The organism is Paenibacillus sp. FSL R7-0128 (assembly GCF_038002245.1).
In the GTDB taxonomy this organism is placed as follows: domain Bacteria; phylum Bacillota; class Bacilli; order Paenibacillales; family Paenibacillaceae; genus Paenibacillus_AQ; species Paenibacillus_AQ silagei.
The window spans coordinates 5877679-5993021 of record NZ_JBBOCD010000001.1; the positions used below are offsets into that span (position 1 = coordinate 5877679).

Here is a 115343-nt window from a genome sequence, read left to right on the forward strand (position 1 = left end):
ACCATCCTCGTATTCATAGACCGACCATGCCAGCATAGTCGCGGTGTACGCCATCGGAAAGCCGAATTTGACATGATCCCCTGCGTCATACCAGCCACCCGTCAGGTCATGGCCGACATCGGCACCATCCTGCAGCCCCGAGTCGCCTCTCCATTCCACGCGGTTGTCCGCCGGCAGCTCACCCGAACGCTGGGCCTCGTAGAAATAAATCGATTTCTGCAGTGCCTCTGCATAATTAAATCCGGCGGTTGCCGCTTCGGTGACAGACGGGCGGACAGCCGTCCCTGAACCAATGGTGAAGGCTAACATCAGGCTTAGTGAAGCGATACAGCCGGTCTTCCGTTTACTTTGACTCATCCTTACTCATCTCCCTTCGTTTTCTTGCTTGTTCAGTCCTTCAGGACTCAGGCACGCACAAATACCTCCCCAGTGTCCATAATTAGACATAGTATTTGAGCACGTTCCATTTACCACCTCCATATTACAAATTAAGGTAAAATACCCTTACCTACACATATACCACATACAGTAAATTAATTCTATATATTTACATTATGTTTTTCTGAGAATACCGGTTTTTTGTCAAAATATTTCCATTTTTATCATATTTACAGCGTCAAAAAGAGCAGCCTCCTCCAGTTATGGAGAATGACTGCTCTCTGTTTGTAAAATGTACAGTTGGCTGGAGCAGACAGAGCGAGCTTTCTTCGAAGCCCTATTGCCCGCGCCGCAGCTGCTGGTTATGGCGGATCTTCGCCTCGTTGCCCTGCTCGGTGGCCTGATAGAAGATCTTGCGGGAGATTGCCTTCGGCAGATAGTCCTGCTTCACATAATGGCCGGGAAAATTGTGCGGGTACTGGTAGCCCTCATGGCCCAGCTGGGCCGCACCTTTATAGTGTGTATCCCGCAAATGCAGCGGCACCTCGGCCGACTTCAGATCCTCCAGACTGTTCATGACGTTGGCGATAGCGGTCACTACCCCGTCTGATTTCGGACTCTCTACGGCGAACAGAATCGCCTGCGCGATATTCAGCTTTGCCTCCGGCCAGCCGTTATTACGGTAGGCATCCAGCGCACTGACCGCCTGGACCATCGCCTGCGGGTTCGCCAGGCCGATATCCTCACTGCTGGCCGCGATCAGGCGGCGGATGAAGGTCATCGGGTCCATTCCCAGCTTCTCCACCGCGTAGAGGAACCAGAACAGGGCGGCGTCGCTGGAGCCGCGAATGCTTTTGTGAAAAGCGGACAGCACATCGTACTGTGTTGACTCGTCCGCTTTGACAATCGGGCGGCGGATCGACTCCTCCGCCACCGCAAGTGTAATGTGCACGCTGCCGTCACGCTCCGGCGCCGTAGTCATCGCCGCCAGCTCCAGAGCATTCAAGGCTCGGCGGATATCGCCGTTCGCCATCGCGGCGATATGCAGCAGCGCGTCTTCGTCTGCCTTCAGATCCATGAAGCCGAGCCCCCGCTGATCGTCAGCAAGCGCCCGCTTCATCGCAATCAGGCTATGCCCGCTGGTCAGGGACTCCAGCTGGAACAAGGTCGAGCGGCTCATCAAGGCCCCGTTCACATAATGGAACGGATTCTCTGTGGTCGCACCGATGAAGGTAATCGTCCCCTTCTCCACGGCCGGCAGCAGCGCATCCTGGCGGGAGCTGTTGAAGCGGTGTACTTCATCCAGGAACAGAATCGTCTTCGAGCCGTACAGCGCCTTATTGCTCTGTGCGCGTTCAATGACCTCCCGCACATCCTTCACCGAAGCCTCCACCGCATTCAACCGCACGAATTCACCTTGGGTGTGATGCGATATGATATGGGCCAGAGTGGTTTTGCCGCAGCCCGGAGGCCCGTACAGCAGGATGGAAGAGACCTGGTCCGCTTCAATCGCTCTGCGCAGCAGCTTGCCCTTGCCTACAATATGCTCCTGTCCGATATATTCATCCAGATTGCCGGGCCGCATCCGGTCTGCCAGCAGCCGTCCGCTCCCGTTGTCTTCACCCTGCGAGAATAAATCCATCCTTACACTTCCTTGCTATCATCTAAGATTTCAATAGAATACATACACTTCTCCTATCATACCATACCTGTCCCAAACGTTAAAAAGAGCATGACCCCGCCGCCACCGGCGGGAGCCATGCTCTTTGTTCTATAATTAGAACTCGTATCCGTTCCAGACTAGCGGTTCATCGCCAGCCGCGTTTGCCGCATTTTTGAAATGATCTTGCGGATGCTTTCTTCAGATAAGTGATATCTCTTCTGCAGCTCGTTCACCGAGCAGCCGCTGCTGTGACTACAGAAGATCTCTTCGTTGCGGGCAGCAATCTCTTGCCGGGAGCCGCTGTTCTCGCCCCATCTTACCCGTTCTTCCGCTTTCTTCGGGATGTATAACAGCTCACCCTGTATGTATCCCTGCAGCTCTTCGAGCAGCCCCGGGGGGAGCACATCCTTTCCATTGACGTAACTCACGTTCAATTTCCTCCTTCAACAGGTGTATTCCGTTCAGTCCGATCACTGTACTGTTCTGAATAATCATTCCACCTGCCTCCTTTCTTCTCCTCAAATTTGGTAAATCATCTAAATTCATTATATTAAACCCTGCGGTTATCGTCTACATTCATTATGGATCAGCGGTCTGTCAGTGGTTGGTCAGTGTCATTCTTTATATTGTAGTAACCGGAATTACATATCCGCTCGTGTTCGCTCATTATACATAAGGAGGCCTCGCGGCCTCCCGTTTAACAGGTCTCCGTCTTAGACGGAAACCACCTCGTATTCTGAAAACATATCTTCAGCCTCCTTCCAGAAGTAATCTTGCCCGGCCGGACACTTATTATTAAGCCACAGGCCGCACCGGGTTACAAGTTCAAGAATAGTTATAATCGTTCTCCACCTGAAGGCTGGCACGCGAACTCTTTTGGAAAGAGGGAGAATTGCAGAAATATTGTAGTACATTTTTTGACGAAAAACTAATTATTTAGTCGATCCCTGTCGAAATATATATTAAAATATCTAGTTACTTCGAGATATGGAAATAAATTTTAACGTCCATCCATTCAGAAATTCAGGAGGAACTTCCATGCCAACACCGAAAAACCCCCTAAAGCGCCTATTCCGTATCACGAAGCTCAGAACTGAACTGATGCTGCTTATCATTACAGCCATTGTACTGCCCTCGCTGGCTCTGGTGGCCATATCGACACAAACCTCAGAATCGGCTCTGCGCTCCAAAATGGAAGACACCACACGCTCCAGCATCCACCTCCTGGATAAAACACTGTCGCAGCTGATTCTGCTGGAGAGCGCCGGAGTGAATGAGCTGGCATACGAGATGAGCAGCGCGGGGCTAACGAACAATTCTCCACAGCTGCGCAAGCTGATCGACAACTTCAAGCTGGAGCATCCTGAGGTAGATATCGTGGCGATAGGCAACGAGGACGGGAAATACATGTTCGCGCCGGATTCCAAGCTGGACAATTATGATCCCCGCGTACGCGACTGGTACATAGATGCACTTAAGACCCCGGAGACAACATCGGTGATCGATCCCATTTTCTCCAAAGTAACGAACAGCTACATTCTGCCGATCTCCAAGGCTTTTCCGGACGGCAAGGGGGCTGTTACGATCAGCATCAGCATGAAGGAGCTTATGGAGCTGGCGAAGAATGTCAGTCTGGGCGATAGCGGATATGTCTTCATCCTGGACGGCAATAACAAGGTGATCTACCACCCTGCCATGGAGATTGCTTCGGAAGCCACAGGCGCAATGACAGCAGGAATCAAGCAAGGCCCGGCGGGTAAAATATCCTACAAGGATGCTGCAGCCGATACGCAAATGGACGGATACTACATTACCAATGAGCTGACCGGCTTCACCTTGGCCGGAGTGCTTCCAGAGAGTGAATATACGAAGGCGGTCTACCCGATTCTGTACAAATCAGCTATCGTTCTCGTGGTTGCGCTGCTGCTTGCTGCGGTAATTACCTTCCTGATTATCCGCCGGATAACCGGGCCGGTAGAACGCCTGAACCGTTCGGCCAAACGGGTAAGCGAAGGGTATCTGGATGAATTCGTCCAGACCAGCCGCAGGGACGAGATCGGTCAGCTTGCCGGCAATTATAATGAAATGGTCTCTTCGCTGCGCACCATGGTGCAGGAGGTTGCCGAGACCTCCGGCCAGCTCGCCGCTGCCAGTGAACAGCTCACAGCCAGCACGGCCGAGAACAGCAAGGCAGTCGAGTATGTGACGGAGCTGGTGGAGGAATCCACCCGGGGCGTGGAGACCCAGGCTTATGCTTCCGCCGAAGTCGCTACAACGATGGAGGAGATGTCCACCGGCATCCAGAAAATCGCTTCCGCTTCAGAGGCGATTGTGAGCGCCGCTATACTTACGGAAACGGATGTCTCGACCGGCAGCTCCAGAATGCAGGAGGTGGGGGAGCAGATGAAAACGATCCGCGAATCGGTACAGCAGTCCGGCACCCTGATCGCTGAGCTTAACGGCTTAAGCACCAGAGTGGCTGAGACCAGCACGGCGATCTCCGCCATTGCCAAGCAGACCAATCTCCTGTCGCTGAATGCCGGCATCGAGGCGGCCCGGGCCGGTGAACACGGCCGGGGCTTCGCCGTAGTGGCGGGTGAAGTGCGCAAGCTCTCGGAGGCTACGAATAGCAGTGCCGGGCAGATTCAGGAGACCATCTCCGAGATGGTGGGCCTGATCGCCAGCGCTTATGATGTGATGAAGCATAAGGTGGCAGAGGATGTGGAGCAGGGCATGGCGCTTACTCTGGAGGCGGGCGAAGCCTTCCGGCAGATTGAGCAGTCCACCCGGCAGGTCGGCGAGCAGATCCATGAGGTGTCGGCCATTACGGAGCAAATGTCGGCCAGCAGCTCCCAAGTAGCCGCCTCCGTCCAAGAGATGGCCACCATCGCCCGGGCGGCGCTCGACTCCTTCCAGAGCGTAACCGCAGCTACCGAGGAGCAGCTTGCTTCGATGGAGGAGATCACCTCCTCCGCAGCGGCACTCTCCGGCATGGCTGCGGATATGCAGGGACAGGTGGAGCGCTTCCAGTTCGATGCGAAGGATAAGGCTTAATCATACAGAACCGCCCACAATGCAAAGCAGCGATCCTCCAATAAAGGAGAATCGCTGCTTTTTGTCTTCCATCAGGGCAACTCCGCCGGCCGTTACGGACTGAGTAGCGCTTATTTCGGATGAAGGTCATGATTTGGCAAAGTTACGGACACCATGGCCCTTATCAGCCGATATTCGGTTCATAAGCATCGATTGCTGAGACAATAAAGGCGCTACGGTCCGTTACAGCCCAAAAAGTGGCGTTTTCCTGAGAATAAGGGCGCTACGGTCCGTAAAGAGCCCGACTTGCCTTTGCGCTTATTGACGCATCGGTGGTTCGGCGGTTCGGCGGTTTTGGCGGCGCATCGGCGGTTCGGCGGATCTGTTTCGCCAAACCGCCGGAGCTGTTGTACCGGATCGTAGACGGATTGCCGCTGGTTCGGTTTCCGGGACCGCTTGACGCTGTCTCTCTCGGCCTATTGTACCTCTGGCTCCGGCCAGCCGGAGATGCTCTCCTCTGCGTTCAGTTGAACGTAAGGCGGCAATTCGCCGCCCCGCAGTAGCCACAGCTCATGCAGGGCACGTGTGCAGCCCACATACATCAGCTTCGCATCCCAGGCCGCCGCTCCATAATGGGCGCTGTCTGCGTCTGCCAGAATGACGGCATCGAACTCCAGTCCCTTGGACAAGTAGACGGGGAGAATCGACAAGCCGCCGCGATATTCCGTGATGCTGCCGTCAATCAGATGAAGATCCTCGAACTGCGTGGCGAGCTCAGCGTACAGTAGAGAGGCTTCCCGCAGGCTGCGGGTCAATACCGCCACCGTGCGGTATTCGCGCCCGGAGAGCTGCGCCAGCGCGCTCTTGACCGCGCTGAGCCGTTGATCCGCCGATGCAGCCGCCGCCGCTCCCGGCAGCACATCCTCCTCATAGGAGATCAGCCGCACAGGATTCCCGCTGCGGAAGACCGGAACTGCCAGCAGCTCACTGCCCACGCCCGCAGACAAAATGCCATTGGCAAACTCGATGATCTCCATCGTTGAGCGGTAGCTTCGGGTCAGTGCATGGTATGCGGTGTATTCTTCGGCAAACAGCGTCTGCATCTCTCTCCAGGCATGTACTCCCTTGTAGGCGTGGATGCCCTGCGACAGGTCACCCAGAATGGTGAAGGAATGCCCCTTCACATACAGATCCAGTACGGCAATCTGGAACGGCGAGAAATCCTGCGCTTCATCAATCACGATATGGTCAAAGCGTTCCGTACCCTCATTGCCGTTCAGCAGATAATGGATATAGAGCAGCGGAGGAAGATCCTCCTCGCGCAGAATCCCCTTCTTCAGCTCTTTGACGGTCTCCTTCAGCACGGATGGCGGAATCTCCTCCGGTGCTGCCGCCGGCCAGTCCTCCGGCACTTTCGCCGCCCGGAAGATCTGCTTATAGATGGCGAGCGGCTCGTATTTCGGCCACTTGGCGCTGTAGGCCTTCTCGCGGGCCGCGCCCTTCTTCTTGCGCTCCTTCAGCGCAGCCGCTGAAGGGCTCTTCTTCAGCTCCATCTCGATCCAGCGGTGAAGCCGCGCCATGACGCGCTCCTTGCGCTTCGCCGGAGGATACGGTGCGTATTCCTCATTGTGCCAGCGCAGAATCACCTGGCGGCTCAGCACCGCCCCGTCCCAAGGACTGAAATCGCCCTCCGGCACAGCACTGGTCTCCAGCAGCTTGACGCTGGATTCAATGACGCTCATCAGCACCGTTGAGCCTTTGAAGCGCCCGGGGGTCTCTTCCGTGATGGCCGGCATTGCTCCCGCCGTCTCGAACCAGCGGCTCATGACCTCCGAAGCATCCTGCTCCGGCAGCGTGACATCAAGCACTCCGGCCGCCCAGTCCGGGAACGTGCTCTGGGCAATATTGCCGACACCCAGCTCCGGCAGCACATCCGAAATATAGTCCAGGAACATGCGGTTCGGGGCGAAAATAATCATTTTCTCCGCCGAGACCTGCTCCTTGTATTGATACAATAAGAACGCCAGCCGGTGCAGCGCAACGGTGGTCTTGCCGCTTCCTGCGACCCCCTGGATGATCAGCGCCGTATTCTTGGCCGCCCGGATAATCTTGTCCTGCTCCTCCTGAATCGTGGAGACGATGTCCCGCAGCCGGTTATCCTTGTTCTCCCCCAGCCGGTAGACCAGGAATTCATCCGATACCGCCGGTGCGTCGCTGTCACGGTTATACGTATCCGCCACCCTCTCCAGGATCTGCTTGCGGATCACCACGTTGCGCTTGAGATAGACCAGCCCTTCGATCAACCCCTCCGGCGCTTCATACGAGGCGGCTTCCGTTCCTCCGGTAAAAGAATAGAACAGGCTTGCCACCGGTGCCCGCCAGTCAATGACAAGCGGACGGTCGCTAACCTGCTCGCGGTCTACGCCGATTTTGCCGATATACAGTGCCTTGCGGTCTTCCTCGTCATTGCCCTGAAAATCAAGCCGTCCGAAATAAGGCTCCTGCCTAAGCTTGGCAAGATCTTTGCGCCTCTGCTCCCTTGAATCCTCCAGCACCTGCTCGGTATAATCGTGTCCCGTGTACACCGGTGTTGAGCGCAGCCGCTCAAGGGTGGAGTCAATCTCTGTCAGCACGTGGTTCAGCCTGTCTTCTTCCTCTTGATAGGCACTTTGAAAGTTGTCTTCCAATTTCAGTTACCTCCTAAAAGTTTTGCGGGCATTAGCTTCCTGAATCTCTCCAAGCAAAACTCGCTCCGGAAGCATGCACCTCAATTGATGTGAGCTGTCCATCATAACACAGCAGAGCAGGGAAAGCCATATTTTTCAAACTGCTGTCCACGCGGAGGACAAGCGGAAGGGGGAAGGGGTGCTTCCCCCTTCCCCCTTCCGCCTTTGCTGTTAGCCCATCAGCGCATGCAGCACGAAGTTCGCAATGAACAGTCCGGCAATACCATACAAGGCAGGAGGAACCTCCTTGCCTTTGCCGGTAGCCAGCTTCACCAGCGGATAGGTGATGAAGCCAAACGCCATGCCGTCCACGATGCTATAGGTGAAGGGAATCATCACCATGACCAGGAACGCCGGAAACAGCTCCGTCATGTCGCCGAGATCCATCTCGCGCACACTCTGCACCATCAGCCCGCCGATCACGATCAGAATCGGCGCAATCGCGCTGTCCGGCACATAAGCCAGCAGCGGGATGAACAGGAAGGTCGCGCCGAACAGCAGGCCGGTGACGAGTGAAGTTAAGCCGGAGCGTCCCCCTGCCGCAATCCCGGCGGTGGATTCGGCAGCGGCGACCACCGGGCTGCTGCCGAACAGACCTGCCGCGATGTTGGCGAGCGAGAGCGCCCGCAGACTGCTTTTGAAGCGTTCCGGGCGTCCTGCCATCAGTGTCTGGGAAGCGATCAGGCCGATATTCTCAAACACCACAATCAGCAGCAGCAGGAAGACGGCAATCCAGAAGACGAGGCTGACGAATCCGCCCCAGTCCATACTGGCGAACACGCTGCCATAACCGCTGAACACATGTCCCGGCTCGGTATTCTTCGGCGCATGAGCGGCTCCCAGCAGATAGGCAAGCCCTGTGCCCACGAGCATACTGATCAGCAGACCGCCGCGTGTGCCGCGGATGAACAGCACCAGCGCCAGCAGCAGCGTCACCACCGAGGTAATGACCGCAGGATCACTGAAATGCCCGATGGCGACGAAGGTGGTGGCGTGGGCAATGACAATCCCGCTTTTTTGCAGGCCGATGAAGGTCAGGAACAGTCCGATGCCAACTGTGATCGCATGCTGCAGATTATGGGGAATCGCATCGCTGAGAATGCGGTAGAGCGAGGTGAAGGCCACAATGGCAAACAGCACCCCGGTCACCACTACCACGGCCAGCGCCTCACGCCAGTCCAGCTTCATGGAATGCACCAGCGTATAGGTGAAAAAGGCATTGATCCCCATGCCCGGGACCACGATAATCGGCGTTTTGCCGCCAAACGCCATGAGCAGGCAGCCTGTGATGGCTGTCAGCAGCGTGGCAACCATCCCGGCCCGCAGCGGCATGCCTGCATCTGCCAGGATCGCCGCGTTAACCATTACAATATATACCGAAGCGAAATACGACAGGATGCCGGCCGCCCATTCCTGCTTCCAGTTGTCGCCCGGCTCCATTCCCACGCTATTCCGCCAAATATTCGATTTCATGTAACAACCTCCACTTAAGTTCTTCTCATAGGATGTCAAGTATCTCTCCACAAAACATACCGTAAAAATATCCCCACAAAGTGAGGGTTTGCTTCGATGTTTACTCAGGTACTTTGCGGGGGGCCCCAAAACATACCGTAATAAAAGGGCATATAGCCGGAAGCCGGCTACACACCCTTTTACCTGATAGAATTCATTCAAATGTAATGCCGCCCGTTTCGAGCAACTCCCGTACCGTTACACTAACCATAATCAGGCCGACTACAGGGGGGACAAAAGAAGTACTGGCCGGAGGCTGCTTCGCCTTGCGCCGGTCCGGCGCATTCGCAGGCACAATCTGCTCCGTCACATCTTCGCGCGGCTTCACAGGCTTCTCGGTAGAGAAGACCACCTTCACGCCCTTCTTGATGCCTTCCTTACGCAGTCTGGTGCGGATCACCCGGGCAATCGGGTCCATGGTAGTCTTGGAGATGTCGGCGACCTGGAAGCGGGTCGGGTCCATCTTGTTGGCCGCTCCCATGCTGGAGATCAGCGGGATCTTCCGGGCCAGACATTCCTTGATCAGGTGAATCTTATAGATAATCGTATCCGAAGCGTCAATCACATAGTCCAGCTTGTATTTGAACAGCTCCTCATACGTCTCTTCGGTGTAGAACATATTCAGCGCAATCGCTTCGCAATCCGGATTAATCAGCTTGATGCGGTCCACCATCAGATCGGTTTTGTTCTGGCCGATGGTCGTGGTCAGCGCATGGAGCTGGCGGTTGATGTTGGTAATATCGACCGAATCCTTATCAATCAGGATAATGCGGCCGATTCCGGTCCGGGCCAACGCTTCCGCTGCCATAGCGCCAACTCCGCCGATCCCCAGCACAGCTACTGTGCTGTTCTTCATGATCGCCAGGCCTTCCGGCCCGATCGCCAGCTCCGTACGCGAGAACTGATTCAGCATGATGTCAGCCTCCTTGGGCAAGGCTTCCGGGACGTCCCTCTGCTCTCCTGGAGCGCCCCGTCAGTCCATAGTTAATTTATTTCTTTTCTTTCTCCGGTTTCGGTGCCAGCTTGATGTGCAGCTGCTCCAGTTGTCCGGCATCCACCGGGGATGGGGCATCCATCAGCAGGTCCGTTGCACTTGCTGTCTTAGGGAAGGCAATGGTCTCACGCAGGTTCGTGCGGCCCGCCAGCAGCATAATCAGACGGTCGAAGCCAAACGCGATACCGCCATGCGGAGGCGTGCCGTATTCAAAGGCATCCATCAGATAGCCGAATTTCTCATAGGCCAGCTCCTGCGAGAAGCCGAGTGCATTGAACATTTTCTCCTGAACGTCACGCTTGTAGATACGCTGGGAACCGCCGCCTACCTCGTAGCCGTTAAGCACCAGGTCATACGCCTGTGCGCGGATGGCGCCAGGATCGGTATCGAAGAGATGCAGGTCTTCGTCCATCGGACGTGTGAACGGGTGATGCTCAGCCACATAACGCTTCTGGTCCTCATCGTAGCCGAGAAGCGGGAATTCCGTTACCCAGGCGAATTTGAACACACTGTCGTCGATCAGACCAAGCTGGCGGCCGATCTTCAGACGCAAGGCGCCAAGTACATCTGCTACCACCTTCTTGGTATCCGCGGAGAACAGCAGCAGGTCGCCTTCTTCGGCACCTGTGCGCTCCTTCACGGCAGCGATTTCTTCCTCGGAGAAGAACTTCACAATCGGTCCCTTGAACTCGCCGTCTTTGACCTGAATCCAGGCCAGACCCTTGGCGCCGTAGCGTGCAGCGTATGGTCCAAGATCGTCAATCTCCTTACGTGTCCAGGTGCCACAGCCCTTGGCGTTCAGACATTTCACTTCTCCGCCCTTCTCGATCACGGAAGCGAATACCTTCACGCCGCTCTCAGCAACGATATCATTCATCTCTACCAGCTCCAGGCCAAACCGCAGGTCCGGCTTGTCCGAGCCGTATTTGCCGATCGCTTCGGCATAGGTCAGCCGCTGGAACGGTGCGGATACCTCAACCCCAACCGTCTCCTTCAGCAGACGCTGCATGAGCTTCTCCATCATCGACAGCAGCTCATCCTGCGGCATGAACGAGGTCTCAATATCGAACTGCGTGAATTCCGGCTGGCGGTCAGCGCGCAGGTCCTCATCACGGAAGCAGCGGGCCATCTGGTAATAACGCTCGATGCCGCCGACCATCAGCAGCTGCTTGTAGATCTGCGGCGACTGCGGAAGCGCGAAGAATTCCCCTTCATGCACACGGCTTGGCACGAGATAGTCACGTGCGCCTTCCGGCGAGCTTTTGGTCAGGATCGGCGTTTCCACATCGATAAAGCCTTCGTTGTCGAGGAAATCGCGGAAGATCTTCGCTGCCTTGGAACGGAGCAGCAGCGTCTTGTGCATCTCCGGACGGCGCAGATCCAGGTAACGGTATTTCATACGCAGGGATTCGTCTACTTCCACTCCGTCTTCGATGAAGAATGGAGGCGTCTTGGCTGCATTCAGCACTTCGATGTCTGTAATCTGCACTTCGATCTCACCGGTCGGCAGGTTGCGGTTAACGGTCTCCTCATCGCGCTTAACCACCGTACCTGTCACGGACAGCACGTATTCACTGCGGACCTTATCGGCAATCTGCAGCGCTTCTCCGGAATAGTCAGGATTGAATACAATCTGTACAATCCCTGTACGGTCGCGCAGATCAATGAACAGCACGCCTCCAAGGTCACGGCGGGTCTGCACCCAACCGTTCAATGTTACTGTTTCACCGATGCTCGCTGTCGTTAATTGTCCACAGTTATGGCTTCTGGTCATCTTTTATCCTACCCCTTCATGATTAAAATTACATATACTCGCCTTTTCGCCTAATTCTGAATCAGCGCCTCTGCCAGTTCGTCCAGCTTCACAGTCCGCTGCTCGCCGGTCTCCATCGACTTCAGTGCGATGACGCCGCTATTCAGCTCGTCTTCACCCAGAATCGCCGTATACCGGGCTGACATACGGTCCGCCGACTTCATCTGCGCCTTCATCTTGCGTCCCAGGTAATCGCGCTCCGCAGAGAATCCAAGACTGCGCAGACGGAACAGCTGCTTCGTGATCTCCAGATCTGCTGCTTCACCTAATGCGACGAAGTACACATCCAGCGGCTTCGCCGCTTCCAGCTCCACACCCTGATTCTCCAGAATCAGCAGAATCCGCTCCAGTCCAATCCCGAACCCGATGCCCGGCTGATCCGGTCCGCCGATCTCCTCGACCAGACCATTGTACCGGCCGCCGCCGCCCACCGTGTCGATGGAGCCAATGCCTGCCGCTTTATACTCAAACGCTGTATGCGTGTAATAATCAAGGCCGCGCACCAGGCGGGGGTTGATGCTGTATTCCACACCCATCACATCCAGGTGCCCCTTCACCTTGGCAAAATGCTCTGTACACTCTTCATCCAGACTGTCCAGAATAGAAGGCGCTCCGCCGAACTTGTCCTGATCAACCTTGCAGTCCAGCACGCGCAGCGGGTTGCGTTCCATCCGCCGCTGGCAGTCGCTGCACAGGCTCTCTCTCATCGGTCTCAGGAAATTCAGCAGCTTCTCGCGGTAAGCCGCACGGCTCGGAGCATTGCCGACCGAATTCAGCTCTACCCGCACATCCTTCAGCCCCAGATCAATGTAGAACTGGTACCCCAGCGAGATGACTTCAGCATCAATCGCCGGGTCCACCGCGCCGAAGGCTTCGATGCCGAACTGATGGAACTGGCGGTATCTGCCGGCCTGCGGACGCTCATAACGGAACATCGGTCCGATGTAATACAGCTTGCTGACATCCGGCTCCCCGTACAGCTTGTTCTGGACATACGCGCGTACCACGCCTGCTGTCCCTTCGGGACGAAGCGCCAGATCGCGGTCGCCCTTATCCTTGAAGGTATACATCTCACCTTCTACAATATCCGTTGTTTCGCCGACTCCGCGCTCGAACAGCCCGGTGTGCTCGAACAGCGGGGTGCGAATCTCCCGGTAATTGAAGCGGCGGCACAGCTCTCTGGCCTTAGCCTCCACAACCTGCCATTTCTCTACTGCACCCGGCAGCACATCCTGTGTACCTGTTGGTTTCTCGAATCTTTCTTTAGCCACAGTCTATCCCTCCTGAAAATAACCCCTTAAAACAGCAAAAAACCCCTCATCCCTGTTCAATTACAAACAGGGACGAGGGATTATCATAACCAATAATTCACCCGTGGTACCACCCACATTCCGGGCTTAGCAACTTGCTCTGCGTAAGCTCCGCTCTAAGCGGTTAACGCCCGCCTACGCGCAATCGGCTACTGACTGTAGGCAATCCTGCTGCCTGCGTTCGCCGTGCGTTCTCGGGGAGGTCATTCGTCCGTTCATCAACAGAATCCTTACAGCCTTGCGGATCAGCGTGCGGTCCTCCTTACCTGGACGACAGCCATGATCTGCGGGATTCCTCTCTGGGGTTGTGGGTTACGGATTACTTGGTCCCGTCATCAAAACAATATAAACTTACCGTATACTGTTAGATTCTACTGAACCACTGCGCTAAAGTCAAGGATTGAATAAAATAAGCTGCCACCAGCGTTCCTTCCGCCAAGTGGACAGAGATTCCGCTATTGCGGCAAAAACTCATAAATCTCAGCTTAAGCGGACTCAGATTCCGTTATGTGCCTACATCTGCCTCGTTAATCGCGCAAATCAACCTAATAACGGAATGTCAGTCCGCGTCTGCCTCGAAATAACGGTTCTTGGACAAATAGGCGCTTCTCAGTCCGCTTCACTACCTCACTCTAATGACACTCCATGTTGCTTATAATCCCCTAAAAACAAAAAAGTGACCTGCAGCCGATTGCTGCAGGTCCATCATCATATATTATAAAAAAGGGGGTCATGCTTCTATTATAAACACGCTATATTAAGGAATCATGAATGTAGTGTTACAGTTGCATTACAGAAAAGAAAGCGTTTCACCAAGCCGTCCAAATCCCCGCTGTCATGCTAATCCATAGGTTACACCATCCCCCAGTTCCTGTCTAGATCTATGACGCTGTCCTCGCCTTTTATTCTGCATATAAAACAGCTCCAGCCTCTCCATAACGGAGGGCTGGAGCTGAAATGTATCCCGGCGGGATACCGCGGTCCCTTTTAATCAAAAATCTCCACATAGGCCTGCTTGCCGCGCAGAACCTCTACAACCTCGTTGTAATGATTCTCGGCTACCTTGAGATCCATAACATAATGCAAGTGCTCCAGGTCACTGCTTGTCAGCTCTTGCCCTCTATGCACTTCGCCCTCCGTGCGTACTTCATCGGCGCGTACTTCATCCGTACGTTTCAGATCATCCTCTGCCGCAACTGCCGGGACAATGGCCGCCCCGGACCCCATACCTGTTGCACCTCCGGCAGCGTACACGCCTCCGGCACCTGTTGAAGCGGTATTCGTGGAGCCCAGCGGTATTAGAATGTTGCGCCGGTTATTTACTCCATTATCCAAAGGGTCTGTTAATGCCGATACCTCAATCCCCTCTACACCATAAGGAATCAACGAGGTCTTAGCACCTTCCGCTGCATCTTCTGTACTGAAATAGGCCTGGATTCTTCTAGTCATTGTAAATCCCTCCCATAAAGTTGTATTATGCCAAACGGGTTACGCATGTATTTCTTGTATTACAACACCTTAAGCAGCTCACGCACAAAAGCGGGCTCATCCTTGGGTGTGCGTGAAGTAATGTAATTGCCGTCTACGACGACCTCTTCATCCTTGAACTCCGCACCGGCATTGATCAGATCATCCTTCAGCGGCGGGTAGGAGGTAAGGGTGCGGCCCTGCAGCAATTCAGCGCTGATCAGAATCTGCGGGCCGTGGCAGATAGCGGCAATCGGCTTGCCTGCACGGTCAGCATCCTTCACGAATTGCAGAATATCCGGGTCAAGACGAAGATTCTCCGGCGAAGATCCGCCCGGAATGACTATCGCATCATACTCTGCGGCTGTGACCTCGCTGATCGCTTTATCCGATGTATAGGATACGCTTCCTTTTTTGCCGAGCAGGGTCTCATTTTTCTTCAGACCGATGATTTCTGCCTGATGTCCTGCCTGTAATACTCCTTCGTAAGGAACCTTCATTTCAGAATCTTCAAAGTCATTGGCGAGCAGAAAAGCTACTTTACTCATGAGATCCATATCTCCTCTCTAAGGCTGCTGTCGTCTCGTCAATCTATTACCCTCATTCCCCCGCTTTATAACGAAGCCTAAGCAGTTCCCGTAAATTCTGTTTCGTGAAACCTATACATTCTTATATTCCCAAAAAAATCCACTCCCCGCATACCTTCGCTCCAGTTAGGTACGCGGCAAAAGACCGCGGCCTCTACGCTGGAGTCCCTGCGGGTCCTTCGGGTCCCCGGCTTCCTTGGCTGTCGCTGAGGCTTCGGTCATCGACCCGGCCACGTGGGACTGAATCATGTTCCACATCCATGCTTTTGGTGCTTGTCTCATTCTGCTTGCTCCCCGCACTTGAATAATGGTGCATCATTCATAGTCTATCCAGCCAGGGCTACTGCTATCCCGCTTGGTTAACTAGAAGCAAAAAAGACCCCACCTTGTGGAGTCCCGTGATGTATCTTATCAAGTGGAAACGGCTTTGCCGTCCTTTATAGCGGCGTCTGCCCGGCTCTAATCCTAACCCTTGCTGTCCAGCAGCAGCGTAACCGGTCCCCAGTTGGTCAGGGCGACATCCATCATCGCTCCGAACACGCCGGTCTCAACCTGCAGCCCACCGGCACGCAGCACCTGGTTGAAGTAGTCATAGAGACGCTCTGCCTCAGCCGGAGCCGCTGCCGCCATGAAGTTGGGGCGTCTGCCCTTGCGGCAGTCCCCGTACAGCGTGAACTGGGAGACGGACAAAATGGCCCCGCCGGCCTCCGTCACACTATGGTTCATTTTACCGGCCGCATCCTCAAAAATCCGCAGTCCGGCAACCTTGTCAGCCAAATACTTGGCATCCTTCTCTGTATCCTCATGGGTTACGCCGACCAGCAGCAGCAGGCCCTCTCCAATGGCTCCGGTCACTGCACCGTCCACCGTTACACTGGAGTTCTTGCAGCGCTGCACAACGACTCTCATCTCATCCTTCAGCTCCTTGCCTTAGCACCTATTGCATAATACGGTTAACGGTATACACATCCTTGACCCGCTTCACTTTGTCGACCACAGACTGCAGGTGATCGGTATTGCGGATCAGAATCGTCATATGGATCATCGCCATCTTGTTCTTGTCGGAGCGCCCGGTGACCGCTGAAATATTGGTCTTGCTCTCCGATACCGCCTGCAGCACTTCATTCAGCAGCCCGTTGCGGTCATGGCCGGTAATCTCAATATCGACGCTGTAATTAGCCTCCATACTGCCTTCCCACTCCACTTCAATCACGCGCGCTGCTTCCTCCCCGTCCATCTCGTTCGGAATGTTCGGACAATCCTCACGGTGTACCGATACGCCCCGTCCACGGGTCACATATCCGATGATATCGTCGCCCGGGACAGGATTACAACATCGTGCGAAGCGTACCAGCAGATTGTCGATCCCCTTGACACGGACCCCGTTGGTCGGCTGGTTGCGCTTCTCTCCGCTGGATTTGATCGCCTTCATCTCGGAGGTAAGCTCCAGATGGCCTGCGGCCTCCTCCTGGTCCTTACGCAGCTTCTCAGTCAGCTTGGAGGCGATCTGCGCTGCGGTAATCCCGCCGAAGCCGACCGCTGACAGCATATCCTCCACATCATTGAAGGCGAACTTCTTCGCAGCCTCGGACAATTTGTCCTCCGTCAGCCAGTCAGAGACCTCCACGTTCAGGCGCTTCAGCTCGCGTTCGATGGCCTCCCGGCCCTTCTCCACGTTCTCCTCGCGCTTCTCCTTCTTGAACCACTGCTTGATCTTGCTCCGCGCATGTGAGGACTGGGCAATCTTCAGCCAATCGCGGCTCGGACCGTAAGAATTCTTCGAGGTCAGAATCTCCACGATATCCCCGGTCTTCAGCTTATGGTCAAGCGGAACAATGCGCCCGTTCACCTTGGAGCCGATTGTCCGGTTCCCGACCTCGGTATGAATGCGGAACGCGAAATCCAGCGGCACCGAGCCGGCAGGCAGCTCCACTACTTCACCCTTAGGCGTGAATACGAAGACCAGATCAGAGAAAAAGTCCATCTTCAGCGATTCTACAAATTCTTCGGCATCCTTGGCTTCGTGCTGCAGCTCCAGAATCTCGCGGAAGAACGGCATCCGGTTCTCGGGATTGACGTTGTTGTTGCTGCTGCCTTCCTTATACGCCCAGTGGGCGGCGATCCCGAATTCGGCCGTGCGGTGCATCTCCCAGGTGCGGATCTGAACCTCCGTCGGCTCTCCTCCCGGACCTACTACGGTTGTATGCAAAGACTGATACATGTTCGCCTTGGGCATAGCAATATAGTCCTTGAAACGGCCAGGCATCGGCTTCCAAAGCGTATGAATAATGCCCAAAGTGGCATAACAATCCTTAATATTGTCGACGATAATGCGGATAGCCAGCAGATCATAGATCTCGTTGAACTGCTTGTTCTTCGTGTTCATCTTGTTATAGACACTGTAGATATGCTTCGGGCGTCCCGAGAGATCGCCTTCGATGCCCATTTCATCGAGCTTGGCGCGGATGCGGCCGATGACACTGTCAATGAACTGCTCGCGTTCTGCCCGCTTCTTGTGTACAAGATTCGCAATCCGGTAGTACTGCTGCGGGTTCAGGTAACGGAGTGCAATATCCTCCATCTCCCACTTGATCGCAGAGATCCCCAGCCGGTCCGCAATGGGACAAAAGATTTCCAGCGTCTCATAAGAAATCCGGCGCTGACTCTCTTCAGACTGGTATTTGAGCGTACGCATATTATGCAGACGGTCCGCTAGCTTAATCACGATCACCCGGATATCCTGGGCCATAGCGATGAACATCTTGCGGTAGTTCTCGTTCTGCTGCTCTTCCTTGGAGCGGAAGCGGATGCGTTCCAGCTTGGTCAGGCCGTCTACCAGCATGGCGCAGGTATCGCCAAATTTCGTGCGGATCTGCTCCAGGGACACCGTCGTATCTTCCACAACATCATGCAGCAGCGCAGCAATGATGGATATGACATCCATTTGCATATTGACGACAATATCTGCGACCGCCAGCGGATGCAGAATGTATGGCTCCCCCGACTTCCGTACCTGCCCGTGATGAGCCTGATCGGCGAATTCATAAGCTTCACGGATGCGGAGAAGATCTTTTTCTTTTATATAGGCGCCAGCCTTTTCGGTTAGTTGCTCTATGCCCATTCTCGTCGTATCCGTTTCCCTTCTATAATAAAATGAACCTGCAAGCATGCAGAATTTGCAGGTTCCATACGTTCCCGGCTGCATTGCGCTCAGGTTAAAGTTGTCTATAATTATGACGCTTACGAAGGATTCCGTCAACACTTGCCATAGCGTGGTATTCCTGTCAGGGAAAGGGTCAAGAAAAGACAATTTTGTGGCACGGATAAAAATGTTGTTGTAAAAACCCGCTGTTCTATTTAATCTAGTAAAGGCGGTTTTTTAAAAAATAAGAATTGTCAAATCAAATTAGATCAGAAAGAGAAGTGAACTCCATTGCAACGCGAAATTCAAGTTAACGAAAGACTCCCTTGGGGCCCGGGCTTCCTCCTGAGTCTTCAGCATCTGTTCGCCATGTTCGGCAGCACCGTGCTTGTTCCCAACCTGTTCGGGGTAGATCCCGGCATGATCCTGCTGATGAACGGTATCGGTACCTTGCTCTACATTCTGATCTGCCGCGGCAAAATCCCCGCCTATTTGGGTTCAAGCTTTGCCTTCATCTCTCCGGTGCTGCTTGTGCTGAAAGAGCATGCCGGCGATCATGAGCGCGGATATTCGCTTGCACTGGGCGCTTTTATCGTGACTGGTGTTATCTTCATTCTTGTCGCCTTAATTGTACGTTATGCCGGTACCGGCTGGATTGATATTGTATTCCCTCCGGCAGTTATGGGAGCGATAGTTGCCACGATTGGACTGGAGCTTGTGCCTGTAGCCGCACGGATGGCCGGACTGATTGCTCCTGAGGGTGTGGCCACCGCCGACTGGACGCCTGACGGCAAAGCGATTACCCTGTCGCTCGTCACGCTTGGTGTTACCGTGCTCGGCTCCGTGCTGTTCCGCGGCTTCCCCAAAATCATTCATATCCTCATCGGTATTGTTACCGGTTATGTACTCGCTTATATCTTGGGTGAGGTGAATACTGGTGCCATCTCTCAAGCAAGCTTCCTCTCGCATCCCACGATCATTACCCCATCCTTCAACTGGCAGGTCATTCTGACTATTATTCCTGTATCGCTTGTGGTCATTGTGGAGCATATCGGCCATTTGCTGGTCACCAGCAATATTGTGGGCAAGGATCTGACCAAGGACCCGGGACTGGACCGCTCACTGATGGGTAACGGGATTTCAACAGTACTCTCCGGGTTCCTGGGTTCTACGCCTAATACAACCTATGGTGAGAATATCGGCGTTATGGCTCTGACCAAGGTGTACTCGGTATATGTTATCGCGGGCGCTGCTGTAATCGCCATCGTGCTGTCGTTCTCCGGAACGTTCTCCTCGGTCATTGCCAACATTCCGCTGCCGGTTATGGGCGGTGTATCCCTGCTCCTGTTCGGTGTTATTGCGGCATCGGGCCTGCGTATCTTCGTTGAGCAGAAAGTCGATTTCTCCAAAGCCACCAACATGATTCTGGCTACGCTCGTCCTGGTTGTCGGCATCAGCGGCATTTCGCTGAAGCTTGGCGGTGTAGAGCTGAAAGGCATGGCACTGGCGACTATCGTCGGTATGGTGCTCGCCCTGCTCTTCAAGCTGATCGAGGTTCTGGGCCTGTCCAATGAACAGGAAGCTGACAAATCGGCACATTAAATAACTCACATCTGTTATTATCCACCCAGCGCATCAACAAAAAGCGGACTGCTGTCTTCATTCGACAGCAGTCCGCTTTATATTTCCCGGGAAAAGTTGCCGGGCACGACGATTAATCCTCGTAAGTCAACAAGGTAACCACTTCAATATCCGACAGCTTGTCCCGTCCGGCCAGAGCCGTCAGCTCGATCAGGAATGCAGCGCCGACCACTTGTCCGCCAAGCTGTTCCACCAGGTTTACTGACGTAGCAATCGTCCCTCCGGTAGCCAGCAGATCATCCGCAATCAGCACCTTCTGGCCGGGCTTGATCGCATCGGTATGCACAGCGAGGGTATCCTTGCCGTATTCCAGATCATAGCCCACTTCGATTGTCTCATAAGGAAGCTTGCCGCTTTTGCGGATCGGCACGAAGCCTACACCCAGCGCATAAGCCAGCGGTGCGCCCACTACAAAGCCACGCGCCTCCGGTCCGGCAATGACATCGATCTCCAGGTGGGCCACGAGAGCTTTAAGCTCATCGATGGCTGCACGGTACGCAGCGCCGTCCTTCAGCAGTGTAGTAATATCTTTGAAGCTGATTCCAGCCTGGGGGAAATCCGGAATTACGCGAATATTGTTTTTGAAATCCAACATCATCATCTCCTAAAAGTAAGCGGGGATCACCCCCGCTGAAGTTACTCAAACCAAATGACCGTGCCAGCATGTGTAGCTGTTATGAGGCCCCTAAACGCCGTGACAGCATGAATTCCTGCAATTCACTGCGGCTGCCTTCCATGAAATACTGCTCCATCTCCGCCGTCTTGCCCAGTCTGACGAAATGCTCTGATGTGCTCAGACTCTTGGCGGCAGGCTGCGGGACAAAGGTGATCTTGCCGCCGCTGCGCTCAATGAAGTCAAGCTCATCGAACACATCCAGCATTCTGCTCACCATACGCACACCAAGCGCCGACTGGCGGCTGAGCCGCAGCAGGACTTCTTGCTCAGGAGTTGGAGATGCAGCGATTGCGGCAATCCATTGATATAACGATTTGAAATGATCACGGGTGGGAACCTGCAGCCGGTCACGCCCGTCACGGATTGAATGCAGCAGGGCAATGTTCTCCGCCCCCGGAAAAGCAGTGAACAGTGCTTCCAGCTGCTCCGGAGACTCCGGCATATCAAGCACACAGAGCAGTGACAGTCCCTCTTCGTCAGGCGTGCCCTCCGGCTGATGTACAGCCGAGATCCCGGCAGACTCATCGTATACCCAGAGGGACATGTCCTTCAGATCACGCAGCGGCGTTGTCCGGCTGTTCTGGAAGACCGCTGCACTCCGGCCGGGACTGCTGCCGCTATAGGTGCGGAGCAGCTCCTGAATATGCGCCGCCTGCTTGACGGCATCGGCCGCGCCGCGCAAATCGAACAGCTGCGCCTTCGGCACCGCAAGATCCTGCAGCATTAGCTGAGGCTTGCGCGAGCCGTTCCATTCATTGACGGACAGTTCTGCCAGAACATCCACGACTGTACCATCCGGAAGCAGATCAGCCAGCGGCCCCTTGCCGAAGGCTACAGCTTCAATCGTCAGCTTGTCCTGCTGGAGCACAAGCTTCAGGTGCTTGCCCTCCTGACCCATCTTCCGTGTCTCCTTCACAACTGCTCCGCGCAAAATGAATCTCGGCAGCGGATTGGCCATGCCGAACGGCGCAAGCCGCTCCAGCTCAAGCGCAGCCTGGAGGGTCAGATCGGCAATGGATACCTCCCCGTCCGCAGCCGTAACAGCTACGAAGTCCTCCGGTGTCAGAACAGACGCAGCATAGCTATTCAGCGCCGCATCGAAGGCTTCCAGCTTGCCCTGCGGCAGACTCATCCCGGCAGCGGCCGGATGTCCTCCGAAGTGGTCCATCAATTCGGCGCATGAGGATAAGGCTGCATAGATATCCAGACCCGGGATGGAACGGGCTGAGCCCTTGCACATCCCGGTCTCCGGATGAATGTCCAGAATAATAACCGGACGGTAATACCGCTCGAGCAGCTTGGAGGCCACAATGCCGACTACGCCCACATTCCAGCCCTGGTCCGCCAGCACTATAATATCCGGCAGTCCGCTCCGGCTGATTCTCTCCTCCAGCTTAGCTGTGGCTTCGGTGACAATTCGCTCGACAACCAGTTGGCGTTCCTTGTTCAGCAGATCCAGCTCTCCGGCAAATTGCTCAGCTTCTGCCGCATCTTCCGTGGTCAGCAGTGTAACCGCCCGGCCAGCATGATCCAGTCTTCCGCTGGCATTAATACGCGGCGCCATCCCGAAGGCGATATTCACCGCACTGACGGTGTTCATCGCAATACCGCCCACCGAGAGCAGCGCACGGATGCCCGGGAACGACGAATTCCGCATGCTGCTGAGGCCTCTGCGCACCAGACTGCGGTTCTCGCCCAGCAGCGGCATCAGATCAGCAACGGTACCTATAGCAGCAATCTCACACCATTCCTCAGGCACTTCACTGCCAAGGAGCGCCTCAGCCAGCTTGTAAGCCACCCCCACTCCAGCCAGACCCTTGAAGGGATACGGGCAGTCCGGCAGCTTCGGGTTAATCAGCGCATAGGCCTCGGGCAGCAGCTCCGGCGGCTCATGATGATCCGTGACAATAACATCAATGCCCAGCTCCGAGGCATAGGCAATCTGATGATAGGCACTGATACCAGTATCAACCGTAATGACGAGAGATACACCCTGCTGGACCGCCCAGTCCAGCGCATGATTATGCAGTCCATAGCCTTCATTGGAGCGATGGGGAATATAAATATCAAAAGAGGCCCCAAGATGACGCAGAAGGTAGATCATCAGCGCAGTGCTGGAAACCCCGTCCGCATCATAATCACCATACACCAGAATATGCTCTTCCTCTTGCAGTGCCTTCTGTATCCGCGGCACCGCTTCAGCCATTCCTTTGAGCAGGAATGGATCATGTCTATCTTCCGCTCCTGAATCCATGAATACCCGTGCCTTGTCGGCGGTATCCATACCTCTTTGCACCAGCAGTGAAGAAAGGAGCGGAGAAATAGAAAGGCTCCGGGCCAGTTCCGAAATACGCTCGGAATCGGCTGCCGGAGATTGCCAGCTTGTTTTTGAATGAAGCAATACAGTTCACCTTTCTCTCACCTTGCAGACTACTGAAGCAGCGTGGGAATATCGTTGTCCACAAGCTCGTGATTGCTTTTATAAGGATAACCCGGATCATACGGCACAACATCCATATGAACCTCGCCTACATGAACGAACCGGTGTTGCAGCAGCTTGCGGGCACATTCTGAAATATCCTGGGCCTCCATCACGCTGATCCGCGGATTCACACTAATCTTCACATGCAGATTCACATAACTGCCTTCCTCCAGCGCCCGGAGCTGCTCCACCCGGATGACTCCATGCACCCGCTGAACCGTCTCAATGAAGCTGGCAGCTTCCTCGGAAGGAAGCTCCTGAATCTTCTTGCTGTATACAGAGGAAGCAATTAACGAATAGCCTTTGCGGAGAATCAGACATCCGGTCAGCAGAGCTGCAATGGGGTCCATGTAGAGCAGAGGATGCCAGTTCAAGTATCCTCCAGTTATGGCCAGGGCAATTCCGATAAATACAGTTATAGAGGTGTACAGGCTGAACCGGTGGCTATCGGCATAAGCAGCATGACTGCCGTCACCCTTTTTTTTGAAATAACGGTACTGGTATTGAAATACAGCCTCTTTGAACACAATGCACAGCAGGACAGCAACAAGCGCTGACTCCTCCGGTGCCGACAGATGTCCCCTTGTCAAATCACGGATAGCCGAGAAAGCAACCTGCAGCCCGCCCATAATAATCAGCACAGAGAACAGAATAGCCGCCATCGGCTCCTTGCTTCCTTGTGCAGCCCGGCCGCGTTCCGCTGAGCCTTCTGCCTTGTGGCTCTGCTTCAGGTTCCACGGAATCACCCCCGCCAGTCTGGCAGCGGCATCTGCTCCGGAATAGATTGCATCCCCCAACAATGCCTTGCTGCCTGACAGATAACCGATACTACCCTTGGCTAGAGCGAGTAGAACATCACTAAGGATTCCGGTCCAGGCAACGGTTTGTTTCCGGGGTAATGGTTTGTCATTCATAACGAGGCCCTCCTTACCACTAGCAGGTAAACTCATGATGATGAAATCAAGCAAGACGCCCTGACCCGAAGATTCCGAAAAGCCGCGTCGCTACAGACGCGGCTTACAGAATAACCGGGTGTTAGGCTTTGGCCGGGGTCTTCGCAGCAGGCTTCTGGTTCTTTTTCAGGAGCAGCCAGAGCGGACTTGCGATGAAGATCGATGAATAGGCTCCGAAGAGCAGACCGATAACCATAGCAAGCGAGAACATACGGATCGACTCCCCGCCCATAATCAGCAGGAAGAATGCGGCAATAAATACAGTGAAGGCTGTATAAAGAGAACGCATGAGTGTCTGCATTACACTTTTGTTAACCAGGTGCTTCAGATCCTCATACGACTTCTGCTTGCCGAAGCGCAGATTCTCGCGTATCCGGTCAAAGATAACGATGGTATCGTTAATCGAGTAACCGATAATGGTCAGCACCGCGACAATGAAGGTGATGTCTACCTCCAGACGGAAGATTGAGAAGACCGCCACTACCATAAATGCGTCATGAAGCAGCGCCACAATGGAAGCCAGCGCAAAACGCCATTCAAAACGGATACTTACATAGATGATAATCCCGATACTGGATAGCAGCACGGAATAGATCGCATTGCGGGCCAGTTCCTTAGCCATCTCAGTATCTACGGTATTGATTTCAAAAGACGCCTTGTCATCAATCTTGTTGATTGACTTCTTGAGGGTCTCACTTTGTGCATCACTCAGCTCTTGATCATAGCGGATGTTGACCCGCTTGTCGCCGATGGTAACGGTTGGTTCATGCTCGATGCCCGCATCCTTCAGAGCCGGCTGCAGCTCAGCCAGCGTGACACTCTTGGAGAGCGCTACGTCCACATTGGACCCGGCCTTGAAGTCAACGCTGTAGTTCAGGCCGAAGGTTGCCAGAAAGACGAGCCCCGCCACAGTAAGGGCAATCGAGAAGATATAGAAGAATTTACTTAAATGTACGAAATCAAGCTCTTTCTTAAAGCGCACTGATGTCACTCTCCTTTACCCCAAATTGCTTCGGCTTTTTGAGTGCGCCGGCTTTAACCAGCACAGTCAGCAGCCAGTGGGCAAAATAAAGGTTTGTTACAATACTAAGTACAATTTCCACGATCAGAATCAGTGCGAAGCCTTTAACCGCACCCGTACCGAAGGCGAACATGACAGCCGCTACGATAATAGTGGTTACATTCGCATCCATAACTGTACGGAAGGAGGTCTTGTTCCCTGCTTTGACGGAAGACATAATGCCCTTCCCGCTGCGCATTTCTTCCCTGATCCGTTCATTGGTAATGATATTGGCATCGACGGCCATCCCTATACCGAGGATGAACGCGGCGATCCCGGGAAGGGTCAGTGTAAAGTCTGCCAGGACAAATACCAGAATCAGCAGCCAGGTGTGCAGGATCAGCGCAAAGCTGGCCAGTACGCCCGGAAGACGGTACATAAGCAGCATGAAGATCAAAATAATCACAGAACCGACAATCCCGGCTCTGACGGTCTCATCCAAGGATTGCTTACCCAGTGTAGCCCCTACGCTCTGGGAATATTTCTCTGTCAGCTTCAGCGGCAAAGCACCGAGGTTGATTGTATCGGCAATCTCGCGGGCTTCATCCAGTGTATATCCCCCGGAGATCGAAGCCTTACCATCGGTCAGGACAGCTCGTACCGTTGGAGGCGAAGATAACAAGTTCTCATCCAGATAGATGGCGAGTTCCTTACCCAGCAGGCGCTCGGTAATCTCTGCGAATTTCTTCTTGTCTTTGATGGAGATGCTGATTTCGGGCCGGTTCAGTTGATCGCGTTGAACCTCTGCCGCACCTTCAACAAAGTCACTGCCTACCAGCTCAATCTTGCTGTACACCCCGGGAGCATCCCCTTCATTGGCACTGCGAAAGGTCAGAACTGCGGGTTCTTTCATTTTTTTGCGGACCTCTGCTTCGTCGGTTACACCTGCGATCTTCAGACGGATGCGGTCCGTACCTTCGGTGGTCACCTCAGGCTCGCTGGTTCCGAGTGCATTCGCCCGCTTCTCGAGGCTCTCTGCAGTCTTCTGCAGCGAAGCGCGGGTCAGAGTTCCTCCCGTATCCATTGGCTCGGCGTGGTACAGAATTTCGAATCCGCCCTTGAGGTCAAGACCCAGACGGACTCTGTCCAGCAGCCCGGGAGTAGTAAATACCATGACGCCCGTTAGAACGACCACGGTAATGATAAAGCTCAACATTCTCTTCATGCTCTAGCTAGTTCCCCTTTCATTACATCAATATTCCTATTATAGCTACGTGCGAAATGACCGTCAATTCAGAAGGAATGACGGTGTCTTGATTCACACAAAGAAACGGCAGGTTCTGCTGCAAAGCGAAGATACCTCCGTTTGATAGGACAAGTCTGAACACTCTTTACTTACTTTACTGCTTCCTGTACCCGTTTGCAAAAGAAAATCGTTCCTTTTGGCAAATCCCCCCGTTAATTCAATCCCCGGTAGGCCGCCAAGGTCAGATAAGTCATATAACTGCCTGACTTGAGTGAATAAATGTCATTGACCAGCCTGTGCAGGGGAGGTCTTCCCTCCTTGGCATAATTGCGGCTGATGCAATCCCAAATATCCTTACCGGTCACATATTCATAGCCGAGGAGCCGGAATTCCTCCGCTTTGCTGATGCACATGGCTTCGATATCTTCACTAAGCTCGTCATATCCCCATTGTTCCGATTCCACGTGCAGGCACCTCCAAAGATTCCTCATTTACGTATGCTCAGTGGTACGTATTCGACCCTGCGCTCACACTTTCCTGCTTAAGACCAAAAAACTTGTCTACAGAATGCTTGTCATGCAGCGCACCTGTACCGGCATATCCTTATACAAGCCTGGCTTGGTTATGGCGGTAATTCACCTGCAGTTTCATCTCATATGTAGGAAGAAGGAGTGCCCTGTGAGGAAACAGACCTTTATACAAGGAACGATCATCCTGCTGCTCGCCGGTATCATTAATCGGATGCTTGGCTTCATTCCCCGGATTGCCCTGCCCCGGATCATCGGCGCTGAGGGGGTGGGTCTGTATCAGCTCGGATACCCGTTTTTCATTGTGCTCATTACGGTAATTACGGGGGGAATCCCGCTGGCGATTGCCAAGCTGGTTGCCGAAGCCGAAGGAGAGAACCGCCCGGAGCAGTCGCGTAAAATCCTGCAAACCGGCCTCGCTCTCAGCCTGTCGCTGGGCATTGTGTTCACCTTCGTCGCCCTGTTCAGCGCCTCCTGGGTATCCAGCGTTCTTCTGACGGACCAGCGTGTCTATTATACCTTCGTCAGCATGACCCCCATGATCGCCATCGTCGCCGTTTCATCCATCTACCGGGGATACTTTCAAGGCAGGCAGAACATGATTCCCTCGGCCTTCTCCTCCGTGCTGGAATCGGTCATCCGGATCTTCTTCATGCTGTGGTTCTCCTGGATGCTGCTGCCGAAGGGCATCGCCTTTGCGGCTGCGGGTGCCATGCTTGGCGTGACTGTGGGGGAGATCGCCGGAATGCTGGCCCTGCTGGGGCAATATTATTTTAACGACAAAAAAGACAGGTCTGAACTCCCGCCTAACGTGGAACCTATGGTTCAGGATACGCAGGGCAGTGCCGGACGCGAACCCGCGCAGACGACTACACCTGTCTTCAAGCGTCTCATCGGCATTTCAATACCGGTAACTGCCGGACGGCTGATCGGCTCATTCTCTTACCTTCTGGAATCGATTATTACCGTGCGCAGCCTCGCGCTCGCCGGAATCGCAGCCGCCGCTGCAACCGCACAATATGGTTCCTTGCAGGGAATGGTGATTCCGCTGCTGCTGCTGCCGGGTGTGCTCAGCTCCTCGCTGGCCGTCTCCCTTGTCCCTTCCTTATCCGAGGCCGCCGCCCGCAACGATTTGCCCACGATTCACAAAAGAATGCACCAGGCCCTGCGGCTAGCCATGGTGACCGGTGCCCCGTTTGCTGCTGTTATGTATATTCTTGCCGTACCGCTCTGTACGCTAATGTACGGCAATGCGGCGGATACGGCCCCTATGCTTAGGATGATGGCCCCGTTCGCTGTGTTTCTCTATGTCCAGGCCCCGCTGCAGGCTGCCCTTCAGGCCATGGACCGCCCAGGCAAGGCACTGATCAATACGCTGATAGGAGCCGTTGTCAAAATTCTGCTGATTCTCCTGCTGGCCTCCCGGCCCGAGTACGGCATTCTGGGCGCCATCATCGCCATTATGGTCAACAGCTTACTTGTCACGCTTCTGCACGGCTACAGTGTAGTCAAGCTCACCGCCATGTCCTTGCGCTGGTCGGACCCGCTCAAAATCCTGGCCGCTACGGTCATCATGGCCGCCGGGATGTCGTATGTCTATACTTCTGTTCCAATCTCACAGTCGCAGTGGATACAATTCTTAGCTGCTGCTGCCTGCGGCATGGCCATCTATCTGAGCATCTGCCTGTTATCGGGGCTGATCTCCAGGCGTGACCTGGAACGGGTGCCCTTTTTCAGACGCTGGCGCAGTTAGGTTGGCTTCCCCTTATCCGGGCTGATCGGGGCAATATAGAGTTCTCCCTTATGATCCACGGAGCACAGGAAAACATCCCGGAAATCAGAGACACCCTTCTGCCGGATCTGGGTTCTAAGCCAGAACCGGTTCTTGCCGATCATCTCAAGATTGCCGTCCTGCACCTTCCCGTCCATAATCAGCGGAATCGGCAGTCCTTCATAACGGATCTTATGCTTCGGCAGCTTCACCGAAGCAGAGTCACCGCCGGATGATTCAGCATCGCCGGAGTCCTTCTGGCTATCGCCGTTATTCTCCTTCCGCTCTGCGCCGGAGCTGCTGTTGCCCGACTGATTGGATGAGGTGACGTTGGCATTCTTCTCAATCACCGTTAACTGCCCGCTTGTCTCCAGGATAGCGAACTCCACATCTGCCGGACTGACAATATTCTGCCCGCGGAGCTGCAGCAGCAGATCATCAATATTATACCGCTGCCTGCGCATTTCGCCCCGGTGAATCTTCCCGTCCGAGATCAGAATGCTGGGCCTGCCATCCACCATTAAGCGCAGTTTCCGGCTCTTCAAGCTGAGCTGTGCGACCAGCACTTGAATCAGCACCAGGGTCGCCATAGGAACAACACCATCATAAATAGGCCGCTCGATATCCTCAATCACAAAGACACCGATCTCGGCAATCATGATGGAAATGGTCAGGTCAAATACAGACAGCTTGCCGATTTCACGTTTGCCCATGATGCGCATGCTCAGGAAAATGAAGATATACATCAGCACGGTCAGAAAGATATGGGTCGTAATATGCTGGAACATATTCTCTTCGCTCCCCTTCCGCTACTCCCCCATACTGGCGGATTAATGTACCCCTATTCTGACCTGACCGTAAAGGGAACATTCGGAAAGCTGCTGATTAATTACTGGTAAAAGTCATACCGCCTATTCTTGTACTATTGGGGCAAGCCTCCCCATACAATAATTAGTATCCGGTTAACAAACTTTTAGGGGGTTTTACCATGTCTCTGATCAGGCGTCTATTCTCATGGAAAATATCTAGTCCGGTATTATCGGGTTTAATCCGCTCGTTCCTGTGGATGATGCTGGGTGCGTTCATCCTCTCCCTCCTGCTCTGGGGCAGCGGACTGCAGGAACAGGATCTCACCATGTACACCTACATTGTGCACGGCGTCGCTGCCGCATTCGGAGGCTTGACCGCAGGCAGCAGGGCCGTCCGCAGAGGCTGGTACCAAGGAGCACTCACAGGCATGTTATACGGACTGGCTGTACTGCTGATCGGATTTTTGGCGCTTGACAGTTCACCGGGGGGAATGGACTTCCTGTGGGTTCTGGCGGCTGCAGGCATTAGCGCACTAGGAGGAATGTTTGGAGTTAATTTACAGAAAACCTAATTAATATAATTTTCGAAAATTGAAACCTTCCCTTGAAAATATGGTACACTACCTATGTCTGACTTCATATGAGCGATTATCAAGGAGGCTTCGAATGCTTTGCTGTATCAGTCCATGAATCTTGTAGTTGTATATACCGTTGCCATTGTTGTGATCTTAATCTGGATCGGCGCACGGCGCAATCCGCTGATGGCCTTAGTTGAAATCGGGAGAGAGCTGCTGAGATCCTATAAATTCACACTCATTATTATAGGCATGTTCAGCATTCTTGCCCTGAATAAATATGAGCTGCAGATCGAAGAAAAGATGCGGCTGACCGCAGATTACACAGGTTTTATCTTCGGCCTGGAGGGGCATTTCGTCCGGATGGTTCAAGAGCTGTTCTACGCTCCCTGGCTGACACCGGTGATTGTCTTCTTCTATATCTTCATGCTGCAGGCCGTGCTGGCAGCCTCACTGGGGATCTATCTGCTGGACAAAAACCGTGTGATTCTCTATGCGACCTGCTACACCATTATTTTAACCTATGCTATCGCTATTCCGTTCTATCTGTACTTTCCGGTCAATGAGGTGTGGTCCTATGCGCCTGCCGGGGTTCGGTTCATCATGCTGGATGTTTTCCCGAAGTTTGAACAGGAATACCGGCCGCTATCCGGCCTCAATAACTGCTTCCCGAGCCTACATACCGCTATCTCCGTATCCATGGCTCTGCTCGCTTTCCGCTCAGGCAACCGCCGCTGGATGGTGATCAGTACAATCTCAGCCGTTATTATCGTGTTTGGAATCTTCTATCTCGGCATTCATTGGCTGACCGACATGATTGGCGGCACCCTGCTGGCTGTACTGTCCACGGCTATCGCCGTACCGCTTGCCAAGCTTACCCTGCGCAGCGGGGAACAGGGCTTGAGAGTGCGGGGCCGGGTCACCAATACACGTTAAGGCCCTCAATTCCGTATATGACGTATAAAAAAATCGGCGTTCTCTCGTAAGAGAAACGCCGATTTTTATGTAATTTAGCAGAGAGACTATTACATCTTGTCTTCTACTTCCACAACTGCGTGACTGATCGAGCCCCGGTCAAACGTCAATCGGGTTACATCATTAACCCGCAGAATAACGATGTCATCCGAAATCTCCATGATCGTTCCGTGCAGACCGCCGATGGTAACTACCTTATCGCCCTTCTTCAGCGCTTTTAGCATTCCGTTGCGTGCCTTGGTCTTCTTCTGCTGCGGACGAATCAGCAGGAAGTAGAACACAACAAACATCAGTACAAACGGACCTACCAGACCCAGTATGCTGCCTCCGCCGCCTGTACCTGCTGCCATATAAAACTGTGACATATCATTTCCCCCCTTTCAAGAATAAACATGAACACTCCGTACTCTCTAGAAGCCTTTTAAATTATCATATAATCCGTATTGTGCAAAAAACTCATCGCGAAAATCAAGCAGCCGATCTTCCATGATGGCTTCACGCACTTTACGCATCAATTCCAGCAGGAAGTGTAAGTTATGGTACGTTGTCAGCCGCAAGCCGAAGGTTTCGTCGGCCTTAATCAGATGACGCAGATAAGCACGGGAATAGTTCCGGCAGGTGTAACAGGTACACTCCGGGTCCAGCGGCCCGAAATCACGGGCATACTGGGCGTTACGCACGACGAGTCTCCCCTGACTGGTCATTGTTGTTCCATTACGGGCAATACGGGTAGGCAGAACGCAGTCGAACATGTCTATTCCGCGGATTGACCCTTCCAGCAGCGCATCCGGTGAACCTACGCCCATCAAATAGCGCGGTTTCCCTTGCGGCAGCAGCGAAACCGTGTAATCCAGCACTTCATACATAAGCTGCTTGGACTCTCCGACGCTGAGTCCCCCAATAGCATACCCCGGGAAATCCATGGAAGTCAAATCAGCCGCGCTCTGGCGGCGGAGATCCTCATGCATGCCTCCCTGTACGATAGCGAACAGTCCCTGGTCATTCGGACGGGCATGGCTTTTGAGGCAGCGTTCGGCCCAGCGGGTGGTACGTTCGAGTGATTTCTTCACATACTCATATTCAGCCGGATAAGGCGGGCATTCATCGAAGGCCATCATAATATCGGAACCGAGCGCATTCTGGATCTCCATAGCGACTTCGGGAGACAGAAACTTCTTGTCTCCGTTCAGATGGGAGCGGAAATGAACCCCTTCTTCGGTGATCTTACGCATGTCGCTCAGGGAGAATACCTGGAAGCCGCCGCTGTCGGTCAAGATCGGGCGGTCCCAGTTCATGAACTTATGCAGGCCGCCCGCTTCGCCGATGATCTCATGACCCGGACGAAGGAACAGATGGTACGTATTACTCAGAATAATCTGTGCTTCCATCTGCTTAAGCTCTTCAGGACTCATCGTCTTGACAGTAGCCTGGGTGCCCACCGGCATGAAGGTCGGTGTCTCAATAATTCCGTGCGGGGTGTGGACTCTTCCGAGCCGTGCCCCGGATTGCTTACAGGTCTTAATGTGTTCGTAAGTGATTGCTGCCATTGGTTTAACCCTTCCTCTTGCTTAATAAATGAACATTGCATCGCCAAAGCTGAAGAACCGGTACTGCTGCTTAATCGCTTCTTCATATGCGGCGAGAATCAGCTCCCGGCCAGCCAAAGCGCTTACCAGCATGACCAAGGTTGACTTGGGCAGATGGAAATTGGTGATCAGTGCATTAACGACAGTAAATTCATAACCCGGATAGATAAAAATATCCGTCCAGCCGCTGCAAGCCTCAATCGGCCTGCCCTGGCATTGTCTGCCTACGGTCTCCAGGGTCCGGCATGAGGTTGTGCCTACAGCTATTATTCTTCCGCCCCTTGCTCTGGCTTCATTAAGCACATCCGCCGCTGCCTGGGACAGCTCGAAATATTCGGCATGCATGACATGCTCTTCCACAGTCTCGACAGACATGGGACGGAAGGTCCCGAGACCAACATGAAGTGTGACATAGACGATATTCACACCGATGGCTGCAATCTGCTCCAGCAGCTCGGTGGTGAAATGCAGTCCGGCTGTCGGCGCTGCCGCCGAGCCTTCATGCCGGGCATACACGGTCTGATACCGCTCACGGTCATCCAGAGCTTCCTTGATATAAGGAGGAAGCGGCATGGAGCCGAGCCTGTCCAGAATCTCCTGGAAAATCCCCTGATAGATGAAGCGGAGTGTCCGCCCGCCCATATCTGCTTCATCTTCAATCACGGCACGAAGCTCTTCACTGAATACAATGACCGCGCCGGTCTTCAGCTTCTTACCGGGCTTCACCAGCGCCTCCCAGCGGTCCCCTTCGAGATTCTTAAGCAGCAGGACCTCCGCCTTGGCTCCGGTATCTTCCTTGACTCCGAACAGTCTGGCGGGAATAACCCGTGTATCATTAAGTACTAGCGTATCGCCCGGGCGGAACTGCCCCAGTATATCCGTAAAATGACCGTGGTCCAGTTGCCCGCTCTCCTTGTCTACCAGCAGCAGTCTGGATGAACTGCGGTCGGCAAGCGGAGTCTGGGCAATCAGCTCCTCCGGCAGATTGAAATCATAAAGTTCAACATTCATAATAGGATCTTCATTCCTTAATTCTTAATTATAGTAACGTTATTAAAATAGTGTTGCAATATTTGCTTATAATCATACCCTTTGTCGGCCATTCCCTTCACGCCCCATTGAGACATGCCGAGTCCGTGCCCGTAACCCCAGCCGATGAAATAGAAGCCCGGACTGCCGGTCACGACTCTTGCGGTCTGATCCGCGCCCATCACGACCGTACCGCTGCCGCTGGACGTCACTTGGCCCGAGGCAGACAGCACTCCGGCCGAGCTGGTGCTGCCGATAGCAGCTGTAGAGCCGTCAGCGCCTAATACAGTATAACTTCCGGCAGGTACAATATCAAACAAGGTGCTAGGCAATCCCCCGAAGGAGGAACGGAACAGATCCGGGTACTTCACCTGCAGGATCTGGCCGTTCGCCTTGACCTCCACTGCTCTTCCTGATGGCCCGCGCCGGGTAACCTCCAGAGTGGTTATAGAAGAGGGCAGAGTGCCGCTGGTCTTGCCGGCCAGGCTCTTCAGCAGTTCGGCTGAAGAATACGGACCTTTGATCCAGCTGTAGCTGCCGGATTCATAGACCTGATTCAGCACTACGGCGTTCTGTCCGGGATTTAGCTTGCCTGCCGGAGCAGCACTGCTGTCAACGACAGGCAGCGGCCGGATATTCACATCCTTGGCAGTGGCTGTGGCAATGGGGAGCCCTGCGGCTGTCTTGCTGCCTGTTAATTTGATGTTATCTTCCCGGGCATAGCCGGAGACGCCGCTGTCCAGCAGTACATAGTACCACTTCTTAGCAGAGCCCACCGCAGCCACATCCTCTGCGCTGGCCACACTGGCATAGTTGCCGCCGCTGTTCCATACTTCCGACGGGTCAGCCGTAACGCCGCCGCTGTTCGAGGAGAATACCGCCTCTACGACCTTGCCGCCGCTCTGCAGCACTTCACCTGCAGTGGCATCGACCGCCTTGATGATTGTGGGTGCTTCTGCACCGATTCCGTTATAGACCTGACTGAGCGTTGTATCCACCACATTGGCAACATCGAAGCGGTTCCCTTGGGACAGCGCGTAGCTGCGCGCGGCTACAGCCTGGGCCTTCAGCGCTTCCTCCGGCCAGCCGGAGGATACCTCTCCCCCCACTACCGCATACAGATATTGCTCCAGCGGAACCACGTTAATGACAGACAATGAACCATTCAGATTTCCAAGCTCCATATCGCCGCGATAGATCCGTTTGGATCGCTCGGTTAGCATAATTCCCTTCTCATTGCCGGATAGGATGAACTTTGCGTCACTTCCGGATAACAGATAGTGAAAAGCCTGGACTTCGCTGTTGAAATCGAGCCCTGCGTCCATACGGATCATTACTCCGGGTGCACCCGGAGCCACAGGCGTTAGAGCAAGCTGAGGCAGCAGCGCAGCTGCCGAAGCAGAGACCGCCGCAAGCTCGCTGTCACTTGAAGCCTCTCCTACCCATACCTCGGTACGCGCACTGCCGCCCTCACCGGATATGAATACCGGCCAGGCATCTAAGCCGGCAGTGGTCAGGCTGCCCACTACCGCCTGGGCTTCCTCGAGTGTAGCGTAGGAGCCCGCAGACAGATGCTTGGTTCCGGCCACCGCAGGGGTCTGCCCCTCAGGAATTGCCAGACCGGCCTTGAGGACTGCGTTCAGCCCGTTATTGGCTGCACTCTCACTGGCATAGCCTCCAGTGTATAGCTGATATACCTTGGCTCCGCCTCTCGCAGCCATAAAAATCTGCGGCTTATTGGAAGAAGACTGGAGCTTCTTCGCCGCATCCGCAGCGGTCTGCCAGCTTGGCGTCTCCAGCACCTTCACCCGGTACCCGTCCAGACTGACACGGACCTTGTTCTGGGCCGGAACCGACAATAACGGGCTGCCGCCGGCTGCCGGAAGCAGGCTGAAGCTCTGCTCGGACTGCAGGGTTACCAGCGGTACGGTAGATTTATATTTGCTGCCAATATCGGCATACAGTGCAACCCGGATCGACCCGCCGGAATCGGCGCGGGCGTGATCTGCCGGAATGAGCAGACTGCCTGCTGCAAGCAATGCAGCCAGCGCCCCCCGGCCCAGCAGCCCGATTCCTGTTGTTGTCCACTTCGCAAGTTTCATTGTAGGCCTCCTAAAAAGTATTAATGATACATCCACTTCGGTTTGTAGCCCAAACAATACGTAAGATGTTGTACTATGGGCAGGATTCTAAGTAATCAGTTCTGCTGCGGGGGAAGCGGAAGGCCAAGATGATGATACGCTGCAGGCGTAACAATGCGCCCGCGAGGCGTGCGCTGCAGGAAACCGATCTGCAGCAGATAGGGCTCGTATACATCCTCAATGGTCTGGCTCTCTTCACCTATCGTAGCGGCGATGGTATCCAGTCCGACAGGCCCGCCCCGGAAGGAGCTGATCATGGATTGCAGCATCTTATGGTCGATGCTGTCCAGTCCTCGGGGGTCCACCTGGAGCATCTTCAGCGATTCAGCAGCAATCTCCGGGGTGATGATTCCGTCGCCCCGGACCTGGGCATAATCGCGTACCCGCTTCAGAAGACGGTTGGCAATCCGCGGTGTCCCCCGGGCCCGCAGGGCAATCTCTTCCGCTGCATCGCCCAGAATCTCGATGCCCAGCAGTTCAGCGTTGCGCGCCACGATGAAGCTCAGTTCATCGATGGTGTAATACTCCAGCCGGCTGACCACTCCGAAGCGGTCACGCAGCGGAGCAGACAGCAGTCCCGCACGTGTCGTCGCCCCAATAAGCGTGAAGGGCGGCAGGTCCAGCCGGACCGACCGTGCGCTTGGCCCCTTGCCGATCATGATATCCAGCGCGAAATCCTCCATCGCCGGATACATGACCTCCTCCACCGTCCGGTGCAGACGGTGAATCTCGTCAATGAACAGCACATCGCCTTCCTGAAGGTTCGTCAGCAGTGCTGCCAGATCGCCGGGCCGTTCAATCGCCGGACCGGAGGTGGTCCGCAGATTGACACCCAGCTCGTTGGCAATAATATTGGCCAGCGTCGTCTTGCCGAGACCCGGAGGCCCGTACAGCAGGACATGATCCAGTGCTTCACTGCGCATCTTGGCCGCTTCTATATATATTTTCAGGTTCTCTTTCACCTGGTTCTGGCCGATATATTCACCCAGATAACGGGGACGCAGACTTAATTCCACCGCCTGCTCGTCCATCATCAGATTAGCCGATATAATCCGGTCATCCATTCTTCCTCACTCCGTTCTTCGGGGACCTATTTGGCGGTATACAGCAGCCCCAGCGCCTTCTTCATCAGCACATCCACCGGTCCGGTATCCGTGCCTTCCTGCTTCATCTTCAGATGCACCCTGTCCAGCTCGGCATCGGTATAACCGAGCGCCTTCAGCGCATCCCTGGCTTCTTCCCACGGCAGCGCCTCTGCCTTGCTCTGCGCTTCAGCCGCTACTGCGAATAATCCCGTCTGCAGGGCTGCTCCGCCGAAGCCGTCCAGCTTGTCCTTCAGATCCAGAATCATCCGCTGCGCCGTCTTCTTGCCGATCCCCGGCAGCTTCGTCAGGAAGGTGATATTCTCCTGATAGATGGCCGCGATCAGCTGGTCCGGCGTTCCGCCGGTCAGAATGCCCAGCGCAACGCGCGGGCCGATGCCCGATACCTCAATCAGCTTGCGGAACAGCCGCTGCTCCTCGCGTGAAGGGAATCCGAACAGAAGCGTAGCATCCTCGCGGGTCTGATAATGAATGAACACAGTCACCGGACCCTCAGTCTTGGCAAAAGCATACGGATTCGGGCAGAATACCCGATACCCCACGCCCTGCACATCCAGCACAACGTATTCCGGCTCCAAATGTGCAACCGGTCCTCTAAGAAAATCTATCATTTTCGCAATACCTCATTTAATTTGGAATTAAGACTCACGGAATGGGCATGGCATACCGCCACCGCCAGCGCATCCGCCACATCATCGGGCTTCGGCACAGCCGTCAGCTTCAGCAGCAGCTTAACCATCTCCTGCACCTGCTTCTTCTCCGCCTTGCCGTAACCGACTACAGCCTGCTTCACCATCATCGGGGTGTATTCTGATACCGGAAGCCCGCGCTGCACGGCTGCCAGAATCAGCACCCCGCGTGCCTGCGCCACCGGTAAGGCTGTAGTCACATTGCGGCTGAAGAACAGCTTCTCTACCGCTACTGCGTCCGGCTTATATTTATCAATCAGCTGCACCATGCCTTCATAGACATGCAGCAGACGCTCTTCTTCCGGGGTATGTGCCTCTGTCTGGATGCAGCCGTATTGGACCGGTGTTAATTTGTTGCCGACCTTATCGACAAAGCCAAAACCGACAATCGCCAGCCCCGGATCAATCCCCAAAATGCGCAAAGTCCTTCTCTCTCCTCTATGCCCGGGCGGATACTCCGGCCCTAAAGCGAACATATGTATTCCTTCCACCCATTATAGCAAAAAAAATTCCCCGGGAGACAAAAAGTTTGTCCCCGGGGAAATGAAACATGCATAACACAACAAAGACCCGCAGGCCACCTGCGCGCCCGCGAGTCCTCATGCTGCTAACTCTATAGTCTCTCCCTCACTCCGCATGCATCACCTGTTCAGAGGAATCACGAGCATAGTCGCTGAAGGTGGAGAGCACGCTGTTGTACTCCTCCAGATCCTGCACCCGGATGCCCTGATGAAGCTGCTCCCAGATGCCCTTGGGCAGAGAGGATTTGATGGAGCCCATGTCCATCTGGAAAAAGGTCTTCATGACCCGCTCCGCCTCGGGCGGGCCTTGGAACAAGGTCAGATTGCCCTGCTCGTCCACCCCGAAGTAGGCTTCTTTTTTGGTCAGCGGCGACAGATCATTGACCCGCTGCTCCAGCCATAGGTCCCCTTCCCGGCTGAGCCAGCCGCTCCAGCCCGCATGCCGGACAATCAGCTCGCTAAGCTGAGCCGGAGTCTGCTTGCCGGGCAGGGTCTGCACCTCTTCACCAGCTACATAGAGGGTCTTAAGATGCACCGTTCTGCTGATGGCTTCCTTGTCCACAGCCTTCAGCAGCTCTTGACTGTTCATCACGGCGGCATCCTCTTCAGCATCATCGTCTGTATGGTTATATACGGCGGCTACAGCCGGTAAGCTGCTTCCGGGTTCCAGATTCTGCACTGCGCTTCCGCTCAGGAATGACGAAGATTTAAGCAGCGTACTGATCTCTTCCGGAACCTGCATGCCGCGCCAGGCGAGCAACGTCAGCACGAGGCATGCCGCACCAACCCAGGGAGCTTTTTTCCAGCGTCTCCACCGCCGCCACAGTTGTTTTTTCAGGCGAAAAGCATTCACGTTAATCCCTTCATTCTGGTTTTTTCCTATTGTGACCTGTGAAGGGATCATTTATGCGTAAATGCTTGAAATTCATCCCAGCATGGATTCAATCCGTACGCTGGGGATTCTCAATGGCCCCAAGGAACAGCACGACTCCGCTCTGCGTGTCCCGGATCATGAACAGGAAGGGCCGATTGACGTTCATTTCAAAGGGCGGGTCTACAGGGGGCGCCGATCCGGCACGCATAGCAATTACAGTGGAAGCCGCTGCCTCCGTTCCCCGCTCGTTCACATCAATATAGGTTTTGTGGATGACCTGTCCAAAATAGATCGGGCTGTCCAGATCCGCCATAAGGGAGAAATCACCCCGGTTCGGATCAAAAGCAAGCTTCACCCCCAGCGCCTGCAGCGCCTTGGAGAGCTCTGTGCCATAGCTGGCCGTGAACCTTGGCAGCAGCAGCGTCCCCCGGGAACTGGAGAAACCCTTATCCAGCAGCAGAGTCCCCTGCTCCAGTTGACCCACAAGCTCCGCGAGAGAAGATTGCTCACCCGGAAGGACCACTACCATCTCCAGCTCTCCCTCTCCGTAGGGAAGCTTCACCGCCTGCCAACCGTCATGAGCTGCATACTCGAACATACCGCTCCGCTTCATCATCATCACCTGCACTGCCGGTCCGTCCGGAGGATAAAAGTCCGCCTGCTTCGTAGCCTGTTCCTCGAACACATCCGTCCAGGCACCTTGGAAATACAGCGCATTGACAAGGACGGCAACAGCCTGCGGTCCTGGCGGCTCCGTGATCATCTCCTGAATCTTGTCCCCCGTATGGTCCGCCACCCATCCGTTAATCTCCTTCACAGACTTCTCTGCCGACAGGTCCGTGGTCTTAATCTGCGCGTCATAGAAATCCTCACCGGTCTTGAGATAGTCCCTGCGCAGCGTCAGACCCTTCATACCCCAGACCGAATTCGCGATCTTCAGCTCCACGCCCGGTCCCCCATCATTTAAGAGCTTCATTAATGACTGATGGCCGGTATTCAGCTTCTGCCGTTCGTCCGGGGTATAGCCGAGCAGCTTCCCCAGCTCCTCTGCCGTCTCTCCGGCACTGCCGTTATAGGCCAGGGCCAGAGCGGCAGCGGCACTGTACGGGGATATCGTCAGGTTCCCGCTCCCCGGCTTCCACAACTGGCCGAACAGCTTCACGCCCAGCCCGTTGCTGCTGTCAGCCAGACCTGAATCGAGCTTAGCTGCGGCAGCCTGTCTCTCCGGGTAGCTCATGCCCGAACCTCCTTCACTGCAGCCGCCCAAGAGCAGTACGGCCAGTATAAGTGCGGATAATCTTTTGCCCATGCTAAGCCCTCCCTAAATTTCTCCGTAGCCTCTCTACCAAATGACGCTGCAGATTGGGAAAAGTTGCAAATTCATAGCGGCAGGCATACAAAATTGCTATTCATTATATTGAAGGCTTATCTTTCTATGCCATCATTTGCTATACTCTATATTAACGAAAAAAGTTAAAAACTAAAACAAAGGGGATATCCTTGATGATTATTCAGCCAAAAACACGCGGCTTTATCTGCACAACAGCTCACCCGGAGGGATGTGCCGGACAAATACAGGAACAGATCGATTATGTACGGTCCCAAAAGAAGCTTACCGGCCCGGTGAACGTGCTGGTCATCGGCGCTTCCACAGGCTATGGACTAGCTTCGCGGATTGCCGCTGCCTTTGGCGCAGGCGCGAACACCATCGGCGTCTTCTTTGACAAGGCTGCTGAAGGCACCCGCACCGCTTCCGCAGGCTGGTACAATTCTGCTGCCTTTGAACGGGAAGCGGCCAAGCAGGGGCTGAAATCCTTCAGCATCGTCGGCGATGCCTTCTCGAATGAAATTAAGACCAAAACAATCGAGCTGATCAAGGCCGAATTCGGCACCGTTGATCTGGTCGTGTACAGCGTGGCCTCCCCGCGCCGCACCCATCCGGTAACCGAAGAAGTGTTCTCCTCGGTGATTAAGCCGGTAGGCCAAGCCTATTCGAACAAGACGATGAACTTCCACACCGGAGAGGTCTCTACCGTTACCATTGAACCGGCTACAGAGGATGAAGTCCGCCAGACCATCGCCGTGATGGGCGGGGAAGACTGGGGCATGTGGATCAGCCAGATGCAGGAGGCCGGTGTGCTTGCTGAGGGAGCAACTACCGTAGCGTACTCTTATATCGGACCCAAGATTACGCATCCTATCTACAAGGACGGAACTATCGGCCAGGCGAAGAACCATCTGGAGCAGACCGCCATTGCCTTGAACGAGCAGCTCTCCGCCACCGGCGGCCGGGCCTTCGTATCCGTGAATAAGGCACTGGTTACCCAGTCCAGCTCGGCGATCCCGGTGGTGCCACTGTATATCTCCGCCCTGTACAGAGTCATGAAGGAGAAGGAGCTGCACGAGAACTGCATCCAGCAGATGTACCGTCTGTTCGCAGACCATCTGTATAACGGCGGAGAAGCTGCTGCAGACGGCAGCCACCTGATCCGTATTGACGACTGGGAGATGCGCGAGGATGTGCAGATCGAGGTCATGAGACGCTGGAATGAGCTGGAGACGGATAATGTGCCTGAGCTGGCGGATCTGGCAGGCTATCAGGACGACTTCTTCCATCTGTTCGGCTTCCGTACCGAAGGCGTAGACTATGAAGCTGAGACAGACCCTGCCGTAGAGATTCCTAATATGGTATAAAAGCTTGACGTTTGCTGTACAGCAAGCTGAACAAAATGACCATTCGGGCTATGTACCTGCATCCGAACACATTGTATGATGTTTTTCACATACATTCGGGCCATACGCCTTCATTTGAGCACAATGTATGCTGTTTTTCACATAAATTCGGGCCATGCACCTTTATTTGAGCACAATGTATGCTGTTTTCCGCATATATCGGGCCATGCACCTGCATGCGAGCACAATGTATGCTGTTTTCCGCATACATTCGGGCCATGCACCTGCGCAATTCCTGTACACCAAGAAAGCCGCTCCTCCCGGAGCGGCTATTTAGCCTTCTGCCCGGCTGTAAGGACAGCCCGCGCCACGAATTGTCACAGCCGCGCCAGCCTATTCGTCCCGGAGCCGCTTCTGGTACAGCACCACAGACACAAGGGTCAGCACGGCTGTCCACGCCGCAATAATTAGAAGAGACGGCCACACCTCTCCCGCCGAATAACCGGCTGGGCTCAGGTTCAGCAAGTGCACCAGCTGGCTGCTTGGCATGTAATCCAGCACCCCGAACACCGGATAATCCTTCGCCAGTACGGCACCCCAAGGTGCGCCCATGAAGATGAAAGCTACCGGGATGATCGATAAGGAAGCATCCAGTAAGGTTTTGGAATAGAGACCGCAGATCGTACCGGCTGCCGTGTAGAGAACAATGGAAAGAACGATCGCGGCTACGAATACCCCTATATTTGCAGGCTCATAGCCAAACAATAGTGTAGAAATGGCGAGAACCACCGTCGACATGACAAAGACCAGACTGCTTTTGCCCATCAGCACATCCATTGTTGTAGCCGGTGTCAGCATGAGTGTACGCAGCGTGTTGCGCTCCTTCTCTTCCGCAATCAGGCAAGCTTGGGCGAAGCAGGTCAGTAGAACAAACGAGCTGTTGAACAGAAATCCGGCAGCTCCCGGCAAGGATGCACCTGCGCTTTTGAACAGCACGGCAAACAGAATCGGAAATAGCAGCATAATGGACAGCGCATAATTGCGCGAGAATTCCTTATAATCCTTCACAAAGATCGCGCTGGCCCGCTTATAGGAGATGTTCATAGCAGCTCACTTCCCGTCATTTTGATAAAAATATCACCCAGGCTAGGTTCCTTCGTCTCTACCCGTTCAATGAGTCCCCGCTTCATCCAATCCGCGATCCGGTCCGCCGTGTCCCCATCCACCGGAAGCTCATAAGCCTCTCCGCTGGTCAGCTCCACCCGGATCAGGTTCTCGCGGTGCTGCCGCTTCAGCTCCCTTGGTGAGCCGATGGTCTGGATGCGCCCCTGGTAGAGAATTGCTACACGGTTACAGAGCAGCTCCGCCTCCGCCATATCATGCGTGGTGATGAAGATGGTGGTGCCCTTCTCATTCAGATAACGTAAACCTTTATAGATATGCGCTGAATTCACAGGGTCCAGTGCCGAGGTCGGCTCATCCAGGAACAACAGCTCCGGCTCATGGATAATGGCGCAGGCCAGCATCACCCGCTGACGCATCCCTTTGGACAGCGTATTTGTTTTCTTCTTGCGCTCACTGCTTAAATTAACGAATTGCAGCACCTGCTCCACCGCAGAGCGGGGAAGATCGTACAGCTTCCGGTACAGCTCCAGATTCTCCTCGATGGACAACCGCTCGTACAAGCCGCTGTTATCGGTCAGAATGCCAAAACGCATCTTCTGGGCCGACTGCTGCATCGCCTCCGCCGGCTGATCGAATACTTTGGCCACTCCGCCTGTCGGCTTCAGCTGTGCAGTCAGAATCTTAATCAAGGTGGTTTTGCCTGCACCACTCGGACCGAGGAACCCAAAAATCTCCCCTTTTGGAATACTGAAGGACACCTCTGTCAGCGCATCTCTCGCCCCGAAGGTCTTGCGGACCTGTTCTACCTGAATAACCGCCATCTCACCACATCCTTATGTTGTTGATGACTTAACGTTATCCAGAATTCAGCCTTTCAGCCACCAAAACCGGGTGAATTGTACCCATTCCGGCCTGAACGGTACCTTTTACAGCTTAAGCAGCGCCTTAAGTTCCTGCAATTTGGAGCGGGATAACGGAACCACAGCCTCCTTGCCGGTGTTCAGCCGCAGACTGTAGCTGTTCTTCGTCCAGGTAATGATCTCACGTACCTTTTGCAGATTGACGATGTAGGACCGGTGGCACCGGAAGAAGCCGAAATTCAGCAGCCGCGCTTCAAGCTGGGTCAAGGTCAGGGCACAGTCATAATGCTCGCCGCCGACATGTACCAGGATAGAGCCTTCTACACTTTCAATAAAATCAATCTCGGGCGGATCAAATAAAATCACCTTATCCTCCCGTTTGGTCGAGACCTTCTGCAAGGTGATGTTGGCCTCATCCTGCTTCACTGCCTCCTGCTTCTCCTCTTCCGAATCGCGGATATCCAGCTGATGAAGCCCAGACCCGCTCAGCCGGTAGATGACATCACAGGAGATCAGCGCATCCTCCAGATTCGAGGTCAGAATGAGTATCCTTTTCTGCTGCGACAGGTCATCCAGTATCCGCTTCAGCTGGCGGCGGTCCTGCTCCTCCAGATAGAAATACGGCTCCTCCAATACGAGCGTGGACTGATGGGCGAAAAAGGCCCGTAGCAGGGTCACATACACCCTTTTCGAAGAGCTGAGCTGCATCAATCTGACCTTACGTTCCTCCTTCAGCGCAAAATAATCAGTTAACACAGCCGCCCGCTCCTCCCGTCCCGACATTCGGATCAGAAACGAGATTAGCTCCTCTACCGTCAACCGCATATATTCGTTCTGCCCGGCCCACGACAAATAATTGCCGGATTCCCGGGACAATTGCTCCATTAATAACTGCTTGCGCCTCAAATCTGTGATAATACCAACCGAAGGGCTCGCAGACAGATCAAGCTCAAGCTTCGGCATAATTAATTCTCCGTCTTCATATATAGGTTGAAATTGCATATCTTCCTCCCGCTCCAGACTCTCTAGGATATATAATGCAATTATAGAGTTATGCTATGTATTTGTCAGGTACGGCCACTATCAATGCTCAGGAAGGCGGATTTCTGCGATGGGACTGCATGTTCAAGGTTTTATCATCTCTTTACTCGTATTACTGCCGAATCTACTATTCATATTCTTCCCGCCCCGGAGTGTTCCCGGCTCCCTGGACTCCGTCCCGCTGGTCTTCACGCTCCTGGAGCGGGCAGGCCAGATCACCTGCTTCATGATGCCCATTCTTTTCGGCCGAATGATTGCTGCTGAGCCCCTGGGAGTATCCGCCATACTGATGGCACTCTGCATGCTGGTGTACTATGGCTGCTGGGTGCGCTATTACCGGAGCGGGAGAGCTTTTGCGGTGCTGTTCAAGCCCTGGCTGGGCATCCCCGTTCCGATGGCCGTCTTCCCGGCCCTCTACTTCCTGCTGCTTGGCGTATGGCTCCAGTCCTGGTTATTCGTTGTTCCGGCCTGTCTGTTCGCCACCGGTCATTTAGCCAACAGTTGGAGCGTATACAAGCAGCTCCATTCATAGCAGATCCGCAATATAACTATAGTTTTGCGCAACAAACCTACAGCTTAACCGGCTTATAATATGGTTAAGCACACTATAGCGATATGATGGAGGTTATGGCGGGTATGATGAACTGGGAGCAGGCGATTGAGCAGACGCTTACGACTACGCGGCTTAATGTGAAGCGATTTGGGAAGAGCTTTCCGATCGTAAGTATGGGGAACGGCAAATACCATCTGACAGACCACACCAACTGGACGGAGGGCTTCTGGTCCGGCATTCTGTGGCTAAGCTATGAATACAGCCAGGACCCGGAGATTCATGCCGCCGCCATCCAGGCGACAGATTCCTTCCGCCAGCGTATGCTGGACGGGCAGGCGCTGGATCACCACGATATCGGCTTCCTGTACTCGCTCTCGGCCAAGGCCCGCTGGATTGCAGACAAGGATGAAGCCTCGCGTCTGCTCGCTCTTCAGGCAGCGGACCAGCTGATGAAGCGCTGGCGCCCTGGTCCGCAGCTGTTTCAGGCTTGGGGACCCGAGGGCGATGAAGACAACGGCGGGCGAATCATCATCGACTGCCTGATGAATCTTCCGCTCCTCTGCTGGGCCAGCGAACAGACCGGCGACCCGAGCTATGCCAGGGCTGCCCGTATTCACGCCGAGACAAGCCGCCGCTTCCTGGTGAGGGGCGACGACTCTTCTTACCATACCTTTTATTTCGACCAGCAGACGGGGGATGCCCTTCGCGGGGGGACGGCGCAGGGGTATCAGGACGGCTCCACCTGGACACGGGGCCAGGCTTGGGGCGTCTACGGCTTCGCTCTCGCTTACCGCAGCTTCCAAGATCCGCATTATCTTGAAACCTCCAAAAGAATGGCCCGCTACTTCGTGGAGCATCTCCCCGCCGATCATGTCGCCTATTGGGATTTCGATGCCCCGCAGGAGGAAGGCACCCCGCGCGACAGCTCCGCTTCCGCCATCACGGCATGCGGTCTCTTGGAGCTGCTGGAGCATCTGCCGGAGAATGATCCGGACCGGGACTATTTCAGGGACGCCGTGAACAAATCCATGGACTCGCTGATCAATCACTACTTCACCGCAGGCCACCCATTAGAAGAGGGATTTCTGCGGCACGGCTCCTATTCCGTCAGAGGCAACGCCTCCCCGGATGACTTCATGATCTGGGGTGATTACTTCTTCCTGGAGGCGCTGCTGCGTCTTGCGCGTGGTGTACCGGGGTATTGGTATGAGCGGGGGGAATAGTGAATTGACAAATCATATCCAACGGGATGATTTAAAAAGATAACAGACAGCTGAACTATTTCAGCTGTCTGTTTTATTAGATGCGCAGTTCTAATATAACCTTAGCATCCGCTGATCATAACGTGAGAAGCCCCATTTACTTGAATTCAATTCTTTGACAATTTATCATTATTTTCATGATTTGTATTTTATTATTATTCCATTACTGTTAATCTTAAGCACAGGAGTAAGAGTGCGGGTTAAACTGCTTACTCAGGAGTCAATACTGATAAAACCCAATAAATATGTCCATAGGGGAAGAAGACAATGAAGGAAGACGGAAGACAAGTACGGGGCAGAAGCTATCTGAATAAAAGAGTGTGCGGATTGTGGCTGATCTGGGTGGCCGCCATCCTGTTTGCGGGGCTACTTGCGGGGGGAGCGCAGCTGATCTCCATGCCGGTATTTTCACTCGGGTATATGGCCGGGTTTTTCTGGATCTTGACCGGTAAAGCGGTCAGCCGCAAGCTGTCCTACGGACCACAAACCGCCTTTCAGGGCAAAATGACGCTCTACTCTATCATTCTAATGTTCGTGATTATGGTGCTGGTAGGCGGTCCTCACTTCGGAGACGGCAATTATCGGATGGTCTGGCTGGGGGCTTTTTTGGCAATAGGTCTCCATTTCATTCCGATGGCCTGGGTGCATGGACGTTCCATGTTTCTGCTGGCTGTTCTGCTAAGCACTAACGCTGTGGCCGGTATGGTCTGGCCGGAGCTGTCTTTTCACGCCTTGGTCTATGCGGATCTTGCTGTCAAAGTGCTCTGGGGGACTCTACTTCTCTTGTCTGGCCGCCCGGCTGCTGCTGAACCGTTCGTAAGCTCTGCGAATATCACCAATTAAACGGAAATCAAATGAAAATCCAGAAAAATATTGTCTAGCGGACTCTTGTAGCGTATAGTATATTCCCATGTTGGAAGGGAGAGATTACTATGCTGAACAGGATTGAATCATTTCAAGGCTCCAGGCATTTCCGTCTGCAATATGTTGCAGATAGCACCGTTGCAGCGGTTGCGGTTCCAGGCACAGGCTCACTCGCAAACGCAGCCATTATTGATCTGGGGGGACTCACTCTGGTGGTGGATACATACGCTACGCTGGAGGCGGCTCAGGATTTGAAGGCTGCTGCTGAGCATCTCACAGGGAACCCTGTATCCTATGTAATCAACACACACTGGCATAGCGATCATACCACTGGCAATCAGGTGTTTGTGCCTGACGCTCAGCTGATTGCAACATTGGGCACACATGAGACGATGAATACATTTGCCAGAGACCGGGTAGCCCAGTACCAGAACAACAGAGAGAAGATGCTAGAGGCGATCGGAGAAGCTGAATTGCAATGCGAGCAGGAGACGGATACTAAGCTGCAGCAGGAAATGGCCTGGGAGAATGCAACGGACCGTGAATTTGTGAATATGCTGCCGCAGCTGGTGCATACGGTGCCGACGATAACTTTTGACCGGCAAATGACCATTCACGGCAGCAACCGCAGCGCGCAGCTCATTACATATGGCGGAGGACACACACAAAGTGATGCCATTGTGTACCTCCCGGAAGATAAAATTGTCATCATCGGGGACCTCGTGCTCTCAAACCACCATCCGGTTCTGGCCAATGCCAACCCTCAGGAGTGGCTGCATATTCTGGAGCAGATTGAGCGGTTGGATGTGGAGACGATTATACCGGGGCATGGTGAGGTCTGCTCCCTGCAACAGCTTCATGAGGTGAAGGGATACATAAGCAGAATGATCGCCATCGTGACCGAAGCCGTTCAGAATCAGCAGAGTATTGAAGAGATTGAAATACCCGAAGAATACCGGGCTTGGTACTTCACAACCTATTTCAAGACAAATTTGAATAAGCTGTATGACCTGATTACTGCATCAGGGGAGTAACAGAGAGTATTCGATGTACATCTTATAACCAGACGAGGCAAGAAAAGAGAGCATATCTCTTCTTTTCTTGCTTTTCTCTATGCAGGCTGTCCCTTCTTGAATACAAAACAGAGTGTATCTGCTTCCCCTATATATGTACTTAACTGAACAAGACAAGGAGAGCCGTGAAGATGTCCAGAATCATGATTGTGGAAGATGATCCGAAGATTGCAGATCTGCTGCACTCGGCTATTGAGAAATATGGCTATGAGGCCGTAAGGGTCAGGGACTTTCGCCTGGTGCTGCAGGAATTCGAGGAGATGAGACCGGAGCTGGTTCTGCTGGATGTGAATCTGCCCAGCTATGACGGGTATTACTGGTGCCGGCAGATCCGCAGGGTCTCCACCTGTCCTGTGCTGTTCATCTCGGCGCGCGACGGTGAGATGGACCAGATCATGGCGCTTGAGAACGGCGGGGATGATTATATCACCAAGCCGTTCCATTCCGGAATTGTGCTCGCCAAGATCCACAGCCATCTCCGCCGGGCCTACGGGGAATATGCGGCTAAGCGCGAGGAGCTGGTGCTGGAGAAGGAAGGGCTGATGCTGTATCCTGAAAGGCTTGAACTGCAGTACGGGCAGGCGGTCGTGCCCCTTACCCGCAAGGAATCGGATCTCATCGAGAGTCTGATGGAGCGTTACCCGAGGGTTGCCAGCCGGGAAGCGCTGCTGGAGAAGCTATGGGACCCGCAGGCTTTTGTGGATGAGAATACGCTGAATGTGAATATCGCACGGGTGCGCAAGAAATTCCAGGAGCTGGGGATGGAGGATGCCGTGCTTACCGTCAGGGGTTCGGGATACCGGCTGAACAACAGCTGGTCAGAGGGGGAGTCATGAGGCTGTTTCTCCGTGAGCATGCGTTGTTATTGGCTGTGCAGATCGTGCAATTCGGTGCTATGCTGTCCATTTACTGGCTGGACGGCTACCGCGATCTGCCGACCGCGCTCTATGCGGTCTTCATAGGCTTCTTCTTCCTCAGCTGCTACTTAATCTACCAGTATATCAGCAGGCGCCGTTATTATCTCCGCCTCAGCAGACCTCTGGAGACACTGGACGAATCCTTTCAGAAGCTGGAGAACCACCCTGTATCCACAGCGCTGGAGCAGCTGCTGCACACCCAGTACAGCTACTATCAGCAGCAGCTGACGGCGGTGAAGCAGCAGCAGGAGCAGCATCTGACTTTCATCGACCAATGGGTCCATCAGATGAAGACGCCGTTGTCGGTCATAGAGCTGACCGTGCAGAATATGGACGAGCCGGAGTTTGCCAGCATCCGCGAGGAGCTGGAGCGTATGCGCAGCGGACTGCATACCGTGCTGTATATGGCCAGGCTGCGGGCTTTTGAGAAGGATTTCCACATCAAGCCTGTCGTCCTGCCGAAGCTGGTGAACGAGGTTGTCCATGATCACAGACGCCTGTTCATCCGCAGCCATATCTACCCCGAGGTCCGCGCCTCCGCTCCGGACATTACCGCCCAGACGGATGAGAAATGGCTGTTCTTCATGCTGTCGCAGATTATGAACAATGCCATCAAATATTCAGCGGCGGCTAACACGGAGAACGGCCGGAAAATCACTGTAGACTGTTATCTCAGAGGAACGGATGCGGTCATTGAGGTCAAGGACCGGGGAATCGGGATTCAGGCGTCTGATCTCAAACGAGTATTCGACCCTTTCTTCACCGGCGACAACGGGCGCGGACTGCGGGAGTCTACCGGAATGGGGCTGTATCTGACGAAGGAGTCCGCAGACCGTCTCGGACACCGGCTTGAGCTGGAATCGGCGGCCTGCGAGGGAACGGTGGTGCGGATTATTTTGACGGCGAATCCTTAGCTTAGCTTACAGGCATGTAATAAAAGTGAAATCTAAATCGATGGCTGAGCTGCTGCCGTCTCCGGTATATTGGTTACAGAACAAGTGTGTTGCACACATAGAGGGGGAGTACAGCCATATGCTGGAGGTAAAAAAGGTCAGTAAAATCTATGAAGGAAACGTCGCCTACCGGGCATTGACCGACATTGATTTAACCATTGCAGCCGGAGAATTCGTGGGGATAATGGGACCCTCGGGCAGCGGAAAAACCACTCTGCTGAATCTGATTGCCACAGTGGACGTTCCGACTACCGGAAGCATTAGGATTGATAACAAGGATACGGGCAAGCTGGACAAAAATGAGCTGGCGGTATTCCGCCGCCGGGAGCTGGGGTTTGTGTTTCAGGATTTCAACCTGCTGAACACCCTGACTGTGGAGGAGAATATCGTGCTTCCGCTGACACTGGATGGAACCCGGGTCAGTGAAATGAAGCATAAGGCCCGGGAGATTGCCGGTAAGCTGGGGATCAGCGCCATTATGAAAAAACGCACCTATGAGATCTCCGGCGGACAGGCCCAGCGGACAGCAATTGCCAGAGCCATGATTCATTCGCCGAAGCTGCTGCTGGCGGATGAGCCTACCGGCAATCTCGATTCCAAAGCCGCCAGGGATGTGATGGATCTGCTGGAAACGCTCAACCGTGAGCAGTCCGCGACGATGATGCTTGTTACCCATGATGCTGTAGCCGCCAGCTATTGTCACCGGGTCGTCTTCATTAAGGATGGCAGATTCTATACGGAGATTCACTGCGGGGATAACCGCCAGAGCTTTTTCCAGAAAATCATCGACACACTTTCGCTGTTAGGGGGATATAGCCATGACATTCCGCCAGTTCGCATTCCGTAATGTCACCCGGAACATGAGGCTATACACCGCCTATTTTCTCAGCAGCATGTTTACCGTGATGGTCTTCTTTACCTTTTCCATCTTTGCCTACCATCCGGTGCTGAGCGGGGACAATATTCAATCCAGTGCGGCTCTTGCGCTCTCGGTCTCCAAATGGGTGATCTATGTGTTCTCCTTCTTCTTCGTGCTCTATTCCATGAGTGCATTTCTGCAATCGCGGAAACGGGAATTCGGGCTGATGATGATGCATGGCATGACGGTCCGGCAGCTCCGGCGGATGATCTTTCTGGAGAATATGATCGTCGGGTCAGGCGCCACGCTCAGCGGCATCGGACTCGGCGTTATTTTTGCCAAGGGGATTCTGCTTGCCGGGGAGAATGTGCTTGCGCTGAATGAGCCGCTGCAATTCTATTTCCCCTTCAAGGCGATAGTACTGACGCTGATCTCCTTCCTGCTGCTGTTCGTCCTGATCTCCCTGTTCATCTCTACGGTGCTGCGCAGCGGCAAGCTGATTACGCTCATCCATTCCAACCGTCAGCCCAAGCCGGAGCCGAAGGCCTCGCTTCTGCTGTCGTTGCTGGTGGTAACACTGCTGGGAATCAGCTACTTCCTGTCTCTTCGGGCGAGCGGTCTGAGTGTGGTGCTGCTGCTCGCGCCGGTGGTCATTATGGTGTCAATCGGAACCTATCTGCTGTTCACACAGCTCAGTGTGTACCTGATCCGTAAGCTGAAGGCGCGTGAGCAGCTATTCTGGCGCAGAACCAATATGCTGCTGCTCTCTGATCTGGCCTACCGGATGAAGGACAACGCGCGTTCCTTTTTCCTGGTTGCGATCATCTCTACTGTGTCCTTCAGCGCGATAGGAGCTTTATACGGCTTCCAGTCGATGATCAACGGAGCGCTGACGCAGGAGAATCCCTATCTGTTCACCTATCAGTCCTTGGATGGAGACAGCAAGGCACAGGCCCATATACAGCTGATTGACGAGAGCCTTGGCAGAGCCGGGATTGCTGCCGAAAAAATGAGTCTGAAGCTTAACGATTATAAGGCTACGGATGGCAGCCGGACACTGGTTCTGGTGAAGCAATCCGAATATAACCATGTAGCCGAACTGCTGGGGCTAAATCCCATCCGGCTTACCGCAGGGAAAGCAGCCGTTGTAGATTTCGGCCTGTCCCGCGAGGGAGAAGAAATGCTCAACCAGCCAGTCGAGCTGCAGTCAGGAATCGTCATCGAGGCGGACCAGGCTATCGTATCTTGGGCGGTGCGGGGAGTCAGCGGTTATTACGTCGTCCCCGATGAATGGATCGGCAAGCTTGGACAGCCGCTCAAAGTGAGCCGGTATTATGCATGGCACGGAGCGGTTGGACAGCCGGGTGCAGAGAAGGCAGGAGCAAAGCTGACGAATGAGCTTCCCTATGATGAGCAGTATACTTTCTATGCACTCGAGTATTTAACCTCCAAGACGAATGACGGCTTTGGCCCCGTGATGTTCATCGGTTTTTTTGTCGGGATCGTATTTTTTGTCTCTGCCGGCAGCTTTCTCTATTTCCGGCTGTACAGCGATCTGGATGAGGACAAACAGAAGTTCAGGGCCATCTCCAAGCTGGGGCTGAGTGACAAAGAGCTTCGCCGGATATTGAACCGCCAGCTCAGCCTGCTCTTCTTCGCGCCGATCGTGGTCGCCCTTATCCATGGAGCCGTTGCCCTTACAGCGTTGTCGCATATGTTCCAGTACTCCATATTCAGGGAGTCCCTGCTTGTGCTGGGCCTGTTCTTCTTCATTCAGGTGATCTACTTCTTCATTGTCCGCCTGTTCTACACGAAGCAGATCCGGTCCGCGCTGGCCGGATAAGACCGGTAGCGCAAGGCAAAGAAGCCGCCCCGTAAGGGAGCGGCTTCTTGCCGTATCCATGGTCTATTCCAGCTGGACCCGTGGTCTATCCTAACTGCACCCGTTCGGATTCTGCGCAAGCAGCGCCCGCCCTCCGTTACGGCAGGACCGAGAAGGTGATATCGTCGAACAGCATATAAGCGAAGCCGCTGGTATAGAAGCCGACCTTGCCGGACGGGCGGTGGTTCGGATCGCTGCCGGAGAGCCTTGGCGAACCATTCACAGATACGGCGATATCTCCGCCTCTCACCGTTACCTTCACATCATATTCCGTATCCGGCAACAGGTCATGCCCCGGCAGTACACTCTCGGTAAGCTTCTGCCACGCTGTATCGTACAGGATCCAGGAGGAAGATCCGTCTGCCCGGGTCCGGTAGCCGATCCGGGTGGAGCCGGAGCTGTCCTGGCGGTCGAAGATGTACAGGATGCCGTTATCCGGCATCACGGACGGCGTCTTCAGCTTGAACTCCAGCTGATAATCCGTGAAGCTGCGGTCCAGCAGGCCTGACGCGCCGTTCAGCAGCTTATAGCGGCGGTTGCCGTCCGGATCAGCGGCGATGCTGCGGTTAGGGTCCACCGGCCAGCCGTTGCCCCCGTTCTCGAAGTCCGTCTCATGCATAATATTAGAGACGGTGACGGTAATATCCGCCTTGATGAGCGGATTCACCGTAGACACCGCCGAGATGACCGTCTGCCCCTCGTATACGGCATGCACAACGCCCGTATTGTCCACCGTAGCGACCGCCGGGTTGGCCGACTGCCAAGTCACGCCTGTGTCCGGCGTATCTGCAGGATCGAAGGCCACCTGCAACGGCCGCTGCTCCCCTGCTGCCAGACGCACCGCGCTCTCCGCCGGAATAATCCCGGCCAGCGTAGTCGTCAGAGCCTTGAACTGAATGTCATCGAAGTGCATCTGGCTGACATTGCTGACGTAGAAGCCGACTTTGCCCTCTGCATTGTGTCCCGGATCAGTGCCCTTCAAGCGGAAGGCTCCGTCCAGATAGACGCTGATATCGCCGCCCTTCACAAGCATTTTGACACTGTATTCCGTATCCGGCTGCAGGTCATGCCCCGGCAGCTTGACTTCCTTCAGCACCGTCCAGGCCGAATTGTACAGCAGCCACGCAGAGCTGCCGTCCGCCCGGGTCTTGTAGCCGACCCGGCTGGAGCCGCTGCCGGCCTGACGGTCGAAGATATACAGGGTCGCATTATTCCCCATCACCTCCGGCGTCTTCAGCCTGAAGCTCAGCTCATAGTCGGAGAAGGTCTTGGCACTGAGCGATGAGGCCCCGTTCAGTACCTTGTACCAGCGGTTCGTGCCAATCTTCTCAATGCTGCGGTTGGCATCCTGCTGCCAGCCGTTCGCACCGGATTCGAAATCCGTGAAATCCATCACGCCGTCGCCGGCCTCCACATGAACCGTGACCGTGGCGGTCAGCAGCGGATTCTCTGCCGAGGCTACCGTAATGACCGTGCTGCCTACCGACTGGCCGGTAACATTACCTGCGCCGTCCACTGCCGCGATGGCGGGATCAGCCGAAGTGAAGGTCAGGGCGGGGTGATCCGCATTCCACGGAAGCACCGCCGTGCGCAGCTTCACCGTTTTCCAGCGGTCCACGGTTATTTCATTGTCATAGACGGCAACTCCCTGCACGGGATAGCTGTCCGGACTGGTTGTCGTTCCCGCCTTGCCGTCAACGCCGATATCGTTAAACGGAATGTCAGGGAAGCCGGAAATGGCACCAAAGACATCCGCATCCGGCCGCAGCGACAGATCGCCTCCCGCCAGGTCGGTGAAGCCGGGATCTGCGGCAGTCACCCAGTTATTCGCATACTGGACCAGTCCGAACTTGTCGTAGGCCCCGTACACATTGGTCGTTACGCTGCGTGGAACCGACGGGTTGTAGACGACATTCCCCTGGAACGTATTGGTGTCGGGATAATACCGGTTCTCCGTGAAGAAATCCGCCAGCTCGGGATACTTGGTCATATAAGGGGTGCCGGTGAAATTATTGTTCGCCGCGAACAGCGCCTGCCACTTCGGCATGTAGTTGAGCGGCACCTGATCATCCGGCTCGTCGCCCAGGAACATATCCGCATAATCATAAGGAATCTTGCTGTCGATGAAGATATTGTTGCGGGTCAGGATATGGGATCCGCCGTTATTTTTAATGGCCGAATTGCCCATCTTGTAGAAAATATTCTCGTCAATGGTCAGTCCCATCGTGAAGTTGTCAGGGTATACCCCTTCTACTCCGGCTTTGCTCTCGCCGATGTTATGGAAATAATTGCGCCGGATGACCGTCCCACGCTCATGGGGCTGCTCCCCCGCATTCATATAGATCGCGCCGAGATCTGAGAAGGTGGTGCATACGTCATAGATCTCGTTATACTCCACGGTATGGTCATTGCCGAAGATCAGCACGCCGGGATGGGGCGCGTCATGCAGCTCATTGTTCGACATGCGGTTGCCGACGCCGGACAGCAGCACCCCGGGATTATAGGCTTTGTGATAGTAGGCAAAATCGTGGATATGCGAGTTCTCCACCACATTGTTCCCGGGCGCAAGCGTTGTCTTGTTCCCTCCTGCCAGCGTGACGGCAGTGCCGCCGATATGATGGATATGGCTGCTGATAATGGCATGGTCCGTACCCGGCGCCCCTTCAAAATTGTTGTAGTAGAACCGGCTCTGCGTATTGACCAGCACCCCGCTGTTGGTGAAGTTACGGATCTCGCTGTTCAGGATACGCATATGACTGCCGCCCATGAATACAGCTGCCGAATCACGGCCGTTCTCCAGAATAAGCTCGGAGAAGTCGATGTACGAAGCATTCAGTGCGTTAATCATCGGACTCTTCAGCATTGTGATTTCAATATCGGGATTCGCGGCAGCGAACTCGGCGTTCGGCAGGAAATACAGCTTGCCGGCCGGGCGGTCGATATAATATTCGCCGGGCATATCGATTTCCTCCAGCAGATTCTGCGCGAAGTGGAAGTCAGGGTACCAGTTCTTGAAGATGCCGCTCATCTCCCCGTAGCGGAGGGTGATGCTCTTAGCGGCCGTATCGATGGAAGCAATCTTATTGTACGACCATTCCCAGCTGTAGCCGAAAATCCCGTCCAGCCAGATATCGTCTGCCTGCGTCCAGTACTGGGGCCGGTCATACGTATAGGTGAAGGTGCCCCCGCGCGTATGCACTTCCCCGTTCGGGTCCTTCCGGGTCGGACCGGGATCAAGGATTTCATCCATCTGGACAGTGCTCTCATTGGGCCAGCGGGCCAGGGTCATGCCCTGCCCGGCCACATACAGCTCCATCGGCGGCACCTCGCTGAGATCATTGGCCAGATAATAGCCGTGGCGGCTGAGCTGGCCGTAATCGGTGATGCCCAGTGCTCCCAGATCTGCGGCCAGCACCTTCGTTCTCGCCTCCGGGCTGATGATCCGGCCGAGAATGGCCGGATCCGTGACCGGAACGAATGCCGATTTGGCCAGCTGGCGGGAGCCTGACAGCGTAACCGACTCCCCCGGATAGGCCGTATACGTGACCAGCTTGCCGGCTTCGCCCGAATCCTGCTCCCGCAGCTCGAAGCTGGACGTCCGTTCATACCTGCCTTCACGCAGATACACCGTAACGCCGCCTTCCGGCAGTCCCTCCTCCGCTTTGAGCGTCCGGATGGTATCGCGTGCTTTCTCAAGCGTCAGAAATGGGGCATTCAGCGTCCCGGCATTGGAATCGCTTCCATTATTAGCCACATAAAATGCGGTCCCGGACAACACCTCCTCCGCATGTACAGGGGACGCAAACGGAGTAGAGGGATTGAGCGTGAACAGCAGACTGGCCGCAAGTGCCGCAAGCAAACGTTTTTTCACCAAGGCTCCTCTTCCTTTCAACGTGGGATGTAGGGGCTTACTTCTTCAGACCTTTATCCTTAAGGAATTGTTCAAATTGTTTGGTGACTTCAGCCACGTATTTCTCTTCGCCCGCTTCCTTCAGCTTGCCGTACAGCGCAGGCCAGGTTTCTTCGAAATCAAGCGTTCCGGTCACGAGTCCGCGTTTGTATTCTCCCCACACAGCGTTCAGGTTGGCAATCTCCGTATTCACCGGCTCGGAATTAAATTTGAAGGCACCTACAGGATTAACCTCGGAACTCGAGTTGATCTTCTTGGTCTCTTCCCAGACATTCTCCGGCTGTCCTTCCTTCAGATAAGAGTTGAATACGCTGCCGAACACCCAGTCCATATTCGGCAGATAACGGGAGTCCGCTTTGGCCTTGATGTACTCCCCGTCCGCCTTGTCATAATGTTCACCAGCAATCCCGTTACAGAGCAGATTGTACAGCTCCTTGTCGGTATTCACCAGATTCAGCAGCATCATGGCACGCTCCGGATTAGGGGCAGTACGGCTGATCGACTGGTTGGTGGTCGCCGAATAGCCGTTGGAGAACCAGTCGCTGAGCGGAACCGTAATGGCCTCGTTGCCGCCGTTTTTGGCCTTGACCTCCGCTTCCACGCCCGGCTTCAGCGTCACGTTGAAATCGACGGCAATTTGGCCTTTGGCGAGGTAATCATTCGCTTTTTCGGTAGCAGCATCCTTATAAATATAGCCTTCCTTATACCATTTGCTGGCCAGCCGGAAATTGTCCAGCTCTTCTTCCGGATAGCGCTGAAGCGTATACGTCGGATCATCCGTTTTGATATAGAAATGGTCATCCAGACCCGGAACTACCCAGTACTTGTCATCATGCGACTGCGGATTGATGAAGGAAGTGCCGAATACGCCAAACGGAATGATATCCGGCTCGTTCTGCTTAATCTGGGCCAGGAACGGCTCGATGTCTTCTATTTTTTTGATGGAAGCGGTATCAAGATTATACTTGTCGGCAAAACGCTTCTGGATGATAAATCCGTAACGGGAGCCGTTGATCTGCTGGTTCGGAATACCGTAAATCTCCCCGTCCACCGAGAGGCCGTCCCACATCACCTGCGGCACCTCCGCCTTCAGCTCCGGCGCGTATTCCTCCAGCAGCTTATCCATCGGCTGAATCGCGCCCTTGCGCACCAGCTCTTCCGGCTTCAGCATGTAGCCGGTCCATAGAATGTCGAACTTCTCGCCTGCCGCAAGCACCGTGTTCATCTTCTGCACATAATCCCCGATCGCTACAGGCATCAGCTTGACGGTGGCATTGATCTTCGCCTTCGTAATCTTGTTGACTTCCTCCTGCACCTTATCCTGGTCTGCCTGAAGCTGGGATAGCGGATAATACCAGGTCAGCTCGACCGGCTTCAGCTCGCCATCCTTCCCGCCTTCCGCAGCCGCACTTTGCGTTGCCTCCGCTCCGCTTCCTTCCGTACCTTTAGCGGCATTACCGTTGCCGCCGTTATTGTTCCCTCCGCAGCCTGACAGCACGGATGCAGCCAGCAATACGGATGCCAATACGCCAACCAGCCCTTTTTTCATGTGAGTGACCTCCTGTACTTAGTACATGTAATTGTATGTTAACCCTTTAGGGAGCCAACCGTAAGCCCTTTGACGAAAAACCGCTGAAAAAACGGGAAGATGACCAGCATCGGTCCGCCGGCCAGTACGGCAATCGCCATCCGCGCGGAGCTGTTGGGGAAGCTGCTCAGATCAATGCCAAGCTGCCCGGTAAATTCAGAGTTCGTCGTGAGAAACTCGATGCTGTTGAGCGTCCGCACCAGCAGAAGCTGCAGCGGCACCTTGTTCGGATCATCAATGTAGAGCATCGCGTTAAACCATTCGTTCCAGTAGGTGAAGGAAATCAGCAGGCCCAGAGTAGCCAGCGCAGGCGTTGAGAGCGGCAGGATGATCCGGAAGAAAATACGGAATTCCCGTGCGCCGTCGATTTTGGCCGATTCGATGATCTCCAGCGGAATCTTGGACATGAAGCCCTTCATGACCATAATGTTGAACGGCGACAGCAGGATGGGCAGAATCAGCGCCAGCAGGCTGTCCTTCAGATGCAGATATTGCGTAATCAGAATGTAGGAAGGAACGAGCCCCCCGCTGAACAGCATGGTGAAAAATACATAAAAGGTCGTCGCCCGGTTATACCGGTAATCCTGCCTTGAAATCACGTATGCCGTCATCGCGGTCAGCAACAGCCCGGTCAGCGCGCCGATGATGGTTATCGTGAAGGTCACGCCATAGGCCCGGAGCAGGATGTCAGGCGCGTCCAGCAGATAGCGGTAGGCATCCAGACTGAAGGACTCGGGGATGAACTGGTACCCGTTTGCAGTCAGCGACTTTTCATCCGTCAGCGAGACTGCGATGACCAGCACAAACGGCAGAATGACCACCAGCGACAGCACCGTAAACAGCAGATTAATGAACAGCTTGGAAAATTCGAATGTTTTGCCCATGCTCAGGGCACCTCCTTACCACAGGGAATTATCGGGATCGATCTTGCGCACAATTCCGTTGGCCGTCAGCACCAGCACCAGACCGACCACCGACTGGTAGAAGCCTGTAGCCGCAGACATGCTTACATTGCCGACTTCACGCAGCGCGCGGTACACATAGGTATCAATGATGTCGGTAGAGCCGTAGAGAAAGCCCGAGTTGTTCGGGATGAAATAATGCAGGCCGAAGTCGCCGCGGAACATATTGCCGATAGACAGGATCAGCATAATGATGATGATCGGGGCCATCAGGGGAATCGTGATTTTGAAGGCCATCTGCCGCTTGGTCGCCCCGTCGATCCGCGCCGCCTCGTAATATTCGCTGTTAATGCCGATAATGCCGGCAAAATAAATCAGCGTGTTGAACCCCACCACCTTCCATAGCTGGACCAGAATAAGTATCACCGGCCACGGCCCGGCATCCTGGTACCAGCTCACCGGGTTCAGCCCGAAGGATTCGAGGGTGCGGTTGATAAATCCGTCCGAATGGTTCAGGAAGGCGTACGCCACATAACCTACAAGCACCCAGGACAGGAAATGCGGCAGAAACAGGGCCGTCTGGTAGAACTTGCTCCATTTCGCCTTGATTTCGTTCATCAGAATCGCCAGCAGCAGCGCTGCCGAGGTCCCCACCAGAATGTACGCGGTATTATATAGAACCGTATTACGGGTGATCCGCCACGCCGTATCCGTAGTGAATAAGTAACGGAAATTGTCCAGCCCCACCCATTTGCTGCCGAAGATCCCGAGATCGTACCTGTAGTTCTTGAAGGCGATAATCAGGCCGATCATTGGAATATAGGCAAAAATCAATTTGTACAGCAGTCCCGGCAGTGAGAGCAGGAACAGCTCCCGGTTGCTTTTGAAATGGGCCAGCTCCCTGCCAATCCAGGATTTCTTGCGCGTAGCCGGCGGCGCCCCTGAGCTTGCTTGTTGTTCCGCCAGCGGAACCTTATTCAACATAACCAAAGCCCCTTCCTTTCCTTCCTTAGCTGCAGCTGTGTGCCTGTGTCCCAGGCTTTGCACGACTAACATAGCGCAGAACCAGGCCACTGCGTTACTGTACAATTGCAAGATTGCTGTAGATCCGGGCTGTATTGTTGCCAGATTCCTGCTCCGTCCGGGCCGTGGCATGCATCGCGCAGAAAAAAGCCCGCTATAGGAACAATGTCCATTAGCGGGCCTGGCTTAAGGCTGAAAAACCTGTTTATTGGCTTTGTTTATGTGCTGCGGTCAATGGCCGATTTCAGGCGGTATTCCTTCGGCGTGGTGCCGTAGCGGCGTTTGAACAGGCGGTAGAAATAGCTTTCATTCCCGAACCCGACCTTCTCCATAATCTCTGTAACGGTCAGGTCCTTCTGCTCCAGATACTCTCTGGCGCAGGCCAGGCGGGCTGCGTTGATCTGATCAACCACCGTCGTTCCTTCCTGCGCCTTAAATACCTGGCCCAGATAGACGGAGCTCATCTTGAGCATGTCGGCGATGCGCTGCACATTAAGGTCAGGATCGGCGTAATGCTTATCAATAATTTCCTTCACGGTCTCCGCCAGCAGCCTGTTCTTGTCCTCGCGCCCGCTCCGCCGCTGCTCAGCGACCTCACGCACCACCTCCAGGAGCACAGCCTCGATCTCATCCAGCGTTTCCTTTTCCAGAATACGGCGGTTGACGGCCTGCAGGTTGACTGAGACCGGGTTGACGTTGCGGCTGTTCATCTCGCCAAGCGTGTTGCTTAGCGTAACCGCAAGATGAAGCACCGCAGAGAACATATTCTCGTAGCTGAAGCTGCCCAGCAGCTCTCTCCATTTGCGGATCGTCTGCTCCGTCTCTGCCAGATCCCCGCCCTTCAGTCCCTCCGTCAGCTGCCTTTCCAGCTCCTGCGGGATACGAAGGGATTCATTTGCCTCATTCTCCCGGAGCATCCTCGGCTCAAGCACCGCCCCCTTGCCGTAGATCATCCGGTAGCCGGAGTGGCGGATGGCCAGATTGTAATGCCGGGTGATGTCGCGGTAATCTGTGAACACTTCGCTCAGCGTGACTGTAAAAGTAATATGATAATAGTTGCCGATCATCTGCTGTAGCTCCCTGAACCGTTCCTCCAGCTTCGCCAGTTCCCTGTCGTCACTCCCGGCAATAAAGACCAGATGGCCGCTCTTCATATCGGCCGCTTCACAAGTGCCTTCCAGCCGCAGTTGCTCCTGGCCGATGTTGGCAATGGCGAAATACAGCAGGGACTCCATCGGCAGCCCCGGTTCGGCGGCCAGCCCCTGCAGATTGTCGATCTGCACCAGCGCCAGACGGAGCGGAGACGGATAAGCGATGTCAATGCCATGTTGCTCCCTGAGCTGCCTGAAGGCAGACTCATCCATGCTGTGGCTGGACCCGATCAGGCTGCGCAGCTGATAGAGCTTGGCAATATTCGACTGCGAGGCCCGCTCCAGCTCAAGCCCCTTCAGCTTGCTGATCATCTCGGTCACATTGGCCGCAATCAGCGACAGCTCATCCTTCGCCTGCGGAGTGCCGTGCGCCTCCTGCGGCACCAGCGTCAGCAGCTGGCCGACCGGCTTATACAGCCGCACCGCAAAGAACACGGACAACAGCACGGCCAGCAGAACAACAGACAGCGTAACCGCGATTTCCGTCCATTTCATCTGCCGGACGCTGCCCAGCACAACATCGTAATCCTGCATGCTGACAATCTGCCAGTTGTTCAGCGCTTTGCTCAGATAAGTGACCTTATATTTCCTGTCTTCATGTGTATAATTGAAGGAATCCAGCGGCTTGCCCGAGGCGCTGATCCGCGGCAGCAGCTCCCCCCTGATATTCAGCCCGGCAGGAAGCAGACCGTCGGTAGAAATAAGCACCTCACCCTCGCTGTCCGTTACGAACAGGACATCATTCTGCCGTTCGGCCACCTGGTTAAGCGCTTTCATATTATCAAGCATCCACCCCGGCTTCACCGTCAATATCAGCACGTTGTCATTGATTGAACCCAGCGACTCCCCGTCGTACAGGAAGAAGGCAAAGACGTCTATGCCCCCGCCTTTTCCGTCAAGGTCCAGGGGAATCAGCTGCAGCTTGGGCAGATCCGCCCGGGAGCCCATGTAACCCTTCAGGGAATCGTACAGAACGCGGTTATCAATCTCATGATTCAGTGACGAGAAGAACCGGTGCTGGGCGCCGTTATAGAACACGGCAGCGTGCAGATAAGGGGAAGCCGCCACGGTATGATTCAGGCGCTCGATCTTGAGAATGCTCTGCCTGTAATCCGCACCTGATTTCAGAGCCAGCAGCTCCTCATCATTGTATAGAGATACGGCCAAATCCTTAACGATGCCGTTCATGTTCTCTATATTGTAATTAATCTGGGTCAGCAGCTTGCGGTCTGCCTCGTTCTGCAGGCTGAGCACCTTGCTGCGGGCGCCCGAGTTCACAAACAGCGAAGCGGCCGCCAGTGTGGCGACAACAAGCATGAAGCTGAGCAGAATCCGCTGTAAATATTTGCGCGAACGGATTGTCTGAAGTATATTCATGGTCCTCTCTCCCGGCTCTTAGGGTGACACTACTATAATCCCGCGCTATTTTGCTTGTCAATCAGGGTTTTGGGAGCAGGGCTGCTCCAAGAGGGCGTCCGGCTCCTCATGGAATAACTCCCGCAGCAGCACCTGCGCCATGATCTTGTGACCGGACAGATCCGGGTGGATACCGTCCCCGTAGCGGTAAGAGTCATGAAGCAACCGCTCATGCCGGATATGCTCCAGCAGCGGTGTACGTATGTCGATGACACCGTCCGCAGGACAGCCGCCGGAGATCAGCCAGTCCGCATAACGCTCCAATACACGGTCATAATCCCGGTAAGGTGCGAGATAGCTGAAATCAGCCGCCTCTGCGGGCTGCAGCGGACCGTCCATCGAGGCGGCGTGAAACGGCGGCGGTGTCAGCAGCACGGCAGCGGCTCCCGCTTCACGGATAAGAGCGCTCAGACGCTTCATCCCGGACTGATAGGCTGCAAAGCGCGCTTCCGAGAAGGGATGATAGATCCCGTCATTCATCCCGTAACAGGCAACGGCCACATCGGGACTGGCCGCCGCCAGCTCGCCTGCCAGCCGGTCATGGACACAGGGCCGCGGAAATGGATGCGCGGCTTCGCTGAGTCCCGAGACGGTCTCGCTGGGAACCCCGCACGCAAGCAGTTCCACCGCCAGCTCCGGCCGGTGCCTGCTTAAGCCTTCCCGGACCAGGCCGATATACCGGCCGTCTGCCGTAATACTGTCCCCGAGGAACAGTATCCGCAGATTTCCGGTACTTGGTTTTTCTTTATGATTCAGTACGCTGTGATTTAGTAAATGAAGCATTCTTTTCCCTCCTGACCATTACGCAGGTCCCCCCGGCTGTCCCCAGCCAGGCAAATATGCCCGCAATCTAATGGTAGCGCCGCCCGCCGTTCTCCGCCTTGACGATCCCGACCTTCTTTAGCATAATATTGCCATGACAACCAAAATACTAGCGCGGGACATTGGACTTGAGCCCGGCTTCACCTTCAGAATCCAGAAGTGCCCGCTGACCCATGATTACTACGTCCACAGCCATGACTTCTCCGAGCTGGTCGTCATCCTGTCTGGAAACGCCGTGCATATCATTGAAGGGAGAGAGTATCCGGTTACCGCCGGCCAGGTTTTTCTGATCCACAGCAACGTTTCCCATGGCTACAAGAATGTCGAAGGCATCGAATACGTCAATGTGATGTTCCAGCCTGAACAGCTGCTCCAGCAGTCCGAGCTCAGACTGCTGCCGGGGTTCCAGGCATTATTCTATATCGAGCCGTTCTACCGGAAGGAGATGTACTTCAAGGGCATGCTCTCCCTGGAAGCCGGGCAGCTCCGGGAGGCGACGCGGCTGCTGGATGACATTCTGGAAGAGCATGACCGTCAGCCTGAAGGATACCGGCTGATGATCCGCACCTATTTCACCGCCTTGGTAGGCATGCTCTCACGTTATTATCAGAATAGCAGCGGTCATGAGGATAACAAGGCGCTGCGGATCGGTGAGACGGTCACCTATATCGAGGAGCATTTCCTGCAGCCGGTCACCCTGCAGTCCATGGCGGATATGGCCTATATGTCCACCCGCCAGTTCCTGAGAGTGTTCACCCGCAACTACCAGACCACGCCGATGGATTATGTGATCCGCAAGCGGCTGGATTATTCCTGCACGCTGCTGCGCAGCCCCGGCCTAAGCGTCTCCCAGGTGGCGATGGACAGCGGCTTCCATGACCAGAATTACTACTCACGCCAGTTCCGCAAAGTATTCAACTGCACCCCCACCCAGTACCGCGAGCGAATCCAGAATTCCTGACCTTATCCCCGGCCATCGCTCAGATTTCCTCCGTATCGGCGGTGGCCTCATCCCGCATACGCAGCCGCCGCCGGTAGGCCCCGGGGGTGACACCGTACCTCATGCTGAACAGGCGTGTCATATAGTTCGGGTCCTGAATACCGACCCGTTCGGCAATTTCAGCAATGTCCAGCACCGTACCGCCAAGCAGCTTCCTCGCTTCCTCCAGGCGCCGCTGCAGCACATACTGCAGCGGCGTCGTGCCGATATGCTGCTTCATGCACCTCGTAATATAATCCGCCTGGAAATGCAGCTCCTCCGCAAGCCCGGCCAGATGAAACGGCTGTCTCCAGTGGACATCCAGATAGGCAGCGGCAGCCCGGGCCAGCTGGGCCGCCGGCTCCGGCTGGCCCGTCCGCTGGCATTCCGCCTGCAGCGCCGCCAGCAGACCGGCCAGCAGCAGCTGGAGCCGGAGTGCGTTCTCTGCGCTCAGCCGGCTGTGAATCTCGTTCATCTCCTGCAGTACCGGCTCCAATGCCTCTATATCAACAGAGGCGAATTTGGGCAGGTACAGGCGCTGCTGCGCAGACGGCTCCTCATCCTCCACCGTTCCCCTAGCCAGCAGTGAAGACCAGGGGATCTCCCCGCGCCGGATATATCCCGGCTTATGCTCATGGATGAAGTGCACCCAGTAAATTTCCGTATCCTCCGCACAGGACCGGTACCCGTCATGCGGCCTTCCCGCCTCCAGCACCAGCAGTTGTCCCGCACCCACTGCGTATTCCTTGCCTTCCTCTGCCATATAGAGCGTTCCCCGCTTGACCAGCAGCAGATCGTACACACCGAACGTACGGGCGAAATGCCGGTCCCCCGGAGACCAGACCGCATGTCCCACCGTAACCAGCTGCGGCAGCGGGGGAATCGCAAATTCCAGGCACCGCATCATAGCCCCCCCTTGTCTCAGGTCGATTTTGTGCTATTCAAAGTCTATATTATCACTGGCTGCCACAGCGGAAAAGAGGTACATTGACTGGGAATCCGCTTTTCATCCAATTCTCTAAGGGGTTGTGTATCCATGCGTTTCCGTCAGGTTCATCTTGATTTCCATACTTCTGAAGCCATTCCCGGCATCGGGCAGGCCTTCTCCAAATCCCAGTTCCAGTCCATGCTGCGCTCAGGTCACGTAGACTCGGTCACCGTATTCTCCAAATGCCATCACGGCTGGGCCTATCATCCCAGCGACGCCAATGAGATTCATCCCGGCCTCTCCTTTGACCTGCTGGGCGAGATGATTGAAGCCGCTCATGAAATCGGGGTCAAGACTCCGGTTTATCTGTCAGCCGGTCTTGACGAGAAGCTGGCCCGCCGTCATCCGGAGTGGCTGATCCGCGATGCCGAGGACCGTACACGCTGGGTAAAAGACTTCATGACCCCGGGCTACCATGAATTCTGCCTGAACACGCCTTACCTGGACATCCTGCTGGCCCAGATTCATGAAGCCGTCTCCCGGTACGAGGCAGACGGTATCTTCCTCGACATTGTCGGCGTCCGCAAGTGCCGCTGCCAATACTGCGTCGCCGCCCTGCGGGCAGCCGGCCGGGACCCCCGCGACGAAGCTGCCGTCATCGCCCTCGGCGAGCAGACCTACCTGAATTATGCCCGCCGTGTGCGGGAGACGATTGATGCCGTGAAGCCCGGCCTGCCGGTCTATCACAACAACGGCCATCAGCAGCGGGGACGCCGCGATCTGGTGCAGGTCAACAGCCATCTGGAGCTGGAGTCGCTTCCTACCGGAGGCTGGGGGTATGACCATTTCCCGCTGTCGGCACGGTACGCCCAGACGCTCGGCATGGAATTCCTCGGCATGACCGGCAAATTCCATACCTCCTGGGGCGAATTCGGCGGGTATAAGCATCCGAACGCGCTGCGGTTCGAAGCCGCGCTCAGCCTCGCCCATGGCGCCCGATGCTCCATCGGCGACCAGCTTCACCCTTCCGGCTGGATGGATGAAGCGACCTATGCCCTGATCGGCGCCGCCTACAGCGAGGTGGAGGCGAAGGAGGAGTGGTGCAGCGGGGTTACGTCCGTTGCAGATATTGCCGTCCTGTCCCTGGAGGCTGCACGTGAAGCCAGCCCCGGCGGACAGGCACGCAGGGGGGAACGCAATCTGGCCGATGCCGGTGCGGTACGCATACTGACAGAAGGCCATTACCTGTATGACATCGTAGATACGTTCAGCGACTTCACCGCCTACAAAGTGCTGGTGCTGCCCGATGAGGTGCCCGTATGGCCGGAGCTGGCCGACGCGATCGGGGCCTTTACCGCCGGAGGCGGCAAGGTGCTGGCCACCGGACGCTCCGGCCTGAATCCGGAAGGCGATGCTTTTGCACTGAACCTGGGGATCAGCTGGCTGGGGGCCAACCCTTACCGGCCGTCTTACTTCAAGCCCCATTTCACGCCCGGCGCCCTGCTGCCCGCCTCCTATGTAATGTACGGCGAGGGTCAGCTGGTGGAACTCTTGGAAGGACAATCGCTCGGTCATCTGGAGAATCCTTATTTCAACCGTGATGTCTTCACCTTCTGCTCGCACCAGCATACGCCGGGTGCACAGGAGGATAACGGGCCGGGGATGGTGGAGAGCAGCAGCGGGATCTATATTGCCTGGGATGTATTCAGCGAATATGCGGATGCCGGCCATCTTATCCTGAAGGAAATGGTGCTGCATGCACTGTCGCGTCTGCTTCCGCTTCCTTCCCTTCGCACTACTCTGCCGGCCCGGGGCATAACGACCCTGCAGTACCAGCAGGCAGAGCAGCGCTATGTGCACCATCTGCTCTACGCCGCTCCTGCGCTCAAAGGCCGGATCGAAGTCATCGAGGATATTGTGCCGCTGCAGGACATTTCCGTCAGCCTGCGCCTCCCCTCCTCTGATCCCGTCCACCGGGTCTATCTGGCCCCGTCGATGACAGAGCTGCCGTTCACCGTCAGCAGCGGGGGCGGGATCACCTACACGATTCCTTACCTGGAGAATCATCAGATGGCGGTAATCGAGCTGGTGTAGATTAGGTCCATTTATAGTAGAATAATAAGAGCTATACCATTGCCTAGAATGAGAGGATGACCGGGATGCTTCAGTCCATTGTGCACATTGCTCTAGTCGTTAAGGATTATGATGAAGCTATAGAATTTTATACCAACAAGCTGAATTTCACATTAGTTGAAGATCTCTATCAGCCCGAGCAGGATAAAAGATGGGTCGTAGTCTCCCCTCCCGGATCATCAGGCACTACCCTTCTGCTGGCCCGGGCGTCGAAGCCTGAACAGGAGTTCTTTATCGGCAATCAGGCAGGCGGACGAGTATTCCTATTTCTGAACACCGATAACTTCTGGCGAGATTATCATGAAATGGTCTCCAGGGGGATTGAATTCGTTAGAGAACCCAAAGAAGAAGCTTATGGAATCGTTGCGGTATTCAAGGATTTGTACGGCAACCTGTGGGACCTGCTGCAGATGAACGCAGACCACCCGATTTCCAAGCGGATACAATGATTGCACAGCACTGCAGGCCAGGTCATTGGACTCCAAATGTATCTCGCAGATAGTTATCAAGAATCTGAAGGGGCTCGTGTAACGCCTGGTTTGGAAACTTATGAGTTACCTTATAGCCTACTCTAGGGGGCACTGACACCGCCAGCTTCTGAAGAACAAATTCTCCCATCCCCTTCATATGGGCGCCAATCGAAGCGGGCACAATCGTCCATTGTCTGGCATTCGTCAAAAAAGTAGTGATGAGTCCCGCTGAGTCCAGATGTACACGGGACGGACACAGCGGGTCCCACCACTGGTCATGTCTGAATTGAAACTCCCGATTCCAATTGACGAGGACTTCATGCTCTGCCGCCAATTCTTCCATTTCCACCGTATCTCCAGCCTGCCGCCCTGGCACAGCCAAGCGCAACAGCACCATTTCTTCAGTGAAAAACGGTTGAACAGTAACGCTAGGCGACACAATTTCCCGTACCACAAACGCCACATCCATCTCACGCCGCTCAATACTATCAAAAGCCTCCTGAGTATGCTGCGTACGAATCTGCAATCGGATGGACGGAGTATGCTGATTAAGCATTCTATATACCGGAGGCAAGACAAAGTGGCTTATACTTTCGGCAGCGCTTATGGCCAGACTTAACTGCAAACCATTCGCCTTTAAAATTTGAGTTTCCCTCCAGAGCGCCTCCCATCTTTCCGCAATACTAAAAAAGTTCTCCCCTTTTGGGGTCAGGCTGATTTTGGCTGCCCCTTTTCTTCGCTCCACCAACAGGCCGCCCATCCCTTGCTCTAATGTCTTTAAGCGGTAACTTACCGTTGCTTGTGACAGATGCAGCAGATCGGCCGCTTTACTTATACTCCCAGTCCGTACGATAGCTAAAAACGCTTCTATCCCAGGAAAATACATAGAATACCTCCTCAATATATAGAAAATATTAATATAGTTCACAAAATATTTGCGTTTTACAACATTATTCTTTATGTCTAAAATTATCATTAACACAGACAAGGGGTCAAATAGTCCAGGTTATGAAAAGGTGGTTCAGCTATGAAGGTTCTCATCGTTGGTCATTTTAACGAAACTGCACAATCAAAGATTACCGGGTATTTTCCGCAAGACTGGAACGTTATCATTGTCCCGCCCGGACAAGATATGCTGCATCATATTGAAGATTGCCAGGTCCTCATTCCTGAACATATCCAAGTGGACCCTAGCCTGCTGGCTAGCGCCAAAAAATTAAAATTGGTACAGACAGGTGCAGGTTATGATAATGTCGATATCCCCGCCTGTACACAGCTCGGCATTTGGGTAGCCAATGCGGCAGGAGTGAATGCACAGGCCGTGGCCGAGCACGTAATGGCACTAATGCTGGCTTATTATAAAAACATCCCGTTTCTTGATCATTTCATGAAAAACAGGATGGATGAACATCATTTGGAGTACACAGGAAGTGAATTAGAGGGCAAAACCATGGGGATTATCGGGCTGGGCGCTATCGGAAAAAAGGTAGCTGCATTTTGCAGCGCATTTGATATGAATGTGTTGGCTTATGCGAGAAATACCGAAGTGCCATCGGACGGCATAGTGAAAATGACCGATTTCGATACACTCCTAAGCACATCCGACATCGTCAGTGTTCACGTACCCTTGACTGAGCAAACCAAGCACCTGATGAACCAAGAAGTCTTCAAGAAAATGAAGGATACTGCTATTTTTATCAATACCGCCCGCGGGGGGATTGTCAACGAAAGAGACTTGCTGGACGCATTAAAAAACGGAGATATTTCCGGAGCCTGCCTGGATGTGTATGAATCCGAACCGCTTCCTATAGACAGTGAGCTCCGCACGCTGGATAACGTGATCCTTACTCCCCATACCGCAGGAATGCCTGACGGCCGGAAATTCCACCAAAAAAGATATGATTTCTTCATAAAGAATATAAAACGTGTACAAAACGGGGAAGAACCTGAAAGCAATCTAAATCAGTTAATATAGTTTCAGTGCAATAAAAACAAAAAAGGTTTATGACATTGTCCAAAATACAATGTCATAAACCTTTTGGTAATACCGGCGAGAGGACTCGAACCTCCACGGTTTCCCACTCGATTTTGAGTCGAGCGCGTCTGCCATTCCGCCACGCCGGCTTAATATCATATAGATCCATCACGGATAATTAAATTTAAGATGAAAAACATTCAATAAAGTAATAATGGCGCGCCCTGAGAGATACTTATGCTACGCATCCGATTGCGAAGTTGTGCTATCGAAACTTATGCTCCAACGAACTCGTTCGAATCTTAAGGACACTTGGTTAAATCAGTGAAGTAATAATGGCGCGCCCTGAGAGATTCGAACTCCCGGCCTTTTGATTCGTAGTCAAACGCTCTATCCAGCTGAGCTAAGGGCGCAAAATATGGAGCGGACGACGGGAATCGAACCCGCGACCCTCGCCTTGGCAAGGCGATGCTCTACCGCTGAGCCACGTCCGCACACGGTATGTATTCAACTGCTTTAATGAAAATGGCGGAACCGACGGGATTCGAACCCGCGATCTCCTGCGTGACAGGCAGGCATGTTAGGCCAACTACACCACGGTTCCAAGATAATATTGCGGGGGCAGGATTTGAACCTGCGGCCTTCGGGTTATGAGCCCGACGAGCTACCGGGCTGCTCCACCCCGCGTCAGTAAAAAATATTCTCTTCTAGCTTGCAAAGTCTGCATGGTGGAGGCTGAGGGGTTCGAACCCCCGACCCTCTGCTTGTAAGGCAGATGCTCTCCCAGCTGAGCTAAGCCTCCATCGAAGAAGCAACTTAATGATCATAACACATTTTCATAAGATATACAACCATTAATTTATTAAAGAAGAAAGTGGTGACTCGTATGGGATACTCTCCACTCCGTTACGAGATTGCGAAGTATTCCTTACGAAGCGTATGCTTCAACGAACCCAGGGAATTCTCATCCCATAATTCAAAGAAGAAAGTGGTGACTCGTATGGGATTCGAACCCATGTTACCTCCGTGAAAGGGAGGTGTCTTAACCCCTTGACCAACGAGCCAGATAAGCAAACAATCTTTCGACAACAAAAGATATTATATCAAATAAAACAGTATAATACAATAGAAATATTAATATTGTATATGGTCAGTATCTACATCACATGCAAAGAGCTTATTCTCATGCCCTCTAAGACATCTCTCCATCTGTAAAGCGCCCCAGGGACTCCTGCCTTCATCATGGCTTTCCAGTCAACTGTATAGAGTCTCAGAGGAAGCAGACAAGGTTGAATTGACGAACATCTCGTCCCTCGCGTCTCAGTCTGCCCACAATCTCTAACTGCATCAGATTAAAAATAGTGGAGCAGACGCAATTCCTCTTCAAATTACTTCTTTTTTCCAATCGGGAGTTGTTCTTCAGGGGCGTTTGGCTTAGCGTAACGGACTGAGGTGCTCTTATTTGGGAAGAAAGTCGTCAATTGGGCGAGTAACGGACTCCACAGGCCTTATCCTTTGCACTTCAGCTCCGAAACATCTCATAGAGAGACGATAAGGTCGCCTGAGTCCGTTAAGCTGCAAAAAGTGGCGTTTTCGCGGGGATAAGATCTCTCCGGTCCGTTAGATTTTGGGTTGATACGGTTTAACAAGCTTATTCATCCTTTTAGATCTGATGAGGTACTAGTGTCATAGGTAATGCTTCCGCCATAGCCTGAATCCAGGTATACCAGCATCGAATAGATAAAGTCACGCAACAAAAAACCACCATTGATAATCAACAGTGGTCTTAAGTGCTTGGCAACGTCCTACTCTCCCAGGACCCTTCGGTCCAAGTACCATCGGCGCTGGAGGGCTTAACGGTCGTGTTCGGGATGGGTACGTGTGGAACCCCTCCGCTATCGCCACCAAACGGGCATTTACAGCGTAAATGCTTCAGGAAATTGATTCCTGAAAACTGAATCCGAAACGAATCTGCGAATTATTTTTTTTTGGATAAGCCCTCGACCGATTAGTATTGGTCAGCTCCATGCATTGCTGCACTTCCACCTCCAACCTATCTACCTCGTCGTCTTCAAGGGGTCTTACATACTGGGAAATCTCATCTTGAGGGGGGCTTCACGCTTAGATGCTTTCAGCGCTTATCCCGTCCGTACGTAGCTACTCAGCCATGCTCCTGGCGGAACAACTGATGCACCAGCGGTACGTCCATCCCGGTCCTCTCGTACTAAGGACAGCTCCTCTCAAATTTCCTGCGCCCACGACAGATAGGGACCGAACTGTCTCACGACGTTCTGAACCCAGCTCGCGTACCGCTTTAATGGGCGAACAGCCCAACCCTTGGGACCTACTTCAGCCCCAGGATGCGATGAGCCGACATCGAGGTGCCAAACCTCCCCGTCGATGTGGACTCTTGGGGGAGATAAGCCTGTTATCCCCAGGGTAGCTTTTATCCGTTGAGCGATGGCCCTTCCATGCGGTACCACCGGATCACTAAGTCCGACTTTCGTCCCTGCTCGACTTGTAGGTCTCGCAGTCAAGCTCCCTTATGCCTTTGCACTCTGCGAATGATTTCCAACCATTCTGAGGGAACCTTTGAACGCCTCCGTTACTCTTTAGGAGGCGACCGCCCCAGTCAAACTGCCCGCCTGACACGGTCCCCGTACCCGATGAGGGCACTAGGTTAGAACCTAGATACGATCAGGGTGGTATCCCAACGGCGCCTCCGCAGAAGCTTGCGCTCCTGCCTCCACGGCTCCCACCTATCCTGTACAGATCGTACCCAAATTCAATATCAAGCTGCAGTAAAGCTCCATGGGGTCTTTCCGTCTTGTCGCGGGTAACCTGCATCTTCACAGGTATTAAAATTTCACCGGATCTCTCGTTGAGACAGCGCCCAAGTCGTTACGCCATTCGTGCGGGTCAGAATTTACCTGACAAGGAATTTCGCTACCTTAGGACCGTTATAGTTACGGCCGCCGTTTACTGGGGCTTCGGTTCACAGCTTCGGGTTTAACCCCTAACCGCTCCCCTTAACCTTCCAGCACCGGGCAGGCGTCAGCCCGTATACTTCGCCTTGCGGCTTCGCACAGACCTGTGTTTTTGCTAAACAGTCGCTTGGGCCTTTTCACTGCGGCCCCCTCGGGCTATTCACCCTACCGAGGCACCCCTTCTCCCGAAGTTACGGGGTCATTTTGCCGAGTTCCTTAACGAGAGTTCTTCCGCGCGCCTTAGAATTCTCTTCTCGCCTACCTGTGTCGGTTTGCGGTACGGGCACCTTCTCCTGACTAGAGGCTTTTCTTGGCAGTGTGAGATCATGACCTTCGCTACTATAATTTTCGCTCCCCATCACAGCCCAGCCTTAACGATGTGCGGATTTGCCTGCACACCAGCCTCACTGCTTAGACGGACATCCATCAGTCCGCGTCACTACCCTCCTGCGTCACCCCATCGCTCATAGCGGATTACGGTGGTACAGTAATTTCAAACTGTTGTCCTTCGACTACGCCTGTCGGCCTCGCCTTAGGTCCCGACTTACCCTGAGCGGACGAGCCTTCCTCAGGAAACCTTGGGCTTTCGGCGGATCAGATTCTCACTGATCTTTTCGTTACTCATACCGGCATTCTCACTTGTGTAGTGTCCAGCGCTCCTTACGGTACACCTTCAACCCCTACACAACGCTCCCCTACCCCAGATGCAAAGCATCTAGCCATAGCTTCGGTGGTGTGTTTAGCCCCGTTACATTTTCGGCGCAGAGTCACTCGACCAGTGAGCTATTACGCACTCTTTCAATGGTGGCTGCTTCTAAGCCAACATCCTGGTTGTCTGTGCAACTCCACATCCTTTCCCACTTAACACACACTTGGGGACCTTAGCTGATGGTCTGGGCTGTTTCCCTTTTGACAATGGATCTTAGCACTCACTGTCTGACTCCCGGCAAGAAGTAAATGGCATTCGGAGTTTGACTGAGCTTGGTAACCCTTGCGGGCCCCGCACCCAATCAGTGCTCTACCTCCACCACTCCATTCACCGAGGCTAGCCCTAAAGCTATTTCGGGGAGAACCAGCTATCTCCGAGTTCGATTGGAATTTCTCCGCTACCCCCACCTCATCCCCGCATTTTTCAACATGCGTGGGTTCGGGCCTCCAGTGCGTGTTACCGCACCTTCACCCTGGACAGGGGTAGATCACACGGTTTCGGGTCTACGTCCACATACTCAGTCGCCCTATTCAGACTCGCTTTCGCTGCGGCTCCGGCTTCTCACCTTAACCTTGCATGTTAAACGTAACTCGCCGGTTCATTCTACAAAAGGCACGCCATCACCCATAAAGAGGGCTCTGACTTTTTGTAAGCACACGGTTTCAGGTTCTATTTCACTCCCCTTCCGGGGTGCTTTTCACCTTTCCCTCACGGTACTGTTTCACTATCGGTCGCCAGGTAGTATTTAGCCTTAGCAGATGGTCCTGCTGGATTCATACGGGGTTTCACGTGCCCCGCACTACTCGGGATCCGTCTCGGAGAGAACACAGTTTAGGCTACAGGGCTTTTACCTCTATCGCGGGCCTTTCCAGACCTCTTCACCTACCCTATTCCTTTGTAACTCCATGTGAGACGTCCCACAACCCCAAGAGGCAAGCCCCTTGGTTTAGGCTGTTCCGCGTTCGCTCGCCGCTACTGACGGAATCACTATTGTTTTCTCTTCCTCAGGGTACTTAGATGTTTCAGTTCCCCTGGTCTGCCTCTGCGTATCCTATGTATTCAGATACGAGTAACTGCGAATTACCACAGCTGGGTTTCCCCATTCGGACACCCCCGGATCAAAGCTTGCTTACAGCTCCCCGAGGCAGTTTCGTTGTTCGCCACGTCCTTCGTCGGCTCCTGGCGCCTAGGCATCCTCCGTGTGCTCTTAGTAGCTTAACCTCGATTTTTCCGTCAGGAAAATATCGGACAATGAATTTCTTCAACGCCTGTATTTCCATCAAGATCATCGTAGCATCGCCATTAATTCAAAACTTGTTTACACAAGTTCAGCTTAAAGGAATGTTCTAAAACGCAAATTCGTTTCGGTATCCAGTTTTCAAGGATCAAGTTGCTGTTATTACGGGACAATCACGGCTGTGATGTTCGGAATAACAGACAGTCTTACTTGAGAGCTTAAACTCTCAAAACTGACCAACGAGTGAGTATTCGAACCCAAGGGTTCTATTATGGAAGCAAAGCTTCCGATTTGAATGTCTTCATTGCAGAAGACGATTCTCCATAGAAAGGAGGTGATCCAGCCGCACCTTCCGATACGGCTACCTTGTTACGACTTCACCCCAATCATCTACCCCACCTTCGGCGGCTGGCTCCCTTGCGGGTTACCCCACCGACTTCGGGTGTTGTAAACTCTCGTGGTGTGACGGGCGGTGTGTACAAGACCCGGGAACGTATTCACCGCGGCATGCTGATCCGCGATTACTAGCAATTCCGACTTCATGCAGGCGAGTTGCAGCCTGCAATCCGAACTGAGACCGGCTTTGCTGGGATTGGCTCCACCTCGCGGCTTCGCTTCCCGTTGTACCGGCCATTGTAGTACGTGTGTAGCCCAGGTCATAAGGGGCATGATGATTTGACGTCATCCCCACCTTCCTCCGGTTTGTCACCGGCAGTCACTCTAGAGTGCCCAGCTTCACCTGCTGGCAACTAAAGTCAAGGGTTGCGCTCGTTGCGGGACTTAACCCAACATCTCACGACACGAGCTGACGACAACCATGCACCACCTGTCTCAACTTTCCCCGAAGGGCACCTGATGCATCTCTGCTTCGTTAGTTGGATGTCAAGACCTGGTAAGGTTCTTCGCGTTGCTTCGAATTAAACCACATACTCCACTGCTTGTGCGGGTCCCCGTCAATTCCTTTGAGTTTCAGTCTTGCGACCGTACTCCCCAGGCGGAGTGCTTACTGTGTTAACTTCGGCACCAAGGGTATCGAAACCCCTAACACCTAGCACTCATCGTTTACGGCGTGGACTACCAGGGTATCTAATCCTGTTTGCTCCCCACGCTTTCGCGCCTCAGCGTCAGTTACAGCCCAGAAAGTCGCCTTCGCCACTGGTGTTCCTCCACATATCTACGCATTTCACCGCTACACGTGGAATTCCACTTTCCTCTTCTGTACTCAAGTCACCCAGTTTCCAGTGCGACCTCAGGTTGAGCCCAAGGTTTAAACACCAGACTTAAATAACCGCCTGCGCGCGCTTTACGCCCAATAATTCCGGACAACGCTTGCCCCCTACGTATTACCGCGGCTGCTGGCACGTAGTTAGCCGGGGCTTTCTTCTCAGGTACCGTCACTCCGGCAGCAGTTACTCTACCGGACGTTCTTCCCTGGCAACAGAGCTTTACGATCCGAAAACCTTCATCACTCACGCGGCATTGCTCCGTCAGGCTTGCGCCCATTGCGGAAGATTCCCTACTGCTGCCTCCCGTAGGAGTCTGGGCCGTGTCTCAGTCCCAGTGTGGCCGTTCACCCTCTCAGGTCGGCTACGCATCGTCGCCTTGGTGGGCCGTTACCCCACCAACTAGCTAATGCGCCGCAGGCCCATCCCCAAGCAGCAGATTGCTCCGCCTTTCATTCTCTCCTCAGGAGAAAAAAGAAATTATCCGGTATTAGCTACCGTTTCCGGTAGTTATCCCAGGCTTGAGGGCAGGTTGCCTACGTGTTACTCACCCGTCCGCCGCTAAGTTTGAAAGGAAGCAAGCTTCCTCTCAAACTCCGCTCGACTTGCATGTATTAGGCATGCCGCCAGCGTTCGTCCTGAGCCAGGATCAAACTCTCCAAATTGGTATTTAGAAAGAGCGATTGCTCATTTTGAAACATCTGACGAGAATTTACATTCTCATTTTTGGATCTCGCCGAAGCGATCTCCGATACTCACTCGTTGTTCAGTTTTCAAAGATCAAGCTCGTTGTTAGTGTCGACGTTGTCGTCACCAGCAACTCTTATAATATAACATGTTCTTCTTCTGAATGCAACACTTATTTTCAATGAAGCAAAGTGTGTATTCATCAGAGCAACATGTCCAACCTTGTGCAAGGCACCCGCCTTGCGATTGGATATATAATATAACATTATATATCCCTGCTAACAACCCTTAATTTCTACTATTTTCGAGATAGTACTATAGACTTTCATAGATATCCTATACAAGCCTCTGTACCTGTATAACCATGCCCCAAAAACACATGCCGGCCCTCATATCTAGCAGGACCTGCATGTGCAACTCTCCTCTTAGGGACTATCCTCTTAATTGGGAATCCAAGGAGTCTGATTCTTCTTATCTGTACTTGAACGTCCGCTTGAGCTCGAACGCGGCTTGGAGTGGGCCTTATCCTTGGCGGCAGAGTTCTGGCTGGAGGTTTTCGCTTTTGCCGCTGCCGGTTTGGATTTCCCTGGTTTTGTATCCTTTGCTGTTGTGGCCTCAGTGCGCCCCTTATCCGGCACCTCCTCCGCTTCCTCAACCACAGGCTCAGGAATCTGAATCTCGGGTACGCGGTTGTGGGCGAAATTCTCCATGCCCGGATAAGCCGGATATGGCGGAATATTCGATACCATAGGCTGTTCATACATCGGTGACACCGCGTTAGGCATGGCATTCATTCCTCCAGCATAAGGAGAAACCATCCCCATCTGCGGCATGCCGTACACCGGATACCCGTTATACATCGGCTGCTCATAAGGATAGGGCTGAATCGACATTGCGCCGCATCCGCAGGAAGGCCACGGAAGATTAACCTGCTCACTCTGATACTGCGGAGCAAACGCAGCATTGTCACTGACAGGGCTGACTGCTGACATATTCACATTGTTATAATCCGGTTCTGCATTAGGATACCATGCTCCGGGGTATTGTCCAGGCGGACAAGGATTAACCGGCTGAGCATAGAACGGCGGGCATTCCGGCATAAATGCTGCAGGCTGAACATAACTTGGAGCGTTATTCATATTGTTCATATTCATATTGTTCAAATTCATATTGGCCATTGGCTCATATACGGGATATACGGGTGCATAATTCATAAAATACGGATTCTCGCTAAGGCCGGGGTAGCCATCGCTCTTTCCCCAAGGCGAGGTTTTACCCTCATCCCAGGCGGCAGGCTGAACCTCTGACTTATGATGCACTTCTTTGGTTTTCTCTTCCTGCGCGGGAACAGAGATTTGCACATACAAGCTTTGTTTCTCATAGACGGCTTCCTGAACGGGCTTGACTTCCGGCGCTTTGTTAGGTGCAGGGTTAGGTGCAGGCACCGCCAACGGGATAGGGACTGCTTCTGCAGCAGGTGCAGGAACTGGCGCAGGTGCGGGAGCCGGCTTTTCGATGACACCAGTGTAGGTTTTACCGCCAATCGCCGTTTTATCGACCACTGCCGGAGCGGTGGACTGAGCCTGAATTGGGGTCGTATTAGCTTTTACCGGATCGATGGATTGGGCCTGGATTGGAGAGGTACTGACTTTCTTAGGGATATTCACGACTTCACCCGTCATCAGTGCATTAGGGTTCTTAAGCTGCGGGTTGGCATCGATCATATCCTTGAGTGTAACTCCCCAAGCCTTGGAGAGCTTCCATAAGGTATCGCCTTGCTTGACTGTATGCTTATAGTAGATATCGTTGTTGTCCGGAACAGGCAGAGCTACGGGCGCAGCCGGGATCTTAACCTTGTCTCCTACAGCAAGCACATCTGGATTGGTGATTTGCGGATTGGCCTCAATTATTTTTTGCAGCGGCACTCCATACTTCTGTGATAACGCAAACAGCGAATCACCTTGCTTAACAATGTGTATTTTCACGCAGCATTTACCTCCTAAAAGTATCTATTGATCGGCACTGCACCCCGGTTCAGGGATGATAGCCCTCCAGATTCGGTAGTTGCGGTACAGCCGCCTCCTTCGTTACTACATCTTATGCAGCCCATGGGCGAATGACATCCCTATATGCAAAAAAAATCCTTCCATGCTTGGCATGAAAGGATTTTTCTCTATTCGCTCACGCGAAATTTCTGTACTATTCCCAAACCTTATATCCGTCTTTATCAACCACATTGCGGAATTCTTCCAGCAATTGCAGGGTAATCGGCCCGGCCTGGCCGGAACCAATGACTCTGCCGTCGATCTCACGGGCAGCAATAACTTCAGCCGCTGTTCCGGTGAAGAAGACTTCATCGGCAATATAGACATCATGCATGGTGAACGGCTCTTCCTTCAGCGGCAGTCCCAGCTTCTCACACAGCTCAATGATCGCCAGACGGGTGATTCCCTCCAGGGCACCCAGGTAACAAGGCGGTGTATAGACTACCCCTCTTTTGATAATGAAGATATTATCGCCGGAGCCTTCGGTTACATACCCTTGAGCGTTCATCATGATCGCTTCATCGGCTTCCGCCAGATTCGACTGAATCTTCACCAGAATATTGTTGAGATAGTTCAGCGATTTGATCTTCGGATTCAGCGCATCCGGGATATTGCGGCGCTGGGACACCGAAACGGCACGAAGTCCGTTCAGATAAGCCTGTTCCGGGTAGATCGCGAGCTGCTCAACAATGATGATCACACTTGCTTTGGGGCAGCGGCGCGGATCAAGACCCAGGTTGCCGGGACCGCGTGATACGATCAGCCGGATGTAGCCGTCCCGCATTTCGTTCAGGCGGATTGTCTCGGCCATGGCCTCCAGCATCTCATCATAGGCCAGCGGAATGTCCAGCATAATCGACTTCGCCGAATCATACAGCCTGTCCAGATGCTCCTTGCACTTGAAGATGTTGCCGTTATAAATACGGATACCTTCAAAAATTCCGTCTCCATATAAAAAACCGTGATCGAATACGGACACCATTGCCTTGTCCTTCGTTACATGTTGTCCATCCAGATAGATCCATTGCTCAGCCATGAACTTACTGCACCTCCGCTTTCTCTTCCTCATAGGTGTATGTGGGATAGGACCCTAGAATCCGTACCTGACAGCCCAAGGCTTTGATCTCTTCAATCGCACCCGGGAGCAGTACCGATTCTATCGGTTCCAGCACATCAATATAGAAATAATAAGTACCCAGCTTCTTCTTCGTCGGCCGTGATTCAATACGGGACAAGTTCAGCTTACGCCAGGCAAAAGCAGCCAGCACCTGATGCAGTGCACCAGGGAAATCCTCGGGCAGCGTAACAAGAATACTCGTCTTGTCTCCACTGCTCTTCTGTGGAAGCTCCAGCTTCTGCGGACCAACCAGCACGAACCGTGTGTAATTGTTATTATGGTCTGTAATCTGGCGTTCCACAACCTCCAGCCCGTGCGTAGCGGCTCCAAGCGCGGTACCGATGGCAGCCCAGCCTTTACCGGGATTGCCCTTCACAATCTCCACCGCTTCAGAGGTGCTTCCCACAGACTCCAGCTCAGCCCAGGGCATAGCCTTACGGATGAACTGCGTGCATTGCGCCATAGCCACCGGATGGGACAGGATCTTGACAATCTTGGTATAATCCTTGTCCCCGTTCTCCTTCGTGAATTCCTGCGGACAGCTGATCAGATTCTGTATCGACGGGAAAATCCACTCCGCCTGCATCGGCAGGTTCACTTCATTAATGAGCCAGTCGATATGCAGGCTGACCGAGCCTTCTATCGTGTTCTCAATCGGAATGACGCTGTAATCGGTGACTCCGCCAGCCGTGGACAGAAAGACATCGGATATGAGCTTATGATGCTCCAGATGAGCAGGGTTACCGCCAAATAAATGCAGCAGCGCTTCATGCGAGACGGAGCCCTGAGGCAATAACGCTATCGATTTCATGACTGTAATTCTCCTTTTATCATATCCAAAAATGATTCGTTTTGCATCCCGTTTCTTTCAAGCAGCTCTGCCGTGACACCTGTGGTGCATGGGGACAGCCATACGGTACGGGCAGAAATCCCGTTCTCCTGCATAGTCTCTGTCAAAAACAGCTCCAGCTCCTGCTTCCGCGCCTCCTTGCGGTCCACCATGCACAGCAATGTCGGGCCTGCACCGCTAAGCGCAATGCCCAGCGCACCATGGCCGGGCGCTTCCGCCAGCAGCTTCTCCATCCCAGGCACCAGCGGTGCACGGTAGGGCTGATGCAGCCGGTCCTGCATCGCTGTGCCAATCAGGTCCAGCCGGCCTGCGGCTAACGCTGCGGTGAGCAGCGAGGTACGGCTGATATTATGAACAGCATCGCCGAGCGTAACCTCCGCAGGCAGCGCCTCTCTGGCCTTGACGGTCTCCAGCTCGAATTCAGGAATGACCACCAGGAATTCCAGCTCCTGCGGCGGCTCAATCCGGATGTAATCGGCATGCTCGCCATCCCATACGGCCGTAATAATTCCCCCGAAGAGCGACGCTCCGACATTATCGGGATGCTTCTCGATCGCTGTAGCCATATCGAACAGCTTCGCCTGACTCAGCGGTGAACCTATCATAGCATTCGCCGCAGCCAGCGCGCCAATAATGGCCGAAGCACTGCTGCCCAGCCCGCGGGTGAGCGGGATTTCCGAATACATGGAGATGGACAACTCCGGAACCTGGACCCCGGCCTCTGCAAATACCATTTGCGCAACCTTGTAGAGCAGATTGCTTTTGTCCCGGGGAAGACCGGCCATCTCATCTCCATACAGATGAAACACCGTTTCAGCGGCTTCCTCCATTTCAATCCAGGCATACAGCGACAGAGCCATGCCCAGCGTATCGAAGCCCGGACCGAGGTTGGCCGTGCTCGCAGGAACCTTCACTCTAGACCTTCCGTAAATACTCATGGCGGGTAAATCTCCTTCATTATATTTGCGCGCAAGCCCTGTATTCCATGGACACCTGCGATAGTTAGCCTTCTACACGGTAGTGGCTTTTGATGCGGTGAATGACATTCAGTTGCTCCAGATGGCGCAGCACTTTGTTCATACTCGCTCTGCTGGCGTTATGTGTGACAATGATAATTTCGGCATCAGGATTATTAGGATTGGCCTGCTGCACAACGGAATCCAGACTGACATCATATTCGGCAAACACCTGGGTAATCTTCGCCAGTACACCCGCCTTGTCATCGACATGAAGCAGCAGGAAGTTCTTGTAATAAATATCCTCGTCGCTCTTCAGCTTCTTCTGCTTGTACGGCACAATCTGCTTAAGCCCGTTGACCCCCAGCTTCAGGTTCTTGATGACCGCCACCAGATCCGCCACAATCGAGGTTGCCGTAGGCATCGCCCCTGCCCCCGCACCGTAGAACATCGTCTCTCCTACAGCCTCACCATATACATATACCGCATTAAAGACGCCGTTCACGGAGGCAATCGGGTGGTTCGTACGGATCATTGTAGGCTGGACGCTAATGCTGAATTCTTCATCCTGGCGTTCTGCAATCCCGAGCAGCTTCATCTCGTACCCCAGCCGTTTGGCAAAAGCCATATCCTCCTTGCTGACGCCGGAAATCCCGCTTACACTGACATCGCTCAGCTCTACATTGGTCCGGAAGCCCAGCGTGCCCAGAATGGCCATCTTGCGGGCTGCATCCAGTCCCTCCACATCGGACGTCGGATCAGACTCGGCATATCCCAGCTCCTGCGCTTCCTGCAGTGCGTCGAGGTAAGATGCGCCTTCCTGGCTCATTTTGCTGAGGATGTAGTTGGTTGTCCCGTTCACAATCCCCATAATCTTCATAATCTTATCCGAGGAAAAGCCTTCGATCAGCGTGCGGATAATCGGTATGCCTCCCGCCACACTTGCTTCATAGAACACATCGCACTGCTTCTCCTGTGCCTTGGCCAGAATCTCCGAGCCGTGCAGGGCCATCAGGTCCTTATTGGCTGTTACGATATGCTTGCCGCGCTCCAGTGCCTCCAGAATGTACTCCTTCGTCCCTGCGACCCCGCCCATGACCTCAACAATGACATCAATCTCCGGGTCGCGGATAACGGCCCATGGATCATCAGTAATCTTGGACGGGTCCACTTCGATATCACGCGGCTTCTCCGTATTCTTCACGGCAATCCGTTCAATCAGGATCGGCGAGCCGACCTGGCTGCTCAAATCCTCCTGATTTCCTTCCACAATACGGACAACACCCGTACCCACAGTACCCAGACCCAGCAGACCTACTTTAACCGGCTTCATTCGTATTCTCACCCCTGACCAATAATTAACGCACGCTTCACACCGGGAATTGCCTTGAGACTGTCCAGCAAGTCGCCCAGCTCTTCATTCAGATGGGAGATCTCGACAGAGATCACCACGTTCGCCCGTCCTTGCAGCGGTATACTCTGATGGATTGTCAGCACATTCGCCCCGTGAACAGCCACCGAACCGAGCACCTTGGACAACATGCCCGACTCGTGCTCCAGATCAATCGAGATCGTCACAATGCGCTCGCGCTCCAGCTGATGAATTAAGTGTATCCCATCTTTGTATTTATAAAAAGCACTGCGGCTAAGCCCGACCTGTTCCACGCCCTCGTGTACGGTTTTGGCATCTCCTGCTTCCAGCAGCTGCTTGACCTGCATGGTCTTCAGCACCGCATCGGGCAAAATGTCCTCCCGGACCAAATAATAGCGTTCTTTCACGAACGTCCTCACCCCAAAGACTTTTGTATGTACATAGTGGACATTATACGGGATTGAAGGCTTTTATTGCAATAACTTTCTGCAAACATGCGGAAAAGGCTGTCCCCCTATTAGCTAGGAGGAACAGCCTTCACCTGCAGGAATCCAAGAAAATACTTATAGCTGCTGTAACGCTTCAGCTGTAGGCGATGGTCGTTCCGCAGTAATCACAGCTAGTAGATTGGTTGGGAGCTACCGTATTCTGTGCCCCGCAGCCGGGACAGCGGACAGATTTGGGAAGCTGCTGCGGCCTCGGCTGCTGATAGGACGGCTGCCTTGCAGGCTGCGAGAAGGGAGATGCATCTGCCTGCCCCGCCTGGGCCTGCGGCACTGCATCCGCTCCCTCATGGAAGAGAAGCCCGGAGTCCAGCACCCCGTACTTCTGCAGATAGAGAAGGTCTCTATTCACATCCCCTTCACTTTGCCCGGTACGGTCCGCCAGATTCCCGGTATAGCGGACTCTCTCCACCGTGATCAGATGTACATACTGATTGGCGAGCTGCGAGAAGCGGAATCTGGCTTTGGCTGCGCTTCTGGCAAATACGGCCGCAGGCAGAAGCGTTATCAATGAGAACATAATTAACATTCCAATTAACGTACCAGTATCAACGGCGACTTCACTGAAGATGGAATTGACGACAATTCCCATCAACTGCACGAAGCCGCCTACAAATACATGGAACAACAGACTAAAATTGACGGGCTTGCGGTAATTTTTATAATGGGTGCTCAGCATGCGTACCAGCGCAAGCGCAAGTCCCAACGGCATAAACAAATATCCGGCGCCGATAGTTACAACATCAAAAGTGGTCCGCTCATACTTAGGCAGACTATCAGAGGGCTGCCCTTCCCGGCCCGGCAGTAGTCCGCCCGGCTGATTCCCTATCCCCATTGCTGTCTACTCCTCCTATTTAAGCCCCGCCAGCTCCAGGTTACGCCGCTGGAGCGTGCCGGCAATACTCTCGGTTAATTCTTCTGTCTCCGTGTCCCAGCTGGCCGGCAGCTCCTTCAGGACAAGCAGCAGCGCCACATGGTCATGCAGCAGAGAGATCTGCTGCCTAATGATGTCTTCGGTTGCATACAATCCTGGTCTCGATACCGGGTCACTATAGCGGAATTTCTCCTCCAGAGCCTCAAGCAGTTCCACCAGCCTGCTTGCCTCAGAATGCTTCCAGGTGCCGGCAATCCCTCTGATCTCCTGCAGCTCCTGCATGTGAGTACGCAGACTCCGCGAAGCGTCCGCAGCTCTGCGCTCCCCGGATGCGGCATTCCGCCCATACCCCCCTGTAGCCACAAGTACAATGGAAGCTACAATCAGGATCAGCAGCTGTTCTCCCGCATACCAGAGCGGACTCAGCTCCAGAAGCCAGTCCAGCAGAATAGCCGAAGCAAGTACCGCAGCCAGATAGAATGCTATAATTACAGCTCCGCTTATGAATACCGGTGAAGTCCGGCCCGCTTCAGCAGCACGGCGCAGCCAGAGCATGCAATATACATAGACCACAGTCTCTGCCATACCTACAGCAAGCAGAGTCACTACGAAGCGCAGCAGCGATTCCGAGAATCCAAACGTGAAGAAGGTACCCGCAGTAACTGCCAGAACAGCAACATAAATGCCAGTAACAAGACCCGTATATGACCTATGCCTCTGCATCGCGCTCACCCGTTAGCCGCTCTGGTACCGCACTCTGGACAGAATTTCTGTCCGGGCTTCAGCTCATGCCCGCAGCCCGTACACTTAAGGATCAGGCCCTCTCCACAATGCGGACAGAATTTGGCACCTGGGATGACCGCCTTGCCGCAGCTATGGCATACCTTATCCTCCGCAGCCGGCGGGGATTGCAGACTGCGGCCGCAGCCGGTACAGAAGCGTGCATCTGCCGGATTAAGGGTTCCGCAGTCCGAGCAGGATTTAGAAGCAGCAGGAGGTGCCGGCTGGCTGCCAGTACTGCCGTCCAGAGACATGCTACGGGTCATCCGGGTAGCTATCTCAGCCGCAGGCCCCGCCAGCCCAAAGCCCATGCCGAGCCCCAGCCCCGCATTCATCATGCCCACGCCTGCATTGCCCGGATTGCCTGCTGCCTCCTCCATAGCGTCGAAGCTTCGTTCCTGCTGGTAGGTGAAGCCGATAATGTCCATCTCCGCTTTTTTGGCCAAGGCTTCCTTGAGACGCTGGGTTGCCGGATCATCATCGGGAATATTGATCGAATCAATATAGAAATTATTAAGTTCAATACCGCTGTCCAGGAACGAGGAGGACAAGCGCCCCTGAATATGCTTGGAGATTTCAACCACGTAGGCGTTGATCTCCAGGATGCTGATTTTTTTGTGCACCAGATAAGAAGAAATAAGTTCGTTAATATTAGACATCAGCAGACCGCGGAAATAATTAATCATCGTATCCTGATCGAAGACCGGCAGCGTCCCTACCAGCTTCAGCAGGAATTTGCGGGGATCTTCGATCCGGACCCCAAACTGTCCGAAAGCGCGGACCGCTACCATGAGCTTGTACTTAGGGTCTTGCAGCTGCAGCGGCGCACTGGTCCCCCACTTCACATTCATGGAGTTCAGCTTGTTCACAAACCATATCTCTGCGGTGAACGGAGACTTGCCGCCGAACGGCAGGTTCACCACATTCGACAGAATCGGAATATTCGCTGTGCTTAAGGTATGGCGTCCGGCTGTGAAGGAATCCAGCGCCTCTCCACCCTTGAACAGAATCGCTTCCTGGGATTCATTCACAATCAGCTGTGTCCAGGTCCCCAGCTCCTGATTCGGATACTTCCAGGCAAAGACACCCGGAGGCCCGTCATATTTGACTACTTCAATAATTGCCATCTGTCCATTCCCTCTTTCCTGACAGGTATGTATGATATACGCAGATTACACCCTTTGGATTCAACTTAACGTCGCTTATATAATGATTGTAGTAAATTAATCCAGATTTATAAAGAAAACTTTATTAGCAAAAATAGCTTTGCCACCTGTTAAGCAATAAAAAAAGGCCGCATCCCCCTCTCGGAAGATACAGCCGGTAACCTTACTTCTCTATTAATAGTAGCTGCTGTTCTCGACAAATTCGAATTCAAAATCAGCAATGCGCACGATCGTACCTTCCACAGCGCCGCGTCTGCGCAACTCGGCATCCACACCCATGTGACGCAAAGTACGGGCCAGCCTAAGAATCGCATCATGTGTGCTTAGCTGCATTCTCTTAATCATCCGCTCAATCCGCGGACTATTGACTACAAAGGCCTCGTTGTCACGGGTAATCGTGAATGAGTTATCCTCTTCCGCTTCCAGCTTATAAACCTTGCGCTCTTTGCCGGCCACTTCTTCCACCACCGGAGCCACAGGAATACTGTCAAGAATATCTGTAGCACGGTAGAGCAGCTCCTGAACGCCCTGACGGGTCAGTGAAGAGATCGGCATAATCTCAAGGTCCGGGCGAAGCTCCGCGACACGCTCACGGAAGGAAGCCAGGTTCTCCTCGGAATCAGGCATATCCATCTTGTTCGCCGCCACGATCTGCGGACGGTCAATCAGCGCCGCATTGTACTGCTTCAGCTCATCGTTAATCAGTACCCAGTCTTCAAAAGGATCGCGGCCTTCCGAGCCGGACATATCCACGACATGAATGATGATACGCGTCCGTTCGACGTGGCGCAGGAACTCATGTCCCAGGCCCACCCCTTCACTCGCGCCTTCAATCAGTCCAGGCAGATCTGCCATCACAAAGCTACGGCCGTCTCCGACATCCACTACACCCAGATTCGGGGTAATGGTGGTAAAGTGGTACGCTCCGATCTTCGGCTGGGCAGCGGATACGACCGACAGCAGCGTAGATTTGCCCACGCTAGGGAAGCCTACAAGGCCTACGTCCGCCATGACCTTCAGCTCCATTACGATGTAACGCTCCTGGCCCTCTTCCCCGTTCTCAGCCAGCTCCGGCGCCGTATTGTTCGCCGTCGCAAACCGGGTATTCCCCCGGCCGCCCCGGCCGCCGCGGGCCACTACAACCTGTTGCCCATGACGGGTTAAATCGGCAAGGATCTCCTGGGTATCATCATCAATCAACACGGTTCCCGGTGGAATCCGCACGATCATATGATCGGCATTGGCCCCGTGCTGGCTCTTGTTGCGCCCCTTAATTCCCTTATCAGCCTTGAAGTGCCGCTGATAACGGAAATCCATCAAGGTCCGTAAGCCTTCATCCACGCGGAAGATCACATCTCCCCCGCGGCCGCCATCCCCGCCGGCAGGACCGCCATCCGGCACATACTTCTCCCGGCGAAATGCTACGAGACCATCTCCGCCGTCTCCGCCTTTTACATAAACCTTAGCCTTATCTACGAACATAAATGTTCACCTTCCTTACATCTCCAGCGGTAACCGCAGTTCCACATTACCCTTGGCAGGCTGAACCTGCTCCGCCTTCATGATTTTTCCTTGTACTATACTATAAATTTGCCCCTGAAGCAGTTCGGGATTGTCTTGCTCTCCCTCACCTTTGAAAGAGATCAGAATGTCCCTTCCCTCCTGTGAAAAGCTGAGCTCAAGCTTCCGCGTGTCTCCATGCTGTGTTATTCCGCTGTACTGGTACGCTCTAACCGTCTGCATAATTACCGAAGTCAGCTCAGCCCCTGCCTCTGGACTCAGCTTGTCCTCCAGCTGAAGCCCTTCCTCTACCTGTATGTCCAGCTCCAGACTGCTTCTGAACGTACGGAAGGATTGCAGATAGAACACCAGGGAAGGTACTCCCAATTTGGCAATACGGCTGTCCAGCGCAATACGCTCCTTTATTCTTTCCACACATTGTACGGATTTATCAGGCTTGCCCAGCTGGATATATCCGTAAAGCACCTGCAGATCATTCATCCAGTCATGACGATGATGATTCAGTGTCCGGTTTGCCGCCTGCTGCAGAGTATTCTCCTGTATACGCAGTTCCTCTTCATATTGACGCCGGTTGTAAACAAAGCTGAATGCAAGCACTGCCGCTACCCAGACTCCGAGCAGCAGGCATGTGAAAAGGGAGGTTTGCCAATACACGAGACCTAAAGGAAACACTGCGGATAACATGACTGCCCAGACCTTACTTTTCCAGGATTTCATTCTTTCTCCCCGTCCCTTGGTTCGCAAAATTGATTCCAATGTAAGCACTGCTTATCTTGCTTCATATTCACCATTTCCCAGTATAACACAGGCTTTCTCCGCAATCACCAGAATCCCACCACAAAGTGAGGCTTAAGCTTCGATGCTTACTCAGGTACTTTGCGGGACCCCGAAACAATTTCAAAAAAAGCCCCCGGCACTGATGCCGGAGGCTTCTCATCTTCATAGGTTCCGTAAGCTTACGCTTCCAGTGCCGCTGCTACCGGAGCGACATCCACCGGATACACGCTCACTTTTTTGCGGTCGCGTCCCCAACGTTCGAACTTCACTACGCCGTCCACAAGTGCGAACAGTGTGTCATCTTTACCGATGCCCACGTTCGTGCCCGGGTGGATTTTGGTTCCGCGTTGACGAACCAAGATGTTACCGCCGGTTACTGCTTGACCGTCAGCACGTTTCACGCCAAGACGCTTAGAATGGGAATCACGTCCGTTCTTTGTGGAACCAACACCTTTTTTCGATGCGAATAATTGAAGATCCAATTTCAACATGTTGTCAACCTCCTTCTTCAAATGATGACTTCCTGTATCTGAATATATTTCCTGTAGGATTTAGCAATATCCTTGAGCATCAGCACCATGGATTCCAGCAAGAGCTGTACCTTGGCGGAGACTTCGGGATCATTCACGGGAACCAGGGTTCCGCTTAAGAATCCATCCTTCATCGAAGTATCCAGAACAACTCCGGTCAGGCTTTCAATCGCATTCACAGTTCCAACGGTAACCGTCGAAACACCCGCGCAGACGATATCCTTGCCATTCCTTGCGTATTCCGCATGCCCCTTGACGGCAAAACCGACAATGACACCTTGAGCAGAAGCCCGTGTAATCCGCACGTTAATCATTAACGCACCTTCTTACGCTTGAATCTTCTCGATAGTTACTTTGGTGTACGGTTGACGATGGCCTTGTTTCTTGTGGTAGTTCTTCTTAGGTTTGTATTTGTAAACTACAACCTTATGACCCTTACCATGCTTCTCGACTTTGGCTGTTACAGACGCGCCGCTTACCAGCGGAGTTCCTGCAGTCAAACCACCTTCGTTAGAAACAGCCAAGACACGGTCAAACGTTACGCTTGCGCCGTCTTCAGCTTCCAGCTTCTCAATGAACAAAACATCGCCCTCTTGGACTTTGTATTGTTTACCGCCAGTTTCGATAATTGCATACATTGTACTTGCACCTCCTCATGTCTCAGACTCGCCTAGTCAAGGTGGCAATCCCCGGAGGAATTACGCTTCATCTACCCGATCGGAGCGGTTACAGCATGTGCAGGAATGGAACAACCAAACACATACTTGAAGATATTATCATACATATGATCCCTAGTCAATATCTCCTTACAAAATATATACAACCTGACCATCTCTTCCCTACTCCAGCCATGTCCCAACCTTGCCTGTACCGCCGCAGCACTGGCAGATCACCGGGGCAAATCCGGCGGAATCATGTCTGGCCTTCTTACGGGTCATCTCCAGCAGACCGAGATGGGTCCAGCCGAGAATATGCGTCTTGGTCCGGTCCCGGCTGATAATGCTCTCCAGCTTGTCCGTCACCTGCCTGCGGTGCTCTTCCCGCTCCATATCAATGAAATCAACAATAATAATACCGCCCGTATCCCGGAGCCGGACAAGCCGCCCGATCTCCTCCGCAGCCAGCAGGTTGGTCCGCGTTACCGTATCCTCAAGGTTCGTCCCGCCAGTATACTGCGCTGTGTTGACGTCAATCACAGTCAAGGCCTCTGTCTCATCCCAGATGAGCGTAGCCCCGCCTTCGAGGATGATTTTACGGCTGAAGCTCTTGTGCAGTTGATCTGTCACCCCGTAAGCAGAGAAAATGGACTCCTGCCCCCTGTAGAATCCCACAGGCTTGTACCCTTCAGGAGCCATATCCGTCAGGAAGGCTTCCGCCTCCTTAACCGCCTTGGCCGAATCAATCAGCAGCTCATCACGCTGCGGATTGAAGGCATCCCGGATGAACCGCTGGACGATACTCAGATCGCAGTGCAGCAGAGCGGGTGCCTCCACTTCCTTGGAACGCCGGGTAATCATTTCCCACTGCGCCCGCAGAAAAGCCAGATCTCCCTCCACGGCATCCAGCGGCTCGTCCTCGGAGACGGTGCGCATAATAAGTCCTTCCTCACCCTGGCGCAGCCGCTCGCCGATACCTTTGAGCCGGCTGCGCTCCGATTCCCGGCTTATTTTCTTGGAGACCCCGACATATTCGGCAAAGGGCATGTACACCATCCAGCGTCCGGGCAGTGTATAATGCGTGGTTACCCGCGCGCCCTTGCCGCCCCGCGGTTCTTTTCTCACCTGGACGACAATCTCCTGACCGGGCTGCAGCAGCATCTCAATCGAAGGCTTGACGGCCGGCTGCTTGTCCAGATGGGGATGCAATACATCATCTACGTAGAGGAACGCATTCTTTTTCTGTCCGATATCTACAAAGGCCGCCTGCATACCAGGCAGCACATTCATTACCCGGCCTTTATAATAACTCCCGACCAGACCTTGCTGCTGATCGCGTTCAGCCGCATATTCCACCAGCCTCCCGTTCTCCAGAAGTGCCATGCGGGTAATATGCTGTGTACAGTGAACGATCATTTGTTTCATGGCTTCACCTCTGGTTTGAATCGTTACTCGCTTGTTACTTTCCGAAATACGAAGCAATCAGACGCTGCTCCGGCACAACGGCTACGATATCCCTCTCGTTGTTCATCACATAGATATAATGATAATGGTTACGTTTAAATAGACGCAATATCTCATCCAAAGGTTTCGCGAGCGAGGCAACTATTGGGCGGGCAATGTTCTCCGCCACTAGATACCGCTCATAAATCCGCTCACGGTTCATCAAAAAACCAACAAACCGGTACGGCAAATTACGCTGGTCCGTCCAATTAGAATAGAGCAGAAACGCTCCGATCATCAGCAGGTTAAGGCGGAGGCCGTCCCCGTTCCCAAGCGGAAGCAGGGCGTACCCTATCACAAGCAGGCTGGCCGCAATACTGACTCTGCCGGTCCACAGCAGCGTGTAATAATACGGAAGCAGCAGACTCAGGGCTGCCTGAAGGATTTTGCCACCGTCCAGCGGAAGCACCGGCAGCAGATTGAACAGAGCGATCATGGCGTTGGCTCCGATAAAATAATCCAGATAGGCGATATTTCCATACTCCACCTGCTTAAGCGCCAGTGCCATCAGAATCATAATTCCGTTCTGCAGCGGACCGGCCAGGGCAATCCCGATCTCACGGACAGCCGTAAGCCGCCCATGATCCTCTATAACCGCAACGCCGCCGAATGGCAGCAGCTCCACCGATCTGACGTTAATTCCGGCCAGCAGCGCCGCACATACATGTCCAAGCTCATGAATGAATACGATCAGGAACAAGGTTAGCAGCTCCAGGAACTGTCCGGTAAGCACGGATACCATGAGAATCAGCACGAAGAGCGGATGCAGTGACAATTCAATGCCGCAGACCCTAATCAAACGATACCACTTCGGCCGGATCAATATAAGTCTTGTCTTTCATAACTGCAAAAAACAGCAACGGGACCCGGGCATCCTCCGTCCCCTGAATCCAGCCTATTTCGTCTCCGCTCTGTACCCAGTCATCCACCGCAAGCCGTGTCCCGCTCAAATGACCGTATTCTGCCGTGATCTCCCCGGTATGGCGGACCGTAATACGGATGCCTCCCCGGGCTTCTTTTGAAACGGCCAGCACACGGCCCGTATCTACACTTTTCACCGTGACACTGGCACTTGAATCGTCTGCCGGGATAATTTCAATGCCATTAAGCGAAGTGGCAAAAGGACGCACAATACTTCCTGCAAGCGGAGCGCTAAGCTCATGGGCGGCTGTCACCTTCTCCGCCGGTACCTGTTCATCTCCGAAAATCGGAATAAAGGACGGGGCTCCATTGAAATGTTCCTCGTACCACACCTGTGCTGCTGCAAAATCCATATCATTGCTAAGGATGTCTGTAATAAAGTACTGTGCCTTCACGGCCCAGGGCTCCTGCACGGCAAAAATGCCCCATACAGCGCCGAAGACCAGAAGACTGGCCACCGTCCGCCGCAGCAGACCAGCACGGAAGCCCTGCCCCGGTCCCCTCCCGTCTTCCTCTTCCCAGTGGTTACGCTGCTGCTTCCACACCGTCTCGGGGTCAGGCTCAGGGGAAGAGGGCAATTCATTCCTGTCCCCAGCCCCCCATTCTCTGAAGGAGGGAGGACTGTCAGACAGCCGGAACCGCTCTGGTGCTGGTGCTGCTCCGGCTGCCGGCTTCTCCTCCAGCAGATTTTGTATACGCTTCTTGCGGCGGTTCTTGGACTCTCTCGGGTATTCCATAATGATCCCTCCGGCGGGCTTGTTTTACTTCCATTTTATGAGTGGCGGAAGCCGCTTTAGAACAAGCCCTGTCCAAGTTACTGCACAACAAAAATAAACCCGCTGCTGATGTCTCAGCAGCGGGCTCTTAACAGAAGATAGCCGTGTATAAGTGCGTGACCGGGATTCAGCCCATTCCAAAAAATTTCTTGAGCTTCTTGAAGGCGCCCGTCTTCTGGTCAAGCTGCATCAGCGGCACCGCATCGCCAAGAATACGCCGGGCAATATTACGGTAGGCGATCGCTGCTAAGGAGTCCGGGTTCATCACGGTAGGCTCCCCGTTGTTCGCCGCCCGGATGACCTGTTCATCATCGGGTACAATCCCGATCAGATCAATATTAAGCACCTGCAGAATATCCTCGATATCAAGCATATCCCCGGACTTGATCAAGCCCTGACGAATCCGGTTGACCACCAGCTTCGGAGATTCTACGGATGACTGCTCCAGGAGACCGATAATCCGGTCCGCATCCCGCACCGCAGCATGCTCCGGAGTGGTAACTACAATTGCTTTGTCAGCACCGGCAATCGCATTGCGGAAGCCGTGCTCAATTCCCGCCGGACAATCGATCAGAACATATTCGTACTCCTTCTTAAGCTCAAGAATGATATCCCTAACCTGCTCCGGTGTAACGGCTGTCTTGTCCTTGGTCTGGGCTGCGGGCAGCATGTACAGCTCATCAAAGCGCTTGTCCTTGACCAGCGCCTGATTCAGCCGGCAGCGGCCTTCCGCCACATCGACCAGATCATAGATGATCCGGTTTTCCAGCCCCATGACAACATCCAGATTCCGCAGTCCAATGTCGGTATCCACCAGACATACTTTTTTGCCCTGCAAGGCGAGTGCGGTACCAATGTTGGCTGTTGTGGTTGTCTTGCCAACTCCGCCTTTGCCCGAGGTTACGACAATCGCTTCTCCCATGGAGGCTACACCCCTTTAAACACATTTAAATCCTGACGTAACTTCACTATATTATGAATTTTGTCGATTTGCATAGCACCGCCTGATAAGTAGGCAAATTCCATGCTGCTCTCCCGGGTTCCCCATTCATCCGGAGGCCTGCTGATAATCTCAGCAATCCGGAGCTGGGTAGGCGCGAGCAGCGAAGCGGCAATAATGGCCTCCTGGTTACCGTTGATTCCGGCGTGTGCCATCCCTTTGAGCGCTCCAAGAATATAGATATCCCCTGAACAGGTAATGGTCCCTCCCGGGTTCACATCCCCGAGGAACAACAGATTGCCCTCATGATGCAGCACCTGGCCCGAGCGGAGCATTCCGCTCATCATGAACAAGGCTTCCGTATCCTTCTCTTCAGGATCTTCGATAGCTTCAACCGAACGGATTAACAGATTCCCCTGACTCTTGAGGATCTCCAGTACCGCCTCTTTATCTTCTTCAGTAACAGCACGGTTGCCCAGCTTAATATCCACATGCACAATCGGTCCGGTCAGAATATTTTGATGGCTGTGCTCCAGCTTGTAGCGAAGCTCACTTAAGAGATCTTCAAAGGGACACTTGTCGTCTAGCAGGAATACCAGGCCATCCTTGATGCCCTTAATCCTTACGTGCTTGGATTTAACTGTCATATGCCTGTCCCCCTATCCTCATTCATTCGTGCCGGGCCGGGCAAACTCCTTCTTTGGGTGATAAGAAAATGCTGCTGCAGCTTAGGCAGCCTCCTCATCGATAGTCTCTTTCTTCAGCAGCTCCAGCTGGCGCCGGAGCGGAACGTAGAGAAGCAGGCCTGCAGCAAAATGAATGAGCATGGTAGGCAGCATATGATGCAAGAGTGCCCAATTATATGGCTCCTGGCTTAGATTAAACACATTATAGATAGCAAAAAGAATACTGTCTTCCAGCAGACTGCCCAGCAGCACCACTGTCATCATGAGCGGCAGCGGAGCACGGGGAATCTGGAATATCAGCCCGATCAGGTACGCAGATAAACCCATAGCGAAGGAATGGGCACCCAGTATGCGGCCATAGAAGACCACATCATGCAGCATGCCGAACGACAAGCCCAGAATAAGTGCCGTATGCCGGTGATGGTATACCGTTACGAACAGAATGACGATGAAGACGAGATTAGGAATAATCCGCATCTGCCAGCCGTCAGGAATCAGCCAGGGAAGCACTGTGCCTTCCAGAACAAATAAAAAGAATAACAAAAGTATCAGGACAGGTCTGCGCATCCTCACTATTCTACACGCTCCTCCGTATAGACAACGAAGAGTTCCTTCCAGTCCTGGAATTCTGCCGCCGGCTTGATAATCGCTGTAGAGGTGAACCCGTACTGTCCTACCTTGACTTCTTCCACCTTGCCGATAGGCATTCCACGGGGATACATCCCCCCTCCGCCTGAGGAAATAATCATATCACCCTCAGCAATCGGATCGCCTACGGGAATTTTGTTCATCAGCAGCATTCCGGTCTGCTGGTCGTAGCTCTCAACCATCCCAAAGGTCTTGCCTTCCTTGTTCACAGCAGTTGCCGATATAGGAGGCTGTGAGTTGGGGTCCTTGCCATCCATCATTGTCATGAGCTTCACGGTAGAGGTGAATTTACTCACATTACTGATGACCCCTACAAGGCCCTCGATAGAAGTTACAGACATATTCAGCCGGATGCCATCCTTCTCCCCAAGATCAATGACAAGTGTATTATTGCTTGGCTCTGTCGTTACACTGACAACATTGGCAATCAGATATTCATATTTATACATGTTTTTTTGGGCTTCCGTAAATTTAAGATCCTTTTGGTAGCGCTCATTCTCAGCTTTAATAAAATTCAACTGCGCCTTATCCCGGGCGTACTGCGCAGCCAGAATCTTAAGCTGCTTGTTCTCTTCGGCCAGCTCATTCAGAGTCCCGATATCTTGGAAGAAGCCCGCTACGTATCCAGCGGGCTTGTAAAACAATTTCTGCACGAATCCGGTCGTATCTCTGAGGAAGTTCTCCGGCCAGGACAGGGTCTTCCTCTGCCCCAGGCTGAAGCCCATCAGAACGATAAACGTAACCAGCGTAATCAGCAATATAAACAGTCGTTTATTGTTAAACAGCTTGAACAATCTCGAGCACCCTCTAATAACCGTATTTCTCCAACCTCAGGGGTTGACGTTCACAGTCCGCATGATCCTAGCGTTTGGAGCGGAGGCCCGAACTGCTGCGGCTCTTGAACAAGTGGATATTCTCCAGCGCCTTGCCTGTGCCGATTGCAACACAGTCCAGCGGATTCTCGGCCACAATCACCGGCATTCCGGTCTCACGCGCCAGCAGCTTGTCCAGGTTGCGCAGAAGTGCGCCGCCGCCTGTAAGCACAATGCCGCGGTCCATAATATCGGCAGCCAGCTCCGGCGGACATTTCTCCAGCGTAACCTTCACGGCTTCAACAATTGCATTCACAGTATCGGACAGAGCTTCACAGATTTCATCGGAGGTAATGGTCAGCGTCTTCGGCAGACCGGTTACCAGATCGCGTCCGCGGATCTCCATTGTCTCAGCCTTCTCAAGCGGCAGGGCAGAGCCCACATCCATCTTGAGCTGCTCGGAGGTGCGTTCACCGATCATAAGGTTATACTGGCGCTTGATGTATTGGATGATAGACTCATCTGCATCATCCCCTGCCACACGTACAGAACGGCTGGTAACAATACCGCCGAGTGAGATTACTGCCACCTCGGTAGTTCCGCCGCCGATATCTACAACCATACTTCCGGTTGGCTCCCATACAGGAAGATCTGCACCGATGGCAGCAGCAAAAGGCTCCTCGATAATGTAAGCTTCCCGCGCTCCGGCCTGCTTCGTAGCATCCTCTACCGCACGCTGTTCAACGGCAGTAATTCCGGAGGGCACACACACCATGACATTCGGATGGCGCTGGAACATCGAGCGCTGCTTCTGGGCCTGGCGGATGAAATATTTGATCATAGTTGCTGTAGTATCGAAATCAGCGATGACCCCGTCCTTCATTGGACGGATGGCACGGATGTTGCCCGGTGTGCGTCCGATCATTTTTTTGGCGGATTCCCCTACTGCTTCTATCGTCTTAGTATCGGTATTAATAGCAACCACGGACGGCTCTCTGACAACAATTCCTTTACCGCGCACGTAGACAAGCGTATTCGCTGTCCCCAAGTCAATTCCTAAGTCTTTCGTAAAACCACCTAACATCTTGTATGCTCCTTTTCCATGTGAATCTAGACAATTGTATTACATGTAGCCTTTCTCTTTCAAACTTACGTAGCTGCTGTCTCCGATCACCAGATGATCCAGCACATCAATGCCGACAATCTCGCCTGCCTGCATCAGCCTGGAAGTCAGTGAGATGTCTTCAGGGCTTGGTGTAGGATCACCGCTCGGATGATTATGTGCGCATATAATTGCTGCGCTGCTGCATTTCATGGCTGCCCGGAACACCTCGCGGGGATGCACAATGGAGGCATTAAGGCTACCCATGGACAATGTTTCCTGCGCAATAACATGATTCTTCGTATTCAGGAACAGACAGATAAAATGCTCCTTCTGCAAATAACGCAGCTGCTCAGTCAGAATCTCCGCCGCGTCCTGGGGACTGCGGATAATGACCGGTTCAGTAAGCCGGGAATTCGCCATACGTCTTCCCAGCTCTATGCCTGCTTTGAGTTGCACGGCCTTGGCAGGGCCGATGCCGTTAATTGTTGTCAATTCTTCAATGCTCAGATCCGCCAGTCCGCGGAGACCGCCTGCATGGCTCAAGAGCCGCTGGGCGATAAGAAGGGCTGATTCACGGTGCGCACCTGTGCGCAGCAGGATAGCCAGAAGCTCCGCTTGACTTAATGATTCCGCCCCATAATGCATCATGCGCTCTCGTGGTCGTTCTTCATGGGGGAGGTCACGCAGCATAAATGATTGCGACTCCATCCCTAACCTTCTTTCTTCGGCTACCCTTACCGGTTCAGCACCGAAATGCCAAACCCGGACAACATACCGCTCAGCAGTGACAGCGGCAGACCGACCACGTTAAAATAGCAGCCTTCAATTTCTTCCACCAGGGTGGCGCCCAGTCCTTGTATCGCGTAAGAGCCGGCTTTGTCGGCAGGCTCCCCGGTCGCTATGTAAGCGGAGATTTCCTCTTCGCTCATTGCTCTCATAGTTACAGAGGTTACCCTATGATCTACCAGGGTACGTCCCTCTGCGGAACCGATGCAGGCCACCCCGGTGTATACCTGATGCGTCCGGCCTTGCAGCATGCCCAGCATTCTGGCGCTGTCCTGCTCGTCCGCCGGCTTGCCGAGCACCATTTCGTCAAGCACAACGATCGTATCGCTGCCGATAATAACGGCATCCCGGTCTCCTGCAACAGGAATCACAGCTTCTGCCTTACGCAGCGCCAGATTCCGTACAATAGCTTCAGGGCTCCATTCAGGCGGCGTACTCTCATCAGCATCGCTGGACAGCACCTCAAAGGGCAGGCCAAGCGAGGCTAACAGCTCACGCCGCCGCGGCGAACCTGAGGCCAGAATAATATGCCGCGAATTGTCATGCTCCACTGTAATTAACGTCCCTTCTTGATGCTGCCAGCTAAGGCTACAGCCTGCGGTACAGCCACACGGCTGTAATAATCCCGGCAAGACTGAGCAGGCACAGTTTCAAATGGATTGTGATGTCATAGGTTATGATGTCTAAATCGGCTTGCGGCGACCACTTGAGAACAGTCGAAGCTGTAAGAAAAGACAGAGCTTGTACAGGTTCCAGCAGCTTGGCAATCCAGGCTCCGGCCAGCCAGCCCAGAATAAGAAATAACAGCAGTGTTCCTACATTTTTCTTCTTCATTCAAGTCTTCCCTCGCCATTTTTTGACACCCTAATTATTATACGGTGAAACGGAGTGCAATACAAACTCAAAATCCATCCAGGGAATGTTTACCACGTAAGCAGCCTGCGGAACTTATCACACCGCAGGATTACGTCTGGAAATACAGCAATCCCCCGCCGGGCAAACGCCTGGTACGGGGGATCATTTATTTAGCCTATAGTCAGCGGTGAATTACGCCTCAGCTGTCAGCTCATGGCGGACAACAGGCTTTTCTGGCCGGTCAGGAAGCTCATCATGGCCTCCTGCACCTCCCATAGCAGCCCCTCCGCCTTATTCTTATTGTATTCGTTCAGGGCGGCTATCCCCTGGCTCATGGATTTCTCCAGCCCGTCAGCGATTCTCTGCCCTTCAGGTGTGAGGCCCGGCTCCAGTGCCTTGACTGCCTGGGTCCACTGCATATGGAGATCGCTTACCGCTCCGCCAGCGTTCCCGCTGTCCCCCCCGCCAAGCAGGGAAGCAGACAAGCTGCTGAGCTCGCTTAACAGCTGGCTGCTAAGCTTGAAGTAGCTGTCCACCGCCGCCGCCGTTCCGGTATAGCGGACCTGGTTCACCGCTGGCAGGGCCACTTCTCTCACGTACAGCTCGATGCCCTGCCCCTTAAGGCCATTGCTGAGCAGCTTGGCCTGCTCACGGTCAGGAGACAATCCGGCGTACACACGGTTGCCGTCTGCCGGGTCAAGACCTGCGGCAAGGCCGGCGGTCAGCAGCTCCTGCCGGGCCTGCTCCGCTCCTGCCGGTGTACTGAAGACGCCATATTGCAGCAGATAATAGCTCTGCGGCGCAACCTGAACCGGAATCTGCGTGCTCACCGCTTCTCCCGTCTGCTCAGGAGGCACGCCCGTAATGTCTGCCGCGTTACCGCTGTTTGCCGCCTTTTGCCCCTGAGTAATCCCTGTCTTAACCGCTTCATTGCCGGGAGCTTTAGCAGTCTCCCCCGTCCCTCCTGTGATGAACGACAGGGCTGCGTATCCGAGCAGAACTCCCGTTCCCAGCGCTCCAGCGACGGACAGTGCGAACTTCCACCAATACGAGGGACGGCGGGTATGATAAGAGCCGCCGTAGCTATTCCCTTGAGCTCCGGATTGCTCATAACTGTCTGTAGCGGATTCACGGTTATCTTCATACTGCGGGTAGTACTCATCTGCTGAATGCAGACCTTCTTCATCCGCCCCTCCATAGAAGGAATGCTCCTCCGGATCTTCACTCTGTTCCCAGAGATGCCTTGCAGAAGCAGGACGGACAACAGAATACAGCCCCAAATCATAGTTATCCTCAGGAGCTTTCGGTTTCCGGCGGCCGGAGCCCGGGGGCTTCATGTAAGCTGCCTCTAATGGCCGGGGCAACTCCACCTTCTCCAGATCCACAATATATTCACCGGCCTTGGAATAGGAGGATGTCTTAACTCCCCCGCGCTGCACCTTGTCAGTCTCCTTATCCTCCAGAACCACACCGGTTTCGTTCACTGCCCGGAGCTCTGCCGTCTCTGTCCGCTGTCTGCCCTGGTCCCCGTCGAAGCGGAATGTCATTCTTCCGTTATTCAATAACCTCACCTCGCGATCTTCAGTTCTATACTGAAAGATATGAAAGATGCGAGAGAGATATGCTATTTTAATATATTTACACCAGACTAAGCAGCTTCGCCTTCACTCCGTCTGCAGCATAATGCCTGCTGAGCGTCCGGTAGGCCTGATCCGCAATAATGGAGCCAAGCTCCGGCGTCGTCAGCAGCCTGATCAGATGATCGGCAGTGCCAGCCGTTGTTCCTGCCAGCAGGATATTCCGCCCCGGCTCGCAGATCAGCTCCTCCGAGCCCTTCAGGCTGCTGACCACCGGCGTGCGGAGAGCCCAGGCCTCCAGAATAGCGCTCTGACTGCTGCAGTCCTCGGAGCATGAAGCAACTACAGCTCTGGCCCTGCGGATATAATCGGCTGTCTGTACAGCTTCACTGATGATTAGGATAGAAGAGTCTTTCTGGGCGGCAGCTGCGACCTCTGCATGCACCTCACTGCTGATAATGCAGCAGCGGATATCCGGCACCGCCGCCCGAATCAGCGGATATACTTTCTTGAAGAACAACAGCGCTGCATTCTTGCCGTCAGTGGAATGCATGTCCCAGTGCAGAACGATGGAGTTATTCTTAACAGTATCTCCGGCAGCCGCATAAGGGGGGGCGCTCAGATTAATGTACGGCGGAACTACATGCACCTTACCTGCATCGGCAAAGGATAACGCCTTAAAGGACAGCGCCTCTTCTTCTGAAGCAGCCAGCAGCAGACTGGTCTTGTTCATTAACCGGCGCTCTTCCCGGCGGATCAGCGCATCATTCAGCTTGCGGTAGCCTGTGCTGATTCCCCGCTTGCCAGCCGCCCGGCTCTGCACCCGTATGCCACCGGCACGGCGGGCGTCGGTGACGATAACAGCCCCGGGAAGCAGCGAGGCGACCAGATCAAGCCCATTGCCGAGCATGGCATACGAGACAAACACATGGCTGTAGGCGTGCTGGCTGCACATCTCGGTAATTACCGCCCGCAGCGACTTGTCATTGCCGATCCTCGAGGCATCCTTGCGGAGCCTGTTCAGCGGAAACAGCAGGCTTCTGCGGGTGGACACAGGCCGCTTCACCTGATGCACGGTCAGGGCCGGACTGCGCAGAAGCTGCGTCTCGCGGCGGTGGTAGCAATACTCCAGCAGATCAATATCAAACCGCTCCAGCAGCATATTAAGGAAATTCTCTGTTCTGATGTCTCCTTCCCGGTCTCCCGGTGTGTGACTCCGGGCAGAAAGGAACAGCATTCTCTCTCTCATGGCTATAGCTCCTTGGTTCTATGTAAATGTGTATGAATATGTACGAAACAAAAAAGGCCGGATGACATCCAGCCCAGGAATATGAAACTTCCGATGTAGATCTATAGTAACGCAGTCACACTGAGAAGGTTGTCGATTTATGGAGAAAAATAATTTTCTCACCTTCCGTATCCCTTCAGACCAGACGAAGCAGCTTATCCTTGACACTTTCCGCCTCATAATTTGCCAGCAGAGTCTCATATGCACGGTCCGCGAGCACTACTCTTCTTTCATGATCCTGAAGCAGCAGTGTCACACTATCGGCAAAGGAAACCGGGTCATCGGCAATCATAATATTCTGCGAATGCTCATAGAGCAGCCCTTCTGCCCCTTTGGAACTGGATACGACAGGGGTCCTCAGCGCCCAGGCCTCCAGAATTTTCAGCCTTGTCCCGCTGCCCTCCAGGAGCGGAGCTATGACCACCTGCGCCTTGCGTATATAATCCGCCACACTGTCCACATACCCGGTAATGACGATAGAGGAATCTTTCAAGGCGAGCGCTGCTACCTCCGGATGCACATCCCGGCCGACAATATACCACTGGATATCCGGTACCCTCGCCTTAACCAGAGGATATACCTCACGGTAGAAGTAGAGAGCTGCGTTAATATTGGGGAAGTAGTTCATATTACCCGGAAGAATAATCCACTTCTCCTTGGACAACTGCGTGTTGGTCCGGTAATCCTCCAAGCGTATGAAATTGGGAATGACATGGACCTTCTGCGACTGGCTGGGGGCCAGTGCCTTGAAGGCCAGAGCATCCTCTTGCGAAGTAGTCAGCAGCAGATTGGTCTTGTCCATCAGCTTCAGCTCATCCCTGCGCGTCCATATAGCATTAAGGGAATAGTAGACCTTGGCGATCCCCTTTTTCCCGCCTGCCAGCTGTGCAGACAATCCGCTCTCGAAATTATGCGCATCGGTAATGATCACAGTGTCAGGCAAGCAGCGCTGTACAATGTCGATGCAGCAGCCCAGCAGGCTGTGCGAAATAAATACATGACCGTAGGAATTCCGGCGGCAGAGCTCTATAATCTTGGCCTTCATGTCCACATCAACATGGCTCATATACGAGCAGTTCCGCCAGGTATAGAGGGAACGGAGAAGCGCTCTGCGGTAGCTGACCGTACGCTCTACTTCATGCACTGTAAGTGACGGAAGTCCCTCCGGCATCCCTGTCTTCCGGGGATTGGCATAGGTGATAAGCTCTACCTCATATTTGGCGAGCAGAAGCTTCAGAATATTGCCTGTTCTCAGCTTGCCCCCGCTATCCTGCGGATATGGATTCTCTGCGGAAATGAATAGCAACGGTTCCTTCATGGCCTCTTCTCCTACTCTCCATTGATCAATTCGCCCTGGACTGCCCGGGACATCTAGGATCTATTACCCAAAGTTGCAGGCGGTACCATGAACCTGAAATTTAAAAAAAGCGGCCCCACACTCCTTATTAAAGGGATGTGGGGCCGTTTTTATTCCAATGCAAGCTATTTTACCGGTTCTTCAAGCTGTCTGCCAGCGCATAGCCGACCTTCCAGATATCGCCTGCACCCATGGTGATGACCAGATCACCGGGAGCAATGCGGTTCTGCAGATCTGCCAGCACGGCTTCCTTCGTCGGCAGATGCCGCGCACCGGCGTTGCTGTTCTGCACAATCAGCTCTACCAGCTTGGCGGAGGTGACGCCCTCAATCTGCTTCTCACCGGCAGGGGAGTAGATATCGGTAATAATCACTTCGTCCGCTTCGCTGAACGCACGGCTGAACGCATCCAGCAGGAAGAAGGTACGCGTGTAGCGCTGAGGCTGGAACACGGCGATAATGCGTTTGCCGGTTGCCTTGGCGGCGCTGATCGTAGCCTGAATCTCTGTTGGATGATGCGCATAATCATCAATGACGAGAATCTCGTCAACCTCGCCCAGCACCTGGAAGCGCCGTTTGGCGCCGTGGAACTTCACAATCGCAGCCGCAATGGCCTCAAAGGCAATGCCTGATTTCAGACAGGAAATCACTGCCGCCATGGAGTTATACAGATTGTATTTTCCCGGAATAGAAAGCTCAATACGGCCTAGTACCTCCGTTCCATGGTTCATGGTATAGGATACCTGCCGGTCGCCGAGCACAATATCTGTTGCTGTATAATCGGCCGTCTCTGATTCGATCCCATAGCTGATCACTGTACCTTTTACCTTAGGCAGCAGGGATTTCAGGTTCTCATCATCCGCACACACGATAGCCGTTCCGTCCTCGCGCAGCTGATTCATGAACTGGACATAAGCATCCTTCAGCTTGCCGAAGTCGCCGCCGTAGTTCTCCAGATGGTCCGCTTCTATGTTCGTAACGATTCCCAGCCAAGGATGGTATTGCAGGAACGAGCCGTCACTCTCATCGGCCTCTGCCACGACGAATTCCCCTTGTCCCGCTTTGGCATTCGTGCCGACATTCATAATCTCTCCGCCGATAATGTAGGTAGGGTCCACGCCGCAGTCTTCCATAACCAGAGCAATCATGGATGAGGTGGTAGTCTTGCCATGCGCTCCGGCCACCGCTACGCCCTTGCGCTCATTCAGCAGCCGGGCCAGCATCTGCGAACGGTGCAGAACCGGTATTTTCAGACGCTCTGCTTCCACCCATTCCACATTATCCGCGGCAAGCGCCGTGGAATAGACGACCAGATCTGCACCTTTTACCTGCTCCGCCGTATGCCCGATGAAGACCTTGGCACCTTTGGCAATCAATTTCTCCGTTAACTCCTGGGCAGCTACGTCAGAGCCTGTAACTGTATATCCCATCTCCAGCATCACCCGGGCAATCGCGCTCATACCATAGCCGCCGATCCCTATAAAATGCACACGTTCAGTAGTATCCAACAGTTCGTCACCAGCCTTTTTCAGAATCGGGTTGCCGTAAAAGCGTACTGCGCACATCAGAAATCAAATACAGCGTTCCGGACACAACCGCGAGGTCATCGTCCGCTGTGATCGTCTGCAGCTTCTGCAGCGCTTGGCCCCAATTACGTTCTACTATGATTTCCAAGTTTTCCTTGGCATATTTACTCCGCAGACTTTCTGCGATCGCCTGCAGATCTTCCGCGTCCATTTTCTTACGGAAATCCGGTTCGGTCAGGATGAGCGTATCCACTATAGGCAGTATATGCTTGAGATACGACTCGTGATGCTTATTTGCCAGCATCCCCATGAGCAAATTTAATTTACCGTAAGGCTGGAACTGCGGAAGGCTCTTCGCAAGGCTCTCAGCCCCTTCCGGATTGTGCGCGCCGTCCAGAATAATTCTGGGCGAGACGCTCACTTCCTCCAGTCTTCCGGCCCAGAATGTGCCCCGGAAGCCCTCCAGCACATCCTCGTCCTCCAGCATGAAGGCCATATACTGCCGCAGCACCTCAAGCGTCATCATGGCCCCGGCCGCATTCTCCAGCTGGTGCTCGCCTTTCATAGCAATATCCAGCTCAAGCCCGCGGAATGGCCCATTGAAGGTAAAGTGCTGGCAGCCGTCTCTCTGCTCAACATTACTATAGCTGAAATCTTCTCCCGCTAAATAGAGTGTCGAACGGGTAGCCGCCGCCTTGGCCTTCAATACAGCTACAGCTTCGGGCTGGCTCACACAGCTGACTACAGGAACACCCGGCTTAATAATCCCGGCTTTCTCGCCGGCAATCAGCGTAAGTGTATCTCCCAGCACATCGGTATGGTCATGTCCAACATTAGTAATGACCGACACAACCGGAGTAACGATATTCGTTACATCCAGCCTTCCCCCAAGCCCCGTCTCCCATACGACTACATCGGGATAACAGACTTCGCCGTAATAGAGAATCGCGAGCGCCGTTGCCACCTCGAACATGGTCGGTGAGCCCAGCTCAGTGCCCGCAATTTCACCGACCAGCGGACGCAGCTGATTGGCAAGTGCAAGCAGCGTCTCCTCAGGAATATCCGTCCCGTTGTACTGGAACCGGTTCGTGAACTTCGTGATATAAGGAGAGGTAAAGGTCCCCACCGAATATCCGCTCTGAATAAGAGCCGAGGTCAAAAAGGCGCAGGTTGAGCCCTTGCCGTTCGTCCCCGCCACATGAATGAACTTAAGCTTCCGGTGCGGATGTCCCAGCTTCTCCATTAGAAGCTCTATCCGCTCCAGACCCGGCCGGATTCCAAAAGGAATCAGGCTGTTGATCCAGTCTACCGCTTCTGTATAAGAACTTAAGGGAGCGGCAGCGCCGCTCCGGGTGATCTCTTCCATGTCTGTTATCCTCTCAGTTCTGCAATACGGGCCAGCACCTTCTCGCGTCTGTCGGAATAATCCGCCTGCTTCGCCCGTTCCTCTTCGATGACTTTCGCCGGAGCTTTGGCCACAAAGCCCTGATTACTGAGCTTCTTCTCCACACGCTCCACTTCGCTGTTCAGGGTCTGAACTTCTTTTTCGAGACGAATAATCTCCTGATCGATATCAATCAGACCGGACAGCGGCAGAAGCAGCTCCGCTCCGGTAACCACGGCGGACATCATTTTATCCGGCGTCTGCGGCGCAAGGCCTGCTTCGAAGGAAGAGGTGTTGCAGAAGCGCCCGATGTAATTGTCGTTGCGGGAAATAATGTCCAGGGTGTCCTGGCTGCCGGCCTTGATAATCAGCTCGACCTTCTTGCTCATTGGCGCATTCACTTCCGCACGGATACCGCGAACGGCCCGGATAATATCCATCAGCAGGTTCATCTCTGATACTGCCTGCGGATTCTCAAGCGCCGCATCGTACTTCGGCCACTCGGCCAAGGTGATGGATTCGCCCTGATGCGGCAGATGCTGCCAGATCTCCTCCGTAATGAACGGCATGAACGGGTGAATCAGCCGCAGTGTGCGGTCCAGCACGTAAGCCAGAACAGACTGGGTCTTGGCCTTGGCAGCTGCGTCCGCTCCGTATAACGAGAGCTTGGCGAATTCGATATACCAGTCACACAGATCATCCCAGATGAAGTTGTAGAGCAGGCGCCCGGTCTCGCCGAACTCGTACGAGTCAATTAGACGCGTAATATCGCGGGAAGTTTCGTTCAGGCGGTGCAGAATCCAGCGGTCCGCTGTGCCAAGCTCACCTGTAATGTCAATATCTTCAAAGGCTACGCCTTCCAGATTCATCAGCGCGAACCGGGAGGCATTCCAGATCTTGTTGGCAAAATTACGCGCCTGCTCTACCTTTTCCATACGGAACCGCAGATCCTGGCCCGCTGTACTGCCGGTAGTAATCATATAGCGCATGGCGTCAGCGCCGTACTGCTCGATAACATCCAGCGGATCAATACCGTTGCCCAGAGACTTGGACATCTTGCGTCCTTCGGCATCGCGTACGAGTCCGTGCATCAGCACATCGGAGAACGGCTTCTGGCCAGTGAATTCCATGGCTGAGAAAATCATGCGCGCTACCCAGAAGTAGATGATATCGTAGCCGGTAACCAGTACATTGTTCGGATAGTAACGCTGATAGTCGCTGCTGTCCTGATCAGGCCAGCCTAAGGTAGCGAACGGCCAGAGGTTCGAGCTGAACCAGGTATCCAGAACATCCTCATCCTGCTTCAGGTCGGACAGCCCGCTGATGCGGCGTGCTTCTTCTTCATCATGTGCAACTACAAGCTCCCCGGTGGATTCAGAGTACCAGGCCGGAATACGGTGGCCCCACCACAGTTGGCGGGAGATACACCAGTCGCGGACATTCTCGATCCAGTTCAGGTACGTCTTCTCGAAGCGGTCCGGCACGAAATGGACCCCGTCACCGTCCTTCTGTGCAGCGATGGCTGCTTCTGCCAGCGGCTGCATTTTGACGAACCACTGGGTGGACAGATAAGGCTCTACTACGGCCCCGGAACGCTCACTGTGCCCAACCTGGTGTACATGATCCTCAATGGAGATCAGCACGCCTTGCTCCTTCAGGTCGGCTACGATGGCCTTACGGCAGTCGCTGCGGTCCATTCCCTGGTAAGCGCCCGCTTCCTCATTCATCACTCCGCCTTCATCCATTACGTTGATCTGCGGAAGGTTATGGCGGACTCCCATCTCGAAGTCGTTCGGATCATGCGCCGGTGTAATCTTAACTGCACCGCTGCCGAATTCCTTATCTACGTATTCATCGGCAATAACCGGAATCTCACGTAAGGTAACCGGCAGAATCAGCGTCTTACCGATCAGATCCTTATAGCGCTCATCCTCCGGATGTACCGCTACCGCTGTATCGCCCAGCATCGTCTCGGGCCGCGTGGTAGCCACCGTGATATGGCCGCTGCCATCCTTCAGCGGATAACGCAGATGGTACAGATGCCCGTTCACTTCCTTGTATTCAACCTCGATATCCGACAGCGCTGTACGGGCAGCCGGGTCCCAGTTAATAATCCGCTTGCCGCGATAGATCAGGCCCTTCTGGTACAGCTCCACAAATACCTTGCTTACCGCCTTCTTCATTCCATCATCAAAGGTAAAGCGTTCGCGGGAGTAATCGAGGGACAGGCCCATCTTAGCCCACTGGTCATGAATTGTCTCTGCATACTGGTCTTTCCAGGCCCACACCTGCTCCAGGAACTTCTCGCGTCCCAGATCATGGCGGGAGATTCCCTGCTGGCGCAGCTTCTGTTCTACCTTGGTCTGCGTAGCAATCCCTGCATGGTCTGTACCCGGCAGCCACAGGGTATCATACCCCTGCATCCGCTTGGTGCGGATCAGCACATCCTGAAGCGTGAAATCCAGCGCATGTCCGATATGCAGCATTCCTGTTACATTCGGCGGCGGAATCACGATGCTGTAAGGCTCCGCATCCGGCCGCTTGCCGGCTTCGAAGAAGCCCTTCTCCATCCAGTACGCATACCATTTCTTCTCTGCCGCTCCCGGATCATATGTAGTCGGCATGTCGCTCTGCTTGTGATTAGCTGAAGCGGTAGCTTCTGCCGCTTCCTGCCCGTTCGGCAGCTCTGCTGCTGCATTGTTGTTATCAGCCATTGTGAACCCTCCACTGTTAAATGTATTGAGTAGCTAGCGGTTTCTGAGAATACAAAAAGGCCCTTCGTCTCAAAGGACGAAAGGCCATTCTTTCGCGGTACCACCTTTGTTTCGCGCCAATAAAAAATAAACCACTGCCTTAAGTTCCCTTACAGGTTCCTGAAGCTTAGCGCGACACTCATGCAGGGTAACGGCTGCAACCGGCCGCATCCTAACCCGTCTTCATGATGAAGACAAGCTCAGAAGGGCAACTCCGGGGCGACTTCGGGGGCTGCATCCTGCGGGAATTCACACCAATGATAATCCCGCTCTCTGAAGGGCTGACCGCCTACTCTTCCCGTTCCCAGTCTTTATGCTAGTTATTACTTAGTTCAATAATACATTCAGTGTAATCCCTAGTCAACCAGCATATACACAAAGGGCGCGCAGCAGACGTACATTGATGCCTACTCCCCGCTCCAGATCACTTGAACCACATTGAAGCCCTGATGGCTGCCCGTTCCGGGAGCGCCATCCAGCGTAACAGAGAATGTGCTTCCGGCATCAATAATCGAGAAGGCTGAGGCGGAGACTTCCTCAGACTTGGAGGTAGCTCCTTTTTGCACAAAATAGTCCTTGTACGTATTGCCGAGCGTCTCCAGGCTCTGCTTCGTACGGTAGCTGAAGGTTGCGGACGGCTTACCGGTCGCCGAGCCTTCGATCAGATCAAATATCTTCGCGTCCGCCGGAAGCGGGAAATCCGCCGGCAGGCTCTTCGGCCGCTTCACAGAATCTGCTGGTGTTCCAGTGGACGAGCCGCCGGAGGAGACAGCCGGAGCTGCAGCATCACCGATGATGACCCGGCTGGTTGCAGCATCGTAAGTAACAGCAGTGTTCAGCGCTTCGCCGATGGAGCGTACAGGCAGATAAGTGATGCCGTTGTAGGTAATCGGGGCGAGGGTTTTGCCGTTGCCGTCTTTGGGCGTGTACGCCTGGCCGTTCACGACGATCCCGATTTTGTTGTTCAGGAGCGCCTTGATCTCCTGCAGATTACTGGCGGCGTAGACACCGGCCGAGACTGTGAGCGTCAAGCTTAGTGCGGCCGCAGTGGCTGCCACTTTTCTCTTCATGTGATATATCATCCTTCCAGAAGTAGTGTACCAGCGCATAGCTGCCTGAATGTGTAATGTATGTAGGCCGGTAGTGACTATTACCCCCGGCTGAACGGTTTGTAAACCAGAAGCGGATTTCACAAAGAAACAGGAACAGCCCCATCCGTAAGGCAAGGGCTGTTCCTGTTAAGCCTAAATTCTCCGCACAGCGTCAATCTCAAGGAATGTATAATACCTGTCCCTCTTCTACAATCTGGCCGGACAGCCGGTTATACATAGTCAGCTCCCGGGTGCTTAGCTGGTATTTCTCAGCAATCGTATCCAGTGTCTCCTCGCGCTGGACAATGCAGAGCCGTACCTTGCGGAACAGCTCTGTCCCGCCCATCCCGCCGATGAACCGGCTCTTCCACGCTGTATCATTGCCTGCCTCAGGAACAGCCTGCGCTACAGAGTCTATATTGCCCGAGAGCAGTTCCTCCTGCTCTCTATTGGCGCGGCTTGCGCTGAGCAGCGAGGAGAAGGTGAGCGGCTCCTGCTCGGCGGCTCCCGGTTCTTTTTTGCTGCCAAGGGCAACCTTGAGATCCTGCTTCTCCTCCTGGGGAGACAAAGATTCCGCAGACAGGAAGACTTCATTGTCTGTGGCCTGGATCTCCTCTGCCGCCTCCCCTCCTTCGTTCCCGGCAAACAGCGCAGCAGCATCGTTGGCAGCGGAGGTAAGCACCGGCTCCGGCTGCGACACGGCATGAAGCTTCGCATTGCCCCAATGATCCACAGTGTTCAAGGCGGCGGTGCCTGTCTGAAGCGTGGTGTCCTCTTGAACCGAGCCGTTCACAGCCGCTGGTGCCGTCTTCTCTCTGGAGGTGAGGAAGTGAGCGGAGGCCTTATCAGCCGCCGGCTTGCTGCCTGCCGAAGAAGCCGTATCCAGGCTATGGGTCCTTACTCTGGGTTCCTTGTCCTTCAGGGGTGTGGAGAGATAGGCCGCGGGCTGGCTGTAAGAAGTATCTTCCGCGTACAGCGGCTCAGCTGCTGCCTCAGCCGGAGCAGCGGAGTTCTGATCTTCCGCAGAGCCCTCTGCAGTCCCTTCGCCATAGGTCCAGAGCGAATTCTCATACAGAGTGTCATTCTCCGGATTGCGGATTATCTCCTCAGCCGCCCTGCTGTCTCCGGCCTCCGGCGAATACGCTACCGTGTATTCCTCCTGCTGCCAGGCCGGCTGTACATCTGCACTTCCGATTCCGCGCAGCGAGAGCACTCCGGTAATGTTGACGGTTCGCATCGTCAGCAGATCAATATCGAAATTCTCGATCTCCACCCCTATGTCATCAAGTGAGCTGACCCGGGTCAGCGGAACAGTGATTTCAACAGGAATTGCATGCTCCAGACGCTGTGTAAGGTCATCCTCCCCCCGGTAGAGTCCGGTGAGCAGCAGTTGTCCGTGCAGCTCGGCCCGGTCCTCCCGCTGGATGACCTGGATGTCGGGAACCAGCTCGACTTCCTCCAGCTCTGCTATTCCCGGAAGCTCTTCCGAAAGGTGAATGCGTTCATAAATATCAAACCGCAAGCCATGGGACTGGTCAAACACGGGAAATGTCCTCCTTCTTGGCATAATCTATCCCTGAGACAAGCCCAGAGTATAAGCCCAAAATGTTACTCCCCTCATGTATATGCTTCAATCAGGCAGGCATGACAACTTTGCCGCTTCAATTGCGGACAGCGCCTATGCCAGGGGAGGAAGGGCCGTACGTGCATCAGGAATAGAGTAGTGCTGCGGAAGCTTGACACGCATCGTTACGGCAAGCGGATTCCCCGGATCACCCTCGTTAAGCACATCTGCCGGATGAAAAGCTGCCGGCAGCGCACCCGCGCCCGGTTCTTCCCCAAACCGGAGGTGATCCGGAATTCCCGGCCGGCCCGCCCGCAGATTGACCGCTCTCTGGTATACATGCAGCGTACCCGCAGCCATGACATCCAGCGAACGGGTCTGCTCTGCCCAGCGCTTAGCCTGGAGGCCGGTGCGTCTTCTCAGTCCCTCATCCCCCAGCAGCTGCTCCATCTGCAGGGCGAGCTGAGCGGCATCTCCGGGAGGAACAATCCAGCCCGTCTCTCCCTGCCGGACCATCTCCGGCATGCCTGCGGTTCCGGCGACAATCGGCGCGATCCCGGCAAGCTGCGCTTCTGTAACCGAGAAAGGCTGCGTATCCTGGAGTGAGGGCTGCACATAGATGTCGGCAGCCCGGAGTGCAGCCGGAATATTGTTCAATTTCCCAGTGAAATGGACCTTACCCGCGATACCCAGCAGGCGGGCCCGTTCCATGAGCTCCTCCAGGAGGCTGCCGATTCCGGCCACCGCACAGATCCACCGCTGACAGCGCTGCTCCAGAATGCCTAGCGCCTCTATCAGCACATGGACGCCTTTGATATATTCAAGACGTCCGGCATACATGATTACAGGGATTCCTTCTGCAAATTGAAGCGGCGGCGTCTCTGCGGCCCGGGCTGCATACTGACGCAGGTCCAGCCCGTACGGCAAGGTATGAATACGGTCCGGGCTGACCCCCAGGCTCTGCGTAAGCTGTCCGATCCACTCCGAAGAGACCAGAATCTGGTCAGCCGCCTGGGCACCCAGTGTCTCAAGCCTGCGGAAGTAGCTCCAGATCGGCCGCTGCTCATAGGCCTCCCGGGTCAGTCCGGGCTCAAGTCCCTTGTACTCATAGTAGGTCTCCTTGGTCAATGCCCCATGAACACTTGCGACCAGCGGAACAGGACGGCGCATGATCCGCCGCAGTGCATATGTGGCTATAGGGTCCTGGGCATGAATGACATCATATTCCTCCAGCCCCAGCACAGCGGCGCCGCCCTCGAATACGTAACGCCCCAGCTCAAAGCTGAAGATGCCATGCTCCAGATGCAGCGAGGGGAACCGGCCGATATCAAGCTGGGGCAGCAGCAGCGAATAGAAGGCTTTTTTATCAAAAGATTCCGTCCGGTTGAGCAAATACAATGTATTGTTCTCCACATGGCTGCCCATCAGTGTAACGGAATGGCCCTGCTCGCCCAGCTTGTCGGCCAGCTGCTTCATATACGTCCAAATTCCGCCCATATTGGTGAGGCCCCAGTAGGTGACCAGCAATATCTTCATGCATTCCTCTCCCCGGCTATAGATGTATTTAGGTGCAGGAGCAGTCTGCTCCACCCTAATCAGAATAGTATATGTAGGCTGCGGGCAGGCGGAAAGGGATATATGATCATCCCCTGCAAATTTCAAAAATATCTTTTAATCAAGAATCATCTTTTCGGGTATAATCGGTATAAATCCTGAAAGGAAATTTCCGACATGTCAAAAGCGAGGGTATTTGACCTTTTCCTATTTGTCGCATCCCTGGCTATAGCCTTCATTCCCGCGCATGCTGTAGTCCTGGACGCTACCTATATAAAAGCATTACTGCTATACACTATCTTCTCCAGCATCTACTTCCAATTGCGGATTGTGACCCGGAGCGGGAATTCAACAATCGATTATGCCATCAGCTATACCTCCTCCTTCGGGATTTTTGCCGGTCCGCTCGGCACGCTCCTGTTCGAGACTGTATACCGGTTCATCGTATATTTCTATAAAAAGAAAACAAAAACCGCCGATCCCGGAGAGTTCCTGGATACCTTCTACAATATCGGTTCGTTCACACTGGGCGGCTCTGCTGCGTACTATCTGTATACGGCGCTCTCTCCCCTGGCGGACAAGCTTCCGCTCGGATACTGGCTGCTGTTCCTGCTCGTGGTCTGCGTTACCACCCTGCTGTCCTCCACCTTCCTGGTGCTGACCTTTGCCTTGTCGGGAGATATCAAGACACGCCGGGAAGCGAGGAACCTACTGTTCCGAAGCCGGAATCTGCTGGATTTCAGCAAGGTGGCTCTTAGTAATGCTCTGCTGCTGCGGCTGCTGCAAATGGAGAAATGGGAGATGCTGATCGCCCTGTTCCTGCTCAACTATGTAGTCAGTATCTCGTTCTATTCGAAGTCGCAGAGTGCCCAGCACAAGTATGAACGCGACAAATTCGAGCAGATGGCTTACCGCGACTTCCTGACCGGAACCTATAACCGGGCGCATATGGATAAGATGATGAAGGAGCTGAACCAGGGCGGGGAGTACATCGGGATTGTAGTGGCGGATATCGACCGGTTCAAAAAAATCAATGACAGCTACAACCACGCCGTGGGCGACCGGGTCATTGTTCATTTTGCCAAGACGCTGCAGAAGCATCTGCAGGAGCAGGATATTCTGTTCCGCAGCGGCGGGGAAGAGTTCACGCTCTTCCTAAGGGACAAGACCTTCGAGGAGTGCAGGACGCAGATTCAGGAGATTCTGGACAGCCTTCACGGTCACACCGTAAGTGCAGAATTCGAGGAGCAGATCATCCGCGTGCCCTATTCGGCATCCTTCGGACTCTTTTACTATAAGGCAGACCCGGATCAGAAGACCTCTATGGAAAAAGGGTACGTCTACGCCGACCAGCTCCTGCTGGAGTCCAAGAAGCTTGGCCGCAACCGTCTGTCTTACCGGAATGATGTGCAGCCGTAAGCACATGTTCCCGCGCAGGGGGAACTGCGTGTGAGGGACGGGCAGAACCCGCCAAATGTATGCTGTTTTTGGCATACATTCGGCCCGTGCGCCTGCGCGGGAGCACACTGTATGCTGTTTTTGGCATACATTTGGTCCGTGCGCCTGCGCGGGAGCACAATGTATGCTGTTTTTGGCATACATTCCAGCTTCCCGGCGGAGCAGAAACGGCTCCTCATAATAATGTC

Annotated in this window: 93 protein-coding genes, 7 tRNA genes, 3 rRNA genes and 2 other annotated features (1 of these 105 running past the window's edge); of the genes, 19 read left to right on the forward strand and 84 right to left on the reverse strand. The window is 53.9% G+C overall.

The genetic code is table 11. The features are described 5' to 3' along the window. The 3 genes from NST26_RS24755 to NST26_RS24765 form a co-directional block, all read right to left on the reverse strand. Positions 1-357, reverse strand: partial view of a glycoside hydrolase family 9 protein gene (locus NST26_RS24755; RefSeq protein WP_340980018.1) — the 5' portion only. Its footprint begins 2379 nt before the window's first position; only the first 357 of its 2736 coding nucleotides appear in the window; it begins with the start codon at positions 355-357; its stop codon lies off the left edge, out of view. 358 nt (positions 358-715) lie between these two features. After that, positions 716-2020 carry a replication-associated recombination protein A gene (locus NST26_RS24760; RefSeq protein WP_340980019.1) on the reverse strand — a complete coding sequence of 435 codons (1305 nt, stop codon included), beginning with the start codon at positions 2018-2020 and terminating at the stop codon, positions 716-718. A gap of 158 nt (positions 2021-2178) precedes the next feature. Continuing rightward, a complete protein-coding gene (locus NST26_RS24765; RefSeq protein ID WP_036690524.1) occupies positions 2179-2469 on the reverse strand; it encodes a CD3324 family protein in 291 nt (96 codons plus the stop codon). 610 nt (positions 2470-3079) lie between these two features. On the opposite strand from NST26_RS24765, the gene NST26_RS24770 reads away from it, so the two are divergent. After that, positions 3080-5095 (forward strand): methyl-accepting chemotaxis protein, encoded by a 2016-nt coding sequence (locus tag NST26_RS24770; RefSeq protein ID WP_340980020.1) that lies wholly within the window; start codon positions 3080-3082, stop codon positions 5093-5095. A gap of 455 nt (positions 5096-5550) precedes the next feature. Here NST26_RS24770 and NST26_RS24775 read toward each other — a convergent pair whose 3' ends face one another. The 10 genes from NST26_RS24775 to NST26_RS24820 form a co-directional block, all read right to left on the reverse strand. Continuing rightward, the gene (locus tag NST26_RS24775) at positions 5551-7761 is read right to left on the reverse strand and encodes a HelD family protein (protein ID WP_340980022.1); all 2211 of its coding nucleotides are present in this window, start codon (positions 7759-7761) and stop codon (positions 5551-5553) included. 210 nt (positions 7762-7971) lie between these two features. Continuing rightward, positions 7972-9273: an NCS2 family permease gene (locus NST26_RS24780; protein WP_209872288.1), complete on the reverse strand. Its 1302-nt coding sequence runs from the start codon at positions 9271-9273 to the stop codon at positions 7972-7974. Between the two features lie 193 nt (positions 9274-9466). Then, on the reverse strand, positions 9467-10225 hold the full coding sequence (locus NST26_RS24785) for a tRNA threonylcarbamoyladenosine dehydratase (RefSeq protein WP_340980023.1): 759 nt from the start codon (positions 10223-10225) through the stop codon (positions 9467-9469). Between the two features lie 76 nt (positions 10226-10301). Beyond that, the gene (gene aspS / locus NST26_RS24790; protein ID WP_339311227.1) at positions 10302-12080 is read right to left on the reverse strand and encodes an aspartate--tRNA ligase; all 1779 of its coding nucleotides are present in this window, start codon (positions 12078-12080) and stop codon (positions 10302-10304) included. A 50-nt stretch (positions 12081-12130) separates the two neighbouring features. Then, entirely contained in the window at positions 12131-13390 is a 1260-nt protein-coding gene (gene hisS, locus NST26_RS24795; protein ID WP_339311228.1) for a histidine--tRNA ligase, read from the reverse strand. A gap of 1026 nt (positions 13391-14416) precedes the next feature. Then, complete coding sequence (locus tag NST26_RS24800; protein ID WP_339250398.1) at positions 14417-14878, reverse strand: hypothetical protein; 462 nt, start codon at positions 14876-14878, stop codon at positions 14417-14419. A gap of 59 nt (positions 14879-14937) precedes the next feature. Continuing rightward, positions 14938-15444, reverse strand: coding sequence for a type 1 glutamine amidotransferase domain-containing protein (locus tag NST26_RS24805; RefSeq protein WP_209872297.1), 507 nt, complete (start codon positions 15442-15444; stop codon positions 14938-14940). A gap of 165 nt (positions 15445-15609) precedes the next feature. Further along, positions 15610-15765 carry a hypothetical protein gene (locus tag NST26_RS24810; protein ID WP_340980025.1) on the reverse strand — a complete coding sequence of 52 codons (156 nt, stop codon included), beginning with the start codon at positions 15763-15765 and terminating at the stop codon, positions 15610-15612. Positions 15766-15948: 183 nt separating this feature from the next. Further along, entirely contained in the window at positions 15949-16392 is a 444-nt protein-coding gene (dtd, locus tag NST26_RS24815) for a D-aminoacyl-tRNA deacylase (protein ID WP_340980026.1), read from the reverse strand. A 28-nt stretch (positions 16393-16420) separates the two neighbouring features. Next, complete coding sequence (locus tag NST26_RS24820) at positions 16421-18604, reverse strand: RelA/SpoT family protein (protein ID WP_036732347.1); 2184 nt, start codon at positions 18602-18604, stop codon at positions 16421-16423. 312 nt (positions 18605-18916) lie between these two features. Here NST26_RS24820 and uraA point away from each other — a divergent pair, with 312 nt between their 5' ends. Next, positions 18917-20227 carry a uracil permease gene (uraA, locus tag NST26_RS24825; protein WP_209872306.1) on the forward strand — a complete coding sequence of 437 codons (1311 nt, stop codon included), beginning with the start codon at positions 18917-18919 and terminating at the stop codon, positions 20225-20227. 112 nt (positions 20228-20339) lie between these two features. Here the strand turns inward: uraA and NST26_RS24830 are convergent, their stop codons facing one another. The 6 genes from NST26_RS24830 to NST26_RS24855 all read right to left on the reverse strand — a co-directional run bounded on the left by NST26_RS24830 (position 20340) and on the right by NST26_RS24855 (position 27087). Then, positions 20340-20858 (reverse strand): adenine phosphoribosyltransferase, encoded by a 519-nt coding sequence (locus NST26_RS24830; RefSeq protein WP_036732465.1) that lies wholly within the window; start codon positions 20856-20858, stop codon positions 20340-20342. An 82-nt stretch (positions 20859-20940) separates the two neighbouring features. Further along, complete coding sequence (recJ, locus tag NST26_RS24835) at positions 20941-23343, reverse strand: single-stranded-DNA-specific exonuclease RecJ (RefSeq protein WP_340980027.1); 2403 nt, start codon at positions 23341-23343, stop codon at positions 20941-20943. A 29-nt stretch (positions 23344-23372) separates the two neighbouring features. Then, complete coding sequence (locus tag NST26_RS24840; RefSeq protein ID WP_209872317.1) at positions 23373-24338, reverse strand: cation diffusion facilitator family transporter; 966 nt, start codon at positions 24336-24338, stop codon at positions 23373-23375. 121 nt (positions 24339-24459) lie between these two features. After that, positions 24460-25359, reverse strand: a complete 900-nt coding sequence (secF, locus tag NST26_RS24845) for a protein translocase subunit SecF (protein WP_076081676.1) — start codon at positions 25357-25359, stop codon at positions 24460-24462. Then, positions 25349-26602 carry a protein translocase subunit SecD gene (secD, locus tag NST26_RS24850; protein WP_076081677.1) on the reverse strand — a complete coding sequence of 418 codons (1254 nt, stop codon included), beginning with the start codon at positions 26600-26602 and terminating at the stop codon, positions 25349-25351. The genes secF and secD overlap by 11 nt, the downstream gene beginning before the upstream one ends. Before the next feature lie 233 nt (positions 26603-26835). Next, positions 26836-27087 (reverse strand): post-transcriptional regulator, encoded by a 252-nt coding sequence (locus NST26_RS24855; RefSeq protein ID WP_340980030.1) that lies wholly within the window; start codon positions 27085-27087, stop codon positions 26836-26838. A 214-nt stretch (positions 27088-27301) separates the two neighbouring features. Here NST26_RS24855 and spoVB point away from each other — a divergent pair, with 214 nt between their 5' ends. Further along, positions 27302-28903 (forward strand): stage V sporulation protein B, encoded by a 1602-nt coding sequence (spoVB, locus tag NST26_RS24860; protein WP_076081678.1) that lies wholly within the window; start codon positions 27302-27304, stop codon positions 28901-28903. Here spoVB and NST26_RS24865 read toward each other — a convergent pair. Then, positions 28900-29709 carry a YetF domain-containing protein gene (locus tag NST26_RS24865; protein ID WP_076081679.1) on the reverse strand — a complete coding sequence of 270 codons (810 nt, stop codon included), beginning with the start codon at positions 29707-29709 and terminating at the stop codon, positions 28900-28902. The genes spoVB and NST26_RS24865 overlap by 4 nt on opposite strands. 200 nt (positions 29710-29909) lie before the next feature. Here NST26_RS24865 and NST26_RS24870 point away from each other — a divergent pair, with 200 nt between their 5' ends. Beyond that, positions 29910-30302 carry a TIGR04086 family membrane protein gene (locus NST26_RS24870; RefSeq protein ID WP_076081680.1) on the forward strand — a complete coding sequence of 131 codons (393 nt, stop codon included), beginning with the start codon at positions 29910-29912 and terminating at the stop codon, positions 30300-30302. Positions 30303-30401: 99 nt separating this feature from the next. After that, the gene (locus NST26_RS24875; protein WP_340980032.1) at positions 30402-31241 is read left to right on the forward strand and encodes a phosphatase PAP2 family protein; all 840 of its coding nucleotides are present in this window, start codon (positions 30402-30404) and stop codon (positions 31239-31241) included. Between the two features lie 89 nt (positions 31242-31330). On the opposite strand, the gene yajC is transcribed toward NST26_RS24875, so the two are convergent. From yajC to NST26_RS24920, 9 genes are all read right to left on the reverse strand, one after another. Further along, entirely contained in the window at positions 31331-31645 is a 315-nt protein-coding gene (gene yajC, locus NST26_RS24880) for a preprotein translocase subunit YajC (protein ID WP_036732365.1), read from the reverse strand. Between the two features lie 45 nt (positions 31646-31690). Further along, complete coding sequence (gene tgt, locus NST26_RS24885; RefSeq protein WP_340980035.1) at positions 31691-32827, reverse strand: tRNA guanosine(34) transglycosylase Tgt; 1137 nt, start codon at positions 32825-32827, stop codon at positions 31691-31693. A gap of 21 nt (positions 32828-32848) precedes the next feature. After that, a complete protein-coding gene (queA, locus tag NST26_RS24890; RefSeq protein ID WP_340980036.1) occupies positions 32849-33877 on the reverse strand; it encodes a tRNA preQ1(34) S-adenosylmethionine ribosyltransferase-isomerase QueA in 1029 nt (342 codons plus the stop codon). 17 nt (positions 33878-33894) lie between these two features. Continuing rightward, positions 33895-35997, reverse strand: coding sequence for a SpoIID/LytB domain-containing protein (locus NST26_RS24895; RefSeq protein WP_076081682.1), 2103 nt, complete (start codon positions 35995-35997; stop codon positions 33895-33897). Positions 35998-36092: 95 nt separating this feature from the next. Next, entirely contained in the window at positions 36093-37100 is a 1008-nt protein-coding gene (ruvB, locus tag NST26_RS24900) for a Holliday junction branch migration DNA helicase RuvB (RefSeq protein ID WP_036732369.1), read from the reverse strand. A 26-nt stretch (positions 37101-37126) separates the two neighbouring features. After that, the gene (ruvA, locus tag NST26_RS24905) at positions 37127-37750 is read right to left on the reverse strand and encodes a Holliday junction branch migration protein RuvA (RefSeq protein WP_209872343.1); all 624 of its coding nucleotides are present in this window, start codon (positions 37748-37750) and stop codon (positions 37127-37129) included. Further along, positions 37747-38250, reverse strand: a complete 504-nt coding sequence (gene ruvC, locus NST26_RS24910; protein WP_340980038.1) for a crossover junction endodeoxyribonuclease RuvC — start codon at positions 38248-38250, stop codon at positions 37747-37749. The genes ruvA and ruvC overlap by 4 nt, the downstream gene beginning before the upstream one ends. A gap of 205 nt (positions 38251-38455) precedes the next feature. After that, the gene (locus tag NST26_RS24915; RefSeq protein ID WP_076081684.1) at positions 38456-39202 is read right to left on the reverse strand and encodes a BofC C-terminal domain-containing protein; all 747 of its coding nucleotides are present in this window, start codon (positions 39200-39202) and stop codon (positions 38456-38458) included. 88 nt (positions 39203-39290) lie between these two features. Further along, positions 39291-40532: a serpin family protein gene (locus NST26_RS24920; protein ID WP_340980039.1), complete on the reverse strand. Its 1242-nt coding sequence runs from the start codon at positions 40530-40532 to the stop codon at positions 39291-39293. Between the two features lie 194 nt (positions 40533-40726). Here NST26_RS24920 and fabV point away from each other — a divergent pair, with 194 nt between their 5' ends. Next, positions 40727-41917, forward strand: a complete 1191-nt coding sequence (fabV, locus tag NST26_RS24925; protein ID WP_340980040.1) for an enoyl-ACP reductase FabV — start codon at positions 40727-40729, stop codon at positions 41915-41917. 372 nt (positions 41918-42289) lie between these two features. Here fabV and NST26_RS24930 read toward each other — a convergent pair whose 3' ends face one another. The 3 genes from NST26_RS24930 to NST26_RS24940 all read right to left on the reverse strand — a co-directional run bounded on the left by NST26_RS24930 (position 42290) and on the right by NST26_RS24940 (position 44883). Continuing rightward, a complete protein-coding gene (locus NST26_RS24930; protein ID WP_340980041.1) occupies positions 42290-43000 on the reverse strand; it encodes an ABC transporter permease in 711 nt (236 codons plus the stop codon). Further along, a complete protein-coding gene (locus tag NST26_RS24935; RefSeq protein WP_209872352.1) occupies positions 42997-43842 on the reverse strand; it encodes an ABC transporter ATP-binding protein in 846 nt (281 codons plus the stop codon). The genes NST26_RS24930 and NST26_RS24935 overlap by 4 nt, the downstream gene beginning before the upstream one ends. Before the next feature lie 105 nt (positions 43843-43947). After that, positions 43948-44883, reverse strand: a complete 936-nt coding sequence (locus NST26_RS24940; RefSeq protein WP_051478662.1) for a LytTR family transcriptional regulator DNA-binding domain-containing protein — start codon at positions 44881-44883, stop codon at positions 43948-43950. A gap of 109 nt (positions 44884-44992) precedes the next feature. Between NST26_RS24940 and NST26_RS24945 the strand changes: the two genes are divergently transcribed. From NST26_RS24945 to NST26_RS24980, 8 genes are all read left to right on the forward strand, one after another. Further along, entirely contained in the window at positions 44993-45454 is a 462-nt protein-coding gene (locus NST26_RS24945; protein ID WP_340980043.1) for a hypothetical protein, read from the forward strand. Between the two features lie 104 nt (positions 45455-45558). Continuing rightward, positions 45559-46698: a glycoside hydrolase family 88 protein gene (locus NST26_RS24950; protein WP_340980044.1), complete on the forward strand. Its 1140-nt coding sequence runs from the start codon at positions 45559-45561 to the stop codon at positions 46696-46698. Positions 46699-47004: 306 nt separating this feature from the next. Next, positions 47005-47580: a DUF6609 family protein gene (locus tag NST26_RS24955; protein WP_340980046.1), complete on the forward strand. Its 576-nt coding sequence runs from the start codon at positions 47005-47007 to the stop codon at positions 47578-47580. An 89-nt stretch (positions 47581-47669) separates the two neighbouring features. Next, positions 47670-48635 (forward strand): MBL fold metallo-hydrolase, encoded by a 966-nt coding sequence (locus NST26_RS24960; protein WP_339250441.1) that lies wholly within the window; start codon positions 47670-47672, stop codon positions 48633-48635. Positions 48636-48805: 170 nt separating this feature from the next. Further along, the gene (locus NST26_RS24965) at positions 48806-49510 is read left to right on the forward strand and encodes a response regulator transcription factor (RefSeq protein ID WP_036732418.1); all 705 of its coding nucleotides are present in this window, start codon (positions 48806-48808) and stop codon (positions 49508-49510) included. After that, a complete protein-coding gene (locus NST26_RS24970; protein WP_340980047.1) occupies positions 49507-50505 on the forward strand; it encodes a sensor histidine kinase in 999 nt (332 codons plus the stop codon). The genes NST26_RS24965 and NST26_RS24970 overlap by 4 nt, the downstream gene beginning before the upstream one ends. Positions 50506-50623: 118 nt before the next feature. Next, on the forward strand, positions 50624-51391 hold the full coding sequence (locus tag NST26_RS24975) for an ABC transporter ATP-binding protein (RefSeq protein WP_036732423.1): 768 nt from the start codon (positions 50624-50626) through the stop codon (positions 51389-51391). Beyond that, the gene (locus NST26_RS24980; protein WP_340980049.1) at positions 51363-53246 is read left to right on the forward strand and encodes an ABC transporter permease; all 1884 of its coding nucleotides are present in this window, start codon (positions 51363-51365) and stop codon (positions 53244-53246) included. The genes NST26_RS24975 and NST26_RS24980 overlap by 29 nt, the downstream gene beginning before the upstream one ends. Before the next feature lie 136 nt (positions 53247-53382). Here NST26_RS24980 and NST26_RS24985 read toward each other — a convergent pair whose 3' ends face one another. The 6 genes from NST26_RS24985 to NST26_RS25010 form a co-directional block, all read right to left on the reverse strand. Next, positions 53383-57156: an Ig-like domain-containing protein gene (locus NST26_RS24985; protein ID WP_340980050.1), complete on the reverse strand. Its 3774-nt coding sequence runs from the start codon at positions 57154-57156 to the stop codon at positions 53383-53385. 37 nt (positions 57157-57193) lie between these two features. Next, positions 57194-58744, reverse strand: a complete 1551-nt coding sequence (locus NST26_RS24990; RefSeq protein WP_340980051.1) for an ABC transporter substrate-binding protein — start codon at positions 58742-58744, stop codon at positions 57194-57196. 38 nt (positions 58745-58782) lie between these two features. After that, positions 58783-59667, reverse strand: coding sequence for a carbohydrate ABC transporter permease (locus NST26_RS24995; RefSeq protein WP_036732429.1), 885 nt, complete (start codon positions 59665-59667; stop codon positions 58783-58785). Positions 59668-59682: 15 nt separating this feature from the next. Next, positions 59683-60669, reverse strand: a complete 987-nt coding sequence (locus NST26_RS25000) for an ABC transporter permease (RefSeq protein WP_340980052.1) — start codon at positions 60667-60669, stop codon at positions 59683-59685. 257 nt (positions 60670-60926) lie between these two features. Continuing rightward, a complete protein-coding gene (locus tag NST26_RS25005) occupies positions 60927-63236 on the reverse strand; it encodes a helix-turn-helix domain-containing protein (protein WP_340980053.1) in 2310 nt (769 codons plus the stop codon). Between the two features lie 57 nt (positions 63237-63293). Beyond that, complete coding sequence (locus NST26_RS25010) at positions 63294-64058, reverse strand: GDSL-type esterase/lipase family protein (RefSeq protein ID WP_340980054.1); 765 nt, start codon at positions 64056-64058, stop codon at positions 63294-63296. 133 nt (positions 64059-64191) lie between these two features. Here NST26_RS25010 and NST26_RS25015 point away from each other — a divergent pair, with 133 nt between their 5' ends. After that, positions 64192-65058, forward strand: a complete 867-nt coding sequence (locus NST26_RS25015) for an AraC family transcriptional regulator (RefSeq protein ID WP_339311262.1) — start codon at positions 64192-64194, stop codon at positions 65056-65058. 19 nt (positions 65059-65077) lie between these two features. Here NST26_RS25015 and NST26_RS25020 read toward each other — a convergent pair whose 3' ends face one another. Then, positions 65078-65983 (reverse strand): AraC family transcriptional regulator, encoded by a 906-nt coding sequence (locus NST26_RS25020; protein ID WP_340980055.1) that lies wholly within the window; start codon positions 65981-65983, stop codon positions 65078-65080. 129 nt (positions 65984-66112) lie between these two features. On the opposite strand from NST26_RS25020, the gene NST26_RS25025 reads away from it, so the two are divergent. Both NST26_RS25025 and NST26_RS25030 read left to right on the forward strand, forming a co-directional pair. Continuing rightward, complete coding sequence (locus tag NST26_RS25025) at positions 66113-68098, forward strand: alpha-amylase family protein (protein ID WP_340980056.1); 1986 nt, start codon at positions 66113-66115, stop codon at positions 68096-68098. A 65-nt stretch (positions 68099-68163) separates the two neighbouring features. After that, positions 68164-68586: a VOC family protein gene (locus tag NST26_RS25030; RefSeq protein ID WP_339311266.1), complete on the forward strand. Its 423-nt coding sequence runs from the start codon at positions 68164-68166 to the stop codon at positions 68584-68586. Between the two features lie 22 nt (positions 68587-68608). Here the strand turns inward: NST26_RS25030 and NST26_RS25035 are convergent, their stop codons facing one another. Beyond that, the gene (locus NST26_RS25035) at positions 68609-69493 is read right to left on the reverse strand and encodes a LysR family transcriptional regulator (protein ID WP_340980058.1); all 885 of its coding nucleotides are present in this window, start codon (positions 69491-69493) and stop codon (positions 68609-68611) included. A gap of 141 nt (positions 69494-69634) precedes the next feature. Here NST26_RS25035 and NST26_RS25040 point away from each other — a divergent pair, with 141 nt between their 5' ends. Continuing rightward, on the forward strand, positions 69635-70582 hold the full coding sequence (locus tag NST26_RS25040; RefSeq protein ID WP_340980059.1) for a hydroxyacid dehydrogenase: 948 nt from the start codon (positions 69635-69637) through the stop codon (positions 70580-70582). Between the two features lie 70 nt (positions 70583-70652). Here the strand turns inward: NST26_RS25040 and NST26_RS25045 are convergent. The 44 genes from NST26_RS25045 to NST26_RS25260 all read right to left on the reverse strand — a co-directional run bounded on the left by NST26_RS25045 (position 70653) and on the right by NST26_RS25260 (position 113679). Next, positions 70653-70731: transfer RNA gene (locus NST26_RS25045), tRNA-Leu, on the reverse strand. A 187-nt stretch (positions 70732-70918) separates the two neighbouring features. Further along, positions 70919-70995, reverse strand: a tRNA-Arg gene (locus NST26_RS25050). A gap of 6 nt (positions 70996-71001) precedes the next feature. Next, positions 71002-71076 (reverse strand) — tRNA-Gly (locus NST26_RS25055). 32 nt (positions 71077-71108) lie between these two features. Beyond that, a tRNA-Asp gene (locus tag NST26_RS25060) sits at positions 71109-71186 on the reverse strand. 9 nt (positions 71187-71195) lie between these two features. Further along, positions 71196-71269 (reverse strand) — tRNA-Met (locus NST26_RS25065). A gap of 39 nt (positions 71270-71308) precedes the next feature. After that, positions 71309-71384 (reverse strand) — tRNA-Val (locus tag NST26_RS25070). Positions 71385-71571: 187 nt separating this feature from the next. Then, positions 71572-71646: transfer RNA gene (locus NST26_RS25075), tRNA-Glu, on the reverse strand. A gap of 728 nt (positions 71647-72374) precedes the next feature. Continuing rightward, positions 72375-72491: ribosomal RNA gene (rrf, locus tag NST26_RS25080) — 5S ribosomal RNA — on the reverse strand. Positions 72492-72570: 79 nt separating this feature from the next. Beyond that, a 23S ribosomal RNA gene (locus NST26_RS25085) occupies positions 72571-75499 on the reverse strand. A gap of 343 nt (positions 75500-75842) precedes the next feature. Continuing rightward, positions 75843-77403, reverse strand: a 16S ribosomal RNA gene (locus NST26_RS25090). The 16S, 23S and 5S rRNA genes sit together here, the layout of an rRNA operon. Positions 77404-77865: 462 nt before the next feature. Continuing rightward, entirely contained in the window at positions 77866-79410 is a 1545-nt protein-coding gene (locus tag NST26_RS25095; protein ID WP_340980060.1) for a LysM peptidoglycan-binding domain-containing protein, read from the reverse strand. 214 nt (positions 79411-79624) lie between these two features. Continuing rightward, entirely contained in the window at positions 79625-80506 is an 882-nt protein-coding gene (gene ilvE / locus NST26_RS25100; RefSeq protein ID WP_209877020.1) for a branched-chain-amino-acid transaminase, read from the reverse strand. 4 nt (positions 80507-80510) lie between these two features. Next, the gene (gene pheA, locus NST26_RS25105; RefSeq protein ID WP_036725885.1) at positions 80511-81398 is read right to left on the reverse strand and encodes a prephenate dehydratase; all 888 of its coding nucleotides are present in this window, start codon (positions 81396-81398) and stop codon (positions 80511-80513) included. Continuing rightward, complete coding sequence (gene thrB, locus NST26_RS25110) at positions 81395-82375, reverse strand: homoserine kinase (RefSeq protein ID WP_036725886.1); 981 nt, start codon at positions 82373-82375, stop codon at positions 81395-81397. Before thrB ends, pheA begins: the two co-directional genes overlap by 4 nt. Positions 82376-82439: 64 nt before the next feature. Continuing rightward, on the reverse strand, positions 82440-83726 hold the full coding sequence (locus NST26_RS25115; RefSeq protein ID WP_036725890.1) for a homoserine dehydrogenase: 1287 nt from the start codon (positions 83724-83726) through the stop codon (positions 82440-82442). Positions 83727-83734: 8 nt separating this feature from the next. After that, positions 83735-84172 carry an ACT domain-containing protein gene (locus NST26_RS25120; RefSeq protein WP_036698990.1) on the reverse strand — a complete coding sequence of 146 codons (438 nt, stop codon included), beginning with the start codon at positions 84170-84172 and terminating at the stop codon, positions 83735-83737. Between the two features lie 175 nt (positions 84173-84347). After that, positions 84348-85103 (reverse strand): hypothetical protein, encoded by a 756-nt coding sequence (locus NST26_RS25125; RefSeq protein WP_340980061.1) that lies wholly within the window; start codon positions 85101-85103, stop codon positions 84348-84350. Positions 85104-85118: 15 nt separating this feature from the next. Next, complete coding sequence (locus tag NST26_RS25130) at positions 85119-85865, reverse strand: hypothetical protein (RefSeq protein WP_340980063.1); 747 nt, start codon at positions 85863-85865, stop codon at positions 85119-85121. Positions 85866-85870: 5 nt separating this feature from the next. Next, positions 85871-87049, reverse strand: coding sequence for an SPFH domain-containing protein (locus NST26_RS25135; RefSeq protein WP_340980065.1), 1179 nt, complete (start codon positions 87047-87049; stop codon positions 85871-85873). Between the two features lie 213 nt (positions 87050-87262). Next, positions 87263-88570 (reverse strand): GTPase ObgE, encoded by a 1308-nt coding sequence (gene obgE / locus NST26_RS25140; protein WP_036725896.1) that lies wholly within the window; start codon positions 88568-88570, stop codon positions 87263-87265. 15 nt (positions 88571-88585) lie between these two features. Next, complete coding sequence (locus tag NST26_RS25145; RefSeq protein ID WP_340980066.1) at positions 88586-89326, reverse strand: Spo0B domain-containing protein; 741 nt, start codon at positions 89324-89326, stop codon at positions 88586-88588. Positions 89327-89565: 239 nt separating this feature from the next. Next, positions 89566-89877 carry a 50S ribosomal protein L27 gene (gene rpmA, locus NST26_RS25150; protein WP_020429282.1) on the reverse strand — a complete coding sequence of 104 codons (312 nt, stop codon included), beginning with the start codon at positions 89875-89877 and terminating at the stop codon, positions 89566-89568. Positions 89878-89894: 17 nt separating this feature from the next. After that, complete coding sequence (locus NST26_RS25155) at positions 89895-90230, reverse strand: ribosomal-processing cysteine protease Prp (protein WP_036725900.1); 336 nt, start codon at positions 90228-90230, stop codon at positions 89895-89897. Between the two features lie 12 nt (positions 90231-90242). After that, a complete protein-coding gene (rplU, locus tag NST26_RS25160; RefSeq protein ID WP_036698983.1) occupies positions 90243-90554 on the reverse strand; it encodes a 50S ribosomal protein L21 in 312 nt (103 codons plus the stop codon). Between the two features lie 14 nt (positions 90555-90568). Continuing rightward, positions 90569-90654 (reverse strand) — a sequence feature (ribosomal protein L21 leader region). Between the two features lie 101 nt (positions 90655-90755). Then, entirely contained in the window at positions 90756-91997 is a 1242-nt protein-coding gene (locus NST26_RS25165; RefSeq protein ID WP_036725903.1) for an Rne/Rng family ribonuclease, read from the reverse strand. A gap of 34 nt (positions 91998-92031) precedes the next feature. Further along, positions 92032-92874 carry a M50 family metallopeptidase gene (locus tag NST26_RS25170; RefSeq protein WP_340980068.1) on the reverse strand — a complete coding sequence of 281 codons (843 nt, stop codon included), beginning with the start codon at positions 92872-92874 and terminating at the stop codon, positions 92032-92034. Next, positions 92867-93733, reverse strand: coding sequence for a M23 family metallopeptidase (locus NST26_RS25175; RefSeq protein ID WP_340980070.1), 867 nt, complete (start codon positions 93731-93733; stop codon positions 92867-92869). Before NST26_RS25175 ends, NST26_RS25170 begins: the two co-directional genes overlap by 8 nt. A gap of 166 nt (positions 93734-93899) precedes the next feature. Next, on the reverse strand, positions 93900-94694 hold the full coding sequence (gene minD, locus NST26_RS25180) for a septum site-determining protein MinD (RefSeq protein ID WP_036725909.1): 795 nt from the start codon (positions 94692-94694) through the stop codon (positions 93900-93902). Between the two features lie 5 nt (positions 94695-94699). Next, complete coding sequence (gene minC / locus NST26_RS25185; RefSeq protein WP_036698972.1) at positions 94700-95359, reverse strand: septum site-determining protein MinC; 660 nt, start codon at positions 95357-95359, stop codon at positions 94700-94702. Positions 95360-95440: 81 nt separating this feature from the next. Beyond that, on the reverse strand, positions 95441-95971 hold the full coding sequence (gene mreD, locus NST26_RS25190) for a rod shape-determining protein MreD (protein ID WP_081751172.1): 531 nt from the start codon (positions 95969-95971) through the stop codon (positions 95441-95443). After that, complete coding sequence (mreC, locus tag NST26_RS25195) at positions 95971-96840, reverse strand: rod shape-determining protein MreC (RefSeq protein ID WP_340980071.1); 870 nt, start codon at positions 96838-96840, stop codon at positions 95971-95973. Before mreC ends, mreD begins: the two co-directional genes overlap by 1 nt. Positions 96841-96907: 67 nt before the next feature. Next, complete coding sequence (locus NST26_RS25200) at positions 96908-97942, reverse strand: rod shape-determining protein (RefSeq protein WP_036725912.1); 1035 nt, start codon at positions 97940-97942, stop codon at positions 96908-96910. 39 nt (positions 97943-97981) lie between these two features. Beyond that, on the reverse strand, positions 97982-98671 hold the full coding sequence (gene radC / locus NST26_RS25205) for a RadC family protein (RefSeq protein ID WP_036725914.1): 690 nt from the start codon (positions 98669-98671) through the stop codon (positions 97982-97984). 26 nt (positions 98672-98697) lie between these two features. Further along, complete coding sequence (locus NST26_RS25210) at positions 98698-99300, reverse strand: Maf family protein (RefSeq protein WP_209877001.1); 603 nt, start codon at positions 99298-99300, stop codon at positions 98698-98700. A 37-nt stretch (positions 99301-99337) separates the two neighbouring features. Then, positions 99338-99583 (reverse strand): DUF4321 domain-containing protein, encoded by a 246-nt coding sequence (locus NST26_RS25215; protein WP_036698966.1) that lies wholly within the window; start codon positions 99581-99583, stop codon positions 99338-99340. A gap of 227 nt (positions 99584-99810) precedes the next feature. Then, a complete protein-coding gene (locus tag NST26_RS25220) occupies positions 99811-101166 on the reverse strand; it encodes an SPOR domain-containing protein (protein ID WP_340980072.1) in 1356 nt (451 codons plus the stop codon). 76 nt (positions 101167-101242) lie between these two features. Beyond that, positions 101243-102430: a glycosyltransferase gene (locus tag NST26_RS25225; RefSeq protein ID WP_340980073.1), complete on the reverse strand. Its 1188-nt coding sequence runs from the start codon at positions 102428-102430 to the stop codon at positions 101243-101245. A gap of 175 nt (positions 102431-102605) precedes the next feature. Then, positions 102606-103787, reverse strand: coding sequence for a glycosyltransferase family 4 protein (locus tag NST26_RS25230; protein ID WP_340980074.1), 1182 nt, complete (start codon positions 103785-103787; stop codon positions 102606-102608). A gap of 169 nt (positions 103788-103956) precedes the next feature. Beyond that, the gene (murC, locus tag NST26_RS25235; protein WP_340980075.1) at positions 103957-105333 is read right to left on the reverse strand and encodes a UDP-N-acetylmuramate--L-alanine ligase; all 1377 of its coding nucleotides are present in this window, start codon (positions 105331-105333) and stop codon (positions 103957-103959) included. Between the two features lie 7 nt (positions 105334-105340). Next, positions 105341-106717 carry a bifunctional folylpolyglutamate synthase/dihydrofolate synthase gene (locus tag NST26_RS25240; protein ID WP_340980076.1) on the reverse strand — a complete coding sequence of 459 codons (1377 nt, stop codon included), beginning with the start codon at positions 106715-106717 and terminating at the stop codon, positions 105341-105343. A gap of 5 nt (positions 106718-106722) precedes the next feature. Then, the gene (locus tag NST26_RS25245; RefSeq protein WP_340980870.1) at positions 106723-109359 is read right to left on the reverse strand and encodes a valine--tRNA ligase; all 2637 of its coding nucleotides are present in this window, start codon (positions 109357-109359) and stop codon (positions 106723-106725) included. Positions 109360-109518: 159 nt separating this feature from the next. Then, positions 109519-109803, reverse strand: a binding site (T-box leader). A gap of 92 nt (positions 109804-109895) precedes the next feature. Next, positions 109896-110558: a stalk domain-containing protein gene (locus NST26_RS25250; protein WP_051478057.1), complete on the reverse strand. Its 663-nt coding sequence runs from the start codon at positions 110556-110558 to the stop codon at positions 109896-109898. A gap of 199 nt (positions 110559-110757) precedes the next feature. Continuing rightward, entirely contained in the window at positions 110758-112122 is a 1365-nt protein-coding gene (locus tag NST26_RS25255) for a LysM peptidoglycan-binding domain-containing protein (protein WP_340980077.1), read from the reverse strand. Positions 112123-112257: 135 nt separating this feature from the next. Continuing rightward, positions 112258-113679, reverse strand: coding sequence for a glycosyltransferase family 4 protein (locus NST26_RS25260; RefSeq protein ID WP_340980078.1), 1422 nt, complete (start codon positions 113677-113679; stop codon positions 112258-112260). Between the two features lie 195 nt (positions 113680-113874). Between NST26_RS25260 and NST26_RS25265 the strand changes: the two genes are divergently transcribed. Further along, positions 113875-115116 carry a GGDEF domain-containing protein gene (locus tag NST26_RS25265; protein ID WP_340980080.1) on the forward strand — a complete coding sequence of 414 codons (1242 nt, stop codon included), beginning with the start codon at positions 113875-113877 and terminating at the stop codon, positions 115114-115116. Positions 115117-115343: the final 227 nt, after the last annotated feature.

Excerpts from the sequence above, each read along its gene's own strand:
- NST26_RS24945 (WP_340980043.1), top strand. The coding sequence starts at position 44,993 with ATGGGACTGCATGTTCAAGGTTTTATCATCTCTTTACTCGTATTACTG.
- NST26_RS25030 (WP_339311266.1), top strand. The coding sequence starts at position 68,164 with ATGCTTCAGTCCATTGTGCACATTGCTCTAGTCGTTAAGGATTATGAT.
- NST26_RS24805 (WP_209872297.1), bottom strand. The coding sequence starts at position 15,444 with ATGAGTAAAGTAGCTTTTCTGCTCGCCAATGACTTTGAAGATTCTGAA.
- NST26_RS25040 (WP_340980059.1), top strand. The coding sequence starts at position 69,635 with ATGAAGGTTCTCATCGTTGGTCATTTTAACGAAACTGCACAATCAAAG.
- NST26_RS24950 (WP_340980044.1), top strand. The coding sequence starts at position 45,559 with ATGATGAACTGGGAGCAGGCGATTGAGCAGACGCTTACGACTACGCGG.
- NST26_RS24935 (WP_209872352.1), bottom strand. The coding sequence starts at position 43,842 with ATGGCGGTTATTCAGGTAGAACAGGTCCGCAAGACCTTCGGGGCGAGA.
- ilvE (WP_209877020.1), bottom strand. The coding sequence starts at position 80,506 with ATGGCTGAGCAATGGATCTATCTGGATGGACAACATGTAACGAAGGAC.
- NST26_RS25250 (WP_051478057.1), bottom strand. The coding sequence starts at position 110,558 with ATGAAGAGAAAAGTGGCAGCCACTGCGGCCGCACTAAGCTTGACGCTC.
- minD (WP_036725909.1), bottom strand. The coding sequence starts at position 94,694 with ATGGGAGAAGCGATTGTCGTAACCTCGGGCAAAGGCGGAGTTGGCAAG.
- secD (WP_076081677.1), bottom strand. The coding sequence starts at position 26,602 with ATGAAGAGAATGTTGAGCTTTATCATTACCGTGGTCGTTCTAACGGGC.
- NST26_RS25175 (WP_340980070.1), bottom strand. The coding sequence starts at position 93,733 with ATGGAATACCCGAGAGAGTCCAAGAACCGCCGCAAGAAGCGTATACAA.
- NST26_RS25260 (WP_340980078.1), bottom strand. The coding sequence starts at position 113,679 with ATGAAGATATTGCTGGTCACCTACTGGGGCCTCACCAATATGGGCGGA.
- pheA (WP_036725885.1), bottom strand. The coding sequence starts at position 81,398 with ATGAAATCGATAGCGTTATTGCCTCAGGGCTCCGTCTCGCATGAAGCG.
- NST26_RS24970 (WP_340980047.1), top strand. The coding sequence starts at position 49,507 with ATGAGGCTGTTTCTCCGTGAGCATGCGTTGTTATTGGCTGTGCAGATC.
- radC (WP_036725914.1), bottom strand. The coding sequence starts at position 98,671 with ATGGAGTCGCAATCATTTATGCTGCGTGACCTCCCCCATGAAGAACGA.
- NST26_RS25025 (WP_340980056.1), top strand. The coding sequence starts at position 66,113 with ATGCGTTTCCGTCAGGTTCATCTTGATTTCCATACTTCTGAAGCCATT.
- queA (WP_340980036.1), bottom strand. The coding sequence starts at position 33,877 with ATGAATGTTGAACTTTATGATTTCAATCTGCCGGAGGAGCTGATTGCC.
- NST26_RS25155 (WP_036725900.1), bottom strand. The coding sequence starts at position 90,230 with ATGATTAACGTGCGGATTACACGGGCTTCTGCTCAAGGTGTCATTGTC.
- NST26_RS24965 (WP_036732418.1), top strand. The coding sequence starts at position 48,806 with ATGTCCAGAATCATGATTGTGGAAGATGATCCGAAGATTGCAGATCTG.
- NST26_RS24870 (WP_076081680.1), top strand. The coding sequence starts at position 29,910 with ATGTCTCTGATCAGGCGTCTATTCTCATGGAAAATATCTAGTCCGGTA.
- NST26_RS25225 (WP_340980073.1), bottom strand. The coding sequence starts at position 102,430 with ATGAGAGAGAGAATGCTGTTCCTTTCTGCCCGGAGTCACACACCGGGA.
- NST26_RS24940 (WP_051478662.1), bottom strand. The coding sequence starts at position 44,883 with ATGCAATTTCAACCTATATATGAAGACGGAGAATTAATTATGCCGAAG.
- thrB (WP_036725886.1), bottom strand. The coding sequence starts at position 82,375 with ATGAGTATTTACGGAAGGTCTAGAGTGAAGGTTCCTGCGAGCACGGCC.
- dtd (WP_340980026.1), bottom strand. The coding sequence starts at position 16,392 with ATGAGAGTCGTTGTGCAGCGCTGCAAGAACTCCAGTGTAACGGTGGAC.
- rpmA (WP_020429282.1), bottom strand. The coding sequence starts at position 89,877 with ATGTTGAAATTGGATCTTCAATTATTCGCATCGAAAAAAGGTGTTGGT.
- NST26_RS25245 (WP_340980870.1), bottom strand. The coding sequence starts at position 109,359 with ATGCCGACTACATATGATCCGGGAGCGGCAGAGAAGAAATGGTATGCG.
- NST26_RS25015 (WP_339311262.1), top strand. The coding sequence starts at position 64,192 with ATGACAACCAAAATACTAGCGCGGGACATTGGACTTGAGCCCGGCTTC.
- NST26_RS24820 (WP_036732347.1), bottom strand. The coding sequence starts at position 18,604 with ATGGGCATAGAGCAACTAACCGAAAAGGCTGGCGCCTATATAAAAGAA.
- yajC (WP_036732365.1), bottom strand. The coding sequence starts at position 31,645 with ATGTCACAGTTTTATATGGCAGCAGGTACAGGCGGCGGAGGCAGCATA.
- fabV (WP_340980040.1), top strand. The coding sequence starts at position 40,727 with ATGATTATTCAGCCAAAAACACGCGGCTTTATCTGCACAACAGCTCAC.
- NST26_RS25130 (WP_340980063.1), bottom strand. The coding sequence starts at position 85,865 with ATGCAGAGGCATAGGTCATATACGGGTCTTGTTACTGGCATTTATGTT.
- NST26_RS24840 (WP_209872317.1), bottom strand. The coding sequence starts at position 24,338 with ATGAATGACAAACCATTACCCCGGAAACAAACCGTTGCCTGGACCGGA.
- NST26_RS24810 (WP_340980025.1), bottom strand. The coding sequence starts at position 15,765 with ATGAGACAAGCACCAAAAGCATGGATGTGGAACATGATTCAGTCCCAC.
- NST26_RS25230 (WP_340980074.1), bottom strand. The coding sequence starts at position 103,787 with ATGAAGGAACCGTTGCTATTCATTTCCGCAGAGAATCCATATCCGCAG.
- NST26_RS24995 (WP_036732429.1), bottom strand. The coding sequence starts at position 59,667 with ATGGGCAAAACATTCGAATTTTCCAAGCTGTTCATTAATCTGCTGTTT.
- rplU (WP_036698983.1), bottom strand. The coding sequence starts at position 90,554 with ATGTATGCAATTATCGAAACTGGCGGTAAACAATACAAAGTCCAAGAG.
- minC (WP_036698972.1), bottom strand. The coding sequence starts at position 95,359 with ATGACAGTTAAATCCAAGCACGTAAGGATTAAGGGCATCAAGGATGGC.
- NST26_RS25020 (WP_340980055.1), bottom strand. The coding sequence starts at position 65,983 with ATGATGCGGTGCCTGGAATTTGCGATTCCCCCGCTGCCGCAGCTGGTT.
- NST26_RS24955 (WP_340980046.1), top strand. The coding sequence starts at position 47,005 with ATGAAGGAAGACGGAAGACAAGTACGGGGCAGAAGCTATCTGAATAAA.
- NST26_RS25200 (WP_036725912.1), bottom strand. The coding sequence starts at position 97,942 with ATGTTAGGTGGTTTTACGAAAGACTTAGGAATTGACTTGGGGACAGCG.
- tgt (WP_340980035.1), bottom strand. The coding sequence starts at position 32,827 with ATGGCAGCAATCACTTACGAACACATTAAGACCTGTAAGCAATCCGGG.
- NST26_RS24770 (WP_340980020.1), top strand. The coding sequence starts at position 3,080 with ATGCCAACACCGAAAAACCCCCTAAAGCGCCTATTCCGTATCACGAAG.
- NST26_RS24990 (WP_340980051.1), bottom strand. The coding sequence starts at position 58,744 with ATGAAAAAAGGGCTGGTTGGCGTATTGGCATCCGTATTGCTGGCTGCA.
- NST26_RS25010 (WP_340980054.1), bottom strand. The coding sequence starts at position 64,058 with ATGCTTCATTTACTAAATCACAGCGTACTGAATCATAAAGAAAAACCA.
- NST26_RS25165 (WP_036725903.1), bottom strand. The coding sequence starts at position 91,997 with ATGAAACAAATGATCGTTCACTGTACACAGCATATTACCCGCATGGCA.
- NST26_RS25000 (WP_340980052.1), bottom strand. The coding sequence starts at position 60,669 with ATGTTGAATAAGGTTCCGCTGGCGGAACAACAAGCAAGCTCAGGGGCG.
- NST26_RS25005 (WP_340980053.1), bottom strand. The coding sequence starts at position 63,236 with ATGAATATACTTCAGACAATCCGTTCGCGCAAATATTTACAGCGGATT.
- NST26_RS24760 (WP_340980019.1), bottom strand. The coding sequence starts at position 2,020 with ATGGATTTATTCTCGCAGGGTGAAGACAACGGGAGCGGACGGCTGCTG.
- NST26_RS25240 (WP_340980076.1), bottom strand. The coding sequence starts at position 106,717 with ATGGAAGAGATCACCCGGAGCGGCGCTGCCGCTCCCTTAAGTTCTTAT.
- NST26_RS25135 (WP_340980065.1), bottom strand. The coding sequence starts at position 87,049 with ATGGCAATTATTGAAGTAGTCAAATATGACGGGCCTCCGGGTGTCTTT.
- ruvA (WP_209872343.1), bottom strand. The coding sequence starts at position 37,750 with ATGATAGATTTTCTTAGAGGACCGGTTGCACATTTGGAGCCGGAATAC.
- NST26_RS24895 (WP_076081682.1), bottom strand. The coding sequence starts at position 35,997 with ATGAAACTTGCGAAGTGGACAACAACAGGAATCGGGCTGCTGGGCCGG.
- ruvB (WP_036732369.1), bottom strand. The coding sequence starts at position 37,100 with ATGGATGACCGGATTATATCGGCTAATCTGATGATGGACGAGCAGGCG.
- NST26_RS25265 (WP_340980080.1), top strand. The coding sequence starts at position 113,875 with ATGTCAAAAGCGAGGGTATTTGACCTTTTCCTATTTGTCGCATCCCTG.
- NST26_RS24865 (WP_076081679.1), bottom strand. The coding sequence starts at position 29,709 with ATGTTCCAGCATATTACGACCCATATCTTTCTGACCGTGCTGATGTAT.
- NST26_RS24980 (WP_340980049.1), top strand. The coding sequence starts at position 51,363 with ATGACATTCCGCCAGTTCGCATTCCGTAATGTCACCCGGAACATGAGG.
- NST26_RS25035 (WP_340980058.1), bottom strand. The coding sequence starts at position 69,493 with ATGTATTTTCCTGGGATAGAAGCGTTTTTAGCTATCGTACGGACTGGG.
- NST26_RS25215 (WP_036698966.1), bottom strand. The coding sequence starts at position 99,583 with ATGAAGAAGAAAAATGTAGGAACACTGCTGTTATTTCTTATTCTGGGC.
- NST26_RS25145 (WP_340980066.1), bottom strand. The coding sequence starts at position 89,326 with ATGAAATCCTGGAAAAGTAAGGTCTGGGCAGTCATGTTATCCGCAGTG.
- NST26_RS24785 (WP_340980023.1), bottom strand. The coding sequence starts at position 10,225 with ATGCTGAATCAGTTCTCGCGTACGGAGCTGGCGATCGGGCCGGAAGGC.
- NST26_RS25125 (WP_340980061.1), bottom strand. The coding sequence starts at position 85,103 with ATGGGGATAGGGAATCAGCCGGGCGGACTACTGCCGGGCCGGGAAGGG.
- NST26_RS24960 (WP_339250441.1), top strand. The coding sequence starts at position 47,670 with ATGCTGAACAGGATTGAATCATTTCAAGGCTCCAGGCATTTCCGTCTG.
- obgE (WP_036725896.1), bottom strand. The coding sequence starts at position 88,570 with ATGTTCGTAGATAAGGCTAAGGTTTATGTAAAAGGCGGAGACGGCGGA.
- NST26_RS24920 (WP_340980039.1), bottom strand. The coding sequence starts at position 40,532 with ATGGGCAAAAGATTATCCGCACTTATACTGGCCGTACTGCTCTTGGGC.
- aspS (WP_339311227.1), bottom strand. The coding sequence starts at position 12,080 with ATGACCAGAAGCCATAACTGTGGACAATTAACGACAGCGAGCATCGGT.
- NST26_RS25115 (WP_036725890.1), bottom strand. The coding sequence starts at position 83,726 with ATGAAGCCGGTTAAAGTAGGTCTGCTGGGTCTGGGTACTGTGGGTACG.
- NST26_RS24975 (WP_036732423.1), top strand. The coding sequence starts at position 50,624 with ATGCTGGAGGTAAAAAAGGTCAGTAAAATCTATGAAGGAAACGTCGCC.
- NST26_RS24800 (WP_339250398.1), bottom strand. The coding sequence starts at position 14,878 with ATGACTAGAAGAATCCAGGCCTATTTCAGTACAGAAGATGCAGCGGAA.
- NST26_RS24780 (WP_209872288.1), bottom strand. The coding sequence starts at position 9,273 with ATGAAATCGAATATTTGGCGGAATAGCGTGGGAATGGAGCCGGGCGAC.
- NST26_RS24930 (WP_340980041.1), bottom strand. The coding sequence starts at position 43,000 with ATGAACATCTCCTATAAGCGGGCCAGCGCGATCTTTGTGAAGGATTAT.